The 115,343-nt window shown below is 44.1% G+C and carries 114 protein-coding genes, 1 tRNA gene, 2 pseudogenes, 1 riboswitch and 1 other annotated feature (1 of these 119 running past the window's edge); of the genes and pseudogenes, 19 read left to right on the plus strand and 98 right to left on the minus strand.

Annotated features, from left to right (window positions below; all coding sequences use genetic code 11):
- Positions 1-185 precede the first annotated feature (185 nt).
- Positions 186-551 carry a VOC family protein gene (locus tag ABE547_RS00005; RefSeq protein WP_347376855.1) on the plus strand — a complete coding sequence of 122 codons (366 nt, stop codon included), beginning with the start codon at positions 186-188 and terminating at the stop codon, positions 549-551.
- Positions 552-666: 115 nt separating this feature from the next.
- Here the strand turns inward: ABE547_RS00005 and ABE547_RS00010 are convergent, their stop codons facing one another.
- The 4 genes from ABE547_RS00010 to ABE547_RS00025 form a co-directional block, all read right to left on the minus strand.
- The gene (locus ABE547_RS00010; protein ID WP_347376856.1) at positions 667-1,299 is read right to left on the minus strand and encodes an ECF transporter S component; all 633 of its coding nucleotides are present in this window, start codon (positions 1,297-1,299) and stop codon (positions 667-669) included.
- A gap of 154 nt (positions 1,300-1,453) precedes the next feature.
- Positions 1,454-1,580, minus strand: a riboswitch (FMN riboswitch).
- Between the two features lie 61 nt (positions 1,581-1,641).
- On the minus strand, positions 1,642-2,772 hold the full coding sequence (locus tag ABE547_RS00015; RefSeq protein WP_347376857.1) for a DUF362 domain-containing protein: 1,131 nt from the start codon (positions 2,770-2,772) through the stop codon (positions 1,642-1,644).
- Positions 2,773-3,660: a YitT family protein gene (locus tag ABE547_RS00020; RefSeq protein ID WP_347376858.1), complete on the minus strand. Its 888-nt coding sequence runs from the start codon at positions 3,658-3,660 to the stop codon at positions 2,773-2,775.
- A gap of 47 nt (positions 3,661-3,707) precedes the next feature.
- Entirely contained in the window at positions 3,708-5,864 is a 2,157-nt protein-coding gene (locus ABE547_RS00025; protein ID WP_347376859.1) for a Tex family protein, read from the minus strand.
- Between the two features lie 153 nt (positions 5,865-6,017).
- Between ABE547_RS00025 and ABE547_RS00030 the strand changes: the two genes are divergently transcribed.
- From ABE547_RS00030 to ABE547_RS00045, 4 genes are all read left to right on the plus strand, one after another.
- Complete coding sequence (locus ABE547_RS00030; RefSeq protein WP_347376860.1) at positions 6,018-6,620, plus strand: TetR/AcrR family transcriptional regulator; 603 nt, start codon at positions 6,018-6,020, stop codon at positions 6,618-6,620.
- A gap of 41 nt (positions 6,621-6,661) precedes the next feature.
- Entirely contained in the window at positions 6,662-7,582 is a 921-nt protein-coding gene (locus ABE547_RS00035) for a diacylglycerol kinase family protein (RefSeq protein WP_347376861.1), read from the plus strand.
- A gap of 133 nt (positions 7,583-7,715) precedes the next feature.
- The gene (locus tag ABE547_RS00040; RefSeq protein ID WP_347376862.1) at positions 7,716-8,384 is read left to right on the plus strand and encodes a phosphatase PAP2 family protein; all 669 of its coding nucleotides are present in this window, start codon (positions 7,716-7,718) and stop codon (positions 8,382-8,384) included.
- Positions 8,385-8,412: 28 nt separating this feature from the next.
- A complete protein-coding gene (locus ABE547_RS00045; protein ID WP_347376863.1) occupies positions 8,413-8,835 on the plus strand; it encodes a hemerythrin family protein in 423 nt (140 codons plus the stop codon).
- A 69-nt stretch (positions 8,836-8,904) separates the two neighbouring features.
- Here ABE547_RS00045 and mutY read toward each other — a convergent pair whose 3' ends face one another.
- From mutY to ABE547_RS00065, 4 genes are all read right to left on the minus strand, one after another.
- On the minus strand, positions 8,905-10,686 hold the full coding sequence (mutY, locus tag ABE547_RS00050; protein ID WP_347376864.1) for an A/G-specific adenine glycosylase: 1,782 nt from the start codon (positions 10,684-10,686) through the stop codon (positions 8,905-8,907).
- Between the two features lie 214 nt (positions 10,687-10,900).
- Positions 10,901-11,158: a hypothetical protein gene (locus ABE547_RS00055; protein WP_347376865.1), complete on the minus strand. Its 258-nt coding sequence runs from the start codon at positions 11,156-11,158 to the stop codon at positions 10,901-10,903.
- A 441-nt stretch (positions 11,159-11,599) separates the two neighbouring features.
- Complete coding sequence (locus tag ABE547_RS00060; protein WP_347376866.1) at positions 11,600-12,442, minus strand: ATP-binding cassette domain-containing protein; 843 nt, start codon at positions 12,440-12,442, stop codon at positions 11,600-11,602.
- A 241-nt stretch (positions 12,443-12,683) separates the two neighbouring features.
- Positions 12,684-13,007, minus strand: a complete 324-nt coding sequence (locus ABE547_RS00065; RefSeq protein ID WP_347376867.1) for a hypothetical protein — start codon at positions 13,005-13,007, stop codon at positions 12,684-12,686.
- Between the two features lie 283 nt (positions 13,008-13,290).
- On the opposite strand from ABE547_RS00065, the pseudogene ABE547_RS00070 reads away from it, so the two are divergent.
- Both ABE547_RS00070 and rbr read left to right on the plus strand, forming a co-directional pair.
- Positions 13,291-14,673, plus strand: a pseudogene (locus ABE547_RS00070) (glutamate synthase-related protein); the annotation flags it as partial.
- A 141-nt stretch (positions 14,674-14,814) separates the two neighbouring features.
- Entirely contained in the window at positions 14,815-15,390 is a 576-nt protein-coding gene (gene rbr / locus ABE547_RS00075; RefSeq protein ID WP_347377146.1) for a rubrerythrin, read from the plus strand.
- A 117-nt stretch (positions 15,391-15,507) separates the two neighbouring features.
- On the opposite strand, the gene ABE547_RS00080 is transcribed toward rbr, so the two are convergent.
- The 31 genes from ABE547_RS00080 to ABE547_RS00230 form a co-directional block, all read right to left on the minus strand.
- A complete protein-coding gene (locus ABE547_RS00080) occupies positions 15,508-16,395 on the minus strand; it encodes a YitT family protein (RefSeq protein ID WP_347376868.1) in 888 nt (295 codons plus the stop codon).
- Positions 16,396-16,542: 147 nt separating this feature from the next.
- Positions 16,543-17,520, minus strand: a complete 978-nt coding sequence (locus ABE547_RS00085) for a DUF4825 domain-containing protein (protein WP_347376869.1) — start codon at positions 17,518-17,520, stop codon at positions 16,543-16,545.
- Positions 17,510-17,992: a sigma-70 family RNA polymerase sigma factor gene (locus tag ABE547_RS00090; RefSeq protein WP_347376870.1), complete on the minus strand. Its 483-nt coding sequence runs from the start codon at positions 17,990-17,992 to the stop codon at positions 17,510-17,512. The genes ABE547_RS00085 and ABE547_RS00090 overlap by 11 nt, the downstream gene beginning before the upstream one ends.
- Positions 17,993-18,094: 102 nt before the next feature.
- Positions 18,095-19,423, minus strand: a complete 1,329-nt coding sequence (locus ABE547_RS00095; RefSeq protein WP_347376871.1) for a replication-associated recombination protein A — start codon at positions 19,421-19,423, stop codon at positions 18,095-18,097.
- Positions 19,423-20,151 carry a GNAT family N-acetyltransferase gene (locus tag ABE547_RS00100; protein ID WP_347376872.1) on the minus strand — a complete coding sequence of 243 codons (729 nt, stop codon included), beginning with the start codon at positions 20,149-20,151 and terminating at the stop codon, positions 19,423-19,425. The genes ABE547_RS00095 and ABE547_RS00100 overlap by 1 nt, the downstream gene beginning before the upstream one ends.
- A gap of 47 nt (positions 20,152-20,198) precedes the next feature.
- Positions 20,199-20,525, minus strand: coding sequence for a sigma-70 factor domain-containing protein (locus tag ABE547_RS00105; protein WP_347376873.1), 327 nt, complete (start codon positions 20,523-20,525; stop codon positions 20,199-20,201).
- A gap of 29 nt (positions 20,526-20,554) precedes the next feature.
- Positions 20,555-20,971 carry a YjdF family protein gene (locus ABE547_RS00110; protein WP_347376874.1) on the minus strand — a complete coding sequence of 139 codons (417 nt, stop codon included), beginning with the start codon at positions 20,969-20,971 and terminating at the stop codon, positions 20,555-20,557.
- A gap of 66 nt (positions 20,972-21,037) precedes the next feature.
- Positions 21,038-21,547 (minus strand): GNAT family N-acetyltransferase, encoded by a 510-nt coding sequence (locus ABE547_RS00115; RefSeq protein WP_347376875.1) that lies wholly within the window; start codon positions 21,545-21,547, stop codon positions 21,038-21,040.
- A gap of 45 nt (positions 21,548-21,592) precedes the next feature.
- The gene (locus ABE547_RS00120) at positions 21,593-22,447 is read right to left on the minus strand and encodes a patatin family protein (protein WP_347376876.1); all 855 of its coding nucleotides are present in this window, start codon (positions 22,445-22,447) and stop codon (positions 21,593-21,595) included.
- Positions 22,448-22,579: 132 nt separating this feature from the next.
- A complete protein-coding gene (locus ABE547_RS00125) occupies positions 22,580-23,074 on the minus strand; it encodes a hypothetical protein (protein WP_347376877.1) in 495 nt (164 codons plus the stop codon).
- A 113-nt stretch (positions 23,075-23,187) separates the two neighbouring features.
- Complete coding sequence (locus ABE547_RS00130) at positions 23,188-23,985, minus strand: carbon-nitrogen hydrolase family protein (protein WP_347376878.1); 798 nt, start codon at positions 23,983-23,985, stop codon at positions 23,188-23,190.
- A 40-nt stretch (positions 23,986-24,025) separates the two neighbouring features.
- Complete coding sequence (locus ABE547_RS00135) at positions 24,026-24,283, minus strand: TfoX/Sxy family protein (protein ID WP_347376879.1); 258 nt, start codon at positions 24,281-24,283, stop codon at positions 24,026-24,028.
- 56 nt (positions 24,284-24,339) lie between these two features.
- Positions 24,340-24,816, minus strand: coding sequence for a GNAT family N-acetyltransferase (locus tag ABE547_RS00140; RefSeq protein ID WP_347376880.1), 477 nt, complete (start codon positions 24,814-24,816; stop codon positions 24,340-24,342).
- 180 nt (positions 24,817-24,996) lie between these two features.
- Positions 24,997-25,089: a putative holin-like toxin gene (locus tag ABE547_RS00145; RefSeq protein ID WP_347376881.1), complete on the minus strand. Its 93-nt coding sequence runs from the start codon at positions 25,087-25,089 to the stop codon at positions 24,997-24,999.
- A 253-nt stretch (positions 25,090-25,342) separates the two neighbouring features.
- Positions 25,343-26,743 carry a HAMP domain-containing sensor histidine kinase gene (locus tag ABE547_RS00150; RefSeq protein WP_347376882.1) on the minus strand — a complete coding sequence of 467 codons (1,401 nt, stop codon included), beginning with the start codon at positions 26,741-26,743 and terminating at the stop codon, positions 25,343-25,345.
- Entirely contained in the window at positions 26,734-27,393 is a 660-nt protein-coding gene (locus ABE547_RS00155) for a response regulator transcription factor (RefSeq protein ID WP_347376883.1), read from the minus strand. Before ABE547_RS00155 ends, ABE547_RS00150 begins: the two co-directional genes overlap by 10 nt.
- Entirely contained in the window at positions 27,386-28,141 is a 756-nt protein-coding gene (locus ABE547_RS00160; protein WP_347376884.1) for a lantibiotic immunity ABC transporter MutG family permease subunit, read from the minus strand. Before ABE547_RS00160 ends, ABE547_RS00155 begins: the two co-directional genes overlap by 8 nt.
- On the minus strand, positions 28,138-28,905 hold the full coding sequence (locus tag ABE547_RS00165) for a lantibiotic immunity ABC transporter MutE/EpiE family permease subunit (RefSeq protein ID WP_347376885.1): 768 nt from the start codon (positions 28,903-28,905) through the stop codon (positions 28,138-28,140). Before ABE547_RS00165 ends, ABE547_RS00160 begins: the two co-directional genes overlap by 4 nt.
- Positions 28,902-29,606 (minus strand): lantibiotic protection ABC transporter ATP-binding protein, encoded by a 705-nt coding sequence (locus ABE547_RS00170; protein ID WP_347376886.1) that lies wholly within the window; start codon positions 29,604-29,606, stop codon positions 28,902-28,904. The genes ABE547_RS00165 and ABE547_RS00170 overlap by 4 nt, the downstream gene beginning before the upstream one ends.
- Before the next feature lie 228 nt (positions 29,607-29,834).
- On the minus strand, positions 29,835-30,329 hold the full coding sequence (locus ABE547_RS00175) for a helix-turn-helix domain-containing protein (RefSeq protein WP_347376887.1): 495 nt from the start codon (positions 30,327-30,329) through the stop codon (positions 29,835-29,837).
- 193 nt (positions 30,330-30,522) lie between these two features.
- Positions 30,523-31,476: an aldo/keto reductase gene (locus ABE547_RS00180; RefSeq protein ID WP_347376888.1), complete on the minus strand. Its 954-nt coding sequence runs from the start codon at positions 31,474-31,476 to the stop codon at positions 30,523-30,525.
- A 25-nt stretch (positions 31,477-31,501) separates the two neighbouring features.
- The gene (locus ABE547_RS00185; protein ID WP_347376889.1) at positions 31,502-31,864 is read right to left on the minus strand and encodes a VOC family protein; all 363 of its coding nucleotides are present in this window, start codon (positions 31,862-31,864) and stop codon (positions 31,502-31,504) included.
- Between the two features lie 157 nt (positions 31,865-32,021).
- Positions 32,022-32,720 carry a hypothetical protein gene (locus ABE547_RS00190; RefSeq protein ID WP_347376890.1) on the minus strand — a complete coding sequence of 233 codons (699 nt, stop codon included), beginning with the start codon at positions 32,718-32,720 and terminating at the stop codon, positions 32,022-32,024.
- Between the two features lie 26 nt (positions 32,721-32,746).
- Complete coding sequence (locus tag ABE547_RS00195) at positions 32,747-33,328, minus strand: helix-turn-helix domain-containing protein (RefSeq protein WP_347376891.1); 582 nt, start codon at positions 33,326-33,328, stop codon at positions 32,747-32,749.
- A 120-nt stretch (positions 33,329-33,448) separates the two neighbouring features.
- The gene (locus tag ABE547_RS00200; RefSeq protein ID WP_347376892.1) at positions 33,449-34,261 is read right to left on the minus strand and encodes an MBL fold metallo-hydrolase; all 813 of its coding nucleotides are present in this window, start codon (positions 34,259-34,261) and stop codon (positions 33,449-33,451) included.
- Positions 34,258-35,760, minus strand: a complete 1,503-nt coding sequence (locus ABE547_RS00205) for a GNAT family N-acetyltransferase (protein ID WP_347376893.1) — start codon at positions 35,758-35,760, stop codon at positions 34,258-34,260. Before ABE547_RS00205 ends, ABE547_RS00200 begins: the two co-directional genes overlap by 4 nt.
- Positions 35,761-35,796: 36 nt before the next feature.
- Entirely contained in the window at positions 35,797-36,342 is a 546-nt protein-coding gene (locus ABE547_RS00210) for a DUF2812 domain-containing protein (RefSeq protein ID WP_347376894.1), read from the minus strand.
- Entirely contained in the window at positions 36,332-36,658 is a 327-nt protein-coding gene (locus ABE547_RS00215; protein WP_347376895.1) for a PadR family transcriptional regulator, read from the minus strand. The genes ABE547_RS00210 and ABE547_RS00215 overlap by 11 nt, the downstream gene beginning before the upstream one ends.
- A 96-nt stretch (positions 36,659-36,754) precedes the next feature.
- Positions 36,755-37,621: a hypothetical protein gene (locus tag ABE547_RS00220; RefSeq protein WP_347376896.1), complete on the minus strand. Its 867-nt coding sequence runs from the start codon at positions 37,619-37,621 to the stop codon at positions 36,755-36,757.
- Positions 37,622-37,777: 156 nt separating this feature from the next.
- Entirely contained in the window at positions 37,778-40,540 is a 2,763-nt protein-coding gene (locus tag ABE547_RS00225; RefSeq protein ID WP_347376897.1) for a translation factor GTPase family protein, read from the minus strand.
- 18 nt (positions 40,541-40,558) lie between these two features.
- Entirely contained in the window at positions 40,559-41,410 is an 852-nt protein-coding gene (locus ABE547_RS00230) for an Rpn family recombination-promoting nuclease/putative transposase (RefSeq protein ID WP_347376898.1), read from the minus strand.
- 347 nt (positions 41,411-41,757) lie between these two features.
- Between ABE547_RS00230 and ABE547_RS00235 the strand changes: the two genes are divergently transcribed.
- Together ABE547_RS00235 and ABE547_RS00240 are read left to right on the plus strand one after the other, a co-directional pair.
- Positions 41,758-43,110 carry an MFS transporter gene (locus ABE547_RS00235; RefSeq protein ID WP_347376899.1) on the plus strand — a complete coding sequence of 451 codons (1,353 nt, stop codon included), beginning with the start codon at positions 41,758-41,760 and terminating at the stop codon, positions 43,108-43,110.
- A 4-nt stretch (positions 43,111-43,114) separates the two neighbouring features.
- Positions 43,115-44,119, plus strand: a complete 1,005-nt coding sequence (locus ABE547_RS00240) for an alpha/beta hydrolase (protein WP_347376900.1) — start codon at positions 43,115-43,117, stop codon at positions 44,117-44,119.
- Positions 44,120-44,133: 14 nt separating this feature from the next.
- Here ABE547_RS00240 and ABE547_RS00245 read toward each other — a convergent pair whose 3' ends face one another.
- The 4 genes from ABE547_RS00245 to ABE547_RS00260 form a co-directional block, all read right to left on the minus strand.
- Positions 44,134-44,769: a DUF5937 family protein gene (locus ABE547_RS00245; RefSeq protein ID WP_347376901.1), complete on the minus strand. Its 636-nt coding sequence runs from the start codon at positions 44,767-44,769 to the stop codon at positions 44,134-44,136.
- Between the two features lie 195 nt (positions 44,770-44,964).
- Entirely contained in the window at positions 44,965-45,219 is a 255-nt protein-coding gene (locus ABE547_RS00250) for a barstar family protein (protein ID WP_347376902.1), read from the minus strand.
- A gap of 4 nt (positions 45,220-45,223) precedes the next feature.
- Positions 45,224-45,736 (minus strand): ribonuclease domain-containing protein, encoded by a 513-nt coding sequence (locus ABE547_RS00255; protein ID WP_347376903.1) that lies wholly within the window; start codon positions 45,734-45,736, stop codon positions 45,224-45,226.
- A gap of 160 nt (positions 45,737-45,896) precedes the next feature.
- Positions 45,897-47,537, minus strand: coding sequence for a Na/Pi cotransporter family protein (locus ABE547_RS00260; protein ID WP_347376904.1), 1,641 nt, complete (start codon positions 47,535-47,537; stop codon positions 45,897-45,899).
- Between the two features lie 177 nt (positions 47,538-47,714).
- On the opposite strand from ABE547_RS00260, the gene ABE547_RS00265 reads away from it, so the two are divergent.
- A complete protein-coding gene (locus ABE547_RS00265) occupies positions 47,715-48,617 on the plus strand; it encodes a phosphoribosylaminoimidazolesuccinocarboxamide synthase (protein ID WP_347377147.1) in 903 nt (300 codons plus the stop codon).
- Between the two features lie 74 nt (positions 48,618-48,691).
- Here ABE547_RS00265 and spoVAE read toward each other — a convergent pair whose 3' ends face one another.
- From spoVAE to ABE547_RS00345, 16 genes are all read right to left on the minus strand, one after another.
- Entirely contained in the window at positions 48,692-49,048 is a 357-nt protein-coding gene (spoVAE, locus tag ABE547_RS00270) for a stage V sporulation protein AE (RefSeq protein WP_235248083.1), read from the minus strand.
- Positions 49,049-49,110: 62 nt separating this feature from the next.
- Positions 49,111-50,115, minus strand: a complete 1,005-nt coding sequence (locus ABE547_RS00275; protein ID WP_347377148.1) for a stage V sporulation protein AD — start codon at positions 50,113-50,115, stop codon at positions 49,111-49,113.
- A 65-nt stretch (positions 50,116-50,180) separates the two neighbouring features.
- Positions 50,181-50,639 (minus strand): SpoVA/SpoVAEb family sporulation membrane protein, encoded by a 459-nt coding sequence (locus ABE547_RS00280; protein WP_347376905.1) that lies wholly within the window; start codon positions 50,637-50,639, stop codon positions 50,181-50,183.
- Between the two features lie 61 nt (positions 50,640-50,700).
- The gene (locus tag ABE547_RS00285) at positions 50,701-51,117 is read right to left on the minus strand and encodes a stage V sporulation protein AB (RefSeq protein WP_347376906.1); all 417 of its coding nucleotides are present in this window, start codon (positions 51,115-51,117) and stop codon (positions 50,701-50,703) included.
- The gene (locus tag ABE547_RS00290; RefSeq protein WP_347376907.1) at positions 51,077-51,751 is read right to left on the minus strand and encodes a stage V sporulation protein AA; all 675 of its coding nucleotides are present in this window, start codon (positions 51,749-51,751) and stop codon (positions 51,077-51,079) included. Before ABE547_RS00290 ends, ABE547_RS00285 begins: the two co-directional genes overlap by 41 nt.
- Positions 51,721-51,894 (minus strand): hypothetical protein, encoded by a 174-nt coding sequence (locus ABE547_RS00295; protein ID WP_347376908.1) that lies wholly within the window; start codon positions 51,892-51,894, stop codon positions 51,721-51,723. The genes ABE547_RS00290 and ABE547_RS00295 overlap by 31 nt, the downstream gene beginning before the upstream one ends.
- A gap of 90 nt (positions 51,895-51,984) precedes the next feature.
- A complete protein-coding gene (gene sigF, locus ABE547_RS00300) occupies positions 51,985-52,698 on the minus strand; it encodes an RNA polymerase sporulation sigma factor SigF (protein ID WP_347376909.1) in 714 nt (237 codons plus the stop codon).
- Complete coding sequence (gene spoIIAB, locus ABE547_RS00305) at positions 52,677-53,132, minus strand: anti-sigma F factor (RefSeq protein ID WP_347376910.1); 456 nt, start codon at positions 53,130-53,132, stop codon at positions 52,677-52,679. The genes sigF and spoIIAB overlap by 22 nt, the downstream gene beginning before the upstream one ends.
- Position 53,133: 1 nt before the next feature.
- Positions 53,134-53,445 carry an anti-sigma F factor antagonist gene (gene spoIIAA, locus ABE547_RS00310; RefSeq protein ID WP_347376911.1) on the minus strand — a complete coding sequence of 104 codons (312 nt, stop codon included), beginning with the start codon at positions 53,443-53,445 and terminating at the stop codon, positions 53,134-53,136.
- Positions 53,446-53,524: 79 nt separating this feature from the next.
- A complete protein-coding gene (locus tag ABE547_RS00315; RefSeq protein WP_347376912.1) occupies positions 53,525-54,880 on the minus strand; it encodes a tetratricopeptide repeat protein in 1,356 nt (451 codons plus the stop codon).
- A gap of 40 nt (positions 54,881-54,920) precedes the next feature.
- A complete protein-coding gene (locus ABE547_RS00320; protein ID WP_268827640.1) occupies positions 54,921-55,055 on the minus strand; it encodes a hypothetical protein in 135 nt (44 codons plus the stop codon).
- Positions 55,048-56,385, minus strand: a complete 1,338-nt coding sequence (locus ABE547_RS00325; RefSeq protein WP_347376913.1) for a folylpolyglutamate synthase/dihydrofolate synthase family protein — start codon at positions 56,383-56,385, stop codon at positions 55,048-55,050. Before ABE547_RS00325 ends, ABE547_RS00320 begins: the two co-directional genes overlap by 8 nt.
- Positions 56,372-58,576: an LTA synthase family protein gene (locus ABE547_RS00330; RefSeq protein ID WP_347377149.1), complete on the minus strand. Its 2,205-nt coding sequence runs from the start codon at positions 58,574-58,576 to the stop codon at positions 56,372-56,374. Before ABE547_RS00330 ends, ABE547_RS00325 begins: the two co-directional genes overlap by 14 nt.
- A gap of 6 nt (positions 58,577-58,582) precedes the next feature.
- Positions 58,583-61,243, minus strand: a complete 2,661-nt coding sequence (locus ABE547_RS00335; protein ID WP_347376914.1) for a valine--tRNA ligase — start codon at positions 61,241-61,243, stop codon at positions 58,583-58,585.
- 89 nt (positions 61,244-61,332) lie between these two features.
- Positions 61,333-61,582: a binding site (T-box leader), on the minus strand.
- Between the two features lie 76 nt (positions 61,583-61,658).
- Entirely contained in the window at positions 61,659-62,603 is a 945-nt protein-coding gene (locus tag ABE547_RS00340; RefSeq protein WP_347376915.1) for an AEC family transporter, read from the minus strand.
- Between the two features lie 41 nt (positions 62,604-62,644).
- Positions 62,645-63,139, minus strand: coding sequence for a DNA-deoxyinosine glycosylase (locus tag ABE547_RS00345; protein ID WP_347376916.1), 495 nt, complete (start codon positions 63,137-63,139; stop codon positions 62,645-62,647).
- 326 nt (positions 63,140-63,465) lie between these two features.
- Between ABE547_RS00345 and hydE the strand changes: the two genes are divergently transcribed.
- Both hydE and hydF read left to right on the plus strand, forming a co-directional pair.
- Positions 63,466-64,530 carry a [FeFe] hydrogenase H-cluster radical SAM maturase HydE gene (gene hydE, locus ABE547_RS00350; protein WP_347376917.1) on the plus strand — a complete coding sequence of 355 codons (1,065 nt, stop codon included), beginning with the start codon at positions 63,466-63,468 and terminating at the stop codon, positions 64,528-64,530.
- A gap of 17 nt (positions 64,531-64,547) precedes the next feature.
- Positions 64,548-65,777 (plus strand): [FeFe] hydrogenase H-cluster maturation GTPase HydF, encoded by a 1,230-nt coding sequence (hydF, locus tag ABE547_RS00355; protein WP_347376918.1) that lies wholly within the window; start codon positions 64,548-64,550, stop codon positions 65,775-65,777.
- 98 nt (positions 65,778-65,875) lie between these two features.
- Here hydF and ABE547_RS00360 read toward each other — a convergent pair whose 3' ends face one another.
- The 21 genes from ABE547_RS00360 to sdaAB all read right to left on the minus strand — a co-directional run bounded on the left by ABE547_RS00360 (position 65,876) and on the right by sdaAB (position 86,606).
- The gene (locus tag ABE547_RS00360; protein WP_347376919.1) at positions 65,876-67,162 is read right to left on the minus strand and encodes an aspartate ammonia-lyase; all 1,287 of its coding nucleotides are present in this window, start codon (positions 67,160-67,162) and stop codon (positions 65,876-65,878) included.
- Positions 67,163-67,354: 192 nt separating this feature from the next.
- Complete coding sequence (locus ABE547_RS00365; RefSeq protein WP_347376920.1) at positions 67,355-68,095, minus strand: DeoR/GlpR family DNA-binding transcription regulator; 741 nt, start codon at positions 68,093-68,095, stop codon at positions 67,355-67,357.
- A 14-nt stretch (positions 68,096-68,109) separates the two neighbouring features.
- Entirely contained in the window at positions 68,110-69,756 is a 1,647-nt protein-coding gene (gene ptsP / locus ABE547_RS00370) for a phosphoenolpyruvate--protein phosphotransferase (RefSeq protein WP_347376921.1), read from the minus strand.
- A gap of 24 nt (positions 69,757-69,780) precedes the next feature.
- Entirely contained in the window at positions 69,781-70,038 is a 258-nt protein-coding gene (locus tag ABE547_RS00375; protein WP_347376922.1) for an HPr family phosphocarrier protein, read from the minus strand.
- 51 nt (positions 70,039-70,089) lie between these two features.
- Complete coding sequence (locus tag ABE547_RS00380; protein WP_347376923.1) at positions 70,090-72,003, minus strand: fructose-specific PTS transporter subunit EIIC; 1,914 nt, start codon at positions 72,001-72,003, stop codon at positions 70,090-70,092.
- An 11-nt stretch (positions 72,004-72,014) separates the two neighbouring features.
- Positions 72,015-72,926: a 1-phosphofructokinase gene (gene pfkB / locus ABE547_RS00385; protein WP_347376924.1), complete on the minus strand. Its 912-nt coding sequence runs from the start codon at positions 72,924-72,926 to the stop codon at positions 72,015-72,017.
- A gap of 183 nt (positions 72,927-73,109) precedes the next feature.
- Positions 73,110-73,832, minus strand: a complete 723-nt coding sequence (locus ABE547_RS00390; RefSeq protein ID WP_347376925.1) for an NAD-dependent protein deacylase — start codon at positions 73,830-73,832, stop codon at positions 73,110-73,112.
- Positions 73,833-73,835: 3 nt separating this feature from the next.
- Positions 73,836-74,291, minus strand: a complete 456-nt coding sequence (locus tag ABE547_RS00395) for a MarR family transcriptional regulator (RefSeq protein WP_347377150.1) — start codon at positions 74,289-74,291, stop codon at positions 73,836-73,838.
- Between the two features lie 40 nt (positions 74,292-74,331).
- Positions 74,332-75,429, minus strand: coding sequence for a nitronate monooxygenase family protein (locus ABE547_RS00400; RefSeq protein ID WP_347376926.1), 1,098 nt, complete (start codon positions 75,427-75,429; stop codon positions 74,332-74,334).
- Between the two features lie 25 nt (positions 75,430-75,454).
- Positions 75,455-77,197 carry an acetyl-CoA carboxylase carboxyltransferase subunit alpha gene (locus tag ABE547_RS00405; protein ID WP_347376927.1) on the minus strand — a complete coding sequence of 581 codons (1,743 nt, stop codon included), beginning with the start codon at positions 77,195-77,197 and terminating at the stop codon, positions 75,455-75,457.
- A 12-nt stretch (positions 77,198-77,209) separates the two neighbouring features.
- Positions 77,210-78,544, minus strand: a complete 1,335-nt coding sequence (locus tag ABE547_RS00410) for an acetyl-CoA carboxylase biotin carboxylase subunit (RefSeq protein ID WP_347376928.1) — start codon at positions 78,542-78,544, stop codon at positions 77,210-77,212.
- Between the two features lie 11 nt (positions 78,545-78,555).
- Positions 78,556-78,984, minus strand: coding sequence for a 3-hydroxyacyl-ACP dehydratase FabZ (gene fabZ / locus ABE547_RS00415; RefSeq protein ID WP_347376929.1), 429 nt, complete (start codon positions 78,982-78,984; stop codon positions 78,556-78,558).
- A gap of 14 nt (positions 78,985-78,998) precedes the next feature.
- Complete coding sequence (accB, locus tag ABE547_RS00420) at positions 78,999-79,436, minus strand: acetyl-CoA carboxylase biotin carboxyl carrier protein (protein WP_347376930.1); 438 nt, start codon at positions 79,434-79,436, stop codon at positions 78,999-79,001.
- Positions 79,437-79,454: 18 nt separating this feature from the next.
- Positions 79,455-80,693, minus strand: a complete 1,239-nt coding sequence (fabF, locus tag ABE547_RS00425) for a beta-ketoacyl-ACP synthase II (protein WP_347376931.1) — start codon at positions 80,691-80,693, stop codon at positions 79,455-79,457.
- A gap of 22 nt (positions 80,694-80,715) precedes the next feature.
- Entirely contained in the window at positions 80,716-81,456 is a 741-nt protein-coding gene (gene fabG, locus ABE547_RS00430) for a 3-oxoacyl-[acyl-carrier-protein] reductase (RefSeq protein ID WP_347376932.1), read from the minus strand.
- Between the two features lie 34 nt (positions 81,457-81,490).
- The gene (fabD, locus tag ABE547_RS00435; protein ID WP_347376933.1) at positions 81,491-82,414 is read right to left on the minus strand and encodes an ACP S-malonyltransferase; all 924 of its coding nucleotides are present in this window, start codon (positions 82,412-82,414) and stop codon (positions 81,491-81,493) included.
- A complete protein-coding gene (gene fabK / locus ABE547_RS00440) occupies positions 82,407-83,345 on the minus strand; it encodes an enoyl-[acyl-carrier-protein] reductase FabK (protein ID WP_347376934.1) in 939 nt (312 codons plus the stop codon). The genes fabD and fabK overlap by 8 nt, the downstream gene beginning before the upstream one ends.
- Before the next feature lie 21 nt (positions 83,346-83,366).
- Entirely contained in the window at positions 83,367-83,594 is a 228-nt protein-coding gene (gene acpP / locus ABE547_RS00445) for an acyl carrier protein (RefSeq protein ID WP_347376935.1), read from the minus strand.
- Positions 83,595-83,696: 102 nt separating this feature from the next.
- A complete protein-coding gene (locus ABE547_RS00450) occupies positions 83,697-84,677 on the minus strand; it encodes a beta-ketoacyl-ACP synthase III (RefSeq protein ID WP_347376936.1) in 981 nt (326 codons plus the stop codon).
- A 359-nt stretch (positions 84,678-85,036) separates the two neighbouring features.
- Entirely contained in the window at positions 85,037-85,906 is an 870-nt protein-coding gene (gene sdaAA, locus ABE547_RS00455; RefSeq protein ID WP_347376937.1) for an L-serine ammonia-lyase, iron-sulfur-dependent, subunit alpha, read from the minus strand.
- 28 nt (positions 85,907-85,934) lie between these two features.
- A complete protein-coding gene (gene sdaAB / locus ABE547_RS00460; RefSeq protein ID WP_347376938.1) occupies positions 85,935-86,606 on the minus strand; it encodes an L-serine ammonia-lyase, iron-sulfur-dependent subunit beta in 672 nt (223 codons plus the stop codon).
- A gap of 198 nt (positions 86,607-86,804) precedes the next feature.
- Between sdaAB and ABE547_RS00465 the strand changes: the two genes are divergently transcribed.
- Both ABE547_RS00465 and ABE547_RS00470 read left to right on the plus strand, forming a co-directional pair.
- Positions 86,805-87,923 (plus strand): DUF4317 domain-containing protein, encoded by a 1,119-nt coding sequence (locus tag ABE547_RS00465; RefSeq protein WP_347377151.1) that lies wholly within the window; start codon positions 86,805-86,807, stop codon positions 87,921-87,923.
- Between the two features lie 472 nt (positions 87,924-88,395).
- Positions 88,396-88,479: transfer RNA gene (locus ABE547_RS00470), tRNA-Leu, on the plus strand.
- A gap of 161 nt (positions 88,480-88,640) precedes the next feature.
- Here ABE547_RS00470 and ABE547_RS00475 read toward each other — a convergent pair.
- Positions 88,641-92,888, minus strand: a complete 4,248-nt coding sequence (locus tag ABE547_RS00475; RefSeq protein WP_347376939.1) for a leucine-rich repeat protein — start codon at positions 92,886-92,888, stop codon at positions 88,641-88,643.
- A gap of 413 nt (positions 92,889-93,301) precedes the next feature.
- Between ABE547_RS00475 and ABE547_RS00480 the strand changes: the two genes are divergently transcribed.
- A complete protein-coding gene (locus ABE547_RS00480; RefSeq protein ID WP_347376940.1) occupies positions 93,302-93,886 on the plus strand; it encodes a pseudouridine synthase in 585 nt (194 codons plus the stop codon).
- Here the strand turns inward: ABE547_RS00480 and tig are convergent, their stop codons facing one another.
- Entirely contained in the window at positions 93,887-94,942 is a 1,056-nt protein-coding gene (tig, locus tag ABE547_RS00485) for a trigger factor (RefSeq protein WP_347376941.1), read from the minus strand. It abuts the gene before it with no gap.
- 131 nt (positions 94,943-95,073) lie between these two features.
- Positions 95,074-96,285, minus strand: a complete 1,212-nt coding sequence (gene cls, locus ABE547_RS00490) for a cardiolipin synthase (protein ID WP_347376942.1) — start codon at positions 96,283-96,285, stop codon at positions 95,074-95,076.
- A gap of 142 nt (positions 96,286-96,427) precedes the next feature.
- Between cls and ABE547_RS00495 the strand changes: the two genes are divergently transcribed.
- A complete protein-coding gene (locus tag ABE547_RS00495; RefSeq protein ID WP_347376943.1) occupies positions 96,428-96,868 on the plus strand; it encodes a hypothetical protein in 441 nt (146 codons plus the stop codon).
- A 34-nt stretch (positions 96,869-96,902) separates the two neighbouring features.
- On the opposite strand, the gene ABE547_RS00500 is transcribed toward ABE547_RS00495, so the two are convergent.
- A complete protein-coding gene (locus ABE547_RS00500) occupies positions 96,903-97,361 on the minus strand; it encodes a DUF1934 domain-containing protein (RefSeq protein WP_347376944.1) in 459 nt (152 codons plus the stop codon).
- 9 nt (positions 97,362-97,370) lie between these two features.
- Positions 97,371-98,186: a glutamate racemase gene (murI, locus tag ABE547_RS00505; protein ID WP_347376945.1), complete on the minus strand. Its 816-nt coding sequence runs from the start codon at positions 98,184-98,186 to the stop codon at positions 97,371-97,373.
- Between the two features lie 186 nt (positions 98,187-98,372).
- Between murI and ABE547_RS00510 the strand changes: the two are divergent.
- Positions 98,373-98,795, plus strand: a pseudogene (locus tag ABE547_RS00510) (D-proline reductase (dithiol) proprotein PrdA); the annotation flags it as partial.
- Between the two features lie 67 nt (positions 98,796-98,862).
- Here ABE547_RS00510 and ABE547_RS00515 read toward each other — a convergent pair.
- From ABE547_RS00515 to ABE547_RS00540, 6 genes are all read right to left on the minus strand, one after another.
- Positions 98,863-99,609, minus strand: a complete 747-nt coding sequence (locus ABE547_RS00515) for an amino acid ABC transporter ATP-binding protein (RefSeq protein ID WP_347376946.1) — start codon at positions 99,607-99,609, stop codon at positions 98,863-98,865.
- Entirely contained in the window at positions 99,599-100,291 is a 693-nt protein-coding gene (locus ABE547_RS00520) for an amino acid ABC transporter permease (protein WP_347376947.1), read from the minus strand. The genes ABE547_RS00515 and ABE547_RS00520 overlap by 11 nt, the downstream gene beginning before the upstream one ends.
- Positions 100,292-100,315: 24 nt before the next feature.
- The gene (locus tag ABE547_RS00525) at positions 100,316-101,098 is read right to left on the minus strand and encodes a transporter substrate-binding domain-containing protein (RefSeq protein ID WP_347376948.1); all 783 of its coding nucleotides are present in this window, start codon (positions 101,096-101,098) and stop codon (positions 100,316-100,318) included.
- A 142-nt stretch (positions 101,099-101,240) separates the two neighbouring features.
- Complete coding sequence (locus ABE547_RS00530) at positions 101,241-102,068, minus strand: undecaprenyl-diphosphate phosphatase (protein WP_347376949.1); 828 nt, start codon at positions 102,066-102,068, stop codon at positions 101,241-101,243.
- 15 nt (positions 102,069-102,083) lie between these two features.
- Positions 102,084-102,914, minus strand: a complete 831-nt coding sequence (locus ABE547_RS00535; RefSeq protein WP_347376950.1) for a Cof-type HAD-IIB family hydrolase — start codon at positions 102,912-102,914, stop codon at positions 102,084-102,086.
- A complete protein-coding gene (locus tag ABE547_RS00540) occupies positions 102,904-103,485 on the minus strand; it encodes a hypothetical protein (RefSeq protein WP_347376951.1) in 582 nt (193 codons plus the stop codon). The genes ABE547_RS00535 and ABE547_RS00540 overlap by 11 nt, the downstream gene beginning before the upstream one ends.
- Before the next feature lie 111 nt (positions 103,486-103,596).
- Here ABE547_RS00540 and ABE547_RS00545 point away from each other — a divergent pair, with 111 nt between their 5' ends.
- Entirely contained in the window at positions 103,597-104,664 is a 1,068-nt protein-coding gene (locus tag ABE547_RS00545; protein ID WP_347376952.1) for a cell wall hydrolase, read from the plus strand.
- A gap of 62 nt (positions 104,665-104,726) precedes the next feature.
- On the opposite strand, the gene ABE547_RS00550 is transcribed toward ABE547_RS00545, so the two are convergent.
- From ABE547_RS00550 to ABE547_RS00570, 5 genes are all read right to left on the minus strand, one after another.
- On the minus strand, positions 104,727-105,482 hold the full coding sequence (locus ABE547_RS00550) for an aminoglycoside phosphotransferase family protein (protein WP_347376953.1): 756 nt from the start codon (positions 105,480-105,482) through the stop codon (positions 104,727-104,729).
- Between the two features lie 210 nt (positions 105,483-105,692).
- Positions 105,693-107,087, minus strand: a complete 1,395-nt coding sequence (gene pepV / locus ABE547_RS00555; RefSeq protein ID WP_347376954.1) for a dipeptidase PepV — start codon at positions 107,085-107,087, stop codon at positions 105,693-105,695.
- Between the two features lie 12 nt (positions 107,088-107,099).
- Positions 107,100-108,776: an OPT/YSL family transporter gene (locus ABE547_RS00560; RefSeq protein WP_347376955.1), complete on the minus strand. Its 1,677-nt coding sequence runs from the start codon at positions 108,774-108,776 to the stop codon at positions 107,100-107,102.
- A gap of 26 nt (positions 108,777-108,802) precedes the next feature.
- Positions 108,803-109,867: a hypothetical protein gene (locus ABE547_RS00565; RefSeq protein ID WP_347376956.1), complete on the minus strand. Its 1,065-nt coding sequence runs from the start codon at positions 109,865-109,867 to the stop codon at positions 108,803-108,805.
- Between the two features lie 11 nt (positions 109,868-109,878).
- Entirely contained in the window at positions 109,879-110,943 is a 1,065-nt protein-coding gene (locus ABE547_RS00570; RefSeq protein ID WP_347376957.1) for a hypothetical protein, read from the minus strand.
- 293 nt (positions 110,944-111,236) lie between these two features.
- Here ABE547_RS00570 and ABE547_RS00575 point away from each other — a divergent pair, with 293 nt between their 5' ends.
- The gene (locus ABE547_RS00575; protein ID WP_347376958.1) at positions 111,237-112,136 is read left to right on the plus strand and encodes a LysR family transcriptional regulator; all 900 of its coding nucleotides are present in this window, start codon (positions 111,237-111,239) and stop codon (positions 112,134-112,136) included.
- Positions 112,137-112,181: 45 nt separating this feature from the next.
- On the opposite strand, the gene adhE is transcribed toward ABE547_RS00575, so the two are convergent.
- Both adhE and ABE547_RS00585 read right to left on the minus strand, forming a co-directional pair.
- A complete protein-coding gene (gene adhE / locus ABE547_RS00580; RefSeq protein WP_347376959.1) occupies positions 112,182-114,800 on the minus strand; it encodes a bifunctional acetaldehyde-CoA/alcohol dehydrogenase in 2,619 nt (872 codons plus the stop codon).
- Positions 114,801-115,046: 246 nt separating this feature from the next.
- Positions 115,047-115,343: the final stretch of a [FeFe] hydrogenase, group A gene (locus tag ABE547_RS00585; protein ID WP_347376960.1), read on the minus strand. Its footprint extends 1,440 nt past the window's final position; 297 of the gene's 1,737 nt are visible here — the last part of the coding sequence; its start codon lies off the right edge, out of view; its stop codon occupies positions 115,047-115,049.

Raw genomic sequence — 115,343 nt, forward strand, 5'->3', positions numbered from 1 at the left:
AGAAACAGAGTAAAGGAAGGAAATAAATTACAATACTCTATAACAACGATAAAAATCGCTGTACCCAAGTAAGCGCAAGGGATACAGCGATTTTTTCTTTTGCTAACTGTCAAAGACAGGATCTTTTTTTCTTCTGCTACTCATGTTATACTAAAACTAACAGTTTAACAATTCAGGAGGTACTCATGAAATTTTCATTTTATCACAACAATATCAATGTCTTTGATCTGGAAAAATCGATAGATTTCTATCAGAAAGCTCTGGGACTTACAATCACCAGAGAAAAAGAGGCGGAAGACGGAAGCTTTAAGCTCGTATTTCTGGGGGACAATACCACATCGCATCTTCTGGAGCTGACCTGGCTGCGGGATATGGATCGTCCTTATAATCTTGGCGATAACGAGATACATCTTGCCATGCGTTCCGATGATATGGAAGCATCCCTCGCTTTTCACAAAGAAATGAACTGTGTCTGCTATGAAAACATGGATATGGGAGTCTACTTCATCAATGATCCTGACGGATACTGGATTGAAATCTGTCCCGCGTAAATAATAAAATTCCACAGAAATGCTTCGATGATCTTTTGCTTATCGAAGCATTTCTTGTGGAATTTACACATTTTCAGGATTGTTTGTTTTTCTTATGCAACGGTCCGCCACAGATTTACGCATTCATCTTTAATATCGGGCTGATCTTTTTGTAGATCAGGAATACGATCAGTGATACCAGAAATCCTTTCAAAAGGTTAAACGGTGCTACTGCAAAGATCACAAAGGTGGTAAGACTGGTAATATGGCTGTTTACAGCTGTTCCCATTCCAACCAGTGCATCGATCGGCATTCCAAATGCTTTCGCATACGTTGGAAGAAGTACAAAGGCATTCAGGAAACATCCTATAAATGCCATAAACAGAGTTCCTGTTAACATTCCTATAATCGCACCCTTTCTTGTATGGTTCATTTTGTAGATCCAGGCTGCCGGAAGAACCATTGCACATCCGATCAGGAAATTGGCAAATTCTCCAACGCCGGCTGTTGTTGTTCCATTGATCGCAAAATTCAGAAGAATCTTCACAAATTCAATTGCTGCTCCCGCCAGCGGTCCCATCGCAAAGCTTCCGACCAGAACAGGAACTTCACTGAAGTCGATTTCATAAAAAGATGGTGCAAACGGAAGCGGAATCTCAAAAAGCATCAATACTACCGCGATTGCGGACAGCATACCGATCTGAGCCATCATTCTTACTTTGTTCTTTGTTTTTGCATTCTGTTTTGTCATTACGTCTGTTGTGTTCATTTTCTTTCTCTCCTTTAAGCACATCATATTATTAATAAGAAAGAAACTCTTCCCGGAACCATGCAATGATAAGAGTCAGACTTCGCCTTTGCATCATACGCAAAAAAATACCCCAACATATCATGTCGGGGTAGAAAAATATCCATATCACTACATTACTCTTCTCTCATCCAGACTATACTGTCGGTTCCGGAATCTCACCAGATCGGCCTCTGTATCATATACAAAGGTTCGCGGACTATACCGCCGGTTGGGACTTGCACCCTACCCCGAAGATCTTTCTTTACTTTGCCATTATAATACGCCGCATATGATTATGCAAGTGCATTATAACAAAAGTGACTATTTTATTGTGATTACCTCATATTCTCTGGTTCCAAGCCCAATCTTTTCCGCATGCGCCAGACATGTCTTATATTCTGAATTAGGTGTTGTGTTTTCAAAATGGTCATGATGATCGCAAAATTCCTCTTTTTCCATATTTTCAGCCAGCTGACTGTTCGGAAGTGGCGTTGCTTTCAGGCACGCATCGGCGCAGGCCTGATCCAGTGCCAGCGGATCAAATGACGCAAACATTCCGATATTCGGCAGAATCGGAGCATCATTTTCACTATGACAGTCACAGTTGGGTGACACGTCTACGATCAGAGATATATGGAAATTTGGTCTGCCATCAACGACAGCCTTCGTATACTCTGCCATACGACAATTCAGCTCTTTTGTTGCCGCACTGTCCGTAAATTCAATCGCATCAAAATTGCATGCACCGATGCAGCGTCCACATCCGACACAATTGTCATTATTGATAGACATTTTTCCTGTCTCTATATTATATTCAAGTCCTTGATTCGCGCATTCTTTCAGACATCTTTTGCAGCCTCGACACAGATCCTGATCGATTCCCGGTTTTCCGTTCATATGCTGATCCTTTTTTCCTGCACGTGAACCGCACCCCATTCCGATATTCTTAATCGTTCCACCGAATCCCGTCGTCTCATGGCCCTTAAAATGAGTCAGACTGATAAATATGTCTGCATCCATGACTGCTCGTCCAATCTTCGCTTTCTGAATATATTCGCCGCCATTCACCGGCACTTCTATATCATCCGTTCCTTTCAGTCCATCACCGATGAGGATCGGACATCCGACCGTAAGAGGTGTAAATCCATTCTCCCACGCACAATACAGATGTTCCAGTGCATTCTTACGACTTCCCGGATACAGTGTATTACAATCCGTAAGAAACGGCTTTCCTCCCAGTTCTTCCACAACATCCACAACCGCTTTTGCATAGTTCGGTCGTAAAAATCCCAGATTCCCCAGCTCACCAAAATGCATTTTTATCGCGACAAATTTACCGTCCATGTCAATCTGTTCGATTCCCGCTGCCTTGATCAGTCGTTTTAATTTTGTCGGCAGTCCCTCTCCAAGCTTTGTCCTGAAATCTGTATAATATACCTTTGCTTTTTCCATCTAATTCTCCTCCAGTTTCTGTTCTTCTTCATAGCGGATCCTTTCCATCGTAAATCCGCGTCCTCTTACCTCATTAATCTGTGAAATAGTAATAAATGCTTTCGGGTCAATCGCCTGTACCATCTCCTTCACAGAATACAGCTTTCGATTCTGAATCACACAGAGAACCCCCTGCTGCTGCTTTTGTCCATATCCGGTCTCTATCTGAACCATCGTGACTCCCGCATCAATTTCTTTCAATACCCGCTCCTTGATCTCCTTATATTTTTCAGAAACAATAAACAGCTGAATCTGCGATTGTCCCATCAGCATCACCCGATTTAACACCACCGTGCTCAGAACCAGACACAAGATACCATACAGGACCTGTTCTGAATCCGAGAAAAGAATCTGAGATCCCAGCACCAGAAAATCCACAACATATAACAGAATCGCAATCGGGATATGAAACCATTTATTGAACACCAGCGCCAGAATGTCTGTACCTCCCGTAGACGCTCCCACTCGCACAATCATTCCTATCCCGGCTCCAAGCAATACCCCACCGTACACAGATGCCAGCATCACATTATCTGTCAGGCTGTCAATTCCCGGCACTGCCTGTATGGCAGAAAGAAATATCGGATATACGAAGGTACTGATAATCGTTGTAAATGCAAACGTTTTCCCCAGTACAAATGCCCCCATCAAAAACAATACGATGTTAACCACAAAGATAATCGTGGACAGGCTGACCGGAACATAATGCGAGATCGTAAGACCGATACCCGTCGCACCACCCATAACAATTCCATACGGTACAACAAATGCCGCAACCGTAAACGCAAGGAGTAAATTCCCCAAAAGTACTCCTGCAATTGTGATAATACTTTTCTTCCAGTTTTTCATTTTTCACACCTCTTTCAATGACGATATACCATTCTGTCTGTATCAGATCAGGAGATCCCTTTCATACTGAGCTGAATCCTTTTTTTCTTCAGATCCACGCTTAACACTCTCACATCCACAATATCCCCAACGCTTACTGCTTCCAGCGGATGTTTGATGAATTTCTTATCCGTAATCTCAGAAATATGCACCAGTCCGTCCTGGTGCACTCCGATATCCACGAACACGCCGAAATCAATGACATTACGTACCGTTCCCTTTAATATCATACCTTCTTTCAGATCCTTCATCTCCAGGACGTCCGTCCTCAGGATTGGCTTTGGCATCTCATCACGCGGATCCCGTGCCGGCTTTTCCAGTTCTTTTACAATATCCCGAAGCGTAATCTCTCCGATATTCAGTTCCTTTGCAAGTCTGGCATAATCTCTGATCGTAAGCGAAAGCCCGGTAAGCTTGCCTCCGCTGATATCTTTTACAGAAAATCCCTGTCTGGCAAGAAGCTTTTCAGCAGCATCGTAAGACTCCGGATGTACACTGGTACCGTCAAGCGGATTCTCACCGCCCTGTATCCTCATGAAACCGGCACACTGCTCATATGCCTTCGGTCCGAGTTTTGCCACTTTCAGGAGCTGCTTTCTGTTGGTAAACTTTCCATTTTCCTCTCTGTACGCCACAATATTCTTTGCAACCGCTGCGGAGATTCCGGAAATATATGCAAGCAGCGGTGCTGACGCTGTATTCAGGTCTACTCCCACCTTATTGACACAATCTTCCACAACTCCTGACAATGCATCGCTGAGCTTCTTCTGATTCATATCATGCTGGTACTGTCCGACACCAATGGATTTCGGGTCGATCTTAACCAGTTCTGCCAGCGGATCCTGCAGGCGTCTCGCGATAGAAGCCGCGCTTCTCTGTCCGACATCAAACTTCGGAAACTCTTCTGTAGCCAGCTTACTTGCCGAATATACAGATGCACCCGCTTCATTTACAATCACATACTGTACTTTTTCCGGAATTTCTTTCAGAAGCTCTACAATAAACTGCTCTGATTCTCTGGATGCCGTTCCATTTCCCAGCGAAATCAGAGAAATATTATATTTTGTGATAATCTTTTTCAGCAGATCCTTTGATGCCTGTATCTTTTTCGGTGTCGTAGGCGCCGTCGGATAGATCACCGTTGTTCCGATCACCTTACCTGTGGGATCGACCACTGCCAGCTTACAGCCGGTTCGAAATGCCGGATCCCATCCCAGCACCGTCTTTCCGACAATTGGCGGCTGCATCAGAAGCTGCTCCAGATTCTTCTTGAATACTCCGATTGCTCCGTCTTCCGCCTTCTCCGTCAGATCATTGCGGATCTCACGTTCAATTGCCGGCGCAATCAGTCTCTTATAGCTGTCTTCGATCGCTTCCTTAAGTACCGGTGTTGTGTGTGGATTCTCTTTATGAATGACCTTTTTTTCCAGATAACGAAGGATATCCTCCTGCGGCGCTTCTATCTTAACCGTCAGAAACTTCTCCTTTTCTCCCCGATTCAGTGCAAGGATCCGATGTCCGGCAAGCTTCTCAACCGGTTCTTCAAACTCATAGTACATCTCATATACAGATTCTGCATTTTCATCTCTGGCCGCCGAGATAACCTTTCCCTTCTGCATCGTACGCTTCCTGATCCAGATCCTGTAATCCGCCTCATCCGATATGCTTTCTGCAATGATATCTTTTGCACCAGCCACGGCTTCCTCCGGTGTACATACTTCTTTTTCCGGATTCACATACTCCAAAGCGCAGTCCAGTACCGGAACAGTCAGCTGCTGAAGAGTGATCAGCGAAGCCAGTGATTCCAGTCCCTTCTCTTTGGCAATGGTTGCTCTCGTCCGTCTTTTTGGGCGATACGGACGATACAGATCCTCCACCACAACCAGTGTCTCTGCTGCAAGAATCTGTCGCTTCAGTTCTTCCGTAAGCTTCCCCTGTTCTTCAATGCTGGAAAGGACCTGCTCTTTCTTCTCTTCCAGACTTCGCAGATACATCAGTCTCTCATGCAGAGTTCTAAGCTGTTCATCATTCAGTGTACCCGTTACTTCTTTTCTATATCGCGCAATGAACGGAATCGTATTGCCTTCATCAATCAACTTGACTGCCGCATCTACCTGCCATTTTTTTACGCCAAGTTCTCCCGTTATCTTCTGATTAATATCCATATATCTATGTCCTTTCTGATCAACTGAAGATAATTATAACTGAATTCCCTCATGCATGCAATGTCATACATGATACAGAGTTCACTCTGTTTTCTTGAAAAAAAGAGTCCCCTGTGATATAATTAACACAATATATTAAAGGGAGTATGCTACATGAATCATGAATCACAGGAACTGTCAAAACAGCAGTTAAAATCCAAAGAAACCAAGGCGAAAATCTTTCGGGCTGCCAAACATATCCTGCAGAAAAAAGGATATGAACAGCTGTCCATAAAGAATATATGCGAAGAGGCCGGTGTATCCAACGGCAGCTTCTATCACCACTTTAAAACCAAGGATGATCTGTTGTCCTATTATATTGAAGAGCAACCCAGCATCAATCCTGATTTTCTGGATCTCCCCTCCAACTCTGCAGAAGCGAAAGAAGCAATCGTGCGTGTATACCTGAACTACGTACATTACTGCGAAGAGCTGGGCGTGGAATTTATGTCCAATTATTACACTCCGAAAAACCAGTCATTAAACCCTCTGATCCGTACAGAGCGGCCATATCCGATCGTTACTGTGCAAAACTATCTGGAAAAGGCAATCCGTGCAGGTGTCATTACACCCAGGCTTGCTTTGGACGATATCACGACGGATATTCGTATGATCGTTATCGGCAATGTGTTTGAATGGTGCCTGAAAAGCGGCAATGCTGATTTTGAAGGAAATATGAAACGTTCTTTAGAAACATATTTAAGCGGTGCGTTTTAATTCTGAATATTATATATACAAAAGCCAAGGGAGAAGCAACTATGTATACATTTATCACGAATCCAAATGCAAGATCCGGTCTCGGACAAAAACTGTGGAACGAAATCGAATCCATCCTTACAGAAAGGAACGTTAACTATCAGGTGCTTTTCACCAGATATCAGCACCATGCAACCAGTCTTGTCCGCGAACTGACATCAGATCTTGAACGCCATACCATTGTGGTGATTGGCGGCGACGGAACCATCAACGAGGTAATCAACGGCATTGTCCGTCTCGATAAAGTAACTCTTGGCTATATTCCTATGGGATCCGGCAATGATTTCGCAAGAGGTCTTGCACTGCCCACAGATATCCGGCAGGCATTAGACAACATCCTCACGCCTTCCCGTTATATCAGTATGGACATCGGTCTTCTCTCTTATGAGGAAGAAAAACGAAGATTTGCTGTAAGTGCAGGTATCGGCTTCGACGCTGATGTCTGCCATCAGGTTGTAATATCTCCATTAAAAGCATTTTTTAATCGATTAAAATTAGGAAAACTGACTTATACCGGTGTTGCACTTCACAGGCTATTAGCCATGGAGACAGCCACTCTCACCTTAACTCTGGACGATGGTCGACAGGTTCGATATCCTCACACCTACTTTGCTGCTGCCATGAACCTTCGATTTGAAGGAGGCGGCTTTATGTTCTGTCCAAAGGCAGACTATAAAGACGGTCTTCTTGACATAATCGTCATATCAGATCTTCCAAAACTGAAGGTTCTGGCACTTCTTCCGACTGCATTCAGGGGATGGCATGTTCGTTTTAAAGGAATTCATATTACTTCCTGCAAATCAGTTGATATCACCAGTGAGCGGGCACTTCCGCTACATACCGACGGAGAACCGGTGTTCCGCCAGACCCACATCAATCTCTGCCTGGAACCGGATCGGTTAAGAATTATTGCAGCTCCATAAAAGATATATTGAACTCTTTGTAAAAATTATTAACAAATAGTGAACTTGGTTGTTCATTCTTTTCTTTCATGTTATAATGCGGGTTGAAACCTGAATAGAATAATGATAAGGGCTTATCAAGGGGGATGTTATCGTGAAAGCCATTCATCAAGCAAAAAAACTTGTGAAAAAGTATCGTCATGCATGGGTTTTATTGTATATTCTGATTTATATGCCATGGTTCATACATCTTGAAAACCGGAGAAGTATTCATTATTATGTGATTCACTCACCGATTGATAATCACATACCCTTTATAGAATATTTTGTGGTTCCGTATCTTTTATGGTTTGTATTTATTGCAGTAACAATGGGTTATTTTTTCTTTACGGACAAGTGGGGATTTTATAAACTGGCAGCATTTCTATTTACAGGAATGACCGTCTTTCTGATTATATGCACCATATTTCCCAATGCTTTAAATCTGAGACCGACTGTATTTGTGCGGGATAATATATTCGTTGATCTTGTGAAACTGGTATATCGGGCAGACACACCAACCAATGTTCTGCCAAGTATTCATGTATTTAATTCCATAGGCTCCTGTATTGCAATCTCACACAGTGACGCTTTAAAAAAGCACCGAAAGATCCAATACAGCGCTTACGCGTTAGCGTTTCTGATTATTCTGTCCACTGTATTTTTAAAACAACATTCTGTGACAGATGTAATCGCAGCAGTCGCTATGGCATGTATCATATACCCGTTCGTATATGTTACGGAAGAGCGGAAAGCTCCAAAACTTTCTCATCAGCCAATATAATTAACATTATCTAAGGAGGAGACGTATTATGTATGCAGAATTTAGTGACAACCTTGTAACCGGTAATGAGATGATTGATTCTCATCACAAAGAACTGATCGATCGAATCAATAAGCTTCTGGACAGCTGTGAACAGAGCAACGAAAAGGCCGTTGCTGTCCGTACGCTGGATTATTTATCAGAGTACACAGATTTCCATTTCTCCGCAGAAGAACAGCTTCAGCGTGAGATTGATTACCCTGGCTTTGCAAAACACAAAGAACAGCATGACGCATTTAAACAGACAATCAAAGAACTGGAAGAGATGCTGGAAGAGGAAGAAGGTCCGTCTCAGGCATTCGTTGAAAAGATCCAGGAAAATGTAATCAGATGGTTCTACACTCATATTGAGGGATTTGACCGCTCTGTCGCTGAATACAAAAATATGCGCGACAGCCACGAACGTCTGTAATCCTGAACACGTAATTTAAAGGACTGTTGTAAAACACAGAAGTACATCTATATTTTACAACAGTCCTTTTTATAAACTTCTTTTGATTCCCGCATGGCTGACATACTTTTCAAATGCGGATGGAATCGAATACTCTCTTTCAATCTCTTCCGGACGAATAAACAAAAAACCTTTCCGGTTCGTTTTTTCCAGTTCATCTACAACCACTTCATACCCCTTCATATGCCATTCAATATGACTGAATATATGTTTTGCATCTTCCAGCTTTTTGATTCTCACCGGCATAAGTCCAATCTCTTTACAATAGCAAGTCACCTCATCCTGACTCATCCATCCTTCCAGATTCGGAAATTCGTACAAGCCTGCCAGAAGCCCCTTGGACGGTCTTTTCGAAATTGCGATCTTCTGGCCGTCTTTAAACAGAAGCACGGTTCTCTTTTCTATTCTTCTGGCCTTTCCTTTGCTTTTTACAGGAATTTCTGATATCAGATCTACTCTTTTTGCTTCACAGAACTGTGCCACCGGACATTCTTCACACTTTGGATGTCCATTCGGTACACATACGATTGCTCCAAGCTCAATCAGTCCCTGATCAAAATCTCCGGCTGCATTGCCAGGAATGACCGCTTCCAGTGCCTCCTCCATCCGGCTACGCACACTCTGCTTCATGATGTCCTCTCTGCTTCCGGTAATTCTTGAAATCACACGAAGAACATTGCCGTCCACTGCCGGTCTGGGAAGTCCATACGCAAATGCACTGATTGCTCCTGCAGTATAATTACCAATCCCTTTTAAAGAACGGATCTCTTCATATGTATCCGGAAACCTTCCACCATAATCTGTCATAATCTGTCTTGCTGCCGCCTGCATATTCCGGACTCTGTTATAATATCCCAGACCTTCCCATAGTTTTAACAGAGTATCTTCACTTGCCTCTGCCAGATCCTTCACCGTAGGAAGTTCCTGTAAAAACCGTTCATAATAAGGCTTTACTGCTTCTACACGAGTCTGCTGAAGCATGATCTCCGATATCCACACGCGATAAGCATCCGGATTCTTTCTCCACGGAAGATCTCTTTTATGTCCTCTGTACCACCGAACGATTGGATCGGCAAGTTCATACAATACGGGATTCTCCAGAACGACCGGAACTTCCTGCGCAATATGAATCTCCTGCTGCGACACCTCACAGTCATATGCCACCACATGCACTCCCTCCCTGGATGCCAGCCGCAAGGCCTCTCCAAATGCCGGATGCGTATCCATATTCGGGGTAAAGTACCGGACTCCTCTCATCTGAATCACAAAAAACACATATGCTTCATATCCTTCATTCACTGCTTTCACTAATTCCGCAACATGCTTCACAGCTCTCTCACTGGGCGCATCCGGGAAGCGCACCCTCCCATTTTCTTCCAGTGTTACACCTTTCACTTCTATAAGAACTTTTTTCTCTCCTGCTTCCACATACAGATCGATTCTCGAATTTCCATAGGTATATTCGGGACGAATTCTGGTAATTCCCTCAATCAGATTGCCTTCTTCCAGCCACTCTTTTACTGCTTTATTCGGAACCTGCGAATCCATATTCACGAGTTTTACGACATCTTCTTCACAATCTCCGGATACATGTTTTACCACTTTATCCACTGCAATCAGATCCCATTTTGTCTTACGTTTTGGGTCAAAAGCTTTCTGCAGATAGACGGTAGCTCCGGGAACCAGAAGTTCTGCACATCTTCCGGTATTCTTTACATGTACTGTTTCTGTATCTCCGTCAATCTCTGCATACGCAATAAACCGATTTGGCCTTGCAATAAATGTTCCTTTTTGAATATTTTCATATTTCATCTGTCACTCATTATCCTTTTCAACTTTTTTACAAAGTAAAAAAGCCTCCATTTAATATGAAAGGCTTTTTAGAAGGGAACGTGGTGGAGATCTCACCACAAGCAATATTATCGTTTGATTGTATTATAGCCCAACGTTCCCGATAAATCCAATCACTAATTTTAATATACATTTTCATTTATAGAAATACTCTATATCATGCTTTTTTATCCATCTACGCATCAAAATCTACATGATATACAGTCTCTCCGTCATGAATATCCACATAGTGCAGATCAAACTGATTCTTCAGGATCTCCATGCATCCCTGATAGAACAATGTATCGCTTTTTTTGATTCCGAATATATAGGTACCTTCTTCCTGATCATCCGCTTCATCACTGACTTCATTATAGAATTCTCTCCCGTCAATTTCTCCCGGATAACCTGCATTTCTTATCTTTTCCTCAATCAATCTGTACAATTCTTCCATAACCTAATCCTTTCTGACATCATTCACAGGCCGCTGCCAATTATCATAAGTTATTTTACCACGAATCCTTCTGTTTTGAAACTGATAAGTTATGCCAACCGAAGACCTCATTATATTCTAATTTTCTCTTCTTTCTGTATCTGTACAATTTTACTGTCCTGTATTACTAAAGTAATCGATCCAAACCGAAGTTCTTTGATCATCTGTTGAAGCAGTTTTATATATTCGTCATTTTTCTGCTCTTCCGCCATATTTCTTTTCCCTTTCCATCTACTTATTAGTTCATGATATCACAGCAGAATATTACTGTCTAATTCTCAAAAAAAATATCAGGCAATAAATTAAACTTATAACCATACCGTTTGATATTTTCATATATATATCCTTACTTTCTATGATTCCATATTTTGTATTTATCGTTGTCATCCCATCTCACCCATACTAGATATAATAATTGATGCTCTCTTCATGTGCAAAGTTAAGCTGTTCCAGTATTTTATTTCTATATAAAGTAAAGGCAGAATGACTTCTGTTTCTCGGATATCCCATCTCAATATTGATCTCATTAATGATTCTTCCCGGTCTTGGAGACATTACGATTACCTTCTGAGAGAGATAGATTGCTTCATCCACGTCATGTGTGATCAGAATCATCGTATTGCCTCTTGCTTTCCACAGGTCAATCAGAGCATCCTGAATATTCATTCGGGTAAATGCATCCAGAGCTCCCAGCGGTTCGTCCAGCAGCAGTACATCCGGTTCATTTGCAAGAGCCCTTACAAGTGCGACACGCTGACTCATACCACCGGACAATTGATTTGGATAAGACTTTTTGAATCTCGTAAGTCCCACAATATCAAGAAGCTGCTCTGCAAGTTCCTTTTTTTCTTTTACCTTCTTGCAGGACTTCAGACCAAACAGAACATTATCCCAGACAGTCAGCCATGGGAACAACGCATGATCCTGAAAAACCAGTCCTCTCTTTTCACTTGTCCCGATAATCTTCTCACCATTACAATAGACTGTTCCCAATGTCTGAGCAGCTTCGTAATAGTTTTTCGGCACATTCGCCACACCTGTCATTGAAGAAACTGTAACCGGGAACCAGACTCCCAATCCAATCAGAAATGCAGAACCGCCAAACATGGATGTTGCAAGCATCATCACAATCGGCATATAGGTAGTTGTAGGAATTGCTCCCAGAACCTTTGTGACCGGCTGTATCCAGTAACTTATTTTTTTCGACCATCCCGCACCGATCCCTGAGATCAGTCCGACAATCACACCTCCGAAATCTACTGTTCTCTCTTTACTCCGCCGTACAATGGGGCAGTTATTTTTATGGGCTTTTATTTATTCAAGGTTCTCTCCGCTTCAAGCTCTGCCCGTATCTCGTCCACGCGTTTCATAATGCTGTCAATCGCATCAATCTCATCCTGTGCACGTTTCTGGTTCTTTCTCATATCCTGTTCCAACTGAGCCCGTTTAGACAGATCTCTCCTGAAAAATAGTTTGAACATAGTTCTTACAAATGCTGTATAAAAAACAATTGCGTAAAGAACGCGAACGGGAAATTAAGGCATACAAGCTTCAGCCAGTTTGCAAGCAGCGTCCAGATACAGAATCCCTGATAATATGGATAATAAAACCATGCCGCAAGAAAACTCATAGCCGGACACATCAGTCCGACTGTGGCACAGATGATTGCACTCTCAAATATCATCGGGTGATTTTTCCTGGGATCAAAGACTTTGCTTGCCAGCCGAAATGAACAGGGACTTCCCATCACACATTCCAGCAGATAGGCGAAAAAGAACTCTATCAGAATCACCGACCAGATAGGCAGCATTTTTCCTCCTTTTCCACAAAAAAATAGTGCAGGCACCTGATTCTTGAACTTCTCATAGTTACCGTAATCAGATTTATGTGCCCTGCACTACTTGTGTCGTTTATGTATCATTATTCTTTTACCGAAACATAACTTACCATAAATCTCTGCAAAAAATCAAGAATAAATTCATTTTTGGATTTTATCTGTATACTCTATCTCTTGACGAATCAAAATTATTCCTTTATAATAGTAATAGTTACTAATATTGTTTTTAAATTAACAATACAAAGGAGGTGCCTGAATGGCAATTTACAAATGCATTGTCTGCGGTGCAATCTATGATGAAGAAAAGGAAGGTAAACCGATTACAGATCTCGAGGGCTGCCCGGTATGCAAACTTCCGATTTCCAATCTGGTACGCACAGACGCGGACAAAGAAGATTCCACACCACAGTCTTATTCCGGCGAGCTGGCTTACGACAATTCTACTGCCCGGCATGATCCATCCTGCCGTTATATGGAAGAAATCCATGAAATGGCAGTAACAGGAAAATCCATTGGAGGTTCCATGGGAACGAAGATGCCTATGCCAGACTGGGACGATATCCTGCTGCTTGGTGCACAGCTCAACCCGCCGCCGCTCAATGACGAAGATGAAGTAGATACTGTTACCGTAATCGGTAAACATGCAAAAAAACCTATGGTACTGAATAGCCCGATCTATATTTCCCATATGTCTTTCGGCGCTTTATCCCGGGAAATTAAGGTGGCTCTGGCGAAAGGTTCTGCGATGGCAAAAACTGCCATGTGCAGTGGAGAAGGCGGTATTCTGCCGGAGGAAAAGCAGGCGGCGTACAAATACATATTTGAATATATTCCGAATAAGTACAGTGTAACGGATGAAAATCTGCGCTCTTGTGATGCAATTGAGATCAAGATCGGTCAGGGCACAAAACCCGGAATGGGCGGACATCTTCCGGGCGAAAAAGTGACTGCAGAAATCGCTGCAATCCGTGGAAAAAAGCAGGGGGAAGATATTCAGAGCCCGAGTAAATTCCCGGAACTGAATTCCAGAGAGGATCTGCGGGAAATGGTTGATATGCTCCGTGAACGTTCTGACGGACGCCCGATCGGTATCAAGATTGCTGCCGGTAACATTGAACAGGATCTCGAATACTGTGTCTATGCACGTCCTGACTTTATCACGATTGACGGAAGGGGAGGTGCTACAGGATCCAGTCCTCTGCTTCTCAGAGAAGCGACCACCGTTCCTACCATCTATGCACTGTATCGCGCCAGAAAGTATCTTGATGCGGTTGGTTCTGACATCTCTCTCGTAATCACCGGCGGCTTACGTGTATCTGCTGATTTTGCAAAAGCGCTTGCTATGGGAGCTGATGCCATCGCCATTGCAAGCTCTGCACTGATTGCAGCTGCCTGTCAGCAATACCGGATCTGCGGCACAGGAAATTGTCCAGTTGGAATCGCCACCCAGAATCCGGAATTGAGAGAACGTCTGAAAGTAGAAGCCGCCGCCAAACGGGTAGCAAACTTTTTAAATGTATCGCTCAGTGAGCTTCGCACTTTTGCAAGAATAACAGGAAATCGTTCTGTTCACGGATTATCTCTGGATAACCTTGTAACTACAGACAGAGATATTGCAGATTATACCGATATCCACCATGTCGGCCGGGCCCTGGACTATGGCATTCCAACATCTACCACTCAAAAGGAGGAAACAACGATGAAACAATACAGATGTAAAGTATGCGGGGAGATTTTTGAAGTAAAGGACGGGGAGACACCAGTATGTCCACGCTGCAGAATGTCCGGTGATAAGCTTGAACTAATTACAGCAGAAAATAAGAACAAATATGCAGGTACTCAGACAGAAAAGAATCTGCAGGCTGCTTTTTCCGGTGAATCCGGAGCCAGAAACAAATACACCTTCTTTGCTTCTGTTGCAAAAGAGGAAGGTTTGGAGCAGATTGCCGCATTATTTTTAAAAACTGCTGAAAATGAACGCGAGCATGCAAAGATGTGGTTCAGAGAGTTGAACGGAATCGGTGATACAGCTGCGAACCTTGCCGCTGCCGCTGACGGTGAGAATTATGAATGGACCGATATGTACGATGGCTTCGCAAAAACTGCTGAAGAGGAAGGCTTCCCTGAACTGGCTGCCAAATTCCGTATGGTAGGTGCCATTGAAAAACATCATGAAGAACGGTATCGTGCGCTTCTGAAGAATGTGGAAACGGCATCTGTTTTTGAAAAGAGTGAAGTTAAGGTATGGGAATGCCGTAACTGCGGTCATATCGTAGTAGGAACAAAGGCTCCGGAAATCTGCCCGGTATGCGCTTATTCCAAGATCTATTTTGAAATCCGCGAAGAAAATTATTAAAGACTGTCTGTATAAATATATTAGCTCCACAATAATTTTTGTGCTGAAAAACAACAGGTTCAAAAATGCAATAAACACATTTTTTGAACCTGTTGTTATCTGAGTGATCCTATATTTCTACAATCTCTTTTCAAAATGACCATCCACAGAACATCCTTCTGTAAATATCATAAATGCATTCGGATCTATACTATGTACGATCTTCTTAATCTGAGCCACTTCGTACTTGGATACCATAACATATAAGATATATGCCGTCTTTTGTGTGTACGCACCTTCTCCATCCCAGTTGGTGACTCCACGTCCGGTCTGCTCCATAATTGCCTTTGAAATTCCCAGTTTTTTTGTAATGATCATAACGCTGGTATTGATATTCTGGATATGTACACGGTCAACTGCAAGCGAGAACACAGTTGCATATATAAGCGAATAGATCACGATCTCAATATTAAATAAAAACAGGCAGACACCATACACAAAGATATTGAGAATAATCGTCACTTTTCCGACACTGAAGCCAGGAAATTTTTTGGAGCAATACAAACCGATAATATCCGGTCCACCGGCTGAAGATCTGCCCCGGAGTATCAGGCCACTTCCTACTCCGCATACAATTCCGCCTATAATACACGCCGTCAGATAATCTTCCACGATCGGAGTCTGTGGAATCGGAACGATAACCAGAAACGCACTCATCAAACCTACCATAATCAACGTTCGCACAGTAAATCCTTTCCCCATAGATCGATATCCTAAGTAAAAAAGTGGAATATTAAAAACAAAATACAGAATACCTGTCAGATTAAGCTGCGGCGGTATCGGAAGATGCAGGCCCTCGGTTAACAATAACCCTGTCAGCTGCGATATTCCCATAAATCCTCCGCTATACAGTCCCATAGGTACGATCAAAAGGTTAAACCCCGCACTGTAAATCAGATTTCCAGCTATAGAGCAAACATACTCCGTCATTTTTTCTCTCTTTTTTGCATCCCCCAGATACTTCACTTCATATCCCCCCCTTTTGTATGTTTTTCTCTCATTTAATTATTTTGAGAAATTCCTGTGTCAGAAGCGATTACCTATATTATAAATCAACTGACGGAACAACACAAACAAAAAGGAAAATATTCACATACAAGTAAGAATGGACAATCAGTCACCGACAAGCCCTGTCTTTTCCATCAACTGCTGCAGTAATACGATATCTGCTCCAATCTCTTTAATATCCTGCCCGGCATATGCCGATGCATCTTCTGATGTGACCGTCAGTTCATAAGCTTCTCCGTCTGTCGTATATTCATAGGTCACTCTGTCCAGATTATCAATTACAGCAAGTATTACATACGCATATGCTTTCAGCTCTTCTCTGGCATCTGCCTTAAGATGTTCCGGAAAAGAATCTGCAAAAATCATTTTCCACTCATATGGCACTTCCTCAGTCTGCAAATCGTTCGTGAAGTTTCCGAATTGTCCCACCAGATTCAATGCTGTCACAGTACTTCCGTTTGCCGACATATCTCCTATATACGGATGTCTGGTATGGTATACGGATGAAGTCATTGCCGATATAGAACTTCCATTAGACCAGATGATTCTGTCATCAATCCTGACCTCTGTAATTTTATCGCATGCAATATATTTTTTTTCAAATTTATTTTCATAAATCGGACTGTTACGGACACTCCGGAAAGAAAGAATGATCACGCCATTTTCCTCACAAAACTGTACCTTTGAAACGTCCAGTTTCTCATCTATCATTCTTCCGGATATATTCAGTACATTGTCCTGAACTTCTACATAACACGCTATATATTCGCTGCTCACCTGCATTCCGATCACATAATCTTTTGTGATCCAAAGCGCTGCTGCCACGACAATGATGATCAGACTGATCCCAAGAATGACTCTTCTGGTCTTTTTTCTGGTCTTTTTCAAAAAATCAAGTTCCTGAAATTCCTCTGTATTTATCGGCTCTTCCATAGGCTCTCTCATTGTTCTCAGTATTCTTTGGCATGATTCACAATCTTCCAAATGCTCTTCTATCAGGCTGTTTGTAACGTCACTCGTCAACTGTTCAACATATAGTGGAAATAAATCCCGAATCAGTTCACATGGCAATTTATTCTTCATCTTTCCTCAATCCTTCCCTGAGTTTTTCTTTTCCACGATAATAGGTAACACGCGCCCAGTTTTCCGTCTTTCCCATAATCTCTCCGATCTCTTTAAAAGACAGATTTCCAAATATCCTCATATACAGAATTTCACGAAAAGGTTCTGGGCAAACATGCAGACTTTTCATCAACTCCACATATTTCATAGAGCCGATCACCTGATCTTCTGCCGATTCAATGACAGAATGTGATCTCTCCAGTTCTTCCTGAGGAGGATGCTTTCGCTGATAAGAAAGCAGCTGATGCTTTGCAATCGCACAAAGCCATGTAGACAGCCTGCATTTCCCGTCAAAGCGCTCGATGCTTTGAATAGCCTGGCAGAATGTCTCCTGCGTAAGTTCTTCCGCCAGATCTTCATCTCTTGTTCTGGATAACAGATATCTGTAGACGGTTCTGGCATATTTCTGGTAGATCTCATCCATCGGCTGCATATTCTCTCCTCCTTTCGTTCCTTCTATCATGTTAATGAATATTTTCGGTGATTCGTTACAATATATCACAAAATATTTTATAGTAAAAATGCGATGGCCATTTTATTTCAGCCACCGCACACCGGCTTTCCATTCCTTTATCTTTTCCAGCCGTTCTTTATATGTTTCTTCCATTCCCTGTCCGTCCGGTCTGTAATACTCCCTTCCAAGGAGCGCATCCGGAAGGCACTGCATATCCGTCAGTTTTTCTTTTGTATCATGCGCATACTGATACCCTTTTCCATAATTCAGATCTTTCATCAGATCCGTCACTCCATTCCGGATTACAAGCGGAACCGGCTCAGCCAATTGCTGTATTGCATCTTTTTTCGCTTCTTCATATGCAACATACAACGCATTGGATTTGGGTGCAAGCGCCATATAGACCACCGCCTGTGTCAGATGCACCGAACACTCCGGCATTCCGATAAAGTGACATGCCTGATAGGCAGCCACCGCAATCTCCAGTGCCTTTGGATCTGCCAGTCCTACATCCTCACTCGCAAATCTCGTCACACGCCTGGCAACATAAAGCGGATCTTCTCCGGCCTCCAGCATACGGGCAAGCCAGTACACCGCCGCATCGGGGTCTGAATTTCGCATGGATTTATGAAGTGCTGAGATCAGATTATAATGCTCTTCTCCTTTTTTATCATAAAGGAGGGATTTCTTCGACGTACACTGCTCAACTGTTTCCTTTGTCACAGTCACCGTTCCTCTGCTGTCGAGTTCTCCGTTCAGCACTACCATTTCCAGTGTGGAAAGTGCATTTCTTGCATCTCCGTTCGCAAAATTTGCTATCATATCCAAAAGATCCTCTGATATCCGGATATCCTGTCCCCCAAATCCTCTGGAATCACTCAGTGCCCGCACCAGCAGAAACTTCACTTCCTCTGTCTTCAATGCCTGAAGGACAAACACCTTACATCTCGAAAGCAACGCACTGTTAATCTCAAATGACGGGTTCTCCGTTGTCGCACCGATCAGAATAATACTGCCTTTTTCTACAAATGGCAGGAATGCATCCTGCTGCGCTTTATTAAATCGATGAATCTCATCCACGAACACGATAGTCCGCTCCCCACAAAATCGATTCTGCTCTGCCTGCTGCATCACGGTACGGATCTCCTTTATTCCGCTTGTCACGGCCGAAAAATCAATGAATGCCGAATGCGTTCGATTGGCAATGATCCGGGCAAGTGTTGTCTTTCCGATCCCCGGTGGACCCCAAAAGATCATAGATGAGATCTGATCACTTTCGATCAGGCGCCGGAGTACCTTTCCCGGTCCCAGCAAATGAGTCTGACCTGCGTATTCTTCCAGATTCTGTGGACGCAGGCGAGCTGCCAATGGTTCCGGTATGGTATTTTCAAACAGTGACATCTGCTCCATTACATATCACAATCCCTTTCTGATGATTCCAGAACTTCCTCTGTATCTCTCTGCTTCTTTTTTGCTTCCCGCTCTTTTCGTATCTGTTCCCGCTGTTTTTTAAAGGAAGCATCCATTGCAGCTCCGATACATAATCCGATTCCCATTCCAAGACACATTCCCGTCGCTGTATTTCCTGACAGATTTCCAAAAGAAAGTCCGATACTGAGTCCAAAAAGCATATAGATTGCCATCCATGAAGTGCTTTCCTTCTCAAAAACGAACCGGTCTCCTTCTTCTCCAACACCGTCCGGCTGAAAAGATAATTTCTCCAGGACTCTTCTGGATGCCATATTGTCGGAAGCCACCTCTGCTTCGACAAAATATACATTTTCCTGATACATGGCCCAGTCAATCATCGCTTTCGCGGCTTCCGTCGCATACCCATTTCCTTCATACTCTGCATCAATTCCATACCCGATCTCCACACTGTAATGCTCCACCGGACCTTTGAAACCGATATCTCCAATCTGCTTTCCAATCTCTTTTTTATTCTCTTTCAGGCAGATCTTCCATGCCGTATACCAGATACGCTGCTCCTGATTCTGACGGCAGCCGTCCAGCATCTCCTGATATGCCTGCTTAAGCTCCGGTGAATCCGTCATCCGGATCAGATTCTCCAGTTCTTCATCTGTCATCGGCAGGATCATCAGTCGCTTCGTCTTTAACTGTACTTCTTTTTTCCCCATTTTTCTCTCAACCTCTTCATCTTATTCCTAATCCAATTTCAAAATATTTATCTTACTATATACGATGTAACAGCCTGACGTATATACCAGTTCAGACGATGCGAAAATGGTTCACTGTCCTGAAGAAAATTAAAATGATCCACCGCCTTTTCCAATGCCTGAAGACAATAAAGAACCAGTCCCAGACTCTGTCTGTGCTTCGGAAGATGTCTGATATACCCTGCCAAAAAAGGCAGATATCCCTGAATCAGACGTTCTCTTGCGGCAATATCTCCCTCTTTCATCCGCTTTGCACATTCCACTTCTTCGGATCGACTCAAAGCCTCAATACCTCTTACCTTTTCCAAAAAATCGTCGACACTGATATAAACCATTTCAAGCCACCTCGTTTCCTGCAGGGGCATCATCTGCCCCTGTGCTTTTCTTTTCGTTTCTGTTGCTTCAATTCAAACTTACGCTGCTTCTCGGCCTCTCTTTCTTCCCTGCTGATCTGCCTGCGTTCCGTCTTCATCTCTTCCCTTTGAAGCTTAAGCGCCTGCTGCGATTTTGTCCCGACACCGGTCTGAAGCGTCTGCTTCCTCGCAATCTTCTGTTTCCTTTTCGGGTTGACAGTGCTCGCTTTCTCAATAACTGCAACAGATGGACTGAAAACCAACCGGTGATACCTTCTGATAATTACTTCCAGAACATCATAGTCTTTCGGCTCTGCACCAAATGTAACTTTACAGACAGAAAGCTGCCCGTCTGATATTCGTTCAAATAATCCAACCCAAAATGGCTCCTCAAAAAATACGGTCAGTTTCTCCGTTATCTTGTCCATAACGAAACCCTCCTTAAAAATATGTGTGATAAGCAAAGAACGGACGACCCAAGGAGGGAGGGTCACTTATCTCTCTATCACATATCGATGATGCGGCATATCAACACCCCGGTAATGCTTCACTGAAGAATCCCTGACACACATTCCATTCCTCAGAGCCACCTTCTGCGACGCTGTATTGGTATCCCGAATAATTGAACAGACCTCATCTGCATCCAGCTTCGTGAAAGCATATTCTCGGCAGGCTTTCGCTGCTTCTGTCGCATACCCCTGATGCCAGTACGCTCTTTGCAAAAGATAACCGATCTCAAGTACCTCCTGCCCATTCCACGGCTGCATGGTAAGCCCACATTGTCCGATCATTTCATCTGTCTCTTTCAATACTACAGCCCACAAACCAAATCCATATTTTCGATATCTGGCAATCTGCCTGTCAAGCCATTCCTGTGTTTCTTCGTTATTAAATGCACCATTATATGCATACATCGTTTCTTCATCCTGCAGGATTCGACTCAATGCACCAAAATCTCTCTGTGTCATTTCCCGCAGATATAGTCTCTGAGTTTCCAGTATCATCGATTCAATCTACCTTCTCCTTCTGCCAACTGTTGATAAAGTATTCTACTTCTCTGCATCCACAAACTTCCTGATCTCATCCCATCTGTCCAGTGCAGTTTTCTTCCCTATTTCATAAGCCTCCTTCAGCTTCTGTGGATTCTTTTCTACACGACTGACCGGCAGAGCCTGTTCCGGTCGAATGACAAGGAATCTTCCTTCCCGTTCTCCTCTTATAATATACTCAAGTGTTTCATTATATATCTCATGCCGCTTCTCCATTGCCTCAACCAGCTTTGGATAAGCCTTATACTGTCTTCTGATCAGCGGCATGATACCTGCTTTCTTTTTCCGGTAGTCCAACGGACGGGTAAGGATAATCACATTTTTCTCATATCCGATTTGTTCAAAATATCTGATCGGAATAGAATCTGCAATTCCGCCATCCAGCAGCTTCCTTCCATCAATCTCAACAATCTGCGATACGACCGGCATAGACGCAGAAGCACGAATCCAGTCAAAGCCCTGTTCTTTCTCACCTTCATACTTATGATAAACCGCCTCACCGGTCTCAATATCAGTACAGACCACATAGAAATCCATCGGATTCTCCCTGTATGTATCAAAATCAAATACATCGTATTTTAGTGGTACTTCATGATAACAGAACTCTGTATTGTAAAGATTGCCGGTAGTCAGAAGAGACCGGACACTACAGTAGCGCCTGTCCCTGCAAAATCTAAGATTATAACGAAGCGCACGACCTATCTGCCTCGACTTGTAATTACATCCAAAAGCGGCTCCCGCTGACACTCCGATCGCTCCATCGAATTCCAGCTGTCGACTCAGCATCACATCCATAACACCGGCGGTAAACATTCCACGCATAGCTCCACCTTCTAATATTAACCCTGTCTTCATGTACTTCTCCTTTTATACCATCCTTGCAAAAGCAATATCCGCTCTTTCAAATGGGAATCTTTCTCTAGTCAACATCTCCATTATACCACTAAATATCTCAATCGGCATTATTTTGCATTCTGATGATTTTTGTTAGCAGAACGCCATTATACAGCATCCGGTAAGCAGACACGGAATCACTCCCAGTGCCATCCCAATAAAGGAATGAATCACATGATATTTCTTTTGATGGTAGGCCTGATCCATATGTTCTGTTCCCGGAAGACGAATACATCTTATATTTGCAAAAAGTACCCAGTCTAAAAAGAAGCAGTCATACCAGTCGATCAACAGCCACATTCCATAGCTTGCCAGAAAGGCTGATGCGAAATCTCTTGCACCGGCCCACACCACCAATACAGATAATATAGCGAGTGCCAATAACAAAGCAAAACTCTTTTTCAACAATACAGGTATACTAAATGCCTGTGTCGGAATTCTCTCATGATTTTCAAAATAAGCTTCCTGAATATCTTTCGGATAATCGTGAATCCACCAGATTGGGTTCCTGATGAGAGGGATCATAATCAATCCGGTAAATAAAATAATAAGCACACAACATTCTATTATGTAAATTGTCCAATTCATATTTCATCCTTCTTTCTTTTCTAAGTAGCGCTATTATTCTTATTTCTTTAACACAATTATAGCTCTCCGATAAAAATCAGGATAGCCCGGTAATGCAGACCAATGTGTTTATTTTATAGGTAGCATTCTGGTCTTCGAAGTGAAATGTACGGTTTTATCTGACGGATCCTCCCCGACTCCTGCAGATCAATGTCCGCATAAAGGATCTGCTCTGTATCATCCGCTTTTAATATCGCTTTTCCTTCTGCAGATACGACCAGGGATTCCCCTGCAAATTCCATTGCATCTTCCCGTCCGACACGATTGCACATTGCAATTGCAACACTATTATGAAATGCCTGTACACAAAGCTCCATCTCAAACATGTCCATGGGTTCCTGCTTCGTATTTACCGTCGGAATCAGGATCAGCTCAGCATCCATAAGCACTTCCGTACGAATACTCTCCGGATAATGACGGTCAAAGCATACAACAATTCCGATCCTACCCAGGTCTGTGTTAAATACCTGAAAGCCAGTATCTGATGCTTCATAATAGTCCTGTTCATAAAACTTCTCTGCCTGTGCAATGTGAACCATTTTCTGAACGCCAAGTATCGCACCGTCTTTATCAATCAATATGCTTGCATCATAGAACTTTTCATTTTCGATCAGATAGATATTCGGTACTGCCATCATATGATATTCCCTGCAGGTATCGCAAAACGCTTTTACAACCTCTGATTCCAGAGATACTCCATATGCAGATGCATCTTTTCCCGGATACTGCGGGAAGAACTCCGTTAACTGCACTTCCGGGAACAGAATCATATCTGCTCCCTCTGAGGCTGCTCTTTTTATTGCATTCAGACTTTTTTCCAGATTCTTCTGTATCGAACCTGCATTTTCCATTTGGAACATGGCTAATTTCATTTTTCTTACCTCCAAAACGAAAATGAATTAAATAATTCTTCTATTTTTTATGTTCCTGATAGAATTTTTTCAAATCGGTCTTTACATCGTCTGGCAGCAACGTCTTCTTCACTCCCCGAATAGCACCCTCAAGAGCCATCAGTCGATGAATACATGCCGATTCATCCACTTCCTGTATTTTAAGCCATGCCTCTTTCGCACCGGTTTCTTTTAATTGATCAGCAGTACTGATTCCAACCCGGACAAGTTGTTCTTCTACCTGTTTTCCGATATTCGGAAGCTTTGATAATTCTCCCATAGATGCATCCTCCTTTTGCATTTGACATAGACATCTTCATTTCGACAATTTATAATCTACCGCTTGAATACAAATTCCTGAACCGGACTTCCAAATTCTTCCGTCAGTTTTCCTTCTGTAAATCCCAAACATTTGTAAAAAGCTCTCGCCGCAATTCCTTCAGGTACACCTTCCCGATATGTCGTAACAACAATATCTTCTTCAGGATCCATAAATGTAAGCATATAAGATACCATTTTTTCTGCAATATGCTGTCTTCGATATTCTGCATCGACCGCTAAAAAGCAAAGCATATGATTCTCTTTCGAAAACAAAAGAGTACCGACAATCTTGTTATCTTTTATTGCACAGATTGCAGACTGTTTTCTTATAAAACTTAAAACAGTATCCTTATGCTCTTCCATAGCCTCTTCCGCTTCCAATCCCGGAAAGCTTGCCTTTACTTTATCTATAAGAATCATCCAATCATGGATGTCGCTTTCTCTTCCGAGTCTGATTTCCTTTGCTTTCATTTCCTTATCTATATCTCTCATATGCTTTATCGTCCTTTGATAAAAATTACTAAATAATTGATATCACAAAAAAAACTATTTTATTGCAACCACTCATTAACTATGTTATATTATTTAATATAAAAGGGAAACCGCATGCGGCTTACCCGAATTATACTAACTGTATTGTTTAACAGTCGCCATTATTCGCAGTAATGGCGGCTATTTTCTTTTTCCTTTGAAAATCTGATAACACAAACCAACAAGGGCAATCATTAATATACAAAACTGAATCAAATCAGAATATGTAACCATGTTATCACCCTCCTTTCTTTCATGCTTTAAAGCATAATAATCCAGAGGGTAGGCCGCCAGGCTTTAATGACATGTCTACATTAACAGAAAATCCTTCCATTGCCCTGACCTGCTTTCCGTCTAACGAACAAAATACGATATCGCAATTATCGGTTTATACTGTCATTATACAATGTCTCCTATATCCGTAACAGACAATTTTTTCGGCGGATTGTGTCGATTTTATAGATATATTTTCTGTTTTATTTTACCTTTATGCTTTGCGCTTCGTTTCATTCCAACACACGATCCACATACTCACTTCTCCTCCACCATCTGCATGATTCCCGTATTGCAGGAAACCGCCCTGCTCATTCAGAAATTTTTTTGCAATTGCAAGTCCCAGACCCTGATGTGTCCGATCATGACGGCTGGCATCCCCACTGTAAAATGCACTGTCTGCGTATTGGAGGTCTTTTTCCGTAAATCCGGAGCCGAAATCACGGACAGATGCTACCAGATATTCCTGATTTCCCTGCCTTTTTCCCTGAATCCTTACCTCAATTCCTTTTTCCTTCTCTGTATATTCGACTGCATTGCTTAAAAGATTATTCCATGCCCTGAGCATATCAGATGTGCAGCAGAGCATCTCTCTATCGGGAACTTCTGCCTGAAATGAGACTGGAATTTTCTTGACTGCAGCAAATTTACATGCAGTCTCCCGCAACATTTCTCCCAGACTGGTACAGGTAATCACTTCTTCTGTTCTTTCCTGTTCTCTTCCCGACAACACCTGTCTCATACGCTCCAGATATTTTTCGATATCTTTCACATTGGATAAAATATCTTCTGTACATTCCATGTTTTCCGCAGATAATTTTCCCTCCTCCAGAAGCTCTGCATTTCCCCGGATGATCGTGAGCGGCGTTTTAATATCATGTGCAAGAGAAGATAACTGTTCCTGTTTCTGCCGTTCCATATCCCATTGTCGGTTTAAGGAATCTTTCAGCGCAGATTTCAGATGTGAAAGAGAATTCATTACCTCATCTATCTCCAGTATTTCTGATGACTTTTCCGGAAAGTCCAGATCATTCTCTGCTATCTTCTCCGTTACGCCACGCAGTTCTCCTAACTGCCGGTTCAGTTTTTTCGCAAAATATCTGGACAGAAATACAGCATTCAGGATAAAAAGCACCGCATCCAGTATGAAAGAAAGGACTTCCGGAGAAGGCAAAACGTCATTCAACATTTTCAAAGAATACTTCATGCGGAGATCATATTTTACGATGCAGATATCACCCGTATTCTGCTTGATGAAACGAAAATATTCTCCGTTGGAAGCATAAATATTCTTCTTTTCATAATGATTCCAGGCATTTTCCTGTTCGTTTTCCGAAAATGTTCCTGACTTGCATGTCCCATCTACCGTATACACACCATAGGTACATCCCTTTGGGATCCACTGTTCAGGAAATTCTCCGGCAGTCTGAATTTCCTGCATATTTTTGTTCAACTGAACTTCTGCATAATTTGCCGGCAAGGTTACTCCCAAATAAGAACTTCCAATCAACAGCAGGGTCACTCCACCAACGATTACGACAGTCATCACACAAAACAGCACTGCAAATCTTAAAAACAGACCCGCCAAAGTTTCTTTCTTTCCATTTACTTCCATCGATATCCACCCCCCCACACAGTTTCAATCGGATTCATCCCAAATACCTGAAACTTAGCCCTAATATTCTTGACATGTTCTGTAATTGCGGAGCTGTTGCTATCCCCATCAAAACCAAACACATGCTCTAAAATCCGTTCTTTTGAAAATACCTGTCCCCGGTTCAGTGCCAGATATTCACAGATTTCATACTCTCCTTTTGTCAAAGATACTTCTGTATCCTGACAGAACACCCGCTTCTCCTGCAGGGAGAACTGTACCTCACCAATGTGTATCATATGTCTTTTCTCCCGATGTTCTCTCCGAAGATGTGCGGATACTCTTGCACGGAGTTCCCCGATTCCGAAAGGCTTTGTGATATAATCGTCTCCGCCGATTCCCAGTCCTTCCATCAGATCTTTTTCCGCCGTCTTTGCAGTCAGGAATAAGATAGGGCAGTCTACCCGATCGCGGATTTTCCGGCACAGACTGAAACCATCCATTCCCGGCATCATCACATCCAGAAGAATCAGTTGATATTTCGTCAGCATTTCATACTTCAATTTCAAGGGATCATCCAGAACCGTTACCAGGTATCCTTCTCTTGACAACGCTTTGCGGATTACTTCAAGGATTCCTCTGTCATCATCGATTGCTAATATTTCAATCATTGTACTGCCTTCCTTCATAATAATAGATCCATATTCCAATTATGACACACAGAAAAATGAAGAGCAATGAACAGATTGTTCCTTCATGCTTCAGATAAAAAAGCAGACCGCCTGTTTCATTCTGCTCTATCCTGCCGTATAGTAACATGGTTCCTCTTGCACTCCAAGTACAGGGGAAAAACTGCCATCTTCCATCTCCCAGTCCGGTGAGGAACAGACCCGATAACAGGGATTGAGCTACACCAATACACTGGGACACGGTTCGGGAGAACCGGAGATTGAAAAATAAATGTTCCAGATACAAAGGCATACTTCCCAGAAACAATGCCAGAATCATCCACAGATACCTACTTATGGAAAGACCTTCTTTTCCAAGAAGCATATGGTATCCCATGCCAAACAAAATCACTGCACCGGCAATTGCCATCAGGCACATTCCCACAAGCACCAGCCATTTTACTGCCAGCCCTTTCCATTTATTCTCATAGCTCCCCAGAAAAACCTGAAAATGATTCTGCTCTTCTAATCCAATATTACCCGCACAGATGATACTGACCAGAAAAGGCAGTGCCATTCCAATGATTTCCATATAGCCCGCAATCTGTGCCTGTTCACTCCATCCGGAAAATCGATAATACAGAAGAAATACACTGCTTGCCAGCAGAGGAATCGCCACATGAAAAGCATATAAAAACGTGTGCCGCATTTTCAAAAATTCTGCACGTATTCCCTGAATCATGACCTTCATCTGGAACTCACCTGCCTTTCAAACCATGTTCTGCTTCCCCACCAGAGCAAAAAGAACCAGATCAGCGCTGCCGGAATTCCGATCAGTAAGTTATTCATTCCGGCAAGCTCCGGAGAATAAGTCACCTGTCCCGGCTGTAATAGCAGACCGTTCGGTAAGACTCCCAGTATCGGGCACATCAACCGTGCAGTAATCGCTCCGGGGAACAATGCAAACCATGACTTCAAAGAAACAATCACAGTTATAACCGAATAGGATCCCACATGAATCAAAAGCATCAGAAAAGTTCCCATTTTCTGGCTCAGGAACAGGCAAAACGGAATCTGCCAAAGTGTGGTTACCCACATCACAATTCCAGCCAGAATCTGCATGCCAATTGACGGTGACACAATATATTCCATATGAAATGCCCACTCCATTCCTTTTCCAATCAGAACAGTCAGCAGTACAACGCATAGAACCGAGATTCCTGATACCACAGCTCCTACCAGTATCTTAGCATCCCATATCTTTCCCATACTGCACGGCAAAGACCAGATGGTATGATTCTTTTTCCTTTTATCCTTTCCCCCGATCATACTGCAGAGGATTCCGATATATCCCGGATATAATCCCATATACCACCAGTTATAACTGTCCACCGCAAAAAATGTATGTGTCAGCCAGGCAGCCAGCAGTACCGTGATCAGCGGCATCATAACGGTGATGACATTCATGGATGTATGGCGGTACTTTAATCTTTCTGCTAAAAAATACTGTTTCATCTTTCTTCCCGTCCTTTCGCTACTACTTCCATAAATAATGCTTCCAGATCTTCCTGTTCCTCCATCTTTCCTTCAAATCCAAGCTTTCCTTCTGAAATAATTCCGATATAATCCGCCGTCTGTTGAATCTCACTCAAAATATGGCTGGACAAGATTACCGTTATCCCTTTTTTGGGAAAGCTTCGGATCAGTTCCCGCAATTCCTGTATTCCCAGCGGATCCAGCCCATTGATTGGCTCATCCAGTACCAGAAGCTTCGGATTGTTCAAAAGTGCAAGTGCAATTCCAAGCCGCTGTTTCATTCCCAAAGAAAACGCTCCTGCCTTTTTCCTTCCCGTATCCGCGAGATCCGTCAAGGTAAGCACTTCGTGCATTCGTTCCTCACTGACACCCAGAAGCAATGCACGTACCTTCAGATTCTCCCATGCCGTCAGATTCTCATAGATGGGAGGTGTCTCAATCAGTGCGCCGATCTCAGACAAGTCCTTCCGTGACCATCTATGTCCCTGAAAGAAAATTCCTCCTGAAGTCGGGCGCAAAAGCCCTGTCATCATTTTTAAAAGCGTAGACTTTCCCGCACCATTCGGTCCTAAAAGTCCATACACACAATTTTCCGGGATTTTCATTGTGACTTCTTTTAAGACCTTCTGCCCTTTAAATTTCTTTGAAAGATTCTTAACTACAATGATATGATCTTCCATTTCAAAAACCTCCTGTTTTGTATTTCTACTATCAGTGTAAAAAACAATTCTAAGGAATTTATAAGGGTGGAAAAATCTTCCTCGTCTATAACACAAAACCGATGAACTGTGAGGTATATCACAAGTTCATCGGTTTCGCTTTTTATACAATTTACCATTCTTTGCCCTGTCAATAAATTTCTCTTTAAAGATTATCCTGCCATGTATCTCTTCAGTTCAATTGGCTCTCTATTGTCTGTGAAGAAGTCTCATTTTATACGCTCTGATCCTTGCCGCATATTTACTGGTCATGATTACACCTACGATCATCATTCCAAAAGTGATACCCAGACACATTCCACCCAGAAAATTATTCGAATGATCTGTAAAAACCAAGACCACGTAGATCACTGCCGCAATAAACCCGCCGATAAACAGCCAGTGCATACGTTTTGTTAATTTCTGTTTTTCCTCATTACTATAATCAGCTACTTTTAATACAGTTTCTTCTAATTCCTTATTCATTTTCTCACTTTTCCTTTCTCCATCAAGTAGTTCTCTCAGATCCACATCATAATAATCAGCCATTTCAATCAGAATATCCAGATCCGGCAGATTGCTGCCCGTTTCCCATCTTGATACGGTTCTTCTGGATATCTGAAACCGTTCTGCAAGCTGTTCCTGTGTAAGATTCTTTTCTTTCCGAAGGTCTTTGAGAAACCTTCCGATTTTTTGTTGATCCATGATCCTTTGTCCTCCTTTCCGGGGAAAGCATACCTCACAAGTATCTCATATGTACAGGACACAAAGTGAGCAATGCCCTGTTTTTTCTGTATGAGACACCACTTGTCCAGTTTTCTTTAGATATGATTTTATCTCGATGGTTTTTTCTGCTCTTTTAACTCTAGTTTTTCACATCTGGTCAATGATTTTAATGTTAATTGTTTACACCCAGATATTTATCAATCGCTGCATCCAGCATCTTTTCTTCTTCGTCACTCAGTTCCCAGCCAAAGCAGGCGCAATTTTCCTCTATCTTTTTTCTGCTCTGTGCCCCTACTATACAGGTTGAAATAAATGGTTTTCTCATCGTCCAGTTCAATGCAATCTGTGCCTGTGGCACACCTCTTTCCTCCGCGATCCGATCCAGCACCTCCACAAGCATCATCACTTTTGAAAACATTGGTTCCCGGAAATACGGATAAAAACGATTCCGGTTGTCACTTGGCGCATATTCCTGAATGGCCCGATAAGCCCCTGTTAGTATCCCGCCTCCCAGTGAACCGTACGTCATCACTCCCATTCCCTGGTCTGCTGCCCAGCGAATCTGTGGTTCATATTCCCGTGCAACCATGGAATATTGCGGCTGATACGCTTCTATCTCACAATATTTTTGTACTTCCCGGATCTGTTCAATCGTAAAATTGGATACTCCGACATGCAGAATCTTCCCCTGTTTTTTCAGTTCACTGAGCGCACCGATTGTCTCTGCAAGCGGGACATTCGGATCCGGCCAGTGTACCAGATACAGATCAATGTAATCTGTCTTAAGATTTCGAAGTGAGTTTTCACACTGCTGCATGATCTTTTCCGGTCTTCCGCAGCGGACATATTTCCCGTCAATAAAGTCATTCCCACACTTTGTTGCAAGAAAAATCTCCTTTCTTACTCCCATATCATTCAGCACATCTCCGATATACCGCTCCGCCTGTCCGGCATTATAAGCCGGCGCCGTATCGATAAAATTAATCCCTGCTTCCACGGCCGCCCGGATCGCGTCCTTTCTGATATCCTCCGGATTCTCATCCCATCCGGCACCTCCGATTCCCCAGGTACCCAGTGTCATCTCCGACACTTTCATTCCGGTTGCTCCAAATTCTTTATAACGCATTCTGCTTTCTCCCTTCTGATTCATCCTATACCGGTGTTCCAACTTCAATCAGATTCCCATCCGGATCGTAGAATCGAATTACTTTCTGTCCCCAGGAATGTGTCATCAATCTGTTGACATATTTTACAGGCGGCTGATATTTATCAAGTTTGTCAGCGAAAGCTTCTATTTCTTTCTCTTCAAAATACAACTCACTGGAATTGTTTTCCGGGATAACATCTTTTCCGATGAATTTCTTCCAGATCGATTCCTCCTGAAGCACAAGTCCTTCCGTCATTATTACATTCCCGTCATTATCCACAATCACATCCAGACCAAATAAATCATGATAGAATTTCTTTGATCTTTCTATATCTTTTACAACAATCAGCACATTTTTCAACTTCATAATCTCAGCCTCCTCTTTACTCCTTCATTTCAAGTATTTCTTCAAGTAAGTATTTCTTCAGGTATTGCTTTCTCTAATCTTACACCATTTTACTGGATTGGGCGAACAAAATATTTCAACCCTTTCATACCCTTTGAGTCAGATTGCATATTTTTTCCTATTCGCCCATTTCAAAACATTTTTGCTGAATCTGATCCCATTCCCGGTTCTCGCACCAGTATACTACGCGGTCTGTCACATCATATACCATGGAAACTACCGTCGGACAGACCGTCTGGGCTGTTGCTTTTAAGACCCGAAAGCAATCTTCTGCATCAAAGCCACTGTCAGCGCTTTCCAGCATTGCTGTAGCCGTCTCATACCGGTCCAGTCCCATCCATGGATGTCTTTCACTGTCTCCTTTAAAAGGTGAGAAATTGGTCAGGACCGAATATGCCGGGTGTTCCAGATATCTGTACCCCTGTCCCGGAATGATCTGCAGAACATTTCCGTTTCCATCTGAAAGCTGTGCCTGAAATGTCACACCGGGGACACTGACAATCTCTCTGTTTTCAACAATTTCTCTGATCTGTCCAAATGTTTTCTTCTCAAGCAACAAATCAATATCGAGATGAATAATATTCTCTGCCTCCGGATCCGACGGATCACTTCTCTGGTCGAACGGCCAGCAGGTCGGCATTGCAACAAAGTCGCCTCTCGCATTTGCCCCGAATAAAGGCATCCATCCTTCTTTCGCATCGTTGATGGCAATATATACTGCCCGTTGATTTGCCATCACCTGATATTCCATATCCAGAATATCCAGATTCCATCCTATCATTGTCTTGTTTCCATTATAAACAATACTTGTACACATCTGTTATTCCTCCCGTAAGATTCTCTCTACACATGCAGTCGATACATTCCGTGTCTGTTACAGTAAGCATACATCAAACCATGCCCTTTTTTTCGGAATCTCACTGAGATATCCTGTTCCGGATATAGTTTCACGATCTCTGCACCATCAGATGTAACATATGCGATAAATGATACATAGTGTGACTTATGCATCGGATGTTCCATCGACACATGATATTCATTGTCGATCGTCTCCAGCAGAATCCCGTGTTCTTCATCACATGCTTCCGGCTCCTGCTCCGGAAGTGTGATCCCGCAGCAGGAAAAAGATCCTCTTCCGACCGATGTAATAATATTGCCACAGACCGGACATACATAAAAATGCATCTTCTTCATATTGGCAGATGTATTTTCATTTTCCCGCAGATCTCCTGTCAAAAGCTCGGCGATTGATACCCCCAGCGCTTTTGAAAGATCTTCCATGATGGCAATATCCGGAAGTCCTTTCCCGGTCTCCCATTTTGACACTGCTTTGTCACTGACATTGATTGATTCTGCCAGTTCTTTCTGCGTAATCTTTCGTTTTTCCCTTAACTCTTTTATTAATTTTCCTGTCACATAACTCATACTCTACACCTTACCTTTTCATATTTTCACTCCCAACCCCAAGGGGAGTTTGCTCTTTTCATCAGGTATATTGTAAGTTCATATCGCATCTGCCACAACCTACGAAGCGTAGAGATTGTCCTACATTTCTATCATAAGTCCTACACGCAGCTGATGGACCATATCTCCCAATTCTTCTTTCAGAACCTGATATGCACGGTCACCCGTACAATGTCCGGTATAAATCTCTTTTACCCCGGTATCCCGGATATCGCGTGCCAGTTCACGAACCTCCGCATCTGTCCTCCCAAAAATATGGAAGCCTCCGATCAGCGCCCGGATTTCCTGATCCGGATAAGTTTTCTTCACTTCACGAACGATATTGGCTGCTCCGCCATGAGAACAGCTGTTGAAAATAACCAGACCTTCCTCCGTCTGAAATACCAGACTCTGCTCATGTGCAAAATCATCGGGTTCCCATCCATTCTTTGTACGGATATACATAAGATTCTTTTTGCCGATCCTGGAAAGTCCCGGTGTCTTATGAGGAATCAAAGACACACCCGGACAGAGTGTGTAATCACCCCCGGCATAAACGATCCGTTCCCGATACGTCTCCAGAATTCCCTTCGGCAATCCAATATATCTTCGAAAGATCCATTTCTTTCCATAACAATTCTCTGCGCTGCCTTCACGCAGATAGAATTTTGCCTTTTTATTATTACAAAAAAACGCATCCATCCCATCCGCATGATCATAATGCGCATGGGATAATACTGCGTAATTCACATCTTCGATTTTTCGTCCCAGTTTTTCGGCATTCTTAAGGAAGAGATCTGATGCCCCGGTATCCAGAAGGATATTCCGGTTCTGATATTCAATATAGATACTCAATCCCCATTCTCCCTGAAGCTCTCCGTCCGCTATGTTATCGGTCAATACTGTCGCTCTCAATTTGTTTTTCCTTTCTGTCTTTCCATGTTAAGCCTGCACTGAATTCCCTGTCTCGTTACGGTGCCGTCGTTACAGATATATGGAATTTCTTTTTCATATTGAAATCCCAGCTTCTTCAATACTTTTCCGGAAGCCGGATTTTCCTTCGCGTATCTGCCTACGATTTCTGTAACCTTCAGCTCATCTGCAGCAAATGTAAGAACTTTCTGTGCTGCTTCGGTAATATACCCTTTTCCCCAGTATTTCTTTCCGAGATTATAGGCGATCTCCCAGCTCTGTACTTCCTCTTCATAATAGATCAGCACTGTTCCCATCAATTCATTCGTATGCTTTTGTTCGATTGCAAACCGATACCAGTCTTTTTTATAAAGCTGTTCCATTTCAAACCGAAGCCATGCTTTTGTTTTTTCTATCTCATGATGACTCGACCAGAACATGTATTTCGCAACATCCGGGTCACTCTCCCAACATTCATATACGTTCTGTGCATCCTCCATCCGGAATGGTCTCAGGATGAGACGCTCCGTTTCCAGCAACGGTGTTTTTCCACCTTCTGCTGCCCGATATCTCATCGGCGTGTAGCGGATTCCATTTGTGATCTGCTCAGAAGCTGTTGGGATAAATCCAAGATGCCGATATACCTCAACTGCATACGGAGAAGAATTGACTGTAAATTCCTGAATCTCATAATCCCTCTTCACAGCATCAAAAAGCCGTTTTCCGATTCCTTTCCGGTGCCATGCTTCCTGTACAAAAAAGAGACTGATATGCCGAGGCTCTCGCATTGCAAGCACACCAACAAGTTTCTCCTCTGCAAAAGCACCATAAAACTTCATGTTCCGAATCTTCCCGGGATCTTCGATCGTGCTTTGGAATTCTGCAATTCCTTCCTCCGGATATTCCGGCGCTTCATATTTGCAGAACACCTCCCACACCAGGGAAAGAGCTTCCGGCAGTTTTTCCTGATCCAGCCGTCGAATACTGTACGGATCTTTTTCCCGCGTAAGCGCATACATTTTCATATCCTGAACTTTTCCGTTTTTCACTGCATTATTCCTTAATGTTCCCTCATACTGAAATCCCGCTTTTTCCAAAGCTCTGCAGGATCCCACATTATAGGAAAACGGTTCTGCATAGATACGGATGATGTCTGAATCTGCAAACACTTTTTGACAGATCTGACGAATTGCTTCCGTCATGATTCCCTGTCCCCAATACTGTTCTCCCAGATAATATCCAAGTTCAGCCGTACAGGAATGAATATTGCCCTGTCTGAACGCCCCGATACTTCCGACGGCCTTGTCATCTACCGTCACCGCATATGCAAACGTCTCATTTTCATCAGCCTCCATCATGGCAGTAATGTAATCCACCGCATCCTGCTTCGTGTATGGATACGGAAGACCATCCCGCAGGTTATTCATCACATTTCGATTGGACAATGTCTTCGCAAGATCTTTTGCATCCGACAACCGCCACTTTCTGATACCGATATTCATTCCTTTCGCCTTCTTTCCAAATTCAATATAAAATGATTATCTGCCAAGCCGCTTTCGATATCTCCAGAACTGATATCCAAAATCCAGCAGCAATACCAGATAGATAACAAGTAACACTATATATATACCCGTAAAAACCGGATGTCCGGAAAAATGCTGCATAAACGTCTGTGGAAGAATCACCAGGAAGAAGATCAGAAGTAAGGGGATGATTCTTCCTCTGAATACCCTCTTCATCATCTCGATCCTGGATTCATCATCACAGAATATTTTTTCTTCTCCGTTCATCTCGGAAACAGGTTTTCTGAAATAACTGTATCCGTAAAAATCCTGCAGATACTCCCAGCCACAGTCCCGAAACATCTGAACATATTCTTCTTTATGCGCAATCCCTTCCTGATTATAATCCAACTGATAGACGACATCCTGCGGTTCACATTTTTCAAAATGATAACGTCCAAGCCCCGTTGCTTTTGTAAACCTCCATCCACTTCTATGCCGTTCCTGAAGATATCTCTCTTCTTTTTCCCATTCCGGTATCGCAAAATACCTGTATTCTGTCTTTGTATTCTTATCTCTCATCCTGACGCACCTCCATCATATTCCGGTACAGTCGCTCGATCCGCTTCATTTCCAGTTCCAGAACCTGTTCTCCCAGATCTGTGATCCGGTAGATCTTCCTCTTTTCTTCTTCCCGTACAAACCGAATCAATCCGTCCTTCTCCATCTTTGATAAGCTTCCATACATCGTACCCGGACTCAGCTTTACCGCACCTTCCGTCAAATTCTCTACTTTCTGAACAATGCTGTATCCGTGGGACTCTTCCCGCAGACACATCAGAATATAAAATCCCGTTTCCGTCATTGGTACATATACTTTTTTAATATGAGGATCCATACCGCACACTCCATTCCAGTGCGATACATCGCACTTCGTTATATCTTATATATAGCACTGCGATATATATTTGTCAAGACAGATTTCTATTAATTTTTATAATGTTTCAAAAATTCGTGCTCCTTTTGTTCTGACCCAGCGCAGCAACCCCATTACTGCGATCAAAAGTACTGCTGCCACACAGGCAAGATAGAGGGACGAGCTCAGAATATTTCGTAAAAGATAATATCCTGCCGCCAGAGCTACAATGACCGCCCAGCCGCCAAACAATGTAATCGTCACTCCCATACTCTGTTTGATCGGAATGATCTCACTCGTCCATGTAAGATTCGGAAACTTGAGATTCATGGTCAGACCAAACAGCGCCATAAATAAGATAAATCCCGCCGCAGCCAAAGCAATCAGCGCAAATTCAACGATCGGTCGCTTCAGTACGATTTCCATGCCAAGTAACAGAATCGCTGCCGGAATATAGGTCAGGATCAACTGCATCTTTATCTTTGCCATCAGAGCCTGTACACCGGTCACCGGAAACACCTGCAGGATCCACAGATTTTTTCCTTCCAGTGAAACAGACGGTGCCGTCATATCATTCATCGCGGCAATCATTCCCAATGCTCCCGCTGCCACCAGCGGAATCATCTCTTCATAGCCGACAAAAAACATTGTCACAAATTCCGTCACAGTATCAGCCTTAATCACAAGTACAACTGCCGCTATAATCATAAAGATGATTCCAAGCCCGCAGTTCAGCATATAATTCGGACTTCCAAGGAAACGGCGGAATTCTTTCTTCAGCAGTGCACTTTCGACAGAACCGGCAGACGTGTATTTTTCTTTATACTGTACTTTTGTCTCACCTTTATTGGTAATCAGAATCTTCCTGTAGCTTTTGGCCAGAATACCATACACCACTGCAAAAAGCAGGAGAACCATGCCTGCAAATACCATCCAAGTTTTCATCAGTATCTCAATATATCCTTTTCTATAATCACATTGTAATCGAAAGCTCCAGATCTGAATAGAACTGTAATGCATACAAATGTGTCGATTTTATAGGTAGAAAAGGCGGAAGACAATCGCTCAATGCTTTTCTGCCTTCCGCCTCATTTTTTCTGTCTATGACTCTCCAATAGTCGTTTTTCTGCCAAGACGAACTTCTTCCATCTCTTTTACCAGTTCTTCATCCATATGATCAAACAGATAATTTCGTCCGTTTTCTCTGTGTTTTTCGGCTTCTTCCCGAATCATCTTTTCTGTAAGTCTGACCTCTTCCAGAAAGTCCCGGGAGGAAACCCGCGTTCCGCCCTGCCCCATCGTAATCACCTGTTCCACACCATCAGATGTCACAACGGTCACATGATATTTCCTTCCGATATGATGAACCACCTTTTCAATATACTGATCCGCTGTCTCTGCCTCTTTCGTATACACCACATGAATATTGCGATACTTCTGAATCTCCAGTGCATAACCCTCTACCTTATATGCATCAAACACAAGAATCAGAACACATTTTTTAAATCCCTGATAATTGCACAGGATGTCCATCAGCTTATCTCTTGCGGCTCCGATATCGACCGCTGCCAGTTCCTTTAAGTCATCCCAGGCAAATATCACATTATACCCATCTACCAGAAGATATTCCTGAATCTTCTCCTCTTTCTTCTTCCTTGTCCCTACATACGAATCTCCGAATGCATCCGGTCTGGCCGGCATTCTTCGTTCAATCTTTCCATACGTTCGTATGAATATGTCTTCCAGTTCTTTTTCTTCTTCTCTGGACAATGCAGGCAATGCACTCCCCACAGACGATTTCTGCTGTTTCTGCCGGACAGGTTCTGCCTTTGCAGGTTCCGGTTCCGCAGCTTTCCGAAGTTGACTCTCTATATGCATATGCTGCGTTACTTCATTCCATGGAACATTATATCCAGCACCATGCGAACAGAACACGGAGCCCGTCGGATTCTCCAGATCTCGTTCCGGATCATATCCAAACGCTTCGATCACTTCCTGATCATTCTGACATGGCTCATATCCCCGGAAGGTACAGGAAAGCCTTCCCCTTCCTCTGGTATAACCAGTCACTTCCATCTGATAATCCCGCATGGCCGCTACCGGTGCATATCCGGTCACTACCGCCATCTCTCCTTCTGTCTGCGGCGGTTCAAATTCTCCACTCATCCTCTGAATATCCGTCAGAGCACGACCAACCAGTTCTGCCGGAACCTCCAGCCGATAATCGTAATAAGGCTCCAGAAGCACGTTTTCAGCCTGCATCAGACCCTGGCGCACTGCACGGTAAGTTGCCTGCCGGAAATCTCCGCCCTCCGTATGCTTCAGATGCGCCCTTCCTGCTGCCAGCGTAATCTTCATGTCTGTAATTGCCGATCCGGTCAGCACACCACGGTGTTCCTTCTCTGCCAGATGTGTCAGAATCAGGCGCTGCCAGTTTTTATCCAGAACATCCTCACTGCAGTTCGTATCAAGGATCAGTCCGCTTCCCCGTTTGGCCGGTTCCATAACAAGATGTACCTCCGCATAATGGCGAAGTGGTTCAAAATGCCCGACTCCTTCTACTGTATTCGCGATAGTTTCCTTATAAACAATATTCCCTGTATCAAATGTAACCTCTACACCAAATCGTTCCAGAATTAGTCGTTTCAAAACCTCGATCTGGACCTCTCCCATCAACTGCGCATAAATCTCGCCCAGTTCTTCATTCCAGACGATTCGAAGCATGGGGTCTTCTTCCTCCAGTTTCCGCAGATTACCAAGCATCGCATGCACGTCGCTTCCGTCCGGAAGCTGAATCCGGTAATTCAATACCGGCTGAAGAACCGGCTCACGCGTATCTCGCTCCGTCCCGAGTCCCTCTCCCGGATATGTGAAGTTTAATCCTGTCACAGCACAGATGGTTCCTGCCTGAACCTCCTGAACCATCTCATACTTCTCTCCGGAATAGATACGGATCTGGTTCACTTTCTCCTCCCAGTGTTCCTGCGCATCCGGTGCATTCATCAGAATGTCCTTTACTCTCAGCACGCCACTTGTCACCTTCAGATGAGTCAGCCTGCTTCCGGATGCATCTCGAGAGATCTTATATACCTTGGCTCCAAATGCGGCCTTCATTTTTACAGATTCCGGAGTCCGTATATACCGTTCCAGACCGGCAAGAAACTCCTGCACGCCCTGAACCTTCAAAGCAGATCCATAATAACACGGAAAAACCTTCCGCTCTGCAATCATACGGACAATCGTATCTTTTTTTACCATTCCGGACTCCAGATATTCTTCCATCGCTTCCTCATCGCACATCGCAAGACTATCCCAAAAGGAATCCTGTGCCTCAGACGTATGTCCCCCGTTGGCAGTCTCCGGATCATCGCCAAAGTCAATGCATCCTTCACTCAGACTCTTTTTCAATACTTCATCTATTTTTTTATGATCCGTCCCCGGCTGATCCATCTTATTAACGAATAAAAACACCGGGATCTGATATCGCTTCAAAAGATTCCACAGTGTCCGGGTATGTCCCTGCACACCATCTGCGCCATTGATCACCAGGATCGCATAATCCATTACCTGCAGGGTGCGCTCCATTTCTGCCGAAAAATCCACATGTCCGGGCGTATCCAGAAGTGTAACCCTGGTATCTCCAAGATCAAATACCGCCTGCTTGGAGAATATGGTAATCCCTCTCTCCCGCTCCAGTTTGTTCGTATCCAGAAACGCATCCTTATGATCTACACGGCCAAGCTTTCGAAGCTTTCCTGACAGGTATAGAATACTTTCCGATAATGTTGTCTTCCCCGCGTCCACATGGGCAAGAATACCCACGCTGATATACCTTCCCGGCTTATTTTCTGATGTACTCCCCATCAAAAATGCCCCTTTCTATCATTTATTTTCCTCCATTTTCGCAATTATCTGCATAACAGACTCTACAGGCTCCTCAATCACCTCTGCAATTGCTTCAACAGACATTCCTTTCGCAACTTTCTTCTTTATCAACTCCTGTAAAAGTTCCAAACGACCTTCTTCTCTTCCTTCTTCTCTTCCTTCCTCACGTTCATAATATTTTTCTTCCCATGCCTGCATATATTTTATGCCAACCTCCTCACTGAGTTTCACCTTACAAACGCGATGATGAATTCGCTGCAGTCTCTCACTGTCTGACTTCGCTGCCTCTTCATCTGTAGTATGTTCCAGATAATGAAGAAATTCCACCAGTTCTTTACTGACTTCTGATTCATTTGTTCCACGTGTATTCAAAAAAATGCGAGTGGCTTCATCTTGCAATATACACCCCGGAATTTCCTGACACTCTGGCCTGAATGTATATTGATATTTTTTATATCCAAACAAATCAAATGTAGTAATTAAGATAATATAAGAACGATTTAACAAATTGTAATCCGGAATTCCCGGTTCCAACAAATTAATATCCAGCAACGCCTGATAATAGCGACTCCTTTTTGCCAGATCAGCCCTTCTCTTATCCTGCATTTCCGTATTGTATACAGCCTGTTCCTTATCCATGGAAATAACATCCATTCGTATGGAACGAAGAACTGGTGATACACGAAGTTCTTTCTCAGTTTCAGTAGTCGTAAGAAGTGGAATCTCCCGTCCAAAAATAATACTCAATACATCCCTATGTGTCTGAGGATCCTCCATTACTTCATCAAACAGGAAACGGTCTGTAAGATTCAAATCTTTTAATGGTACCTTCTCTTTCATTCTTGCCATAATAGGTAGTCTCCTTTATTTTATCACAGGTTTTTATAATGTTACAGAAAAATAAAAGAAAAGCTCAGGTAATCATAGGCATCCCTCCAGACAATCTATAATAACTTCAAACATGGAAAAACTGGCGAAATGCCACGATAAAAGAATAAAACAGAAATTCCGAATGTCTGAGATATGATAATATCCTAACAAATATAATATAAAAATGCAATAAAATGTCCCACTGCTTTTTCATAAACAGATACTGCTGAAAAATATAGGTAACTCATCTTGATACTTTCATTTCCCCGACAGCTCTTTCTAATGTTATAATAGAAAGAAAACTTACATGTTGGAGGCTGATACAAATGAAAAAATTATCAACATCAAAAATCTGGTGTTTTGCAGTCGGTCAGTTTGGCTGGTCCATGCTGTCCGGTATTATTTCGAACTGGCTGGTCTATTTTTATCAACCGGATGAAGCTGCCATGTCACAGGGACAGACGGTTTTTATTCCCCAGGGACTGGTCATTCTCGGAATAGTTACGGTCATCGGAGCAATTACTGCTTTCGGTCGGATATTCGATGCTTTCACCGACCCTCTGATCGCATCTTTATCGGATCGCTGCACTTCAAAAAACGGTCGCCGTATGCCGTTCCTTAAGTTTGCCGCCCTTCCGCTTGCCTTATCAACCGTTCTTGTCTTCTGGTCTCCAGTATCAAAAATAAGCTGGGCCAATGCCGCATTTCTTTTTGTGATGCTCATGCTGTACTACCTCTCCATTACCGCCTACTGTACACCTTACAATGCGTTAATTCCGGAATTAGGACATACACAGCAGGAAAGACTGAATATTTCCACAGTGATATCGTTTACTTTTATCGCGGGTACCGCCGTTGCATATCTGGCGCCATTCATCTGGGGGCTTTTTGTCCCCGCCTTTGGCAGAATCAATGCAATCCGAATCACATTTACGATTATTGCCGCCATTGCATTCTTCTGCATGCTGGTTCCGGTTCTGACGATCCGGGAAAAAGATTATGTAAACACAGTTCCTACCCAGGATTCTGCATTCCGTTCTCTGGTGTCCACATTTAAGAATGGAGAATTTCGTAAATTCGTCGGATCAGATATCTTCTACTGGATCGCGATTACGATGTTTCAGACCGGACTTCCGTTCTTTGTGACCAGCCTGCTGAAACTGTCCGAAAGTATGACTACCATATATTTTATCGGTATGACCGCGTTGTCTCTGATCTTCTATGTACCGATCAACAAACTGGCGCCAAAGATCGGAAAGAAGAACCTGATTCTCTTTGCCTTTGCAATCTTCTGTGCGGCTTACCTGTATTCCGGATTCCTCGGCAGCATTCCCGGAATTCCACCTGTGGTTCAGGGCCTGATTCTTACAGTCGTGGCTGCTCTTCCTATGGCCATCTTTGGCATCCTGCCTCAGGCAGTGGTCGCAGATGTTGCCCAGAGTGATGCCATCGATACCGGCAACAATCGAGAAGGTATGTTTTATGCTGCCAGAACCTTTGCTTTCAAACTGGGACAAAGCCTTGCAATGCTCCTGTTTACTGCGGTCTCCACAATCGGCTCCGGTACCGGAATGGGATATCGCATCGCAGCACTTCTGGCGGCGGCACTTTGCTTTATTGGGGGATTCATCTTCCTGTTTTATAACGAACGAAAAATATTAGATAAAATTCAGGAGTAATCATATGAAACATTCAATGATATTGTCAGACACCCGGTATCAGGAACAGATGGATCATCTCGTAATACCTTATCTAACACAGCGGATGGAAACATTCTGTCTGGAACGGGAACCTGGAAAGAAACTATATGGCGTCAGATATCTGGCGGATTCTCCTGCCGGAATTATTCTGATCTCACATGGTTTTACAGAAACAGCCGAAAAATATCGGGAGATGGCCTATTATTTTGTCAATGCAGGATACCATACCTACATCATCGACCATTGCGGACATGGAAGAAGTTACCGGTTGGTGAAAGATCCATCTCTGGTACATATCGACCGGTATGAACGATATGTACAGGATCTGTTGTATACAGCCGAATACGCAGGAAAAGCACACCCGGATCTTTCTGTTAATCTGTACGGTCATTCTATGGGCGGAGGCATTGCAGCCGCAGCTGCTGCTTACTATCCACAGGATTTTCACAGAGTCATTCTGTCCTCGCCCATGATCCGTCCATCTACAGGGAATGTTCCCTGGGTTTTGGCTGGTCTGATCGCTTCTGTATGCTGCAGGATCGGAAAGTCAGAAGCTTACGTGTTCGGACAGCGTCCGTATCAGGGAAAAGAAGCTTTTGAAGACAGTGCTTCCCAGTCAGAAGCCAGATTCTCCTATTATAATGACATCAAAGCACAGGAGCCTCTGTTCCATACGAGTGCGGCTTCCTTTGGATGGCTGCACGAGGCCATGCGGCTGAATCATTTCCTGCAGACAAAGGCATGGAAACAGATACACTCACCTGTTCTGCTCTTTCAGGCAGAACAGGATGCTTTCGTATCTGAAAAAGAACAACAGCGATTCATCGCCAGATTAAACAGACAACACAAGCCGATCCTGATCGGCACAGACACGATTCCCTTTGCTCAATGCATTCGTATGCCGGATACCAAACATGAAATATTCAGCTCCGACACGGATATACTGGATGACTATTGGGACAAAATCATACATTTTCTCAGTTACTGAACGGAATGTTGCAATTAATAAAACTGCAGTTCACCGGTTTCCCGGTTATGTTCCTCTGCCTTCCGTATCAGAAAAACGGTAAATGCGATCATGATACACAGGCAGAGCATTAATCCGGTCAGATCCGCGATCCAGCCCTTCCCCTCTTCCCGGATATGAAATACAAACCGGATGATGTTAAGACAATAGGTCAGCGGAAATACACAGGATATCAGCTTCGCCCACCAAGGAAAACAGCTGACCGGTATCCTGCTGCCGGAAAATAATGTCATCGGGTAATCTTCCATAACCTGCAGAATCTGATCTCTTTCTTTCATGCTCATTGTTTTCCCGGAATATTGCATCCTTTCATTCCATTGATAGATCGTCATTTTCCTGAAATAGGAAAACATCTCTACGATCTCCATCTGGCGGATCTCGCTCCATCTGTCAGAATCAATAATGATGGTCCAGGTATTCGTGATCTCGTCCAGCTCTCTAATTCGCCCGATCAGCTCCGGAGACGACTTTTCTTTTGATTCCGCCCACTTTTTTCTGGAGGCATGGTGCTCCGGATTCGACAGTACATGCATAGAAAAAAACATTTCCCAGGCCGGAAGAACAGAAAATACAATTTCCGTATTCTTCTCCCGAAATATATCTAATATCACACTTTTTCTCCTTCCACTAATTAACAATCTGGTTAACCGCTCGTTGTTTTGCTTTAAGCGTGTGTATTATAAGAATGCGGTCCCGTTTTGTCAACATGTTTTTCCTTCGCAATTCCAATTAAAATAGAGCCGATGGCCTCTCTTTTGAAAACCATCGACTCTGTTTTAATGTATATTTTTCTTATTCTCTATTCCTTATGCATAATTCTCACATTTTAATCCTGGATTTTCCCGGCATGCATCCGCAAGAACTCTCTCAACTTTCTTATACCACTCACCCGCCTGATCTTCATTTTCAATCACAACTACCGTATCCGTAAGCTCTGTCAGGCAGTCATACAGCGCATCCAGATTATTGCCAAAGTATTCCGGCAGCTGAAACTGTTCCTTCAGATATGCAAATGTATCCTCTCTGTTTTCCATTTTGCCTGCGTCCAGTATCACTCTCATCTTCTTATTCCTCACCATATAACAATTCAAAAGTTTCATAATGATCTTCCGTATAATAGATCAGGCCATCATCCGAATACACAATCCTCTTCGCGTTCCGGCGTCCCCCTTCATAATCAATATCACATTCATGGTAAGTCCGGCCATCCGCTTCCGGAAGAGCTCCCTCGTAATTACCAAAATAATCGCCACCGATACTTTTGCCCGGTGCGACCTCATCCAGATTGCCCTCTTTACTGTTCCAGCCAAGGGACTGTGCTTCCTTCTTCGTAATATAATTCTCCGGCAGATGTCCAAATTCATTCAGATACGCCGCCACTTCTTCCTTAGACGTATACTCGCCGGATTCCTCAACCAGCCCTTCCGACTCCTGCTGCGTCTCCTGATTCGTTTCCTGATTCGTTTCCTGTTGCCCGGAAGATGTATCGTCCGTCTCCACATTCTGGTTTCCACAGCCTGCCAAAAGACAGAACATTAATAAAAATAACCCTACAAGATACTTAATTTTTTTCCTCATATATTCCTCCTACTTATCCCTATGGTTTTCCACATACAAATCAAGAGTAATGCACATCTCGCGTGGATAAATCCCTTTTTAGCCATAAAAATCGGCAAAAGGGACAGGGGTTTTAATAATTTGGGACGGGGAATTTTTAAAAATTCCCCGTCCCAAATTATTATTGTTGCTTCTCCAACACTTCTTCGGCGATATTTCTCGCGTGGTCGGAGATACGTTCCAGACATACCAGTGTGTCGAGGAATACGATTCCTGCTTCTGTGTTGCACTGGTTGTTTGCCAGACGTTTGATATGTTTGCTTCTGAGTGTAATCTCCATATCATCGGCCTGAGTTTCTTTTTCGATTACCTTCAGTGCAATCTCTTTGCTCTGTTTTTCATAGGACTCTAATGCATATTCGTAACTGTCGATACAGATATCCAGCATCCCTTGCAGTTGTTCTTTTCCGACTTCTGAGAAGCTGACTTTTTTCTCATACAGTGTCTCTGCGAATTCGGAGATGTTTTCACAGTAATCGCTGATACGCTCGATATCAGATACAAGCTGCAGAATGTGTGATACTTCCTGATGTTCTTTCTCGCTGATCTGCAATGAGCTAAGCTTAATTGCATACTCAGTGATTCCGGCGCTCAGATTATCTACAGTACTTTCTTCATCTTTCAGGAACTGAATATCCTCTTCTTTTAATGTAAATAATACGGTTCTTGCAACTTCCAGAGATTCTTTTACGATCTCTCCCATACGAATCAATTCTTTGATTGTAGACTGAAGTGCGATACCTGGTGTCTGAAGGATACGGTCATCAAGAAGTACGACTCCTCTATCCTGTTCAGCCTCATCCACACGTCCGATCTTCTTCGCCAGTTTTACGATCCAGTTCGATGCAGGGAACAAAAGAACGGTAGTTCCGATATTAAATATGGTATGAACGGTACTGATCTGTGTCTGCGTGATATTACCCAAACCAGCTGCCGTATTGATCAATTCAAAGTACACAATCGCAATTACACTGAATATCACCGTACCGATTACGTTGAACAACAGATGCATCAGCGCTGCTGTCTTGGCATTCTTCTTGGCTCCAAGACTTGACATGATGGCAGTCACACAGGTACCGATGTTCTGTCCCATGATGATATAGATCGCCGCACGGAACGGAATCAGCCCTGCTGCCGCAAGACTCTGCAGGATACCAACTGAAGCAGATGAACTCTGAATAATACCGGTTACTACCGCACCGGTCAGAATTCCCAGCAGAGGATTATGTCCTAATGTGACAAACAGGTTACAGAAAGCCGGTACATCCTTCAGCGGTTCCACTGCAGCGGACATGGTCGTAATACCAATAAACAGAAGACCAAATCCTACAACGATGCTGGAGATCTCCTTTGCAGAACGTCTCTTTCCGGTCAGCATGATGATCACACCAAGCATGACTGCAATCGGCGCAAGCGTAGACGGACTCAAGAACTTGGCCCACTCCACAGAAGATACCAGCCATCCTGTCACGGTCGTACCTACGTTGGCTCCCATGATAACTCCCATAGCCTGTGTCAGATTCATAATACCTGCATTTACAAAACCAACGACCATAACGGTAGTTGCAGATGAACTCTGGATGACCGCAGTAATTGCAGCTCCAAGGAGCACTCCCATCAGCTTATTCTTTGTCAGGACTTCCAACAGAGTTTTCATTCGATTTCCGGCAGCATTTTCCAGGCCCTGTGCCATGATCTGCATACCGTAGATAAACATTCCTAGTCCTCCGACAAAAGGAATAATAATATTTACATAATTCATGATTTCCTCCTAATGTACACTACACATTAACCCAACATTTTTAACATACCATTTACCTATGCAGAAAACAACTGCTTTTTACAATTTCTTAATGAGTTTTTGATTTTATACAAAAAAAATCCATAAAATTTCAAAATGGTATTGTTTTTTCCCTCAAAATCTGTTTAGCTATTACGTATAGACTATTTTAAACTATTATATAGCGAGGTATATGAGATGAAACCAATAAAAGAAGGCAAAGTCCGTGAAATCTATGATAACGGCGACAGCCTGATTATGGTTGCGACTGACCGTATCAGCTGTTTTGATGTAATCCTGAAAAATGTTGTAACAAAAAAAGGAACTGTTCTGACTCAGATGTCCAAATTCTGGTTTGATCTGACCAAAGATATCCTTCCAAACCACATGATCTCCGCTGATGTAAAGGATATGCCGGAATTCTTCCAGCAGCCACAGTTTGACGGAAACAGCATGATGTGCAAGAAGCTGAATATGTTGCCGATCGAATGTATTGTCCGTGGTTATATCACCGGAAGCGGCTGGGCAAGCTATAAAGAAAACGGAACTGTATGCGGCATTACACTTCCGGAAGGTCTGAAAGAGTCTGACAAGCTTCCTGAGCCAATCTACACACCTTCTACCAAAGCTGAGATCGGCGATCACGATGAAAATATATCCTTTGAGCAGAGCATCGCTCATCTGGAAAAGTATTTCCCGGGTAAAGGTGAAGAATATGCAACCAAACTTCGTGACTATACCATTGCACTTTATAAGAAATGTGCAGATTACGCACTGAGCCGCGGCATCATCATTGCAGATACCAAGTTTGAATTTGGTCTGGACGAAGACGGCAACATCGTAATCGGTGATGAGATGCTGACACCGGACAGCTCCCGTTTCTGGCCGGCAGACGGATATGAACCGGGACATGGACAGCCATCTTTTGACAAGCAGTTCGCACGTGACTGGCTGAAGGCTAATCCGGACAACGACTGGACACTTCCGGATGAGATCGTTCAGAAGACAATTGAAAAGTATCTTCAGAGTTACGAGATGCTGACAGGAGAAAAGCTCCAGTAATTACAAATCACATATAAATTCAATGGGACTGTTACAACATACAGTGATTCATATCTGATGTTGTAACAGTCCCTTTACTTTTTCATTTTCGGTTCAAATACGAGTGATGCAAGATATCCAAATATCAGTGCTGCCGAGATTCCAACGGCACTTGCCTTAAATCCACCCATAAAAATACCGATGAATCCCTGTGTATCCACTGCTTCTTTGACTCCTTTCCACAACAGGTTGCCAAATCCAAGAAGCGGGACGCTGGCTCCCGCTCCCGCATATTCCTGAAATGGCTGATAGATCTGTAATGCCCCAAGAACGGCGCCACTGCAGACCAGTAATACCATAACTCTTCCCGGCATCAGTTTTGTCCGGTCCAAAAGGATCTGACAAAGTGCACAGATCAGACCTCCTATCCAGAATGCGTTGATATAATCCATAGACCTTCTCCTTTCCCTTTCTTTAACAAACTGTATAAGACATACCATATCAGTTCTTTGTACTAGCAATGCTCCAGTACAATTCCATGCGCGATTCCCGGCACACTTGCCCCTTCATTGTAGCTCACCGTCGACATCAGGGCTCCTGTCGGAACAAACAATACTCTCTTCCACTCTCCCCGTTCAATCTTTGGCAAAATGTAGGATGACAGTGTAACTGCCGCACATCCGCATCCACTTCCTCCGGCATGCGTATCCTGCAGATTCTGATCAAATATAAGCATTCCACAGTCCATATGATTTTTCTTGATATCATACCCCTTTCCCCTCATCAGATCAAACAATATACTTTGTCCGACATATCCCAGATCTCCGGTAATAATACGGTTGTAATCTTCTGCGCTTCTTCCGAAATCCTTCAGATTCTGGATGATTGTATCACAGGCTGCCGGCGCCATACATGCTCCCATGTTCTGCGAATCTTTCAATCCGTAATCTACAATCTTCCCAACCGTTACTCCTGTGATCCGTACATGGCTTCTTTTCAATCCCACGATAAATGCACCACTTCCGGTCACTGTCCAGTGCGCGGATAATGGTCTCTGATTGGCATACCCCAGCGGAAAACGAAATTCCTTTTCTGCGCTTCCAAAATGGCTGGAGGTCACTGCCAGCATATACTCCCCATAGCCTGCCGCAACACTCATTGCTGCCAGCGCCAATGCTTCTCCGGACGTAGAACAGGCTCCATATAACCCGAACATCGGGATATGCAGTTCTTCCACTCCCATAGATGTCGCAACTCCCTGCCGGAGAAGATCTCCACCAAAAAGGAACCGAATATCCTCCGGTCGGAGATGTGTTTTTCCCAATGCCAGCAGACACGCCTCTTTCTGCATTGCACTCTCTGCTTCCTCCCATGTATTTTCTCCAAAAAGATCCTCCGGTTCCACCATGTCAAACAACCGCCCCAGCGGCCCTTCACCTTCTTTTCTGCCGGCAACAGAAGCACTGCCGATTACAAAAGGTGACTGTTCAAATGCGATACTCTGTATACCTGTTATCATCATATTTCCCTTCTTTGCTGTAATCTATCTTTTCCTCCATATTCTCTCTGCGCCTTTCTGCCATACTATACCAGGCCCGCACATTTCAATATCCAGTACCCAAGTCCCAGAAGCCAGCTGGTAAAGATTCCATACAGAATTACCGGTCCTGCGATCGTAAATATCTTGCAGCCGATTCCCATGACCTGACCTTCCTTTTTATACTCAATCGCCGGAGCAGCTACCGAATTGGCAAATCCGGTGATCGGAACCAGTGCACCTGCTCCTCCCCACTTCGCAATTCCGGGATAAATGTTGCATCCGGTCAGAATCACGCTCATTAACACCAAAAGCATGGAACACCAGCCTCCGCTGATATCCTTGTCCAACCCAATGTGTTCACAGTAATTCAGGATCATCTGCCCGATTGTACAGATGATTCCTCCCGTCACAAACGCCCGTGCCATATTCACCGGCAAATTATGAACCGGTGTCTTCTGCTTCACATAATTCTCATATGCCTGTTGCTGCTGTTTCTTATCCATATATGCTACCTCTCGTCATGTTGTTGATTCGCCATATCATTTCCTTATCAGTCAATCATACTTACCATCGTTTTACAAAGAATAGCAGTGCCCCCAGTCCTTTTCCCAATGCAATTCCCAGGATAATATATGGGATACAGCGAAGAAGACGGACTCTCCGGATGAAGATCGGGAACAGATTCAGCACCTCCGCCAGCGCCATGGCCCAGCATCCGACAAAAAGGCCGCCAAAGATTCCAAACATTGGTACCAGCCATACACCTCCCGGTATGCTGATCTGATATATGGAAAAAACAGTTCCCAGAATTCCTCCCAGCGCAATACTGTCCTCGTATAACATCAGGTGCTCTCCTGTATGCGTTCTGTCTGCAAAATCCGATACCACTCCCAGACCTATTATGAAAGAAAACAATCCTCCTGCGGCCGCCACGCCGGCGCTAAGTCCGAAAATGATCAAAAGTATCATTACTGCCCACATCGATTTCTTTCTCCTTTCTGGAGTAGGTTTCAATCAGTGTTGTCTGAATATCATTTTCATAAAGCCGCATCTCAACCTCCATCGGAGTCGGATCTACTGTCCACTTCTTCCTTCCAAAATGGTTAAAGAACACCAGAATTCCAATCGTAAGACCTATACAGTACGTAAGCTCCAACAGTGTAAATCCATCCGACACCTGCCCGGTCAGCTGCTCATATACCTGTGCAAACATCTTTGTAGTATCCACATCATTATTGAATGCCATCGTCGAAAACGCAGCTCCGAAAAAACTGATCAGTACTACCGCTGCTGTCTTTAGATAATGAACCATTCCTCCTGCCGTCTGCTGTTCCTCATAAGTTACGATAAAATCCGTCTCACCCATATTTTCAACCGTGATTCCCGGATATTCTTTGTGTATCTTCTCAATTACTTTCAACACAGACACCGCAACTCTGTTCTGCGACTTCTGATCTGTGTGATGAAACCTTAACAGCTTCACCGTACTTAAATGTGGCACAACCGCCGGATTACTGCACTCCATCTTCAGCACATCGCCCAGCGTTACGTCCGGTTTTGTCACTTCAATATTTCTGTCTGCCTTTATATATACGATATCTTTGCTTCCTGCCATACTCTCTCCTGCCTTACGAGTGTTCCCTCCCGGACATCATCCGTTTCCTTCCGACTTCCAAAGTAATAGATTCCACCTATGATCACCGCTGCCGTCACGATACACAACAGACAGATTCTGAGCTTTCTTCTTGCGTCATCCATACACTCACCTTCTTTATCCAGTATCTTGTTGTATTTGTTATCTTTTTTTCTTTGCTTAGTATGGATACTTCCGCCAAAAACTATACATATTTATAATTGTTCTCTCAGATTTTTCAGTATTTTCTTTTCCATTCTTGATACCTGCACCTGTGAGATTCCCATCTGCTTTCCCACCTGCGACTGTGTCTGATCTGCAAAATACCGAAGATAGATTAACTGTCTTTCTTCTTTATCCAGATAGGACAATAACTGTTTCAAAAGAATATGGTCCAGTATCTTTTCTTCCCCTTCTTCTTTCTGCGGCAGCTTGTCCATCAGACGAATCTCCTGTCCTTCCTTTTGATATATCGGCTTGTGCAGAGATTCAATGTCTCCGCTTGCCTCCAGTGCCATAGTAAGTTCCTCCGTCTCCACGCCAAGTTCTTCTGCAAGCTCTGTAACCGTCGGATCCCTTCCCAGTTTTTCCCGCATCACAGCCTCACAGCTGTATGCCCGGTGCGCGAGTTCCTTTAATGATCTGCTGACCTTGATCATTCCGTCATCTCTCAGAAATCTTTTGATCTCACCTGAGATCATTGGAACCGCATAGGTAGAAAACTTTACATCATAGGACAGATCAAACTTATCAATCGCTTTCAGAAGTCCGATACTGCCGATCTGAAACAGATCCTCAGCCTCTGCACCCCGGTTATAAAACCTTTTTACAATACACCATACCAGTCCGGTATTTTCTTCCACCAGCTGTGCTCTCGCTTCTTCATCCCCGTTGTGAGATCTCTGAATCAAAGCGATTGTGTGGTCCATAATTTTCGTCCTTCTCCAATAGTTTTCTGCATCTTTACGACAGTTCCCTGTCCGGGAACGGATGTGACTTCCAGCCGGTCCATAAACGCCTCCATAAACGAAAATCCCATCCCGGAACGGTCAAGCTCAGGCTTTGTAGTAAAGAGAGGCTCCATTGCCTGTTTTACATCTTCAATTCCTTTTCCTTTATCTTCTATCTCCAGATACAGAGTTTTTCCTTCTGTCCGGCAGCGTATGTATATGCTCTTCACCTCATTTTCATATCCATGGATCACCGCATTGGTCACGGCTTCTGACACAGCGGTCTTGACATCAGAGACTTCTTCCACTGTAGGATTCAGTGCTGTCATAAAAGCTGCCACAGCCACCCTGGCAAATGACTCATTGGATGAGCGGCTGTCAAATATTAACTGCATTTCATTCGTATTTTCCATATTACTTGTCCTCCTCATATATATGCATTATTTTTGTTACTCCCGACATCTTCAGTATCTTCCGGATCCTTTCATTGGTATGCACTGCACACACCTCTCCTCCCATCATATAAACACGCTTGTATCGGCCCATGATCACTCCGATTCCGGAGCTGTCACAGAACACAGTGTCCTTAAAATCAAATATGACATAACGGATATGATTGTGTTCGATCAGATGATCCGATTCCCTCCTGATCTCTTCCGCATTATGGTGATCCAGTTCTCCCGGAAGAAATATGGTCAGACAATTTTCCTGTACCTGATATTTCATGATCTTTCCCTCCATTCAAAATATTGCACAGAAAAAAGGATATGCATCTGCATATCCTTTTCTTTCGTACGTCACATATCTATTCTTCTGTATCTTGTTTGCCTTTACCGTTCTGCGCGTCCAGTGCTTCCTGTGCGGTCTCTGCCGCCTGAGTGTCCGGATAATCTTCGATAATCTTCTGATACCTGATATTAGCCTGATCCTGATCCCCGCTCTTTTCATACGACTGGGCAAGCAAAAGCATTGCCGCACCATCATTGTAACCCTCATCCATCTTCATGATAGTTTCGAGATTCGTGATTGCAGTCTCATAATTGGCAACCTCAAAATTATTCTGAGAAGTTGCAAACAGATTTGAACACATCCTCGGATACAGAGTTCCTGTGATATCTTCAAACTTCTGTCTTCCCACGGTTCCCAGAGAATCCGGATTCACCTTCAACAGTTCTTCCAGCATCGCTGCATCACTCATATCACCCGCCTGAAAATGTACACTGATATTCATAACGATCTCATAACTGTCCTGAGTCGAGGCAGCCGTAGCCTGTGCACTTTCTGTCTCCTCACTGGTTGACCTGTATTCTTCCAGTTCCTTTTTCAGAGCACTGATCTGTGCTTTCTGTGTTGCAATCTGATCACTGAACTTTACCGTCTGCTCGTTGATCTTGTCCTGTCTGGATGCATTGATCGCAGGCATGACCAGAAAACACATCACAGCAACTCCCATCAGTACTCCTATAGCAATATTGATCAGAGTATGTAACCCTGCATTTTCCTTCAGTCCGGATGTCACCGGCTGGATGATGGTTTCATTGCCTATATTATAAGTAACCGTCTGCGGATTCTTTTTCTTTCCTTCTTCTTCCTTGATCTTTACATTTCTGGACTTTCTTACCTGATTCAGTTCATGCATGTACCGAAGCGTAATCTCATCTGTCTTGTCCAGCTTATGTGCAATTCGTACTGCCTGTCTGGCTTTTGAATACTGTTCCGTCTGTATATAGAGCAGTGTCAGAAGCTGATACGCCTTGACATAAGTCGGATGCGCTTCTACCGCTTTTTTTAACTGAAGGATCGCCAGATCTTCTCCCCGCTGATAGCAATATGTCAATGCCTGATTGTATCGTTTGATCGCCTGATTAATCGTATCAAGCTCATCTTTCTTCTCTTTGATCTTCTGAATATAATAATTGGCAATATTCTCATGTGACTGAAAATTCTTGCTTAAGATCCATTCAACCAGCGCCTCTCCAACATCTCCGCGTCCATAATAGACAAGTCCCAGAAGGTTTCTTGCCGCAATATTTGCTCTGTTATACTGTAAGCTTTTTTTCAGAGAAGCAATCGCACCGGACATATCCCGGATATTCGCTTTTTTTAATCCGTCGTTATACCAGTAATTCGACTGATATACAAGTTTTGTTGTATAATCCATATACTACCCTCTGTAAATAATGTCTCCTACGACTCTGTTCCTACTTTGTCTGCTGAATCACTTCCCGCAGAATATCTGTCATATCTGTCAGATCTTCCTGATACACTGCATCTTCTATATCTTCTACTTCCAGACTCGGCTGAAACTTCTTTAATTCCTCTTCAAAATCAAGCATGCAAAGCACCTCCCAGTAGTTTTTTGATCATCCCCACAAGGTAAAGTGATCCCAGGCAATAGATCTCTCCGTCTTGCCCACGCTCCCTTTCTGCTGCCGAAAGAGCCTCTTCAAGGCTTTCCTCACACAACACTTTTCCGGACGTATATTTTTCAAATATCGCCTTCAGTTCCTGTACCGGAACTCCCCGGGTATCTTCGATCTGCGTCACAATATACGCTTTTGCATTCAGGTTCTGACACAGATATGCAATCATCTGCTCATACTTTTTATCTGCAACGGCTGAAAACAGAATAACCGGTCCCTCTCCTTCGTCCGCTTTCAAAGCCTTAACACTTTCTACAAATGCTTCAATCGCTCCCGGATTATGCGCACCATCAATCGTAATATGATCCGCGACCTGTTCCATTCTGCCTGCCCAGTGTATCGATGCCAGTGCATCCACCCACCGATTGATATGGATTTTTTCTCCCTCCAGCAGATATTCTGCCGCTTCCAGTGCGATCATCGCATTCGTCACCTGATAACAGCCACAGATCGGGACATGAAAGATAACATCTTTATCATACGCATTCACTCTGGAAAATGCAATATATTTGCGGTTAACTTCTCGAATTTCGAACGCATTTTTCGATATTTCCCTACAGGGTGCCTGCTTCTCCAGCACCGTTTTCAGTATGACTTGTGACGCCTTCTCATTACTTCCGTCAAAGATAACCGGAATTCCTTCTTTGATAATTCCGGCTTTCTCTGCCGCAATTTTCTCAATGGTATCTCCAAGAATATCCGTATGATCCAGGCTGATTGATGTGATCAGCGTAAGTGCCGGATGCTCTATAGAATTGGTCGCATCCAGTCTGCCTCCAAGTCCTGTCTCCAGAATGATATATTCCACATCCGTCTGCGCAAAGGCCATCATTCCCATACCAAAGAGGAATTCAAAATATGAAGGATGCTCTATTCCATCTTTCTCCATCTCTCTGACAACAGACAGAACCATTTGAAATACCTTCAGAAAGGTATCATTTTCAATCTGAACATTGTCCATTCTTATCCGTTCATTTACAGATACAAGATGAGGGGATGTAAAGAACCCTGTTCTCTTCCCCTCTGCCATCAACAGTGCCTGAAGATATGCACATACCGAACCCTTTCCATTGGTTCCGGCAACATGAATGATCTTTCTGTCCACTGCCGGATTCCCAAGCCTCTTCAAAAATGCTCTGGTATGTTCGAGCGTGTGTTTTTTTGTAAACCTGGGAATCTCTTCAATATATGCTACTGCTTCCTCATATGTGTACAAAGCAGCTTCTTTCTTATTCAATGTCATAGCTTTGATCCACCCAAGACTTCGTCTTATCTGTTGCTGTTCCTTCCTGTAACACCAGTTCTCCATTCTGATAAATGTACTGATCCGACATGCGGAAGATTGTTTCACTGGATCCCACCTGTCCGACCTGAATCATATCTCCGTCTTCCAGTTCAACCTCTGACAGATCGATTCTGGTATTATTCAGGAAACTGCTCTTTTGCTTTTCTCCATTGATATATATCTTACTGTATTTGGTGAAATTCTCTCCATACAGGCTATATCCCTTATTCAGATGAGGTACAATGTTACTGAGCGTAACATCCCTGACTCCCATCACCATATGCCCTTCTGTAATCGGCTGTTCACCGGCATATACATATTGATTGCCATACAGGATATCATACTGAAGCAGTTCCAGATCCGACAGATAATTCTTGCTCTTTGTTCTTTCCTGATGATAATTGAATATCGTTCCGGAATGAATATCCAGTCGTTCAAACACCTCTGCCATCAGCTGATAAGACGGCAGATTCTTATCTTCCTTTTCCAGACCGATATTATCCCAGATCACATAATTCGTATTATACAGATACCGGCTCTTCAGATCCTCTGCCTTAAGTCCCATCGTCGGGAGATGATCACCATAGAATACAACAACCGCCGGTTCACCGCGTTCTTCAATCGCTTTTACCAGATTGCCGGCAAACTGATCCATCTCATATACCTGGTTGACATAATATTCCCATTTATTCTTTTTGGCAGGATCATCGATTCCTTCCACTGTAATTGCCGGATTTTCAATTACCTGCTCTTCCGGATAATCGCCATGTCCCTGAACACTGACTGTAAACACAAAATCCTGCTGCTGCGTCGTATCCATGGATTCCAGAATATGCTGAATCAGAATGTCATCCTTTGCCCAGCCGTTTTCCGTAGTCTGTAATACATTCATGAATTCTTTACTGGTATACGTGTCAAATCCAATGTTATTAAACACGTTGGCACGGCTGTAAAAATTACCGGTATTGTTATGAAGTGCGTGTGTTCCATATCCCAGCGCACTAAGAGCAGACGCCGCACTTTCGCATGGTGTGGTTTTCAGCATCGTTTTATATGGATATTCTCCCGGTCCGAAATAACGAAGATTCATCCCCGTCAATACCTCGAACTCTGTATTTGCAGTTCCTGCTCCTACAGACGGCACTTTAAAATATCCGGTTGAATACTGTTCATACATGGCATGGAGATTCGGACACGGATCTTCCGATGTTGTAAAGAACTCTGCTTCTGCCACATCAAAATAAGATTCCAGCTGTACAACGATGATATTCGGCCGCTCATCTTCTGCAAGCCCCGTCTCGTTCCTGGTAATCTCGCCATTTCCGCTGATCTCAGCAATCGTCTCCTCATTGTAATCATTCGGTTCATTGATTCCGGTATTAAAAAGACTTGCCATAAAGCAATAAGGAAGTCCGTAATCTTCATATGCAAATGCGATATTCCCGAAATACGTGGAGACAACTCTCTTATCTACTGCCTGTTCTGCCACAAAACCATATAAAACACAGCAGATCACGATTCCAATCAGCGCCCTGATATGGTGCACCTTTCCGCTGTACTGTCCGCCGCGTCTCCACATGGACACACACCAGACAATCAACGCTGCCACTCCGATCACCAGAATGACCAGTTCAAAACCATTACAATAATTATTGATCAGAGCGATTCCATCCTGCGCAATCTTGAGATCCTGTGCATTAAACGGTGTAACACGCTTCAGCAGGATATACCCATTGGCAATCCCGAGAACCAGCCAGACCGCACTGATGATGATCCTTGCAAACACTCTCCGCTTGAACAGATAGACAATCGAAAACGTCACAAATATCATAAACGCATTATACAGGAACACATATGGAGATCCCGTCATGTATTCCCAGGCCTCCAGTATGGAGTGCCTGGAAATTGCTTCTATCACAAAGTTGATGATGCATGCCAGCAGTGCGTGAAATACCAGCGAGAAACGATTCATAAATGCATATACCGGTTTCATCTTCTGTGCAAATGCACTGTTGCGGCGCTCTTCCAGGATCCTTTCTCTTCGTTCCCTTCTGCCTTTCCAGTATTCTTTTATATCTTCTTTTTTCAGATTTTTTAATTTATGAATTCCCGCCTTCATGTCGGGCTTTTTTAAATGAACCTTCTTCATCTTCACCTATGACCTTTTTGCTTTTAATCCTTCCAGTCTTTCTTTCACCTGTTCCATCATCTGCTGGTATGTTTCCAGCTTCTGGCGTTCTTCCTGGACTTTCGCTGCAGGAGCCTTGCTGACAAACTTCTCATTGTTCAGCATTCCTGTTGCACGGGCAATTTCTTTTGAAAGTCTCGTTTCTTCTTTTGTTAATCTCTCAATCTCCTGATCAAAGTCAATCAGTTCTTCCAGCGGTACATATACCGTCGCATCCGGAACTACAACGGATACTGCATCATCCGCAATTCCTGTCTTATCATTCTGGATCACCAGAGCATTCAGAGATGCCATTGTCTGTGCCGATGTATCGAGAAGTCCCAGACCTTCACAGATCTTAGCATCCTCACATACAACGTAAGCCGTTGCTTTTCTGGAATTCGGAACATTCATCTCTGCACGGACATTACGGATACCTCTGATGATCTCTTTATAATGCTCAACAATATTTTCCGCATCCGGGGCATTCCATTTTTCATCATATGCAGGCCACTCTGACATCATCAGAGACTCCTCTTCCGGAACCAGTTTGCTGTAGATCTCCTCTGTTACAAACGGCATATACGGATGAAGAAGCTTTAAGGAATTCTTCAGTACCTCTCTGAGCGTCCACAGTGCATCATTAGCACCTTCTGCATCCTCCTCTGCATGATAGATACGATATTTTGCGATCTCGATATACCAGTCACAGAATTCATCCCACAGGAAATCATAGATCTTGGATAAAGCGATACCAAGTTCAAACTTATCCATATTCTCTGTTACATCTTTCACCAGCGTGTTGCATCTGGACAAGATCCATCCGTCTGCCGGATAACGATTGAAATCTGCCGGCTCTGTCAGTTCCTTATCTCCCAGATTCATCAGGATAAATCTGGATGCATTCCATACTTTATTCGCAAAGTTACGGCTGGCCTCTACTCTTTCATTATAGAAACGCATGTCATTACCAGGCGCATTTCCTGTTACCAGCGTCATACGCAGAGCATCTGCACCGTACTGATCGATGATCTCCAGCGGATCAATACCATTTCCGAGAGATTTACTCATCTTGCGGCCCTGGGAATCTCTCACCAGACCGTGAATAAATACGGTATGGAACGGTGCTTTTCCGGTATGCTCATAACCGGAAAATACCATACGGATAACCCAGAAGAAGATGATGTCATATCCGGTTACCAGAACATCTGTCGGATAGAAATAATCCAGATCTTCGTTCTGATCCGGCCATCCAAGTGTGGAGAACGGCCACAGTGCAGAACTGAACCATGTATCCAGTGTATCCTCATCCTGTGTAAAGTGTGTACATCCGCACTTCGGACATTTTTCCGGAACACCGCGTCCTACCACAACTTCTCCGCATTCGTCACAGTAATAAGCCGGGATTCTGTGTCCCCACCAGATCTGTCTGGAGATACACCAGTCACGGATATTTTCCAGCCAGTGCAGGTAGATCTTATTAAAACGCTCCGGAACAAATCTGAGTTCCCCATTCTTAATTGCTTCAATCGCCGGTTTCGCAAGTTCATCCATCTTAACGAACCACTGCTGCTTTACCATCGGCTCTACCGTCGTGTGGCAGCGGTCATGTGTACCTACATTATGAGAATGTGGCACAACCTTTACCAGATATCCCTGCTCTTCCAGATCCTTCACCATGGCCTTTCTTGCCTCGTAACGATCCATTCCGGCATATTTGCCTCCGTACTGCTCATTGATCGTAGCATCATCATTCATGATATTGATCTCCGGCAGATTGTGGCGTTTTCCAACTTCAAAGTCATTCGGGTCATGTGCCGGTGTGATCTTAACCGCACCCGTTCCGAACTCTTTATCTACATAATAGTCTGCAACGATCGGGATCTCTCTGTCCGTCAATGGAAGCAGACAGGTCTTTCCAACGATGTCTTTATATCTCTCATCATCCGGATGTACAGCAATAGCCGTATCACCAAGCATGGTCTCCGGACGTGTTGTTGCGATCTCCAGGAAATCATCGGTTCCTACGATCGGATACTTGATGTGCCAGAAGAATCCATCCTGCTCTTCATGCTCAACCTCTGCATCAGACAGAGAGGTTTTACATACCGGACACCAGTTGATGATTCTTGATCCCTTATAGATATATCCTTTTTCATAAAGCTTGATAAATACTTCTTCAACCGCTTTGGAACAACCTTCATCCATTGTGAAGCGTTCTCTGTCCCAGTCACAGGATACGCCCAGCTTTTTCAGCTGTCCTTCGATCGTTCCTGCATACTCTTCCTTCCACTGCCAGGTTCTCTCCAGGAATTTTTCTCTTCCAAGCTCTTTTTTATCAATACCTTCTTCTTTCAGCTGATTGGTAACCTTAACTTCTGTGGAGATTGCCGCATGGTCTGTTCCCGGAATCCACAGTGCATTGTATCCCTGCATTCTCTTGTAGCGGATCAGGATATCCTGCAGTGTATTATCCAGTGCATGCCCCATATGCAGCTTACCGGTAATGTTCGGTGGCGGCATCACAGTTGTAAACGGTTTTCTGCTTCTGTCAACCTCTGCGTGAAAATACTTATTTTCACACCATTTTTCATATAACTTTGCTTCAATCTCTTTTGGATTGTAAGTCTTTTCCAGGTTCTGACTCATAGTTTCCTCCTCATACTTCAGATACACTTTATACTATAGCTTTTCACATTTTCTTCACATTTTGAAAATGAAAAAGCCCTCTACATTACGTAAAGGGCGATTGTAGTCGCGGTACCACCTTTATTATATAGAAGAAACACTTTTTCAAGACTTCTATATATCTCATCTTATTCTATAACGGGAACGACTCCGGGGTGACCTAGCTTCTTCTTACGAAGTTCAGCCATCCGGCTCAGAAGCTACCTTCTGTATTCTGAATATCCTGAGCGCCTCTCAGCCTGTGGACCACTCTCTCTGGCAGGTTCATGAATACATACTCCTCTTCATCAAAGCCTTTACGTATAAACTACTGATTATCATAGCCATCGAAAGTCGATTTGTCAAGGAAATTAAGACTTTTTTAATAGTTCGACTCCTAGATCAGCGCAAAGCTTCTCAGTATATACAGCCATCCCGTCAGGGTAAATGCACTGAACAGGGTGGTAAGCATCACTGTACTTGATGTCAGAGTTCCCTCATGTCCCATGTTTTTTGCCATAACAAAGCTGCTCACGGTTGTGGCAGATCCCAGCATCACCAGAATGGCCACCAGTTCCTCCTTACGGAAGCCCATCCATACAGCCACCGGAAGGAAGACACCTGCATATCCCACCAGCTTGATAAGTGCCGCCACGACAGACGGTCTTACCTTTGCAAATGCTTTTTTAATATCAAAGGTTGCTCCCATGGCCATCAGTCCCATCGGTGTTGCAACACCTGCAACGCTGCTCACTGTTTTTTCTGCAATATGTGGCATTGGAATCTTTAATGCTGACCACAGAAGTCCGGCCACGATTCCGATAATGATTGGATTCGTCACAATGCCTTTCAGCGTTTTTTTCAGAACCTTGCGGTCCAGCCCCTTCTGCCCCGGCCGGAATAATGACAGTACAAGAACCGCCATCACATTATAAAGCGGCACACTTCCGATGATCATAAGCGGAGCCATTCCTGAAGTTCCATATATATTCTGGATGAACGCAATTCCCAGAAGCGCCGCACTGCTTCGATAGGAAGCCTGAACAAATTCTCCCTGGATCGACTTGTCTTTCCATAAATATGAGATGGCAACAGAGATTCCTATACTGAGTACTGTTACAAAAAAGCAGAATAAGATAAACTTCATATTCCACACCTTATCAAAGTCGACCGATGCCAGATCACTGAACACCAGCAGTGGAAGCGGCACCCGGAACACAAACTGATTCATCTTTGATGAAAATGCATCATCAATCCATCCTGCTTTTCGAAATACCAGTCCCAAAAGCATCATTAAAAACACCGGAACCGTCGCATTTAAACTAAATATCAGATTTTCCATCCTTCTCCTTCTTTCACCGTTATTTATCCGAATTATATATTTTAAATATATTTTTGTATTACCAAATATGCTTCATACAATTCTTCGTAGGACATCCTGCAATTTGCCGGGCTTGTGGATGGCAGGCCGATCGCCTCCATACCGGTTACCGGATAACAGTACTTTTTATATAACTGATATGCCTTCGTCCCGGTCGTGAATATTGCCCGGATATCCGCTGCTTTCAGAATTCTGCTCATATCATTGGGTACAGGATTGCGGATACTGCTGTCCTCCGCTCCTCTGATCTCGCAGCCAGCCAGCACATCCCAGACAGCAATCCGGTTTCTCAGTGCAAATGTGATCTTCTCTTCCTTCGTCTCCGGCAGCGGTTCCCGACAGACATCCGATACCACTTTCCAGAAACGGTTCCTCGGATGACCGTAATAAAATCCCACTTCCCGTGACTTCGGTGACGGCATGGTTCCCAACATCAGAATCTGTGAACGTTCATCATATATCGGTTCAAAATCATGTAACACATATTCTGTTTCCATTCTCTGACCTCTTCCTTCGGTAAGATTTTCCTGACGAAAACCATTTCTTTCCTATTATAACAGACTTCTGCAATTTGTGAATCCATAAACGATGATTGTGGAAATATTTGCAGTATGCTATAATTTTACAAAACCGTACTGATCACAAAGACTGTATCTTCTGAGTGAAAAGGCGTGCAGATTCATAGAGAATACTCTGGCAGGATACCTCTGCCTTTTCAGAACCTGACGCTATGTACGCCAGGTTTTTTTACGTATTTCCAGCGTACGGAAACGAAACGGCAAAACCAGTATCATGTAAACCAATAGATTCAAGGAGACTGCCAATGAACACATCCATACCTACTTCAGATCTGATATCACTGATTGATAAACTACATACAGAACAGAATCTGTCCAGAAGTGAGTGGACAGCTCTGATTTCCGGACGTACACCCGAATTGTCCGAATATCTTTTTTCTCTTGCCCGACAGGAACAGCAAAAATATTACGGAACCGACATCTATGTCCGAGGACTGATTGAATTCACCAACTACTGTCGAAATGACTGTCTTTACTGTGGTATCCGGAAAAGTAACAAAAATGTACACCGGTATCGACTGACGGAAGAGGAGATTCTCTCCTGCTGCCGCGAAGGCTATGATCTGGGATTCCGTACCTTCGTCCTGCAGGGAGGCGAAGACGGATGGTTTACTGATGAAAAGATGATTTCTCTCATCCGGACAATCAGGCAACGCTATCCCGACTGTGCCATTACTCTATCTGTCGGTGAAAAATCCCGTGAAACCTATCAGGCCTTTTTCGATGCCGGAGCCGACCGATATCTTCTCAGACACGAAACCTGTAATTACCAGCATTATGGTATGCTGCATCCTGCTTCTCTGAGCGCCGCCCACCGACAGCAATGTCTGTGGGATCTGAAAGAGATCGGTTACCAGGTAGGAACCGGATTCATGGTCGGTTCCCCCTATCAGACAGCAGAGCATCTGGCAGAAGATATGCTGTTTATGAAAGAACTGAATCCACAGATGATCGGAATCGGACCATTTATCCCGCATCACGACACTCCATTTGCAGGTGAACCTGCCGGGACGTTGGAGCTCACGCTCTTTCTGCTGGGCCTGATCCGGCTGATGATCCCCAAAGTACTGCTTCCTGCTACTACAGCACTCGGAACCATCCATCCCAAAGGAAGAGAACTGGGTATTCTGGCAGGAGCCAATGTAGTGATGCCGAACCTGTCTCCTACCAGCGTAAGAAAAGATTACCTGCTGTACGACAACAAAATCTGTACCGGAGATGAATCCGCCCAGTGCCGAAGGTGCCTGGAGACCCGGATGCAATCCATCGGATATCGTGTCGTAACCGCACGCGGAGATTCCTTAAATTAAACAGGAGGTTGATAACTATGAGTTTAAATAATACGCCCTCTTCCGAGCGCATCCATATTGGTATTTTTGGCAAACGTAATGCCGGCAAATCGAGTATCATTAATTCCCTTACAGGCCAGAGTCTTGCAATCGTATCGGACGTAAAGGGTACTACAACGGATCCGGTTCTGAAGGCTATGGAGCTTCTTCCGCTCGGTCCGGTTGTGATGATTGATACGCCTGGTCTGGATGATGAGGGAGAACTTGGAAAGCTTCGGATCCAGAAGGCTTACCAGATTCTGAACAAAACGGATATTGCCGTTCTGGTGGTGGACGGAACCACCGGTATGACAAAAGAGGATGCTGCGATTCTGGAACGAATTCAGCAAAAGGAGATTCCTTATCTTATTGTTCTGAACAAAGCAGACCTTGTTTCGGAAGATGACAAGTGTACCGCCATTGAATCTGCGCAGGCTGCATACAAGATTGAAAAACAGCGAATTCTGTGGGTAAGTGCCGCAGATCAGACAAATATATATGAACTGAAGGAACAGATTGCCGCTCTCGCACCCCAGGAGGATTCGAAGCTGCGTATCGTGGGCGATCTGATCCATCCATCGGATTTTGTTGTGCTGGTTGTTCCGATTGATAAGGCCGCCCCAAAAGGACGTCTGATTCTTCCGCAGCAACAGACGATCCGTGATATTCTGGAAGCAGATGCAACTGCAATTGTGGTCAAAGAACATGAACTGAGAGAGACCCTTCAGAACCTGTCCAAAAAGCCGTCTCTTGTCATTACTGACAGCCAGGTCTTTGCCAAGGTATCCGCCGACACACCAGGGGAGATTCCTTTGACCTCATTTTCCATTCTTTTCGCAAGGTACAAGGGAAATCTCCACACGGTCGTACACGGCGCCCGTGCCCTGGATACACTGGAAGATGGTGATACCATCCTGATCTCGGAGGGCTGCACGCACCACAGACAGTGTGATGATATCGGTACTGTCAAGCTTCCTCGCTGGATTCGAAATTATACCGGAAAACAGCTGAATTTTGAATTCACCAGCGGAACGGAATTTCCACTGGAACTGGATCGCTATAAGATGGTCGTTCACTGCGGCGGCTGCACGCTCAATGAACGGGAGATGAAATATCGCCTGAAATGTGCAGAAGATGCCAATATTCCGATTACCAATTACGGAACTGCAATTGCCTATATGCAGGGAATTCTGGAACGAAGTATCGAGATCTTCCCTTCGCTTGGGTAGATCTGCACTTTTCTCATACCAGACCATACACATCCACATAAAACAGCGCCGGCATCCTGAAGTTTCTCTTCAGAGATACCGGCGCTTCTTAGACACATCTATTCTATTTCTTTCACCTGTTCCGTTTTTCTCCTGGCTTCTTCCGCCGCTTTCTCATATCCGATCTCGACTGCCTTATGGGTAACCTCCGCAAGGGAGCCTTCCAGATGCTTTCGGCACTGTGCCTCATTGACACGCAGAGTATCAATACATTTCGTACGGAATAATGCGGTTGCACGAATCAATAATTCCAGACTTTCCAGCAGACTGTCTGCGATCAGCGGAAGAAATGCATTTAATTCAAAATTACCGCTGGCAGCTGCCGTCGCAACCGCCTGATCATTCGCCATCACTTTTATGGCAACCTGCGTTACCATCTCCGGAATCACCGGATTTACCTTTCCCGGCATGATCGTGCTCCCCGCCTGCACTTCCTGAAGAATGATCTCCCCAAGTCCACCTTTCGGCCCGGAATTCATCCATCTTAAGTCTCCGGCAATCTTCATCAGATTCACTGCCATCGCTTTCAAAAGCCCGGATACCTCCACAAATACATCATTGTTCTGGGTCAGATCCACCTCGTATTCCGCCCTAGCAAGTCCGATTCCGGTCAGATCCCGCAGCTTCTCTATCACGCGAAAACGATACTGCCTGCTGGCATTATCGCCCAGTCCGATGGCTGTTCCGCCCAGATTTACCTGTCGCAGACGTTCCTCTACTTTGTAAATGCGCCAGCGATCCCGTCCGATTGCCTGCGCATACGCTCCGAATTCTTCTCCGACCGTGATTGGAAGGGCATCCATAAGTTCCGTCCTTCCCAGTTTTTTGATATCCTGATATTCAATCTCCTTTTTCTGCAGGCTCTCCTGAAGCTTTCCTGCTTCCTCACTCAGAATACGCACCAGACGAATCGCTGCAATACGAAGCGCCGTCGGATAGACATCATTGGTCGATTGTCCCCGGTTCACATCATCCAGCGGATGGATCACCGCATAGTCATCCGGTTCATATCCAAGGGAAATGAGTGCACACCCGGCAACTGTCTCGCATACATTCATGTTCGTGGAGGTTCCTGCACCTCCCTGTAATGGGTGCACACAGAAATTATCCCGATATTTTTCTTTTTTCAACTCATCACATGCGAAAATGATGGCGTCTTCTTTCCACTTTTCCATCATCTCCAGATCCCTGTATGTCTGCGCCGCTGCTTTTTTGATATCCAGCATGGCTTCAATCAGATGAAGGTTCGTTCCATCCTGCCCCAACGCGAAGTTATCACGCGCCTTTTTCGTCTCTTTTCCATACAGTTCTTTCCTTTCATCCTGATCTTTTTGATGTATTTTCATCTGATTCGCTAAGCCTCCCTTTGAAAGAATGTGTCTCGTATCCCGGCAATAAGCATAACACATTTTTATACGATACCAGTTAAGTTTTTCAATGATTTCCGCAAAAATAACCAAAAAATCTCGTGGAATTCTGTGCCCCTTTACACACGTTCTTCCACGAGATAATTCTTTTACATTTACAGTTTCTGATGATTAACACACAATAATATCTGAAATCTCTCGATATTCATCCGGAATTCTGTCGGTCAGAATTTTCTTTCCATGAAATGATGAAAAAGTCACGGAACTTACCAGATGAAACTTCGAAGAATCTCCCAGTATAAATACTTTCTGACACTGTTCAACTGCCGTCTTTTTCACAAGTGCTTCATTCACATCCGGTGTTGTAAAACCATTTGTCTTACTGATTCCATTCGTTCCGAAAAAGCCTTTCGTGAAATGATATTCTTTCAGAGATATCACAGCTTCGCTTCCTACAACTGCTTCTGTCGAACTTTTCAGTTCTCCGCCAATCAGAAACACTCTTGTCCCATCAGCTGCAAGCCTCTGTGCATGTGCAACCGCATTCGTCACAAAAGTTGCCGATGTTTTTTCAAGGAACTCCAACATATATCCCGTCGTTGTCCCCGCATCCAGATATACAAAATCTTCTGGTTCAATTAGAGAAGCGGCATACTTTGCAATCCGAAGTTTTTCCTCTTTCTGAACCTCTGTTTTTTGTGCCACCGTAGGCTCCAGTGCAAGAAATGTATTATCTGCCGCAACAGCGCCTCCAAACACTTTCACAAGTTTTCCCGCCTTATCCAGTGCCGTAATGTCTCTTCTGGCAGTTGATTCCGATATATTCAGCAGTTCTGTTAGTTCTATTACTGAAATGCTGTGTCTTTCTTTCAGTAACTCTAAAATCATTGCGTAACGTTGCTCTGACAGCATATGATACTCCGTTTCTATCCTCTGTTTTCTTTATATTCTGCAACGTTCGTCTCAAGCACAATCTTACGAATCGGAAGAATTCTTCCCGGAGATACGGACAATTCATCTACTCCCATCGCCAGAAATTCTCTTGTCAATTCCAGATCTGCTCCAAGCTCACCACAAATGCCTGCCCAGATACCCTCTCTGTGAGCATTATCAACTACCATAGATATCAGGCGAAGAACTGCCGGATGATGCGGATCATAAAAATCATCCAGTGCTATATTCTGTCTGTCAATTGCCAGCGTATACTGCGTCAGATCATTTGTTCCGATACTGAAGAAATCAACCTCTTTTGCAAGCATATCACTAATGATAGCCGCTGCCGGAGTCTCAATCATGATCCCCTGTTCCGGATCACCATGTTCTATGCCCTGTTGTTTCAATTCTTCTTTCACTTGTGCAACAATTTCTTTGATTTTTCGAACTTCTTTCACACTGGTAATCATCGGATACATAATTGCAATCTTTCCATACGCACTGGCACGGAATAATGCTCTCAGCTGTGTCTTAAATACTTCTGGACGCGTCAGGCAGATACGAATCGCACGACATCCCATTGCCGGGTTTTCTTCTTTTTCCATCTCGAAATAATCACACTGCTTATCCGCACCAATATCCAAAGTTCGGATAATGACACGTTTTCCTGCCATGGTCTCTGCTACAGTCTTATATATCTGAAATTGTTCTTCCTCTGTTGGATACTGGTCTTTCTCAAGGTAAATAAACTCACTCCTGAAAAGTCCAATACCTCCGGCATCATTTTGTCGAACCGTTGCAAGATCTTTTATGTTACCGATATTAGCATACAGCAAGATTTTCTGACCGTCAAGAGTGATGTTTTCCTTGCCTTTTAAAGTCTGAAGAAGCCTTTTTTTCTCTTCTTCTTTTTCTCTAAGCTGCATCATTTCATCCAAAATCTCATCGTCTGGATCTATATAGAATATGCCATTCGTTCCATCTACAACTCCCATCTTTCCATCTATAGAAGAATCTAATGGAAGAGATGTTCCGATCAGCGCCGGAATACTCATCGTTCTGGCAAGAATCGCTGTATGAGAATTGACAGATCCATGAACCGTTACAAAAGATAACACTTTGTCTTTATCAAGCTGCACGGTTTCAGATGGAGCCAGGTCATCCGCCACAATAATCACCGGCTCCCCGGCATCTATGGCACTGGTTTCTTTTCCATTTAGTATGGTTACCAGACGCTCTGAGATATCTTTGACATCCGCAGCGCGTTCTTTCATATAATCATCATCCATAGAAGAAAACATCTGTGCAAAATTATCTGCAGTCTGTGCCACTGCATATTCCGCATTTACTTTCTGTGTAGTAATGATATTTTCCACAGATTCGCAATAATCATCATCTTCCAACATCATCTGATGAATTTCGAAAATTGCCGCATTAGCCTCTCCCACTTCTTTCAGAGCTTTATCATATAATCCCTGAAGCTGAGCAATTGCTGCAGCCGTAGCCTCACGATAACGCACTACTTCATCCTCTGCATGGTCTACTTTTATTCGTTTTACCTGTTGTTCTCCCTTACTATATACACGAATCTTCCCAATGGCGATTCCACCAAATACGCTTTTTCCTTTATATGTCAGCATTGTCCTTATCTCCTGAAACGAGGTTTACAGATTCTCCTTCATAAATTTGCTGATTGCATCATAAGCCGCATCTTCGTCAGCACCTTCAAACGTAAGAACTACTTCGTTATCCTTTTTTACACCAAGTCCCATAATCCCAAAGATCTTCTTGCAATCTCCTGTCTTTCCATCTTTTGTGAGCTTGATACTGGACTCAAATGCCTTCGCTGCCTTTACTAATTCTCCTGCCGGACGAGCGTGGATTCCTTCTGCATCAGTAATTACATATTTAAATTCTTTCATGTTCATTCTCCTTTTTCTTTTTTCATATTATTTATATTATGACTCTTTCAATTACTCTTCAACGCGTTTTTTTAATACTCCTAAAAGTACCGCTGATACCGCAGTACCGGCTACTAATGCCACTACGTACATCAATGCATTTCCTACTACCGGAAATACGAAGATTCCACCGTGAGGCGCCATCAAGGTACATCCGAATGCCATTGACAACGCACCTGCAATTCCTGAACCAATGATACAGGAAGGAAGAACGCGAAGCGGATCGGACGCTGCAAATGGAATAGCACCTTCTGTGATAAATGCCAGACCCATGATAATATTTGTCGGTCCTGCTTCTCTTTCCTCTTTCGTAAATTTATTTTTGAAGAGCATGGTTGCAAGTGCAATTGCACAAGGCGGTGTCATACCACCAATCATAACGGCTGCCATAATGTCGTAATTGCCTGCTGCAATTGCTGCAGTGCCAAATACATATGCCGCCTTATTGAACGGGCCTCCCATATCAATTGCCATCATTCCACCGAGAATCAGTCCTAAAACTACCTTACTGGATCCTCCCATGCTTGTTAATCCATTATTTAATGCAGTGTTAATTCCACCCATAATCGGCTCAACAATGAATGACATTACAAAGCCTATAATCAAAATACCGACCAGAGGATAGATGAGAACCGGTGCAATTTTTTCCAGTGCCTGCGGTAATTTGTCACATACTTTTCTCAGCAGAACAATCGTATATCCCGCAATGAACCCTACTGCCACTGCTCCAAGGAAACCGGATTTTCCGCCTGCTGCCATCATTCCACCTACAAATCCCAGGGCAAGTGCCGGCCTGTCTCCGATTGCCATTGCTATATATCCGCCCAGTACCGGGAGCATCAATCCCAATGCAATACCTCCCAGATTCTTAAGCCATGCCGCAGCCGGTGTAATCGTACCAAAATTAGCTCTGTCTGCCACATCCAATGCATTCATGTCCACGCAGAATCCGTCAATCAGGAATGCAATTGCAATCAGAATTCCTCCGCCTACTACGAACGGAAGCATGTGAGACACTCCATTCATCAACTGTGTATAGATCTGATGTCCTATGCTGCCACTTTTCTTTGTTGTTTTCGTAACTTTTGCCCCTGCTGCCGCATGATAGATCGGAACATCTCCGGCTATCGCGCGTTCAATCAATTCATCCGCTTTACTGATTCCGTCTGACACCTGGCATTCGATCACTTTCTTACCATCGAATCGATCCATCGGAACCTGTGCATCCGCAGCAACAATAATGCAATCGGCCTCTTCAATTTCCTGTTCCGTTAATACATTCTTGGCTCCACCGGATCCTCTTGTCTCTATCTTCACAAAACAATCTTTCGCTTTTGCTGCTTTTTCAATTCCTTCTGCTGCCATATAAGTATGTGCAATACCGGTCGGACAGGAAGTAACTGCAAGAATCTTAATCTTTGCATCTGCCACATCCCCCGTATCTGCCAGTCTCTCATCGATGCTTTCTTTCTCGTTGTCTGCCTTATCAATAATTGCAAGAAATTCATCTACAGACGCCGCATTACGAAGAGAATTGGAAAATTCTTCATCCATCATCAGGACAGACAATTTACTCAACACATCAAGGTGTACATTATCTTCTGTATTCGGTGCTGCAATCAGGAACATCAACGTAACCGGCTCACCATCCAGTGAATCAAATTCCACACCATCCCTGATTACCATAGCTGCCAGACCCGGCTTTGTGACAGCGTCACATTTACCATGTGGAATCGCAATTCCTTCTCCGATACCTGTTGTGCTTTCTTCTTCTCTGGCATATACCTGCTTACGATACGCCTCTGCATCATTGATCTTACCACTGTTCACCATGAGCGCAACTACCTGATCCAACGCCTCGCTCTTAGTCTTCGGTGATCCGTCCAGTGAAATACATCGTTTATCCAACAGTTCCGTAATTCTCATCTTTCTCCTCCTTAATTCGAGATTAGTTGTTGATATACTGCCTTTATTTCTTCCTTCGTTGCCAACAATTCTGAAAATGCACTTGCACTTCCTGCTGATACACCCATATAAAATGCATATTTATAATCTTGTTCTTTCATCCAGCCTGCGACAAATCCAGCAACCATAGAATCTCCTGCTCCAACGCCATTTTTCAATGTCCCTTTTGGCGCCGGAGTCGCATATACATTGCCATCTCCTGCAATCAATACTGCCCCTTCACCAGCCATGGAGACCAGAACATTCACCGCTCCCATTTCCTGCAGCTTTTTACCATATGGAACCACTTCTTCTCTCGTCTTCAGCTCCACGTTGAATATTTCACCCAATTCATGATTATTGGGCTTAATTAAAAACGGGTGATACTCCAATACATTTAAGAGCAGATCCTGCGTTGCATCCACAACAATCATGACTCCTCGTCCATCCAGTCTTCCCATAATCCTTCTGTATATATCATCCGGCATAGAATTCGGAATACTACCGGCAAGGATCAAAGTGTCACCTTGTCCTACCACATCCAACTTATCCATCAGAGAATTCACTGCTTCCTGATCAATTTTGGGACCACAACCGTTAATCTCTGTTCCATCAATAGACTTTAACTTCAAATTGATCCTTGACATTCCATTCTCAAGCCAGATAAAATCCGACTTCACGCCCATCTCTTCCATTCGACGTACAATCTCATCTCCGGTAAACCCTGCCGCAAATCCCAATGCTGTATTCTCGATCCCGAGATTGCCAAGCACTGTTGACACATTAATTCCTTTTCCACCCGGGAGTATCAATTCAGAGCTTGTACGATTGGTCAATCCCAATTTAAAGTCTTCTACAGAAACAATATAATCTAGTGACGGATTAAATGTAACTGTATAAATCATTTCATTTCCTCCTGTTTTTATTTTATGCTTGCATTATACATTCAAAATCGGTCAAAGTCAATCAAACTATTTCACAAATATAACTATATATTTTCGTTGAATGTGCACAACCGAGTTTGACTGATTTTGACCGATTATAGATTCCTTACATGCAAATGAGGGATTGTTTTCAACAATCCCTCATCAAACTTTTATCTGTTCTAATACTTTTCCAATCGGAGCCGCAATGGTCAGTTCTGCCCCTACTTCTCTCGCTGTAGCACCTTTGTTGATTACAACCAGATGCTTTCCTCTGAAATAATCAATAAATCCTGCCGCAGGATATACGACCAGGGAAGTTCCTCCAATGATCAGCGTATCCGCATTGCTGATTGCCCGGATACTTTTCTGAATGATATCGGAATCCAGCCCCTCCTCGTACAGCACAACATCCGGCTTGATCACACCACCGCAGGTACACCTTGGAATCCCGTCCGCGTGTTTCACATATGCCGCATCGTAGAATTTACGGCATCTCTGGCAATAATTCCTGTGAATGCTTCCGTGAAGCTCCAGCACATTTTTACTTCCTGCCGCCTGATGAAGTCCGTCAATGTTCTGTGTAATGACCGCCGTAAGCTTCCCCGCCGCTTCCAGTTCTGCGAGCTTCAGATGTGCCGGATTCGGCTTTGCATCCAGGAACATCATCTTGTTCTTATAAAACTCATAAAAGCCTTCTGTATTACGTACAAAGAAGCTGTGGCTTACGATCTGCTCCGGCGTATACTTATACTGCTGATGGTATAAACCGTCCGCACTTCGAAAATCCGGAATATCGCTCTCCGTGGATACTCCGGCGCCTCCAAAAAATACAATGTTCCTGCTGTCATCAATAATTTTCTGCAATCTTTCTACTTCTGTTTCCATCTTTTAAGACTCCTTTACCTTGCTGTATCCGGTAAAAAATTCAGTCAGTACATCCAGAGTCTTTACCAGAACCGGCAGCTCCTTTTCATCCAGTTTATCCAGGATTGCCTGCGTCATCTGCCGATGATAATCCTCATGATGATGGTACGCTCTTACCCCTTTTTCTGTCAGCTTCACATATACAACGCGTCGATCTGCCTCGCTTCTGTGACGCTCTACGTATTTTTTATTTACCAGACTGTTCATGGCTGTGGTGAGGGACCCGACGGTGATCTTTAACTTTTTCGCAATGGAAGACATATTTCTGCCGTCACCAAGTCCGATTGCCTCGATGACATGCATATCATTGTTTGTCAGATCCTTGAATTCCTCTGTTATGATTGCCTTCTCTTCCAGCTCCCAGATCTCATTGATCAGGTTCACCAGTGTATTATTAATCAGCTTATATGCGTCGTCCATTCCCATTGCCCTTCACTCTTCCTACTTTTCTACACCAACATTATACCCTTTCCGGCAGGAGAGAATCAATAACTTCTTTTACAGTTTCAATTCGACTGGCCTTATACGCATACGCACCACAGAACAACAGTGCGTCCTCCACTTCTCCTTTGGCTGCATGGATCAGTGCTTCTGTAATGCAGTAAGGAATCTTTGCAGGATTACAGCCATTCAGACATCCCCGGCATCTGGTCGGCGGGATCCGTTCCCCGGACATAACTTTTTCCATAAAAGGATTGACGATGGCACGTCCCGGCATTCCGACCGGACTTTTAACAATGGCAATGTCTTCCTTTTCTGCTCTTACATACGTCTCTTTATAACGGATATCTGCATCACACTCTTCGGTTGTCACAAATCTTGTCGCTACCTGAATCGCATCGGCTCCAAGGGCAAATGCATGCGCTGCCTGCTCCTGATTCTCAATGCCTCCGGCAACTGCTACCGGAATCTTCTGACCGTACTTGTCTTCATATTCCCTGATAGCTTCCAGAATAGCATGGATCTCCCCGTCATATTCTTTCACAGGATCTTTCACTGTACAGGCAGAATCAGCCCCGTATTCCGCAAGCTGTTCTCTGGTGAATCCCAGATGTCCTCCGGCGAGCGGACCTTCAATGACCAGAAGATCCGGGATTCTTTTGTATTTTCGGTCCCAGTACTTTAAGATCACTCTTGCCGACTTTTCGCTGGATACGATCGGTGCAAGCTTGACATCGGAATCTTCCGCGAACTTCGGCAATTCCGTCGGAAGTCCTGCTCCGGAGACGATCAGATCTGCACCTGCAGCAATCGCCGCCTTTACATACTGTTCATAGTGCTGCATTGCTACCATGATGTTGAATCCAATCACGCCTTCCGGAGCAATATCTCTCGCTTTCTCATATTCTTTTTGAACTGCTCTTAAATTGGCCTTCAATGGATCCTCGTCAAAATCCGGCTCCTGAAAACCAATCTGGGCGGCAGAGATGATCCCTATGCCGCCCTCTTTTGCAACGCTCCCGGCAAGACGGCCCAGACTGATTCCTATGCCCATTCCGCCCTGAATCAACGGAAGCTTTACTTCTATATTACCAATTTTCAATGGTCTTACCTTCATATATTTTCTCCTCGCTCCTCTTCTGTTACAGTTGCCGGAATCTCTGATATCTGCGCTCTGTCAGTTCTTCCCGGGACATTACTTCATATCGATTCAGAAATTCTTCCAGCTCGCGTTCCAGAGGAGTGATTACCTGATGGATATTCCGGACCGTATATTCTTCCGGCTCCCAGAATACTTTTTCCACGATTCCCTGCTGATACAGATCTTCTGCCGTAAGCCGCATGACCTTTGCCGCCTCTTTTGCCCTGGAACTGTCCTTCCACAGAATACTTGCAAAGCCTTCCGGTGACAGGATGGAATAGATGGAATTCTCCAGCATCCATACTTCATCCGCAGTTGCCATAGCAAGTGCTCCTCCGCTTCCGCCTTCTCCGATAATGATAGAAAGCACCGGGACCTTCAGTCCTGACATCTCATAGATGTTTCTCGCAATCGCCTCTCCCTGGCCGCGTTCTTCTGCTTCCAGGCCACAAAAGGCTCCAGGCGTATCTACAAAACAGATCACCGGGCGATGGAACTTCTCTGCCTGTTTCATCAGGCGAAGCGCCTTGCGATATCCATCCGGAGAGGGCATACCAAAGTTTCGTTCAATATTTTCTTTTGTATTGGTACCTTTTGCCTGTGCGATCACAGTAACCGGCCTGCCATGGAAGCTGGCAATTCCGCCGATGATCGCCTTGTCATCTGCATAATAACGGTCTCCGTGGAATTCTATGAAGTCAGTAAACATGCGCTGAATATAGTCACTTCCTACCGGACGGTCTTTTTTCCTGGACAGTTGCACACGCTCCCACGCATCCACAGAAGTTCCCTCCTGTCCATGCGGCAGATTTCCGCCTTGTATCCCCATCTGCATGCCGGCATTTCGGACAAAACGCTCTGTCTCCTCTGTACTTTTCGGACTCATCTTTTCTTCATGAAGCGACAGAATCCGGGACAGAGTTGCCTTAAGCATTGGACGTTCCACAATCGCGTCGATGAATCCATGCTCCAGCAGAAATTCCGAACGCTGAAATCCTTTCGGAAGCTTCTGTCCTATGGTCTGTTCAATCACCCGGGGGCCGGCAAAACCAATCAGAGCCTTTGGTTCCGCCAAAATCACATCACCCAGCATGGCAAAGCTTGCCGTGACTCCTCCGGTAGTCGGATCTGTCAGAACACTGATATACAGAAGACACGCATCACTGTGTCTTTTTAATGCAGCAGAGGTCTTGGCCATCTGCATCAGAGAGGTAATTCCTTCCTGCATTCTGGCTCCCCCGGAACAGGCAAACAGAATCACCGGCAATCGTTCCTCAGTCGCTCTTTCCACGGCTTTTGCAATCTTTTCACCGACAACTTCTCCCATGCTTGCCATGAGAAATCTTCCGTCACAGACTCCGATCACCACTTCTTTTCCGTCTATTTTCGCTTTTCCGGTGACGATCGCCTCATTCAGTCCTGTTTTTTCCCGCAGTCCTTCCAGCTTTTCCTCATATCCTTTATAATTCAGCGGGTTTCTGGTCTCCATATTCAGATCCCATTCTTCAAAAGAACCCTGATCAGTCACCATCTCGATTCTCCGATAAGCATGTACCCGAAAATATCCTCCACACTTCGGACAGATATAATATCCTTTCTTTACATCATCTGCAATAATTGCACCTCCGCATTTGTTACATTTGCGAAGAAGCCCTTCCGGAACCTCCGGTCTGCCGGAAAAAGGGATATAGCTTTTTTTCGTTCCTGAAAGTCTGGTCTTTTTAAACATATTATCTAGCTTCATAGACGTTCACCCTTACAATCTCTCGATAAACTCAATATCAATATTACCCTCAATATAATCCGGATGATTCAGAATATCATACTGGTAATCCACATTTGTATCGATTCCTTCAATGATGACCTCTCCCAGTGCACTTCGCATCTTCAGGATCGCCTCATCTCGGTTATCCGCCCATACAATCAGTTTGGCAACCATGGAATCATAGTACGGTGGAATGGTATATCCGCTGTAGATTGCTGAATCGATCCGTATGCCTTTACCACCCGGCAGATACATATCCGTAATCGTTCCCGGAGACGGCCGAAACCCTTTCTCCGGATTTTCAGCATTAATCCTGCATTCGATCGCATGTCCCGTAAGTCTGATATCCTCCTGACGGAAGGACAGTGTTTCTCCGGATGCGATACGGATCTGTTCTTTTACCAGGTCAATTCCGGTCACCCACTCGGTCACCGGATGTTCCACCTGAATCCGGGTATTCATCTCCATAAAGTAAAAGTTGCCACTTTTCTCCAGCAGAAATTCAATGGTTCCGGCATTCACATATCCTGCAGCCTTTGCCGCTTTTACAGCAGCCTCCCCCATCTTCTCCCGAAGTTCCTCTGTAAGAGCGATAGACGGCGATTCCTCGATCAGCTTCTGATGATTTCTCTGAATGGAGCAGTCTCTTTCTCCCAGATGAACCACATTGCCATAGCTGTCTGCAAGAATCTGGAATTCAATGTGTCTAGGGTGCTCCACAAAATGTTCGATATACATGGTATGATCGCCAAAGGCCATCTGCGCCTCTTTCTGCGCGGTCTGAAAACTCTGTACAAATTCTTCCGCAGACCTGGCGACCCTCATTCCCTTTCCTCCGCCGCCAAGCGCCGCTTTTACAATGACCGGATACCCAATTGCGGCCGCAATCTCTGCCCCTGTCTCTGCATCATAAACTGGCTCTGTACTTCCCGGAATGACCGGAACTCCCGCGGCGATCATCGTATTTCTTGCTTCCTGCTTGTTGCCCAGACTTGCGATCACCTTCGAATCCGGTCCGATAAATGTAATATTGCACTGCTCACAGAGTTCTGCGAACTTGCTGTTTTCTGATAAAAATCCAAACCCCGGATGGATCGCATCCGCTCCGCTCACAATTGTGGCGCTCAAGATACGATCCATACTCAGGTAGCTTTCACCGGACGGCGCCGGTCCGATACAGATGGCTTCATCCGCCAGCTTCGTATGAAGCGCCTCCCGGTCTGCCTCTGAGTATACAGATACCGTTTCAATTCCCATCTCCCTGCAGGCACGGATAATTCGCACCGCGATCTCTCCGCGGTTGGCAATCAATACTTTTTTTATCATTTTTCTGTCACCTATCCGATCATAAATGTCAGTTCTGCGCTGACAACTACTTTCCCATCAACACTTGCTACAGCCTCGCCGACTCCCACCGGCCCCTTCTGTTTGATAATCCTGGTCTCCAGACGTACCTTGTCTCCCGGTACAATCTTTCCTTTAAACTTACATTTATTGATACCGCCAAAGTATGCAACTTTTCCGCGGTTTTCTTCTACACTTAAGATTGCGACTGCTCCGGCCTGTGCCAGGGCTTCCACAGTCAGTACTCCCGGCATAACCGGCTCCTGCGGAAAATGCCCTTTGAAAAAGTCTTCTCTGTAAGATACACATTTATATCCGACCGCATACTGTCCCGGCTCATAATCTTCTATATAATCCAGAAGTAAGAACGGATGTCTGTGCGGAATGATCTCCTTAATCTGATTAATATCCAAATGATTCATTCTGTTCTTCTCCTTTAAGCAATACGGAACAACGGCTGTCCGTACTCAACGGCTTCTCCGTTTTCTACCAGAACCTCCGTGATCGTTCCGTCATACTCACTCTCAATCTCATTCATCAGTTTCATTGCTTCCACAATCGCCAGAGTCTGCCCCTTCTTCACCTGGTCTCCCACACTAACAAATGGACTGGCATCCTCTGCAGGTGCCGCATAAAATGTTCCTACCAGCGGTGATTCTACCACTTTTCCACCTGCCGTTTTCTCTTCCTTTTCCGGAATCTCCGCTTTCGGTGCCTCTGCTGCCACCGGAGTTCCCATGACGACCTGTGTGGCCTGCACCTTTTCACCTTTTTTGGTAAGATGCAGTTTTACCCCGTTTTCTTCATACCTGAAGCCGGTCAGTTCTGAATCTGACACCGCATTGATTAATTTGACAAGGTTTTCTAACTCCATACTCTGCAGATCCTTTCTCTATCCTTCATACTTCTTTAACAATAAAGTTGCATTATGACCGCCAAATCCCAGAGAATTGGTCAGGACACAGCGAACATCTTTCTCCACCGGCGCACCGATCGCATAGTTCAGATCACATTCTTCATCCGCAACTTCTGTTCCCATTGTCCGATGAATATATCCGTCCTGGATACTCTTCACGCATGTGATAAATTCCACGCCGCCGGCAGCTCCGAGAAGGTGGCCGATCATAGATTTTGTCGAATTCACTACCACATTTTTTGCAGCATCCTTAAGTGCCACTTTGATTGCTCTGGTCTCAAACAGGTCATTGTGATGCGTACCTGTCCCGTGTGCATTAATATAATCAATCTGATCCGGTGTTACATTTCCTTCCTGCATGGCAAGTTCCATTGCTTTTGCCGCGCCGCTTCCGTCCTCTGCCGGGGAGGTGATATGATATGCATCTCCGGTTGCTCCATATCCTGCAACTTCGGCATAGATCCTGGCACCTCTTGCCTTCGCATGCTCCAGTTCTTCCAGAACAACGACGCCTGCACCCTCTCCAAGAACAAAGCCGCCGCGATCTTTATCAAATGGAATGGAAGCACGCATCGGATCCTGTGCGGTGGAGAGTGCCGTCAGACTGGTAAATCCTGCCACACCGGTCGGGCAGATACAGCTCTCGGTACCGCCTGCGATCATAATATCCGCATCATCATACTGGATGGCTCGAAGTGCATCTCCGATACAGTTCGTTCCGGATGCACATGCTGTTACGACATTGGTACATTTCCCGCGAAATCCAAGCTGAATCGATATATTTCCCGCAGCCATGTTGGAGATCATAAGCGGAACCATCAGAGGATTCACTCTTCCCGGTCCTCTGGAAAGAAGCTTTTCATACTCTTTTTCCACTGTCTGAAGACTTCCGATTCCGGATCCTACGATTACACCCGCACGGAACGGATCTTCTTTTTCAATCTCCAGTCCGGCATCTTCATATGCTTCCTTTGCTGCCGCTACCGCATACTGGGAAAACAGTTCCATGCGTTTTGCTGCTTTAAAGTCCATCCGTTCTTTTGCAACAAATCCTTTTACCTCAGCTGCCAGCTTTACTTTATAGTCCGTCGTGTCAAATCTGGTAATCTCTCCGATCCCTACTTGTCCGGCTTTGATTCCTTCCCAGAACTCATCCACGGTATTACCGATCGGTGTCACTGCTCCAAGTCCTGTTACTACAACCCTTCTCTTCATTTTTCTGTTCTCCTTCAACTATTTACATCACCATACCGCCATCTACATGCAGCACCTGTCCTGTAATGTATCCGGCATCTTCTGATGCAAGAAATGCTGCTGCCGCCGCTACCTGTTCCGGCTTCCCGAATCTTCCGAGTGGAATCTGAGAAACGGAAGCTTCTTTTACTTTGTCGGAAAGCACATCCGTCATATCGGTTTCAATAAATCCCGGTGCAATGGCATTGACTGTAATCCCACGGGAAGCCACCTCTCTTGCAGTGGCTTTGGTCAGACCGATGATCCCCGCCTTGGAAGCCGCATAATTGACCTGCCCTGCGTTACCGGTCACTCCTACGACAGATGCCATATTGATGATACGTCCGCTTTTCTGCCGAAGCATCTGACGCACCACAAAACGAGTCGTATTAAATGCGCCTTTCAGATTGATATCAATGACCCGATCAAAATCTTCTTCTGACATCTTCATCAGAAGCCCGTCTCTTGTGATTCCTGCATTGTTCACCAGAATGTCGATTCTTCCATATGCATCCATAACATCCTGGATCATACTCTTACATGCCTCATGATCAGACACATTGCACTGACAGATGGATGCGGTTCCACCGCCTGCTTCTATCTCCTGCTTTACTTCTTCCGCTTTTTCTTTTGATCCGTTGTAATTCACTACAACCGTTGCTCCCATTGAAGCAAGTTTTAAGGCAACCGCTTTTCCGATTCCTCTGGAAGCTCCCGTCACTACTGCAATCTTTCCTTCTAACATACATACTCCTTCTCCGGTCGCTGCCATACTCTCGCTATCTGACCAGTTCTGCCGCAACCTTTTCCACATCTTCAAGGGTCGCAATGTTATATACTTTCACATCACGATTGATTTTCTTCATAAATCCTGCCAGCGTTCTGCCCGGTCCGATCTCTACAAAGATATCAACACCGTCAGCGATCATCGCTTCCATGCTCTGCATCCAGCGTACCGGAGAACTCACCTGTTCTTCCAGAAGCGCAGCCGTCTGCGCGATATCTGTCACGGCTTTCGCGGTCACGTTCGTCACATAAGGTATCTCCAGTGCGTGAAGCTGTGTCCGGGCCAGCTCTTCTGCAAGTTCTTCGCCCGCTTTTCGAAGCATCGGTGAATGGAACGGTCCGCTGACGTTCAACATAACCGTCCGTTTTGCTCCGGCTTCTTTCAGCTTTGCTTCCGCTTCTTTTACGGCCCCGGTCTCTCCGGTGATCACAATCTGCCCCGGACAGTTATAATTGGCGATCGTCACACCATCGATCGCATCCGTGACCGCTTCAATTGCCTGTTCATCCATTGCCATAATCGCACACATGGCTCCTTCGCCTGCCGGTACGGTATTCTGCATCAGGATTCCTCTTTTTCTTACCAGGCGGATCGCATCCATATCGCTCATTCCGCCTGCAACAGCAATCGCACAATATTCACCCAGGCTTAACCCTGCGGTGATATCTGCCTTCAGCCCCTGTTCCTGCGCCGCTCTTGTCATCGCAAGACAGGTGGTTACCAGTGCTGCCTGTGTATATTCTGTCAGGTCAAGCTTGTCATTTGGCTCAAAACAAAGCGCTTTCATATCCAGCCCCAGTACTTCGCCCGCTTCATCATAGATGCGTCTGGCTGTTTCATTCTTTTGATAGAAATCCGCTCCCATCCCTGCTTTCTGTGCTCCCTGACCCGGATAGATAAATGCGATCTTACTCATAAAAACCCATTCCTTTCATCAAAGCATCTGTTTCTTTTACCAGCTTTTCGATCAGCTCCTTACAGGACATTCTTTCTTTTACCATTCCGGCAATCTGTCCTGCCATGACACTTCCGTTTTTTACATCCCCGTCTACAACGGCTCTTCTTAAGCCACCAAGCGTCAACTGCTCCAGCTCTTCAAAGCTTGCACCTTTATTTTCCAGTTCCATATATTTCTTTGTCATATCATTGCGAAGGGCACGAACCGGATGTCCGGTCGTTCTTCCTGTGACACGGGAATCAATATCCTTCGCCCTGATGATTCTTTCTTTATAATTGTCATGTACCTGAGACTCATCCGTTACTACGAAATGCGTTCCCATCTGTACCCCTTTTGCTCCCAGCATAAATGCTGCCGCAATTCCTCTTCCGTCTGCGATCCCTCCTGCCGCAATGACCGGAATCTTAACTGCATCTGCAACCTGCGGTACCAGTACCATCGTTGTATTCTCTCCGATGTGTCCTCCCGCTTCACAGCCTTCTGCCACCAGAGCATCTGCTCCGCAGCGTTCCATACGTTTTGCAAGGGCCACAGAAGCAACCACAGGAATGACTTTTACTCCTGCTTCTTTCCACATCTTCATGTATTTCTCAGGATTTCCCGCACCGGTCGTAACGACTTTTACGCCTTCTTCCACGATGACTTTCGCCACCTCATCCGCATACGGGCTCATCAGCATAATATTGACTCCAAATGGTTTATCTGTCAGTTTCTTTGCTTCGCGTACCTGTTCTCTCACCCACTGGGCAGGTGCACTTGCAGCTCCGATCAGACCGAGTCCTCCTGCTTCTGATACGGCTGCTGCCAGATGATACTCTGCAACCCACGCCATGCCTCCCTGGATGATCGGATATTCGATTCCCAATAATCTGGTTACTTCTGTCTGCATATCTAAAACCCCGCTTCTTTCTTATTCTTTGTGTGCGTTAATATATTCCACAACATCTCCTACAGTTGCGATTTGTTCCAGATCCTCTGTCGGGATCTCAATGCCGAACTCATCTTCCAGAGCCATAGCAAGCTCAAAAAGATCCAGAGAATCTGCTCCAAGATCTTCTTTAAATGTAGCTCCCTCTGTAATTGCATCCTCATTTACTCCAAGATTTTCAGCAATCATTGTCTTAATCTGTTCTAACATCTCATTTTCTCCTTTTACATTTCTTTTTCTTTATTAAAAATCTATATAAACCGGGAAAGCTTGCCGCCGTCGGTTTATCGCATCATTCTCCCATCCTGCCGGTTACCATTCCAGCAAGGATGCTCCCCAGGTAAGTCCTGCTCCAAATCCCGCCAGCACAATCTTCTGTCCCCTCTTCAATAACCCTTTCCGGTTCATCTCATCTAACAGGATCGGAATGCTCGCAGAAGATGTATTACCATACTCCTGAAGGTTCATCGGAAACTTCTCAATGGACTCTCCCAGACGTTTTGCCACGGATTCTACAATCCTCCGGTTTGCCTGATGCAGGATATACCATGCAATCTCTTCTTTTTCTACCTGATTCTTTTCCAACAGTTCTTCTACCGCCTGCGGTACACTCTTTACCGCAAATTTGAATACTGCCCTGCCATCCATCTGCATCAGGTAACGATCCTCCATCCATTCCTGCGGATCTACGTTCCCGGCAAGTCCGCTTTTATCATAACGGCTGGTACAGCTAAGTGCCGCTCCCCTTGCCCCATCGGAGTGCGTTACCGGAATGTACGCCTTCTGATCACAGGCTCTTACAACAGCTGCTCCCGCCCCGTCTCCGAATAAGATGCAGGTTCCGCGATCTTCCCAGTTCGTCAGATTGGACAGACTTTCACTTCCTATGATCAACGCATTCTGATATACACCGGAAGCAAGATATGCCATCGCCGTATTATAGGCAAGTACAAATCCGGTACAGGCAGCACTGAGATCAAAACAGGTTGCATGAACCGCGCCCAGTTCTTTTTGAACTTCACAGGCTGCACACGGGAGCACAACATTCGAAGAAATAGTCGATACAAGAATCAGATCGATCTCCTTCGCAGACATTCCCGCATTGTCCAGAGCCCTCTTCCCCGCTTCCGCCGCCATAGACACCGTCGTTTCTTCTCTGATGATATGACGTCTTACGACTCCGGTTCGCTCCTGTATCCATTCATCGCTGGTCTCTACCAGCTTTGCAATATCATGATTGTCCATTGTGAATGACGGTGCAAAAGATCCCGTCCCACATATTTTTCCAGTCATATAAATACCTCTGATTTACTTTGAAAACAAATTATTTTGACTTTCAAAGTATATACCATATTGTTTTGCATGTCAAGTATTTTGATTATCAAAATATTATTCAAAAAAAAGAATCCTAAAACCTTTATGGGCTTATAAAAAAAATCTAACGGTCCAGCCCAATAAATCTGAGATTTCAGGTGAAAATAAGAAGATAATTGGGTATAAATATATAGACATTAAGAGAGCGCCCAATATTTCAGGCATTTAAGAGAAATCTTTTCGTATGAAGATAAAAAAGAGGATGTATGCAGAAAAAAATATCCGGCATCAGGACTTCTTTACCTGTCCCGATGCCGGTTCATTTCTGACTTCAGATTTTACATATTCATCTGTTTTACAACTTCCTCTGCCGCCGGACTTCCTGCCACTCCGCCGATTCCGGTCTCACGCAGGGAAACATCCATCTTATCTCCGACCTCTTTCATCGCGTCAATGACCTGATCCACCGGAATCTTGCTTGTAATTCCCGCCAGTGCCATATCGGCTGCCGCCATCGCATTCACTGCACCTCCGACATTTCTCTTTACGCACGGAACTTCCACCAGTCCCCCAACAGGATCACATACCAGCCCCATCAGATTCTTCAAAGCCATCGCACAGGCATCTCCGATCTGCTGTGTATTTCCGCCTCTGACATAACAGATCGCTCCTGCCGCCATACCGGAACCGGAGCCAATCTCCGCCTGACATCCACCGGACGCGCCGGCAAGATATGCACGATTAGCAATGATCTGTCCCAGACCTGCTGCCACATACATAGCCTCGATCATCGTTTCTTCCGGAACATCATATTCACGATAATAAGTAACCAGAACCGCAGGCAGTACACCACAGGCACCTGCCGTCGGAGCTGCAACGATACGCTTCATACAGGCATTGTTGCATCCCATTTTTAATGCATTGGCCATTACTTTCGCCATAAAATTGCCGCACAGAGGATCTCCTGTCTGCAGATACTGTTCCATCAGCCCGCCTTCTTTTCCGACCAGGCCGCTTCTGGATACTCTGTCAGGTTCATAAGCATCCAATGCATCCAGCATGGAATGCCACATATACTTCATCTTCTCCCAGGAATCCTCAACTTTGATGCCGCGTTCATCTGCATCTTCAAGCTGTATCGCCTTCCAGAATGGAATCCTGTCTTTTTCACACCTTTCCAGTGCTTCTTCCATTGATTGATATGACATACTCTTTTATATCCTCCACTATCCTATATTACGTTGTCCCGTTGGGATCAAGGAATTTCACTCTTATAATTCCCGGCTTGCTTTCCAGATCTTCAATTGCCTCACGAGGTACGATCTGATCCGTTTCAACTACCATGACCGCCGTACCGCCACGCTTATCACGGAACACCTGCATTGTAGCAACATTAATCTCTGCATTGCTCAGAGCAGTCGCCACTTCTCTGATTCTTCCCGGCTCGTCCACATTGCGGATAATCAATGTACAGCTCTCACCGCTGAAATTTACATCAATCCCATCCAGTTTACATACCCGGATTCTTCCACCTCCGATGGAATATGCCTGAATCTTCATCGTCGGAACTCCTTCTGCCTCCATGATAATCTGAGCCGTATTCGGATGTGCTTCCTTGATATCCTTATTCTGGATCGTGAATTCCATTCCCTCTTCATGTGCCACTTCAAAGCTGGACGGAATCCTCATATCATCCGGGAGCATCCCCAAAAGCCCCGCGATCAAAGCTTTATCCGTTCCATGTCCTTTCCCCGTTGCGGCAAATGAACCATGCAGATATACGGTTGCCTTCTCAGGCTGTCTTCCAAAGAGCTGTCTTGCAATCAGACCGATACGCGCTGCTCCTGCTGTGTGGGAACTGGACGGACCTACCATAACAGGTCCTAAAATGTCAAATATATTTCCCATTTGTTTACCCTCTCTTTTCTTATTTTGACATATTTCTTCTTATATTATACTTGTCTTACTCACGCTTTACAACGGAAATTTACAGCATTTCTAAAAGGGATCTTCTCCTGTATCTTTCTCAAAACTACCTTTTGGAAATATTGTAAAATACATTTGAATATGCTAAGATTGGATACAGTCTGAAAGGAAGTGTACATGATGAACAAAAAAGAAGTACTGGAAATCCGCAAGCAGTTTACTCCGGAAAACTGTGCGATCACCCGTATCTGTGGCTGCTATGTGGATCATGAAAAAGAGAAAAAAATGGAGATGAAAAAGGCCTTTCTTTCCCTGCCGGAGGAAGAGGCTTTCAAATATTTTGACATATTTAAACACACGCTCTCCGGCACGCTCGGAAAAAATCTGATCAATATGGAATTTCCTCTGGAGCAGGAGTTAAATGGAGGAACCCAGGAATTCCTGTTAAAGCTTCGCGACAGCAAGCTGGAAGACGATCTGCTTCTGGATGAATTCTATGATAAAGTAATCGAAAACTATGAATATGGTGAGAATTATTTTATTGTACTGATTCATGCAGTCTATGATGTTCCGGGAGTAGCCAAAGACGGCATGGAGATGTTCGATGCCTCCGAAACCGTCTACGATCATATCTTATGCAGCATCTGCCCGGTCAATCTTACAAAAGCCGGACTGACCTACAATGCTGCTACCAATAATATAGAAGACCGCATCCGTGACTGGATTGTAGACGCTCCGGTAAAAGGCTTCCTCTTCCCTGCATTCCAGGATCGCGCCACCGACCTGCATGGCGTCCTGTATTATACAAAGAAGCCGGAAGAGCTTCAGCCCGCCTTTATCGCCAACGTTCTCGGCGCCGCCATTCCGCTGACTGCCGGTGATCAGAAGACCACCTTTCAGGCCATCATCAGCGATACTCTGGGAGAGGACTGCGATTATGAAGTTGTCCGCAACATCCACGACAATCTGAATGAAATGCTGGAAGAATCCAAAGAAGAACCGGAACCACTGGAATTATCCAAACCCGATGTCAGAAAACTCTTATCCAGAAGTGGTGTGTCTGAAGAAAAGCTTGAATCCTTTGACAAAGAGTATGAAGAAACCGTCGGCGAACACAAAACACTTCTTGCATCCAATATCGCCAGCGCCAGAACATTCCAGATCGAAACACCGGATATCGTCATAAAAGTGAATCCGGAACGCTCAGATCTGGTGGAGACCCGGGAAATCGACGGCAGACGCTGCCTGGTCATCGCCATCGACGATCATCTGGAAGTAAATGGGATCGAGGTAAAGTAAGGATTCCTTGGCTCTCTACTGGCATCGAGATTCTGGAAATTCCTGATATCTCGATGCCATTTTGTGTCAGGGCAGGTCCTTCATCCTTTGACATGCATCGAGTTACAACATATTTCTTAATTATATATGTATTTTTCCTTCCAAAATCATCCATATTCTCTGTTTTTGTCATCTAGTTACCAGTTTCTTACATTTTTTAGATGCATATTTCTACTCAAAATACCTTCTTCTGGCATATATGTGATCTGATTTTTTTAATTCTCGATGCAAACTCCTCTCTCCAATATAACTTTTCAGCATATATTTATCTGAATTTGTCAAATCCTCGATGCAAAACGATTTCTAAAACGAACACACTGCCTTCCTGAGATCTTCTTTTTTCGCTTCCGACTTTTTTTTGCGAGATTTTTTTAAATTTTTTCAAAAAAGTATTTGCATTCTCGTGTATCCTGTGATAGAATATCTTTTGTCAGCGGAGATGGCGGAATGGCAGACGCGCTAGATTCAGGTTCTAGTGGGAGTTAGTCCTGTGAGGGTTCAAGTCCCTTTCTCCGCATCACAAAAGCCCTTGAAATTCAAGGGCTTTTTCATTTTGTCTAAAGTTCGCACCGTATCCTGTTATCTTCCTTACGGCAACAAATAAAGCAGTGTCAATCATTCATTTTCAAAGCCCTGGCAGACTGATCACTCAATCTGCCGGGGCTTTTTATGTATCATCTACTGTTTTGTTTTCCCCGGAACCCATTTTCCGTTTGCGTCTACATAATATCTGTCGTTGTCGACCCATTCATCTGTAGCCATTACTCCGTCGGACTTCAGATAATAATTGCCAACCCACTGGTTCGTGACTTTCTTTCCTCCTGAAGTGAAATAATAATATTTTCCGCCAATGGACAACCAACCGGTCGCCATCGCTCCGGTACTCATGAAGTAATAAGTATCATCCAGCCATTCATTCGCATACATGATGCCAGTTGCCGGTGCAAAATAATACCAGGTGCTTCCGGACTGCAGCCAGCCGGTCGCCTTTGCTCCTGAACTCTTGAAATAATACCAGTTCTCGTCCAGTTGCAGCCAACCTGTCGTCATCACGCCGTCGCCCTTCAGATAGTAGGTATCCTGATACCATTCATTCTCCAGCATCGCTCCGGTCTCTGAATCCATATAGTACCACTTACCTGCGGACTGCAGCCAGCCGCTTGCTCTGACACCGCTGCTGTTCAGGTAATACCATTTACCGGAGAGATCCAGCCAGCCGGTCGCCATAGCTCCGCCACTCTTCAGATAATAATACTTGCCATCCAGCTTCAGCCACTGATTCTCATACATCATTCCTGTCGCCGGATCAAAATAGTACCACGTATTCTTAATCTTATTCCATCCGGTCACACGATAACCGGATGCATCGAAATAATACCATTGTTCGTCAATCTTCTTCCAGCAGCTCACCGGATAGGTTCCATCCGTACAAAGGAACCACCAGCCTTTGGAATTGGACTTCCATTCACCCAGAGGCAGTTTCGGAATGCTCTGGATCTCTTCGTCTCCACACTTGCTGCATACACGCTTCTTACATCCTTCTTCTGAAGTCGTCGCTTCTTTTACCGTCTGCCATTCTCCATATGTATGTCCCGCTGCAGGGATTACTCGTGCACTATCTTCTTTTACTGCATCACAGGTGCTGCAATGAATACTTTCACTTCCTGCTTCTGTACATGTTGCTTCTTTCTCTACTGTATAGTCTGTATTCCAGGTGTGACCCTTGGCCGGGATCTCTTCCGTCCTGGTCGTTCCGCACACTGTACAAGTATAGGTCGTTTCTCCGGTTTCCGTACACGTTGCTTCCGTTGTCACCTTTCCTTCATCCCAGCTGTGACCCTTCGCCGGTATCTCTCGTGCACTATCCTCTTTTACTGCATCGCAGATACTGCAATGAATACTTTCACTTCCTGCTTCTGTACATGTTGCTTCTTTGTCCACTGTATAGTCTGTATTCCAGGTATGGCCCTTTGCCGGGATCTCTTCCGTCCTGGTTGTTCCGCACACTGTACAAGTATAGGTCGTTTCGCCGATTGCCGTACACGTTGCTTCCGTTGTCACCTTTCCTCCATCCCAGCTGTGTCCCTTCGCCGGTATCTCTCGTGCACTATCCTCTTTTACTGCATCGCAGATACTGCAATGAATACTTTCACTTCCTGCTTCTGAACATGTTGCTTCTTTGTCCACTGTATAGTCTGTATTCCAGGTGTGACCCTTGGCCGAGATGACTTCCGTCCTGATCGTTCCACACACTGTACAGGTATAGGTCTTTTCGCCGGTTGCCGTACATGTTGCTTCCGTTGTCACTTTTCCTTCATCCCAGCTGTGACCCTTCGCCGGGATCTCTCGTGCACTCTCCTCTTTTACTGCATCGCAGATACTGCAATGAATACTTTCACTTCCTGCTTCTGTACATGTTGCTTCTTTATCCACTGTATAGTCTGTATTCCAGGTATGACCCTTGGCCGGGATCTCTTCCGTCCTGGTTGTTCCGCACACTGTACAAGTATATGTAGTTTCCCCGGTTTCCGTACACGTTGCTTCCGTTGTCACTTTTCCTTCATCCCAGCTGTGGCCCTTAGCAGGAACCTCGCGTGCACTATCCTCTTTTACTGCATCACAGACACTGCAATGAATACTTTCACTTCCTGCTTCTGTACACGTTGCTTCTTTGTCCACTGTATAGTCTGTATTCCAGGTATGGCCCTTTGCCGGTATCTCTCGTGTACTATCCTCTTTTACTTCATCGCAGACACTGCAATGAATACTTTCACTTCCGATTTCTGTGCAGGTTGCCTCTTTATCTACTGTATAATCTTCATCCCATGTATGGCCCTTTTCCGGAATCACTTCCGTCTTTGTACCTTCACAAACAGTACATATATACAGCTCCTCTCCTGCTTCTGTACACGTTGCTTCTGTGATTACCTCTCCTTCATCCCAGACATGATCACAGATGTACACTTCAAATTCCCTGTTATATTTTTCTGCATATTCCTGCGCTGTCGTATTCTCAAAACCATAGATCCGCTCAAAAGGAAGCGTATTTTGACTATCCGCAATCGTACATTCCTTATTAATCACAACTGCAGAAGTCAATCCTTTACAATTATAAAATGCATTTAGACCAATGTACTTCACATTTTTTGACAGGAACACACTTCCTGACAAATTACTACATCCATTGAAAGCTCCATTTCCAATAAATGTAACACTTAACGGAAGAACCAATTCCCCATCAAATCCGCTACACCCTCTAAAAGTATTTTCTTCAATTCTTGTAATACCTTCAGGAATTACCAACTGGCCGGAAAGTTTTGAACAGTTGCTGAAAGCTGCAGTGCCGATACTCGACAGGCCCTCTGGCAGTACCAGCTTTCCATTAAATCCACTACATCCCGAAAACACGCTATCTTCAATTCTAGTCAGATGCTCCGGCAATACCAGATCACCGCTAAAATACTTACAAGACATGAATGCTCCGCTTCCGATAGAGGTCAAACTATCCGGCAATCCTAAAGTTCCGGTAAAATTACAATTATTAAACGCTGAATTTCCTATCGTTTCAAGCTTTGCCGGCAATACCAGGTTCCCGGTAAAACCACTGCATAAACTAAACGCTTCATTTCCTATCGTCCTCAAATTCTCTGAAAGTCTTAATTCTGTAAACTTGTTGCAGCCAAAAAACGCTTGTGCTCCAATCGTTTCCACTTTCGCAGGTATAACCAGACTTCCTGTAAAACCATTGCAGGCCCCAAAAGCATCACGCTCTATGGATGTTAAGTTTTCCGACAATTGAAGCTCGGTAAATTGTTTACATCCATAAAAGGTACTTTCCTCAATTTTCATTATGCCTTCTGGTATAATCAGTTTCCCAGTAAAGCCTTCGCAATAACTAAACGCGCTTTTCCCAATATTCTTCAATCCTTCCGGCAATACCAGACTTCCTGTAAATCCACTACATCCCAAAAAAGCAGACTCCCCGATGGATGATATATTTTCTGACAGTTGAAGGCCTGTAAAGTTCTTACAATCACAGAATGTATATTCTTCAATTTTCGTTATCTCTTTCGGTATGATCAATTTTCCGGTAAAGCCTTCACACTGATAAAAAGCCCAACTACCAATACTCTTTAACCCCTCCGGCAATGCCAGGTCACCGGTAAATCCACTACATCCCAAAAAAGCAGACTTCCCGATGGATGATATATTTTCTGACAGTTGAAGGCCTGTAAAGTTCTTACAATCACAAAATGTATATTCTTCAATTTTCGTTATTTCTTCCGGTATGATCAATTTTCCGGTAAATCCTTCACACTGATAAAAAGCCCAACTACCAATACTCTTTAACCCCTCCGGCAATGCCAGGTCACCGGTAAATCCACTACATCCCCTGAAAGCAGAAGAACCGATTTCTGTGACACTGTCCGGTATGATTAATTCTCCGGCAAGTCCTGTAAACTGATAAAAGGCCCTGTTACTGATGCAGGTGATTCCTTGCTGGATCTCCAGTTTTTCCAGACTCTCTTTGTAGTTATTCCATGGCGCATTTCCATAATAATCTTTCATGGCACCATTTCCGCTGATCACCAGAGTATCCCCCGTCTCGTCAGCGTTACTGTCCAGCACCGTCCATACCACATTATCCTCCGTAGTAGCTCCACAGTTTCCACTTTCGATAACAATACTTTCTTCTTCGGCTTCCAAAACAATCTCTTCCTCAACCTCTTCGGTTCTTTCGATACTGTCTTCTTCGGCCGTCTGCTCCTCAGTAATCTGTTCTTCTACGATCTGCTCTCCTGCGCTAACGACTGCCATCTGTTCGGATTCCGCATCAGCGGCATAAGCTAACAGCATCGTATTGGGAATCACTGAATTGACAGTCAGTATCCCCACACCTAACAATGCAATCCATTTTTTTCTCATCAATACAATCCCTCTCCTTTGTATACCAATTTTCCTGTCACTGAAACGCACAAAACAGTTTTTATTCCAGTAACTATATTCTATCATATATGGAAGAAAATTCCGATACTATATTATACTTTCCTCAATTTCATAAAAAAAATAACACGACTGCTACTCCGTAAGGGGCAACAGCCGTGACTATCTTTATCTCATACTTTTTATATATTCAGTAACGCCTTCACTGACTAACTGTTTGGAAAGTTCACCAATCTGCTCAAGGGTACATTCCTTTTGATGGTCATACCAGAAATGCTTCCATTGAGTTTTTTTGAAGATTTACTGATTTTTTACGAAATTCTATAAAAATATGGTACACTGTCAAAAGGTAACTCTTGGATACCGGGAATCCAGAACTGGAGGTGCTTTATTCCATGTATCACTACTATATGTTCCACAAACCTTTTGGCTGTGTCACCGCCCGCCGCGATGACCACTATCCGACGGTCATGGACTATTTTTCCGAACTTCACAATGACAATCTGAATCCGGTAGGCCGCCTGGACCGCGAGACCACCGGTCTTCTTCTGATCACCGATGACGGCATGTGGAATCAGAAGCTTACCCACCCGGCTTATCACAAAGAAAAGACCTATGAATTTACGGTCCTCGGAGACCTGACCAAAGAGAGAATCCGCGCATTAGAAAACGGCGTCCTCTTAAAGGGCGCCGCCAGTCTTACTTCTCCTGCCCGGATCACAATTACCGGACATAATATTCTTTCTGATATTCTTCCTTCTCTTCACCCGGAAGTACAGGCATCCATCTCCTCCAATTTGCCGGATCATCCGGTCACCTTCGGAACCATCACAATCACCGAGGGGAAGAAACGCCAGATCCGCCGTATGATGAAGTCCGTTCATTGCTGTGTGATTGAACTGAAACGCATCTCCATCGGCAGCATCTGTCTGGATCCTCAGTTAAAACCGGGCGAGTGGAAAGAATTCTTTCCTGACTGATTATTTGGATGCTACCTGAACACAGTGTTCTCTTACCCACTCTTTAACCAGGTTATTGAGAACAATATCCTTCAAATCTTCTTCTGAAGCTGCTTCCTTCAGAGAATCAACATCCGTATATCCGTACAGATCAGCCAGCTCTTTCAGTTCTTTTTCATAGGTTTCATCATCCATCTTGATCTTCTCTTTGTCAGCAATGGCTTCTGTTGCCATCTTCTGCTTAATATTTTCCTTTGCAACGTCTTCGACCTGCTGTTCAAAGTCCTCGACCGTTGTTCCCATCTGAGTTTCGATAAAGTCTTCATACTCCTGTCCATAATATTCAGCTGCTGTCTTATACTGTTCGATCAGTGAATCCGAGAACTCTTTCACTTCATCCTCCGGGTATTTTTTCACTTCCGTATTCTCCAGAACCTTATCCCATGCTTCCTGTGTAAGAGAATCTTCGTAATTCTGCTCGTTGTCTTCTTCCAGCTGCTTCTTGACTTCTTCCTTATATTCCTTTACATTGGCAGACTCTTCAGACACCTGTTTTACAAAATCATCCGTCAGTTCCGGAACTTCCGTCTGAGCAATAGATTTTACAGTAATCGTAAATACAACATCTTTTCCAGCCAGATCTGTATTGCCATAATCATCCGGGAACTTTCCATTCCAGTCATAAGTCTCTCCAATCTCATGTCCGATCACGCTGTCTTCAAATCCGTCAATAAACTGACCGGAGCCAATTTCCAGCGGATAATCTGTGGAAGATCCGCCGTCAAATTCCTCGCCATCCATCTTTCCTACAAAATCAATCGTAGCCGTATCTCCGCTTTCTACCGCACGGTCTGTGATCTCCTTCATAGTCGCATTAGACTGCAGAGTGGCATTGATCGTATTCTCTACATCTTCATCCGTAACCTCTTCCGGTTTTTCCACCTCTTCTACTTCTACACCCTTGTACATGCTGATCTTCAGTTCATCTGTTTCCAGACCCTTGCTTGCAGCACACCCGGACAGAAGCATGGAAGCTGCAAGAGCTCCTGTTAATATAGCTACAACTTTCTTTTTCATATCACACCTCATTATATCTTAATTTATTAATTGCAGGCTGTACCTTCATCAGACTACCATTATGTTATAGCACATTCCGTTTCACATTCAAAGCTTTTTCACACATATTTCACTCTTTTATTCTCCGAACTCTATAACAAGGGAGAAAACAGACGACATACATATTCCAGCAAATGAGCCCTGACAGAACGACTACGATACATGATCTCTGACATCCTTGTACACTGCCTGCTGTCTGCCCGAAAGATTCTTTCACATGCTTCGGCTGTTTCCGAATCAAAGATCAGGGCATTCACTTCGCAATTCAGATGAAAGCTCCGCATATCCATATTCGCACTTCCAATACATGTCACTTTTTTGTCCACACACATACACTTTGCATGCAGGAACCCCTTCTCGTATCTGTAACAGACCGCTCCGTACTTCACCATCTCTTCTATATAAGAGCTTGTTGCACGATATACGATCGGATGATCCGGTTTGCACGGATACATAATACAGACGGATATACCACTTTCAAGAGCCTGAAGTAAAGCTTCCCGAATCTTCCTGTCCGGCACAAAATAAGGAGTCTGGATCAGAATTTCCTTCCTTGCATGCCGGATCAGATACAGATAATTATCACGAATCAGGGGGCGGAGTGAATCCGGTCCTCCGGATATGATCTGGACTGCCTTATCTCCGGGGCCATGATTCTGTATGGATTGAGCATTCGTATTTTTCAGGATCAGCTCCTGACCCGTCGCATAATACCAGTCACGAAAAAAACGCAGCAGCAGGGTGATAACCGCGCTTCCCTCTATCCGGATATGCGTATCCCTCCAGTATCCGAATCTCCGATCATAGCCCAGATACTCCTTTCCGATATTATATCCGCCAAGGAATCCAATCTTTCCGTCAATCACTGCTATCTTGCGGTGATTCCTGCAGTTGGCCCATCTTCCGGAAAGCATCATTCCGAGACTTCTTCGTGTTCCGCCGCATATATTGCCATCTGTCTTTGCTACATATATTCCCTTTTTGCGAAGCATGTTCCATCTGCCTGCACAGACATTCCGACACCCCAGTCCATCATACAGTATCCTGACTTCCACTCCCTGTCCGGCCTTTTTTCTCAGCACTTTTTCCATCCTTTTCCACACCGGATCCTCCCGGATGATATAATACTGCAGATAGATGGAAGATCTTGCCTTCTTCATCTCTGCAATCAGTGCATGAAACAGTTCTCTGCCATCAGTATAGATCTGCACCTCATTATCATCTGTCAGTACGGCATCTCCCATTCTGCGATTGCAGCGTATTAATCCTTGATACACTCCAAACTCTGACTCCCAGTTCCCCATATCATTCCACCTGTCTGTTCCCTTTTGCCTCTATTATTCCTTTCTTTTCAGAAAACTAATCGAAAATCTTTGGAGCTCTTGCACTTGCCCTTAAAGAATGTTACAATATACGTCATGAAAACAGATTTTTAGGAGGTACATTGTGAAGACATTTACAATCGTAATGCTTGTTATTCTTGTAGTATTAATCGTTGCGTGCATCGTATTATATTTTTTAGGGAAGAGAGCAGAAAAGAAACAGGCTGAACAGCAGCAGCAGCTGGACGCAGTTGCACAGACAATGTCCATGCTCATCATTGACAAGAAGAAGATGAAACTCAAAGACGCAGGATTTCCGCAGATCGTAATCGACAACACACCAAAGTATCTGCGCCGTTCCAAAGTTCCTGTTGTCAAAGCAAAGATCGGACCGAAGATCATGACACTGATGTGTGACGCTCAGGTGTATCCGCTGATTCCTGTAAAGAAGGAAGTAAAGGCTACCGTAAGCGGCATCTACATTACGGCAGTAAAAGGTGTAAGAGGTCCGTTGGAGACACCACAGAAGAAAAAAGGTTTTTTTGCAAGGTTAACAGGCAAATAATCCAAAAGCATAAGATAAGTAAAAGCATTGGAGCTTAATGTTCCAATGCTTTTATATTCAGCGATATATTACAATCTGCCACCGGTTCACTGTTAATATCCAGCGCATAATTGACACGCACTTCAATCAGTGATTCCTGAACGTCTACACGCATCTCTTTTGTATGAACTCCCATCATCAGTTCTCCATATGGCGTCTCATACTCGGTCATATGAATCTTATCCTTTTCAAATATCATATGCGTATTCGTCAGTCCGCTTTTGATTATCTCCAGCTTTTCTTCCCCGGTAATACGTACTTTGTTCTTAATGACTCCCGGTACCCCTTCCACAAGCTCATCATAAAGAACATAATGCTTGCCGTTTTTGAGATAATACGCAGCCGGTGTAATCATCTCGATCGGCTCATTTTCTTCGTTATCTTCATAATCATCTGCATTTCCGGACACCTCATAATGCAGTCCGGATATACTGAGCAGTACATCTTTCGTCATAATCTCTCCTTAATATTCTTCTATATTAATCTGCTTTGTCTTTGTCACATCATAAGGAAGAATGGAATCTGCAAATCTGGTAAATTTCTCTGCCGCATCGCTGACATAGAAGTCATAAGTTCCGGGCTCGCCGGAATGATTGGCAATATTTCTTTCTTTCAATATTGCTTTCAGATCCATCGCTGTCTCATATGCAGGATTCACAATATGTACTTTCTCCCCGAAATACTCCATAATTCTGGATCGAAGAAGCGGATAGTGGGTACATCCGAGAATCATGGTATCAATATCCGTTTTCTTCATATCCGCCAGATAGATATCGATCACTTCCTCTGTGATTCTGTGCTTTGCAAATCCTTCTTCCACCAGCGGAACAAAAAGCGGACACGGCTTCCCTACCACCTCTGCATCCGCTTTCAGGCTGCGGATTACTTTTGTGTATGTCTCGCTCTTTATCGTTGCTTCCGTTCCCAGAACGCCAATCTTCCCATTTCTCGTCTCCGATACAGCAGCTCTCGCTCCCGGTATGATCACACCAATGATCGGGATATCAAACTCCTTCTGTACGGTGTCCAGTGCCAGTGCGCTGGCTGTATTACACGCAATCACAATTGCCTTAACCTTCTTGGTCCTTAAGAAATGGATGATCTGTCTTGAGAAACGGATAATATTATTTTTTGATTTGCTTCCGTAAGGAACTCTTGCAGTATCTCCGAAATACACCACATTCTCCTCCGGCAGCTGACGCATGATCTCTCTTGCAACCGTAAGTCCACCCACACCGGAATCAAACACTCCGATTGGTGCTGTATTATTCTTTTCCATATCTATGTATCTCCTTTATTAATTACATCCACTCGTATTACCTATTGTATCTCCTTGTCCCACAGTTTTCAAGTGTATAGATTTTTTCTATCAGTATTTTTACTTATCCCAAAAAACAATTGGATTATTCCGGTTCCAATCACTATACTGAAAATAAAGATCATGTCAATTCAGGAGGTAATAAATATGTCAATCACAGCTGAAACAGCGAAAGCACATGCGAATGATCCTGCAGTATTATGTTGCAGAGCAGAAGGTGGTATTACAATCGAGCCTGCAAACCTGGAAGATCCGGCTATTTTTGATGAACTGGTAGATTCCGGACTTCTTAATCTGGATGGCTGCTTAAAAATCGGGCAGGTTCTGGGAGCAAAATTAACAAAAACAAGTGATTCCTTATGTCCACTGACTGCAGATAATGTAGAAGGCTTTAAAGATGCTGCTGATATTTCCGAAGAAGAGCCGGAGGAAGAAGCTGAGGCAGCCGATGAAAATGAAAAGGTTGCCGGTGTAGAAGTCAATGTGGCCGGCGCTGTTACAACAATTAAAAATGGAAAAGTAGTAATTTCTATTAAAGAAGGAAAAGACATCTATCTGGAACTTCCAATATAATCTCATTTGATATTGTTTCCCGGAAAAACGGACTGCCGACGGCAGTCCGTTTTTCCGTTCTCATTTATAATACTTTCGATAAGAATTCCTGTAATCTCGGATCCTTCGGATGTTCGAAGAACTCTTTTGGCTCCGCCTGTTCTCTGATCTGCCCTTCATCCATGAAGATCACTCTGGATGCCACTTCTCTTGCAAATCCCATCTCATGCGTAACCACGACCATGGTCATTCCGTCTTTTGCAAGCTTTTTCATCAGCTCCAGAACCTCTCCTACCATCTCCGGATCCAGCGCGGAAGTCGGCTCATCAAAGAGCATTACATCCGGATTCATGGCAAGTGACCGTACGATTGCAATACGCTGCTTCTGTCCGCCGGACAGCTGGGATGGGTAAGCATTGGCCTTTGCATCCAATCCTACCATCTCAAGAAGCTCCATCGCCTGCTTTTCCGCTTCTTCTTTGGATTTCCCAAGCAGCTTGATCGGAGCAAGCGTAATATTCTGTAGGATGGTCTTATGCGGAAACAGATTAAAATGCTGAAACACCATTCCCATCTTCTGCCGGTGCTTATTGATATCTACATGCTTGTCTGTGATATCAACCCCTTCAAAGTACACATGTCCCTCTGAAGGAACCTCCAGAAGGTTCAGAGAGCGCAGAAAGGTAGACTTACCGGAACCGGAAGGTCCTACTACCACCACTACTTCTCCTTTTCTGATCTCTTCGGAAACTCCGTTAAGCGCATGCAGCTTCCCGAACACCTTATGCAGATTTTCTACTTTAATCAATACATCTCCGTTATTAGTGGTCACTGCTTCTTAACCTCCTTTCCAGAATGTTAACAAGTTTTGAGAATATCAAAACCATAACCAGATATATAGCCGCTACCGCGATCAATGGCATAAATGCATCATATGTACGGCTTCTGATGATGTCTCCGCCCTTGGTAAGATCCTGCAGAGCAATATAACCGGATACCGACGTCTCTTTCAGAAGAGAGATAAACTCATTTCCAAGAGCCGGCAGTACATTTTTGAATGCCTGTGGCATAATAATATGAACCATCGTCTGTGTGTAATTAAATCCCAGACTTCTTCCTGCTTCAAACTGCCCATTATCAATCGACATAATTCCCGAGCGGAAGATCTCTGCAACATATGCACCTGAATTAATACCAAATGCAAGCACCGCTACCAGTATCTTACTGATATCCACGCTTCCGAAGATTACAAAGTAGATGATCAGCAGCTGCACAACAACCGGAGTTCCCCGGAATACTGTCAGATACAATTTACATATGGCATTTAACACCTTAAGTTTTCCCGTCTTATCATAGGTCGAACGCACGATGGAAACCAGAAATCCCAGCACGATACCCAAAAGTACGGCAAAGAAGGTTACCTTTAAGGTAACCCCCAGACCTTCCCAGATGTATCTCCAGCGTTCTTCTGCTATAAAGTTATTCACAAACTTTTCCTGAAATGTCTGAAACATACTCTACATCCTTATCTTTTCAATCTATTCTGCATCATCTGCGGAAATATACTTTGCAACAATCTCGTCAATCTTTCCGGATTCTTTTAATTTTGCAAGTGCGTCATTGATCTTCTCTCTGAGATCGTCATTGCCCTTTGCCACTGCAATTGCATATTCTTCTTCTGTAAATGCCTCATCCAGAATCTTCAGTCCTTCTGCCTGTGCTACAAATTCTTTTGCAGGTTCTCCATCAATCACAACTGCATCGATCTTGCCCTGTGTCAGTGCCTGAACTGCTTCAAATCCCTTGTTGTACTGCTCTACTTCTGCATCCTCGATGTCTCCCGCGTAGATATCACCGGTCGTACCTAACTGAACACCGATCTTCTTGCCTACCAGATCATCAGGGCCTGCGATATCACTGTCTTCTTTGACGATGATCACCTGTGTTGCCGTTGCATAAGTATCGGTAAAATCTACATTTTTCTTACGATCCTCTGTCACTGTCATTCCTGCTGCGCCAAAGTCTGCTTTTCCACTGGTAACTGCCGGAATAATAGAATCAAATGCCATGTCTTCAATCTTTAATGTCATTCCCAGTTCTTCTGCAATTGCCTGAGCAATCTCTGCATCAATTCCTACAACCTCATCTCCTTCATAATACTCATATGGCGGGAATTCTGCATTGGTTGCCATAACCAGTGTGTCGCTTTCTTTACCGGATTCTTCCTTTGATTCTGTTTCTTCTTTTTTGGATCCACATGCTGCAAGTGAAAATACACATGCTGCGATCAAAAGTGTGCTAATCAGCTTTTTCATATTCATCATCATTTCCTCCAATTGTCCCTTTATTCATTATATTGCATAAAAATGCAAATCTAGTACATATTTTATCATATTTTCCGCAAAAAACAAGAGGCTTTTTCCACATATTTCAGCAAAAAAGCCCCTTATCTTATATGCAATATTATGCAAGAACCATCTGAATGATGGATACGATCACGATAATACCTCCCAATATGATCCTGTAATATCCAAATACTTTAAAATCATGCTGCTTGATATAGCCCATCAGGAACTTGATCGCCACAACAGATATTCCAAAGGATACCAGGCATCCCAGCATCAGCAGACCGAATTCGGTACCGGTAAAATGAAAACCGAACTTCAGAAGCTTCAGGAAGCTTGCTCCAAACATGACCGGAATCGCCAAAAAGAATGTAAACTCTGCCGCCGTCTCTCTTGCCACTCCGATCAGCAATGCTCCGACGATCGTTGCACCGGAACGGGAGGTTCCCGGAATCAGCGCAAGCATCTGGAAAAATCCGATCCACAGAAGCATCTGAACCGATAACTGCGAGATCTTTGTCACCTCCGGGCGTCTGCCTTTATTCCTGTTCTCAACCACGATAAACAGGATACCATATACAATCAGCATCACAGCCACCGGAAATGGCTTGTAGAACAGTTCATCCAGAAGATCGTTGAATAAAAGTCCGACAATCGCTGCCGGAACGGATGCAATCAGTACTTTGATCCACATCTGCCAGGTCAGCATTCTCTGCTTCTTTGTCTTTCTTTTTGAAAATGGATTGAGCTTATGAAAATACAATACGACAACCGCCATGATCGCGCCAAGCTGAATTACCACATTGAACATCTCCATAAATTCATCGCTGACTCCCGGCTTAAGCAGGTCTCCCACCAGGATCAGATGTCCGGTACTGCTGACCGGAAGCCACTCCGTAATTCCCTCTACGATTCCAAGAATAATTACTTTCAGAATATCTAACATTGTATACCCCTTTCTTTAATCCAGTACATATTTCTCAATAAATCTTGCTACCCCTTCTTCATCATTGGATGCGGTAATATAATCAGCTGCTGCCTTCACCTCCGGGACTCCGTTAGCCATTGCCACTCCGGTCCCCACCTTCTCCAGCATCTTCCGATCATTGGTTCCATCTCCGAAAGCCATGATCTCTTCTCCGGGGATCCCCAGGATCTGACCGAGTCTCAAAAGTGCGTTGCCCTTGTCTACATCTTTGGCATTGATCTCTACATTCTGGCTCAGTGCACCCGTAATCTCTATATCCTTGATCTTCTCAAGCTCCTTAAGCGCCTCATCCTTATCTGCAAGCGAAGCAAAGATTCCCTGCACCTTATCTACCGGGCGGTTGGTCTCTACGAATTTGGCATGTACATCCGGTATCGGTCTCCTGGTTGCCACCATATAATCAGCCATAGGGCCCGGCTCTATGTATCGGTGAATATTCTTCAGCATCGTTTCTTCCGAGTATCCAATTCCGTCATAGTAGATTTCCCGAAGCGTATCGTATTTTTCAAATACGGAAAGAATTGCATATGCCTTGTCTACCGGAACCAGATTCTCATAGATCGTCCGGTTCTCCTGCACATCCACGATCCTTCCTCCGTTCGCCGTCACCGCATACCGGATTCCCGGAAAATGCATAATCTCTTCCGGAACACCACTCACCGGCCTTCCGGTTGCCGGAAGCACGATGATTCCCTGTGCTATCGCGCGCTTCAGGACATCCTGTGTATAAGGCGTAAGCTTTTTTTCAGTCGTAAGAAGGGTTCCGTCCAGATCCATTCCTATCATTCGGGTCTTAATCTTCATAGGTAGTCAGTTCCTTTCCATCTTTTGAAAATACAAGAAGCCGCACGCTCACCTTATCACTGCTCTGATCATACGCCATCTGCCCATGCTCCATCATCTTGTCTACAACATCCTGCTTACCTGCCGGTGCAAAAAGTACCGTATCCTTACATGGAACCATGATAATCAGATCATCTTTCAGTTTATCCGCACATACTGTCCAAATATGCTTAAAGCACAATGAACTGGCCTCATGATGTCCGTCGGCCACGATTCCAAATCCTCCATACCAGGTATTGGCAATCACATACTCTACATCCCGTATCAGATTCTCACAGGCAGTATGATAAAGTCCTATTATGTCACACTCGGGTGGAAGCATATTATCTTTTAAAATCTCAAACACGTCTTCCCCTCTCTTTATTACAAATATAATCTTCAGTTCATCCAGAAATGCCATCACCGGAGTATCTTTTTCAGAAAAGCGTTTCCCGTTCAATGCCTGGGAATCTTTTAGCTCTTCTTTCACCCATGGATAGATTTTATCTTTAATTTTATCGAATTGATAATGCTCTTCCTCATATTTCTTCATAGATCTTGTCCCTCGCAAATATATTTTCAATTTCTATTCTAACAAAAATTGCTTTATAAAGCAATTTGTTGTATAATAATTAAACATATGGAATTATGAAAGGATAAAAATATGATTAGCAGGAAAAAGAAACATGTATTACGCTCAGCTCTTGCACTTGCCATCTGTGCTGTAACCATTGCTTCCACTACCACTCGTGTTTATTCGGCACCATCGACGACTACTCTGAAAGACAAGACGTCTGATCTGCAGAATGAGTTAGATGATCTGAACAGTCAGCTGGCTGCTTTAAGCCAGGAACTGGATTCCGCATCCGAACAGGTTGAGGAATTATCTGCAGAAATCGAAAAGTCCAAGCTTGATCTCGCGTCCGCTCAGTTAAATGAGGACCTTCAATATGAATCTATGAAAGATCGTATTCAGTTTATGTATGAAGGCGGCAGCGTTTCACTGATACAGATATTATTCTCATCGGAAAATATGAGCGATTTTCTGAACAAAGCAGAATACGTTACTACGATCAGTGAATATGACCGGTCTATGCTGGACGAATTAAAGGATGCGCGAAAAAGCGTAGAAAAGAAGCAAAATGAACTGACAGAAAAGCAGGGAGAACTTACGGAGCTTGAAGCAAACCTCACCGCAAAGCAGGAGGAACTGAATTCCAAGATCTCCTCCACTTCTTCGGAGCTTGCCGATTATCAGGCACAGCTGGAACGCGCGAAAGCTGCGGAAGAAGCACTGAAGAATGCACAGAATAACTCCTCTCCGGGACCTGTCACTCCGTCCAACGGAAATAATACGAACAACGGCTCTCAGAATCAGCCTTCTGTTCCCGCTTCCACCACGGATGTAGCTCTGTTAGCAGCCATTCTTCAATGTGAAGCCGGCGGTTACGATGGAATGCTGGCAGTCGCAACCGTAATCATGAACCGACTTGCCAGTCCACTGTATCCAAACACACTGCAGGGCGTCATCTATCAGTCCGGCCAGTTTGCACCTACATGGAACGGTTCACTGAACAGAGTACTTGCCAGTGGCGCATCTGCTACTGCATACACGGTAGCTCAGGATGCCCTTAACGGCGCCAGACATTCAGCAGTCATCCACTGCTATCAGTTCCGATCCGCATCTACCGGGGTATCCGGAATCAATATTGCGGGCAATGTATTCTTCTAAACAACTGAAAATATGCAGTAAAAAACAGGACTGTCGAAATGAATTCCGACAGTCCTTATTTTTTACTGGTAATCCATAACATCAATCCATTTCAAAAGAAAGTCTTTTTCCAGTTCATTCTCCTTCTCCAGCTGAGATGCTGCCACGATCGGAAGCCACTGCTGCACATACTGTTTTGCCGTATCACTCTTCTTACAGAACAACTTCAGATACAAGTCTGCTGTTTCCTGATCTTTCAATGCAAAAAGCAGATAAGTCATCGCTGCATCCGCACTTGCATTTCCCTGTGTTGCATGTGCCCAGTCCACTACCGTCATCTTACCATTCTTTCCTACGATCACATTACTCGGATTAAAATCACCATGACATAGTTTGTCATGTTTCGGCATACTTTCCAGGCGTGTCAGAAGTTCATATCTCTGTGTAGCGTCCAGAGCCTTCAGCTGATTAATCTGTTTTGCAAGCTTATCCTTCAGTTTCATCAGCATCGGAGCCTTCTTTTCGTGTACTTTCAACTGCAGATCCACGAAATCTGACATATACTTTTCCAGATTGTCATGGTCTACCTTCATCATTTCTTCCAGTGTCTTTCCGTCCTTATATTCAATCACCAGCGCCCACTTTCCGTCAATCTGAGTCACTTCTTTTAACTTCGGTATCTCAAGTCCTGTTTCTTCCACTCGCACTGTGTTCAGCGCTTCATTGAAAACTGCTGATTTCGGATGCGTCTTTTCAAATACTTTCACGATACCTTCTTCTGTTTTGTAAACTTCTTTATAAGGACGTTTTACAATTACCTTGGCTTTTTCCGTTTTCATAGATATCCCTCCTGACTGTATTTCGTTCGTTCAATTGTCGTTATCTGCATTATACACCTGCTATATACATTTGAAAATACATTATTGATATTTTTTTAACTTATTTTTATCTCGTATTTTTATCGTTATTTTATTAACAATATATTGTAATATAATAGAGAACCGGTGCATGCCCTCATCAGCATCGGTTCTCCATCTCAAAATTGAACATTATTTCATAAGCATATACAATGCCTGTGCATAGATCTTCGCCGTCTCAACCAGACGATCCACTGCAATATACTCATCCGCTTCATGTGCAAGCTCCGGCTCGCCCGGAAATACCGGTCCAAAAGAAGCAAAGTTTTCCACATCCCGGCAATAGGTTCCGCCGCCAATCACAATTGGTTCTTCCTGCATTCCTGTCATCTCATTGAACACATTTAAAAGGATCTGTACAAGTTCTGCCTCTTTCGGAATATAGAGTGGAGGTCTCTTCTGCCAGTATTCCGCTTTTAATTCATATTTCCTGCAATTTAATTCAATCGTCTTCCAGATCATATTGAGATCTACATGGACCGGGCAACGTACATCTACCTTCAGATCGCACTGCCTATCCTCCAGTTTTAAAATTCCCAGATTCATACTTAATTTTCCGGACAGTTGATCTTCGCAGGCAATTCCCATGTTTCTGCCTTCCCATCCATCTGCAAATAACGCATGCAGTGCTTCAAAGAATTGTGCTTCTTCTTCCGGCAAAGATACATCTCTTAAGAACTCTACCATAGGTAAGATTGCATTTTTCCCAAGCCATGGCTGCATGGCATGGGCGCTCACGCCGCGGAAGTTAAGACTCAGACAATCATCTTCCATCGTACAGTTTTCCATCTCACCGGTTTCGAGAAATCTCTTCTGAACCGCATCCAGTTCATCTTTCGGACCACCCAGATGTACATTGGCACAATTGGGAACCGCATTTACTACAGTTCCACAATTCAGACTTTTCACATGCAGGCACCCTGTATCAGCCTCTTTCCACTCTGTCTGAATCCGGAACCGGAGTATTCCCTTCTCCGCATGGATGACGGAGAATGATCCATCCGGAGAGAAGCCCATATCCGGGCTTTTCTCTTTGGTCAGATAATACTTAATGCATCTGTGTCCGGTTTCTTCATCACATCCGATGATGTGATTCACATGATTGGAAACCGGAAGTCCACTTTCTTTTACAGCTTTCATCGCATAGAGCGCCGCTACCATCGGTCCCTTGTCATCCAGGCTTCCTCTTCCATACAGTTTTCCATCTTCAATCACCGGGTCAAATGGGTGACGGCTCCACCCGTTTCCGGGCGGAACCACGTCAATATGAGAAAGAATTCCGATTTCTTTTCCTTCCGTTCCATATCGGACAGAACCTGCATAGCCATCATATTCCCTGGTTTCAAATCCCATATCTGCAGATAACCGGAGCACGGTTTTTAATGCAGTCTGAATATTTTCTCCAAACGGCGCTCCCTCTCTTCCTGTATCTGCATCAATCACACTGGGGATTCGAATCAGTTCCTGTACGGATTGCAACATCTCTTCTTTATAGCTGTCTATCAATGAATCTAATACTGTTTCCATCTTTTACTCCCATTACTCTGTTGGTTTCTTCACCAGTTTGAATGTATTGGTAAAGAATGAGAAGAGTGCAGAACCGGCGATCAATCCGGCAGACAGTACATTCAGGTTCTTTGTTCCCTCTTCACCGAACTTCTTCTCAATAATAAAGCGAACAGCCAGGAAGATGAGTCCTGCAACACCTGCTTTCGGATTCATAATCAGAAGGCCTGCTGCAAACATAATACCAATCTGTCGTTTCAGTCCGCTGACCAGCTGAATTACACCGCCAAGGCAGGCAAAGATCAGGATATAACGCAATACCACAGCATCTACACCCGCTTCAATCGTAGACTTATATACTGCTGCCACCGGCGGAATTCTTCCTGCCATGAAGTAAGATTTATAGAAGATAAATACTGCAACGATTGCTACTGCTGCACCCATAAGCTCTGCGAAGTACTGCTGTCTTCTTCCTTCTACTTCAAACTTCTGATTCTTTCCTTTTCCTCTTAAGATCCATCCGGTCTTCAGGTCATAACCCATGTCGGCAAATGCAGGACCTGTACATGCCGCATAACCAGCCAGGAATGCAAGTGCTTCCGGTGGGAATCCAATAAACATACCGAGTACAAGGAAGATAATTACAGTTGCCATTGCCGGGAAATAACCGGAATGCATAGCCGAGATACCTACAAGGATCTCAGAAACCAGTGCTGCAATCATTGCATATACTACCCAGATTACCAGCTTCACCGGACTCATCTCGGCTACCAGTCCACCGATCACTGCCATAACGATCGCACCGATGATATAGAGAACCATACCCTTTGTCAGAGCCTTTGACATATCTTCTGCAGATCTGGAATATACATAGACTTCTTTTTCTTCTGTTGTTTCTTTTGCTTCCTCTTTCTTCTTCGCTTCACTCTTTTCTTTGTACTTTTTGCGAATCAGAATTGCGGACTGGATCAGAGCAATCATACCTGCTCCAACCATGACACCCTGTGGTACGTAATAAGTACCAAGCGTATATCCAAACCAGCTTTCCCAGTAACCATTGCAGATCAGACCGATACAGAATGCAGTCAGTGCAACAATATTACCCAGACCACAGACACCGATAATATCCATCGGAAGTCCAACCCATGTTCCGGCAATACCTGCCACAATACCGGTTACCAGAAGCACTGCCTTTTTACCAAGTTCCGCTGCCGCAAGAATCGTCTCTGCAGTCGCGATACCGATCGGCCATGCCTCATTAGCCCCCATAAGTGGTGTATCAAACATCCAGTACATCATAGTAATATCAATCAGAAATGCAATGACACCTCCGACCAGAATACCAGTACACATCTCCGGACGATCAAATACCCAGATTACAGATACACATACCATCAGCACATTTCCTGCTCCGAATGTCGCACAGGAAATTGCAGTTTCAATGATATTCTGTGTATGGATATTCTTAAACTTTTTGGTGAATCCCAGCGGGATCATACCGATGATAACCGCAATCAGCGCACCGATGATCGATGAGTTTGTACTAAGTCCGAATCTTACGATCAGCTCCATACCGATGATCGCACCAAGTATAGATGTCAGTAAGATTACGACAATAATTGCAGGGTTAAATGTTTTTGGATGTTCCTGGGAACAATAATACTCTATCAGTTCTTCATCACTATTAAATTTCTTTTTTTCTTCTGCCATATACCCTTCTCCTTTAGAAATCCGGATCAATATCCGGCTACGCCAAGTTCCTTACATATCTTTCTTACCTCCGGATGCATATATACACCATCTTCTTCAAATATCTCTCCGTCCAGAATGATCGTTGGTTTTAATATGGTGCCGTCTGTATGACTCGGTGCATCCCACTTCTCCGCCAGGATAGATGCACCCTGACTTCCGATTCCGAATTCAATTCCTCCAAATACTCTTTCGTCTTCCACGATTCTTCCGGTCGGTGACATAACTCCCGGATTAAATCCAAGAGAATAATGTGCAACTCTGTAGGAAGCCGGATGGTTGTATCCTGCCAGCCAGTCACGGAAGATATCTGCATCTCTGTCTCCTTCAACTTTCGTAACAACACCGTTCTCTACCGTCAGCTTCACAGGAGATTTTAACAGTCCGATCTCTGCCGGCGGCCACAGTGCACCGTCAAACACCAGTGTTCCATTGATGGTAGACTCCATGCAGTTCCAGCTGATCTGTCCGCACATCATATTGGACTGTCCCTTTTCAATCGCTCTTCTTCCGGAATGGCGAACCTTTCTTCCCTGCATCTCTCCATACAGATTCGTTCCATTTTTGCTGAGAATCTGTACTGTATTTGCCTTTTCTATGATTGCTTTCATGGTCTCGCCCATCTTGATGACCAGATCGTAGTCTACATTGGTGATGCATCTTACGATCATGTCAACATCCATACCTGTCAGGCAGGTATAACGACAGCCACAGGATAAGGCTTTCTGCCAGGAAAGACAATGCTGTACATTTTTATCGGCAAGTTCAATCCAGACATCCGCTTCACAGGCTGCTGCCTGCAGCGTCTTCGGTGGATCGACACAAGTCTCTTTTGCTGTCGGATATTCGACCAGAACCGGAACCGCATCGATCGCGTGTGCTGCCGCTGCGATTGCATTGGCAACTCTCATATCTGACGAGGTGTCTGCTGTGATCATTACCGTCTCACCAGGTTTTGCAAGCATGACATCGCCAACCAGCTTCATTGCTCCTTTGTATAGTTCATATTTCAGATATCCGTCTAACGGTTCAAACCCCAAACGAAGTTCCATGTTCGCACCTCCTAATATCCTGCCACTTTCATTCTGCGGCAAAGTTCTCTTGCCTTCTCGTCAAGATAAATACCATTTTCTTCAAATACGACATCATCAAATATAAGTGTCGGCTTCAGGATCGTTCCGTCTGTGTGACTCGGTGCATCCCATTTTTCTCCCATGATCGCTGCACCCTGGCTTCCGATTCCAAATTCGATACCGCCGAATACTCTTTCATCTTCTACAATTCTTCCGGTCGGTGCGGTAACTCCCGGATTGAATCCAAGAGAATAGTGCGCCAGACGATAACATGCCGGGTCATTGTAGGATTCGATCCATGCTTTCATTCTTGCTGCATCTCTGCCGCCTTCGATATTGGTCACAACACCATCTTCAAGAGTCAGTTTGATCGGATCCTGCAGGATACAGATATCTGCCGGTGGCCACAGGGCTCCGTCCAGTACCAGTGTTCCATTGATCGTAGACTCCAGAGGACACCAGCTGATCTGTCCGCCCAACATAAACGGATATCCTTTGATCGTTCCGCGCTGTCCGGAATGACGTACCTTTCTTCCGCTCTGACGAGCAACCAGATTCGTTCCGTTTTCACTCTTCACTTCGATTTTGTCTACCTTTTCAATGGTTGCTTTCAGATACTCACCAAATTCGATCATAGCATCGTACTCTACATTTGCGACACATCTGGTCAGCATATCAACATCAATACCGGTCAGGCACATGTATCTCACACCATTCTTGATCGCAGCCTGCCAGGACAATGTATGCTGCACCGTCTGATATGCACATTCAAACCATACGTCTGCCTCCATCGCAGCGGCCTGGATCGGTTTCGGCGGATCCAGCAGAGATACAGGAGCAGTCGGATACGTGATACATACCGGAATTGCATCCAATGCGTATGCCGCAGCCGAAAACGCTTCCATTACCCGACGGTCACTGGATGTATCACCGGTAACAAGCACATTCTCTCCAGGTTTTACCAGCATGACATCTCTTAATAATACCATTGCCCCTTTCCACGTCTCATAAGACAAATACTCATTACGCGGTTCAAATCCCAACCTCAGTTCCATAGTTCCTTCCTCCTTTTTTCATGCAAACCGATCATTTCATTCCCAAAAAAGAAAATGACGAAGCCGCAAAAAGCAACCTCGCCTTCAATTATCAGAATTGCATGTACATTTTCTAAATACAACTATTTTATTTTTGAATTGTATCGCTTTTTCTTGTTCTATAATACATTTTTTCTGATTTCAAATTATATATTTTTATGCATTTATAAAATTAATTTATAGTACAAAAATAAACAGATATGTATTATAATTCATTATAATACCTTGTTGTTCATTTCACAAAGGAGGTTTCCATGCTTGACTTTCGTTTGTTAACATTTCTAGATTTATGCCATACCAACAGCTATACCAAAACCGCAGATAATCTGAGCATTACACAACCAGCCGTTTCACAGCACATCAGATATCTGGAGCAGTATTATGGCAAAAAGCTGATTCTTTATCAGAATCGTCACTTTTCACTGACAAAAGAAGGAGAATATCTGTTTAAAGAAGTGACAAAACTGCAAATCCACTCCAAGAAAATATTACAGAATATTCAGCATCTCTCAGAAGAACAGGAAACCCCCGTCATTTCCATAGGATCCAATCCAACGATCGGAGAATTCATATTGCCAGGTCTGATTTCTTCCTATACCGCTCAGGAACCTGACTGCCGGATTCGCTCATTTATCGGTTCCACTAAAAAGCTGGAGCAATTATTACACAATGGAGATATTAACATCCTGATTACCGATTCCATTGATGCATGGCCTGAATTTGAACGTCATCTGTTTCGAAGCGAACCAGTCTGCTGTGTATGCAACCCTTCTCATCCACTTGCAGAGAAAACAATCAGCTTAAACGATTTAAAATCCGAACGAATCGTATATCGTGAAAAATCTTCTTATGCATACTACATTCTGCAGAAATCATTTCAACGTATGGGCTATGATCTGGATACTTTCAACATTCCATACGAGGCAGGAAGTATGCATTCTATCATTCAGTATTTAAAGGAAGGACTTGCCATATCATTCTTATATCGGTGTGCTGTCCAGAAATACCTTGATAACGGGGAATTAAACGAGATATATCTATCGGAATTGCATGACTCTGTTGATTTTTACTACATTTATCCACAATCAACAACCACCTCTTCTCATGCAAAGCAATTTCTTCAGTTTTGTCTGGAGCAACAGAAGAAATCTTAAAAAAAGCGCCACACGTTTCATCGTGTGACGCTCTCCAGTACCTGATTATTTTCCATAGTAACACTTCAGATAGATTTCTTTCATCTCTTTCATCAACGGGTATCTTGGATTCGCACCTGTACACTGATCATTGAAGGCCTGTTCTACCATGTCATCCAGCGTATCCAGGAAGTATTGTTCATCGATTCCATATTCTTTGATTGATTTCTTAATACCGATCTTTTCTTTCAGATCTTCCAGTTTTGCAAGGAAATCTTCAAATACTTCTTCATCTGTATTGCCCTTGCATCCTGCATACCTTCCAAGCTCTGCATATCTTGCAAGCGCATGCGGATACTGATACTGGGAAAATGTTCCCATCTTAGTCGGTACTTCTGCTGCATTGTATCTCATTACATCCGTCAGAAGCACTGCATTGGCAACGCCATGTGGCAGATGGTGAAATGCTCCAAGCTTATGTGCCATAGAATGGTTCAGCCCGAGGAATGCATTGGCGAATGCCATACCTGCCATACAGGAAGCATTGGCCATCTTTTCTCTTGCGATCGGATCATTCGCTCCGTTGGCATATGCAGATGGCAGATAATCAAATACCATCTTCACTGCTTTCATTGCCAGTCCATCCGTGAAATCTGTTGCCATAATAGACACATATGCTTCGATCGCATGCGTCATAACGTCAATACCTGACGCACTCGTCAATCCCTTTGGCGCTGTCATGGCATTATCTACGTCAACAATTGCCATATTCGGCAACAGTTCATAATCTGCGATCGGCCATTTTACACCTGTCTCAGCATCCGTAATAATCGCAAACGGAGTCACTTCAGATCCGGTACCTGAAGAGGTCGGAATCGCTACAAAATATGCTTTTTTGCCCATCTTCGGAAATGTATATACCCTCTTACGGATGTCCATGAAATCCATGGCCATATCTTCAAAGTTTGCTTCCGGGTGCTCATACATCAGCCACATGATCTTGGCTGCATCCATCGCGGATCCACCGCCAAGAGCGATGATCGTATCCGGTTCAAATGCTCTCATCTGATCAGTACCTTTTTCTGCACATTGCAAAGTCGGATCCGGAGCGACCTCATAGAAGCATGTATGCTGAATTCCCATTTCATCTAATTTCTCTTCAATTGGTTTTACATAGCCATTTTTGTATAAGAAAGAGTCTGTAACGATAAAGGCTTTTTTCTTATGCATTACAGTTCCAAGCTCATCCAGTGCTACCGGCATACAGCCTTTCTTAAAATATACTTTTTCAGGTGTTCTGAACCACAGCATGTTTTCTCTCCTCTCTGCAACCGTTTTAATGTTGATCAGATGCTTTACTCCTACGTTTTCAGATACAGAGTTTCCTCCCCAGGAACCGCATCCGAGTGTAAGAGACGGAGCAAGTTTAAAGTTATACAGATCCCCGATACCACCATGAGAAGAAGGTGTGTTGATCAGAATTCGGCATGTCTTCATTGCTGCTGCATGTTTTGCAATCTTTTCTTTCTCTGCCGGATGTACATACAGAGATGCAGTATGCCCATATCCACCGTCAGCTACCAGACGCTCTGCCTTAGCAATAGCCTCATCAAAAGTCTTCGCGCGGTACATACCAAGTACCGGTGACAACTTTTCATGCGCGAACTCTTCAGATATATCTACAGATTCCACTTCACCGATCAAAATCTTGGTGTTTTCAGGAACTTCCACTCCTGCAAGCTTTGCGATCTCATATGCGGATTTTCCAGGTATCTTATTGTTCAGTGCACCGTTAATTATAATCGTCTTTCGAACCTTATCCAGTTCCTCTCCCTTTTTCAGGAAGTAACATCCTCTGTATGCAAATTCTTTTTTCACTTCATCATAGATGCTGTCAAGAACGGTTACGGACTGTTCAGATGCACAGATCATACCGTTGTCAAATGTTTTGGAATGGATGATAGAATTTACCGCCATCTTAATATCTGCAGTATCATCAATAATGACCGGTGTGTTTCCAGGTCCAACACCAAGTGCCGGTTTTCCGGAAGAGTATGCAGCCTTGACCATGCCCGGTCCGCCGGTCGCCAGAATGATATCTGCATCTTTCATTACTGTATTCGTTAATTCCAGGGATGGAACATCAATCCAGCCAATGATTCCTTCCGGTGCACCTGCTTTTACAGCTGCCTCAAGAACCACTTTGGCGGCTGCAATCGTGCAGGCCTTTGCAGCCGGATGCGGACTGATAATAATGGCATTTCTGGTTTTCAGACAGATCAGGGTTTTAAATATTGCAGTTGAAGTAGGATTCGTAGTAGGAATGACGGCAGCAACCAGTCCGATCGGTTCTGCGATCTTTTTAATTCCGTATGCCGGATCTTCTTCAATGACGCCGCATGTTTTTGTATTCTTATATGCGTTGTAGATATATTCTGCTGCGTAATGGTTTTTGATAATCTTATCTTCTACAATACCACGTCCGGTCTCTTCCACAGCCTGTTTTGCAAGTGGGATACGCATTTTATTGGCCGCCATAGCCGCTTCAAAGAATATCTTGTCTACCTGTTCCTGTGTATACGTAGCAAAGATCTTCTGTGCCTCTCTCATTGCTTTCATCTTTGCCTCAAGAGCTTCTACATTATCAACGATCTGTGGTACTGCTTCTTTCTTTTTGGTTGCCATAATAGTTATCCTCCCTGTAAGTGTTTCTTACTTAATTACAGGTCAAAGTATACAGGCTCGTTAATTATTTGTCAATATATGATTGATAATTATTTCACGTATATGTTATTTTTTTAACTATCCAACAGTATTCCATTAAACAAGTCACAATAAATCGTCATTTTTTCCAAAAGAAATACCAACAAAAAAGTACCGTTGCAACATATAGATATATATTCCTATATTGCAACAGTACCTTCTGATATCTTAGAATCCTTCTAATCTGTGTTCTGTATGTAACAGCATATGTGCTTTATGAGACTCCGGTTTTTCAAAATACTCCGCATACAGAGCCTGAATATCACGGTTCTCATGAGAAAATCTATGTTCTGATCTTACGTCGAGATCATACAGATTCTTTCCTCTTTCAAAGGCACGCTCTTCGCCATCATGGATTGGCTGTCCGCCGCCTCCTACACAGCCTCCTGGACATGCCATGACTTCTACGAAGTCATAATGAAGTTCTCCTCTGTCAATTTTGTTCAGAAGAGCTCTTGCATTGCC

The organism is Dorea sp. YH-dor226 (genome assembly GCF_039832105.1).
GTDB lineage: Bacteria > Bacillota > Clostridia > Lachnospirales > Lachnospiraceae > Dorea_A.

Bases quoted from the DNA above. Each gene is read 5' to 3' on its own strand.
- ABE547_RS00005 (WP_347376855.1), top strand. From the start codon at position 186: ATGAAATTTTCATTTTATCACAACAATATCAATGTCTTTGATCTGGAA.
- ABE547_RS00010 (WP_347376856.1), bottom strand. From the start codon at position 1,299: ATGAACACAACAGACGTAATGACAAAACAGAATGCAAAAACAAAGAAC.
- ABE547_RS00015 (WP_347376857.1), bottom strand. From the start codon at position 2,772: ATGGAAAAAGCAAAGGTATATTATACAGATTTCAGGACAAAGCTTGGA.
- ABE547_RS00020 (WP_347376858.1), bottom strand. From the start codon at position 3,660: ATGAAAAACTGGAAGAAAAGTATTATCACAATTGCAGGAGTACTTTTG.
- ABE547_RS00025 (WP_347376859.1), bottom strand. From the start codon at position 5,864: ATGGATATTAATCAGAAGATAACGGGAGAACTTGGCGTAAAAAAATGG.
- ABE547_RS00030 (WP_347376860.1), top strand. From the start codon at position 6,018: ATGAATCATGAATCACAGGAACTGTCAAAACAGCAGTTAAAATCCAAA.
- ABE547_RS00035 (WP_347376861.1), top strand. From the start codon at position 6,662: ATGTATACATTTATCACGAATCCAAATGCAAGATCCGGTCTCGGACAA.
- ABE547_RS00045 (WP_347376863.1), top strand. From the start codon at position 8,413: ATGTATGCAGAATTTAGTGACAACCTTGTAACCGGTAATGAGATGATT.
- mutY (WP_347376864.1), bottom strand. From the start codon at position 10,686: ATGAAATATGAAAATATTCAAAAAGGAACATTTATTGCAAGGCCAAAT.
- ABE547_RS00055 (WP_347376865.1), bottom strand. From the start codon at position 11,158: ATGGAAGAATTGTACAGATTGATTGAGGAAAAGATAAGAAATGCAGGT.
- ABE547_RS00065 (WP_347376867.1), bottom strand. From the start codon at position 13,007: ATGCTGCCTATCTGGTCGGTGATTCTGATAGAGTTCTTTTTCGCCTAT.
- rbr (WP_347377146.1), top strand. From the start codon at position 14,815: ATGTCCGGTGATAAGCTTGAACTAATTACAGCAGAAAATAAGAACAAA.
- ABE547_RS00085 (WP_347376869.1), bottom strand. From the start codon at position 17,520: ATGAAGAATAAATTGCCATGTGAACTGATTCGGGATTTATTTCCACTA.
- ABE547_RS00090 (WP_347376870.1), bottom strand. From the start codon at position 17,992: ATGCAGCCGATGGATGAGATCTACCAGAAATATGCCAGAACCGTCTAC.
- ABE547_RS00095 (WP_347376871.1), bottom strand. From the start codon at position 19,423: ATGGAGCAGATGTCACTGTTTGAAAATACCATACCGGAACCATTGGCA.
- ABE547_RS00100 (WP_347376872.1), bottom strand. From the start codon at position 20,151: ATGGGGAAAAAAGAAGTACAGTTAAAGACGAAGCGACTGATGATCCTG.
- ABE547_RS00105 (WP_347376873.1), bottom strand. From the start codon at position 20,525: ATGGTTTATATCAGTGTCGACGATTTTTTGGAAAAGGTAAGAGGTATT.
- ABE547_RS00110 (WP_347376874.1), bottom strand. From the start codon at position 20,971: ATGGACAAGATAACGGAGAAACTGACCGTATTTTTTGAGGAGCCATTT.
- ABE547_RS00115 (WP_347376875.1), bottom strand. From the start codon at position 21,547: ATGATACTGGAAACTCAGAGACTATATCTGCGGGAAATGACACAGAGA.
- ABE547_RS00120 (WP_347376876.1), bottom strand. From the start codon at position 22,447: ATGAAGACAGGGTTAATATTAGAAGGTGGAGCTATGCGTGGAATGTTT.
- ABE547_RS00125 (WP_347376877.1), bottom strand. From the start codon at position 23,074: ATGAATTGGACAATTTACATAATAGAATGTTGTGTGCTTATTATTTTA.
- ABE547_RS00130 (WP_347376878.1), bottom strand. From the start codon at position 23,985: ATGAAATTAGCCATGTTCCAAATGGAAAATGCAGGTTCGATACAGAAG.
- ABE547_RS00135 (WP_347376879.1), bottom strand. From the start codon at position 24,283: ATGGGAGAATTATCAAAGCTTCCGAATATCGGAAAACAGGTAGAAGAA.
- ABE547_RS00140 (WP_347376880.1), bottom strand. From the start codon at position 24,816: ATGAGAGATATAGATAAGGAAATGAAAGCAAAGGAAATCAGACTCGGA.
- ABE547_RS00145 (WP_347376881.1), bottom strand. From the start codon at position 25,089: ATGGTTACATATTCTGATTTGATTCAGTTTTGTATATTAATGATTGCC.
- ABE547_RS00150 (WP_347376882.1), bottom strand. From the start codon at position 26,743: ATGGAAGTAAATGGAAAGAAAGAAACTTTGGCGGGTCTGTTTTTAAGA.
- ABE547_RS00155 (WP_347376883.1), bottom strand. From the start codon at position 27,393: ATGATTGAAATATTAGCAATCGATGATGACAGAGGAATCCTTGAAGTA.
- ABE547_RS00160 (WP_347376884.1), bottom strand. From the start codon at position 28,141: ATGAAGGTCATGATTCAGGGAATACGTGCAGAATTTTTGAAAATGCGG.
- ABE547_RS00165 (WP_347376885.1), bottom strand. From the start codon at position 28,905: ATGAAACAGTATTTTTTAGCAGAAAGATTAAAGTACCGCCATACATCC.
- ABE547_RS00170 (WP_347376886.1), bottom strand. From the start codon at position 29,606: ATGGAAGATCATATCATTGTAGTTAAGAATCTTTCAAAGAAATTTAAA.
- ABE547_RS00175 (WP_347376887.1), bottom strand. From the start codon at position 30,329: ATGGATCAACAAAAAATCGGAAGGTTTCTCAAAGACCTTCGGAAAGAA.
- ABE547_RS00180 (WP_347376888.1), bottom strand. From the start codon at position 31,476: ATGCGTTATAAAGAATTTGGAGCAACCGGAATGAAAGTGTCGGAGATG.
- ABE547_RS00185 (WP_347376889.1), bottom strand. From the start codon at position 31,864: ATGAAGTTGAAAAATGTGCTGATTGTTGTAAAAGATATAGAAAGATCA.
- ABE547_RS00190 (WP_347376890.1), bottom strand. From the start codon at position 32,720: ATGTGTACAAGTATTGTTTATAATGGAAACAAGACAATGATAGGATGG.
- ABE547_RS00195 (WP_347376891.1), bottom strand. From the start codon at position 33,328: ATGAGTTATGTGACAGGAAAATTAATAAAAGAGTTAAGGGAAAAACGA.
- ABE547_RS00205 (WP_347376893.1), bottom strand. From the start codon at position 35,760: ATGAATATCGGTATCAGAAAGTGGCGGTTGTCGGATGCAAAAGATCTT.
- ABE547_RS00210 (WP_347376894.1), bottom strand. From the start codon at position 36,342: ATGAGAGATAAGAATACAAAGACAGAATACAGGTATTTTGCGATACCG.
- ABE547_RS00215 (WP_347376895.1), bottom strand. From the start codon at position 36,658: ATGGATCCTCATATTAAAAAAGTATATGTACCAATGACGGAAACGGGA.
- ABE547_RS00220 (WP_347376896.1), bottom strand. From the start codon at position 37,621: ATGAAAACTTGGATGGTATTTGCAGGCATGGTTCTCCTGCTTTTTGCA.
- ABE547_RS00225 (WP_347376897.1), bottom strand. From the start codon at position 40,540: ATGGGGAGTACATCAGAAAATAAGCCGGGAAGGTATATCAGCGTGGGT.
- ABE547_RS00230 (WP_347376898.1), bottom strand. From the start codon at position 41,410: ATGGCAAGAATGAAAGAGAAGGTACCATTAAAAGATTTGAATCTTACA.
- ABE547_RS00235 (WP_347376899.1), top strand. From the start codon at position 41,758: ATGAAAAAATTATCAACATCAAAAATCTGGTGTTTTGCAGTCGGTCAG.
- ABE547_RS00240 (WP_347376900.1), top strand. From the start codon at position 43,115: ATGAAACATTCAATGATATTGTCAGACACCCGGTATCAGGAACAGATG.
- ABE547_RS00250 (WP_347376902.1), bottom strand. From the start codon at position 45,219: ATGAGAGTGATACTGGACGCAGGCAAAATGGAAAACAGAGAGGATACA.
- ABE547_RS00255 (WP_347376903.1), bottom strand. From the start codon at position 45,736: ATGAGGAAAAAAATTAAGTATCTTGTAGGGTTATTTTTATTAATGTTC.
- ABE547_RS00260 (WP_347376904.1), bottom strand. From the start codon at position 47,537: ATGAATTATGTAAATATTATTATTCCTTTTGTCGGAGGACTAGGAATG.
- spoVAE (WP_235248083.1), bottom strand. From the start codon at position 49,048: ATGGATTATATCAACGCATTCTGGATAGGAGGTCTGATCTGTGCACTT.
- ABE547_RS00275 (WP_347377148.1), bottom strand. From the start codon at position 50,115: ATGATAACAGGTATACAGAGTATCGCATTTGAACAGTCACCTTTTGTA.
- ABE547_RS00280 (WP_347376905.1), bottom strand. From the start codon at position 50,639: ATGGATAAGAAACAGCAGCAACAGGCATATGAGAATTATGTGAAGCAG.
- ABE547_RS00285 (WP_347376906.1), bottom strand. From the start codon at position 51,117: ATGTGGGCAGTAATGATACTTTTGATCATTTTCGGACTTAGCGCCGGC.
- ABE547_RS00290 (WP_347376907.1), bottom strand. From the start codon at position 51,751: ATGGCAGGAAGCAAAGATATCGTATATATAAAGGCAGACAGAAATATT.
- ABE547_RS00295 (WP_347376908.1), bottom strand. From the start codon at position 51,894: ATGGATGACGCAAGAAGAAAGCTCAGAATCTGTCTGTTGTGTATCGTG.
- sigF (WP_347376909.1), bottom strand. From the start codon at position 52,698: ATGGACCACACAATCGCTTTGATTCAGAGATCTCACAACGGGGATGAA.
- spoIIAB (WP_347376910.1), bottom strand. From the start codon at position 53,132: ATGGAAAATACGAATGAAATGCAGTTAATATTTGACAGCCGCTCATCC.
- spoIIAA (WP_347376911.1), bottom strand. From the start codon at position 53,445: ATGAAATATCAGGTACAGGAAAATTGTCTGACCATATTTCTTCCGGGA.
- ABE547_RS00315 (WP_347376912.1), bottom strand. From the start codon at position 54,880: ATGGATTATACAACAAAACTTGTATATCAGTCGAATTACTGGTATAAC.
- ABE547_RS00320 (WP_268827640.1), bottom strand. From the start codon at position 55,055: ATGCTTGATTTTGAAGAGGAATTAAAGAAGTTTCAGCCGAGTCTGGAA.
- ABE547_RS00325 (WP_347376913.1), bottom strand. From the start codon at position 56,385: ATGACATTGAATAAGAAAGAAGCTGCTTTGTACACATATGAGGAAGCA.
- ABE547_RS00330 (WP_347377149.1), bottom strand. From the start codon at position 58,576: ATGAAGAAGGTTCATTTAAAAAAGCCCGACATGAAGGCGGGAATTCAT.
- ABE547_RS00335 (WP_347376914.1), bottom strand. From the start codon at position 61,243: ATGAGTCAGAACCTGGAAAAGACTTACAATCCAAAAGAGATTGAAGCA.
- ABE547_RS00340 (WP_347376915.1), bottom strand. From the start codon at position 62,603: ATGGAAAATCTGATATTTAGTTTAAATGCGACGGTTCCGGTGTTTTTA.
- ABE547_RS00345 (WP_347376916.1), bottom strand. From the start codon at position 63,139: ATGGAAACAGAATATGTGTTACATGATTTTGAACCGATATATGATGAA.
- hydE (WP_347376917.1), top strand. From the start codon at position 63,466: ATGAACACATCCATACCTACTTCAGATCTGATATCACTGATTGATAAA.
- hydF (WP_347376918.1), top strand. From the start codon at position 64,548: ATGAGTTTAAATAATACGCCCTCTTCCGAGCGCATCCATATTGGTATT.
- ABE547_RS00360 (WP_347376919.1), bottom strand. From the start codon at position 67,162: ATGAAAATACATCAAAAAGATCAGGATGAAAGGAAAGAACTGTATGGA.
- ABE547_RS00365 (WP_347376920.1), bottom strand. From the start codon at position 68,095: ATGCTGTCAGAGCAACGTTACGCAATGATTTTAGAGTTACTGAAAGAA.
- ptsP (WP_347376921.1), bottom strand. From the start codon at position 69,756: ATGCTGACATATAAAGGAAAAAGCGTATTTGGTGGAATCGCCATTGGG.
- ABE547_RS00375 (WP_347376922.1), bottom strand. From the start codon at position 70,038: ATGAAAGAATTTAAATATGTAATTACTGATGCAGAAGGAATCCACGCT.
- ABE547_RS00380 (WP_347376923.1), bottom strand. From the start codon at position 72,003: ATGAGAATTACGGAACTGTTGGATAAACGATGTATTTCACTGGACGGA.
- pfkB (WP_347376924.1), bottom strand. From the start codon at position 72,926: ATGATTTATACAGTTACATTTAATCCGTCACTAGATTATATTGTTTCT.
- ABE547_RS00390 (WP_347376925.1), bottom strand. From the start codon at position 73,832: ATGGAAACAGAAGTAGAAAGATTGCAGAAAATTATTGATGACAGCAGG.
- ABE547_RS00395 (WP_347377150.1), bottom strand. From the start codon at position 74,291: ATGGACGACGCATATAAGCTGATTAATAATACACTGGTGAACCTGATC.
- ABE547_RS00400 (WP_347376926.1), bottom strand. From the start codon at position 75,429: ATGAAGGTAAGACCATTGAAAATTGGTAATATAGAAGTAAAGCTTCCG.
- ABE547_RS00405 (WP_347376927.1), bottom strand. From the start codon at position 77,197: ATGAAGCTAGATAATATGTTTAAAAAGACCAGACTTTCAGGAACGAAA.
- ABE547_RS00410 (WP_347376928.1), bottom strand. From the start codon at position 78,544: ATGATAAAAAAAGTATTGATTGCCAACCGCGGAGAGATCGCGGTGCGA.
- fabZ (WP_347376929.1), bottom strand. From the start codon at position 78,984: ATGAATCATTTGGATATTAATCAGATTAAGGAGATCATTCCGCACAGA.
- accB (WP_347376930.1), bottom strand. From the start codon at position 79,436: ATGGAGTTAGAAAACCTTGTCAAATTAATCAATGCGGTGTCAGATTCA.
- fabF (WP_347376931.1), bottom strand. From the start codon at position 80,693: ATGAAGAGAAGGGTTGTAGTAACAGGACTTGGAGCAGTGACACCGATC.
- fabG (WP_347376932.1), bottom strand. From the start codon at position 81,456: ATGTTAGAAGGAAAGATTGCAGTAGTGACGGGAGCTTCCAGAGGAATC.
- fabD (WP_347376933.1), bottom strand. From the start codon at position 82,414: ATGAGTAAGATCGCATTTATCTATCCGGGTCAGGGAGCACAGAAAGCA.
- fabK (WP_347376934.1), bottom strand. From the start codon at position 83,345: ATGCAGACAGAAGTAACCAGATTATTGGGAATCGAATATCCGATCATC.
- acpP (WP_347376935.1), bottom strand. From the start codon at position 83,594: ATGTTAGAACAGATTAAGACAATGATTGCTGAAAATCTTGGAGTAAAT.
- ABE547_RS00450 (WP_347376936.1), bottom strand. From the start codon at position 84,677: ATGACTGGAAAAATATGTGGGACGGGATCTTTTGCACCGTCATTCACA.
- sdaAA (WP_347376937.1), bottom strand. From the start codon at position 85,906: ATGTCATATCAATCAATGGAAGAAGCACTGGAAAGGTGTGAAAAAGAC.
- sdaAB (WP_347376938.1), bottom strand. From the start codon at position 86,606: ATGGGAAATATATTTGACATTTTAGGACCTGTTATGGTAGGTCCGTCC.
- ABE547_RS00465 (WP_347377151.1), top strand. From the start codon at position 86,805: ATGAACAAAAAAGAAGTACTGGAAATCCGCAAGCAGTTTACTCCGGAA.
- ABE547_RS00475 (WP_347376939.1), bottom strand. From the start codon at position 92,888: ATGAGAAAAAAATGGATTGCATTGTTAGGTGTGGGGATACTGACTGTC.
- ABE547_RS00480 (WP_347376940.1), top strand. From the start codon at position 93,302: ATGTATCACTACTATATGTTCCACAAACCTTTTGGCTGTGTCACCGCC.
- tig (WP_347376941.1), bottom strand. From the start codon at position 94,942: ATGAAAAAGAAAGTTGTAGCTATATTAACAGGAGCTCTTGCAGCTTCC.
- cls (WP_347376942.1), bottom strand. From the start codon at position 96,285: ATGGGGAACTGGGAGTCAGAGTTTGGAGTGTATCAAGGATTAATACGC.
- ABE547_RS00500 (WP_347376944.1), bottom strand. From the start codon at position 97,361: ATGACGAAAGATGTACTGCTCAGTATATCCGGACTGCATTATGAGGTG.
- murI (WP_347376945.1), bottom strand. From the start codon at position 98,186: ATGGAAAAGAATAATACAGCACCAATCGGAGTGTTTGATTCCGGTGTG.
- ABE547_RS00520 (WP_347376947.1), bottom strand. From the start codon at position 100,291: ATGTTTCAGACATTTCAGGAAAAGTTTGTGAATAACTTTATAGCAGAA.
- ABE547_RS00525 (WP_347376948.1), bottom strand. From the start codon at position 101,098: ATGAATATGAAAAAGCTGATTAGCACACTTTTGATCGCAGCATGTGTA.
- ABE547_RS00530 (WP_347376949.1), bottom strand. From the start codon at position 102,068: ATGTTAGATATTCTGAAAGTAATTATTCTTGGAATCGTAGAGGGAATT.
- ABE547_RS00535 (WP_347376950.1), bottom strand. From the start codon at position 102,914: ATGAAGATTAAGACCCGAATGATAGGAATGGATCTGGACGGAACCCTT.
- ABE547_RS00540 (WP_347376951.1), bottom strand. From the start codon at position 103,485: ATGAAGAAATATGAGGAAGAGCATTATCAATTCGATAAAATTAAAGAT.
- ABE547_RS00545 (WP_347376952.1), top strand. From the start codon at position 103,597: ATGATTAGCAGGAAAAAGAAACATGTATTACGCTCAGCTCTTGCACTT.
- ABE547_RS00550 (WP_347376953.1), bottom strand. From the start codon at position 105,482: ATGAAAACGGAAAAAGCCAAGGTAATTGTAAAACGTCCTTATAAAGAA.
- pepV (WP_347376954.1), bottom strand. From the start codon at position 107,087: ATGGAAACAGTATTAGATTCATTGATAGACAGCTATAAAGAAGAGATG.
- ABE547_RS00560 (WP_347376955.1), bottom strand. From the start codon at position 108,776: ATGGCAGAAGAAAAAAAGAAATTTAATAGTGATGAAGAACTGATAGAG.
- ABE547_RS00565 (WP_347376956.1), bottom strand. From the start codon at position 109,867: ATGGAACTTCGTTTGGGGTTTGAACCGTTAGACGGATATCTGAAATAT.
- ABE547_RS00570 (WP_347376957.1), bottom strand. From the start codon at position 110,943: ATGGAACTGAGGTTGGGATTTGAACCGCGTAATGAGTATTTGTCTTAT.
- ABE547_RS00575 (WP_347376958.1), top strand. From the start codon at position 111,237: ATGCTTGACTTTCGTTTGTTAACATTTCTAGATTTATGCCATACCAAC.
- adhE (WP_347376959.1), bottom strand. From the start codon at position 114,800: ATGGCAACCAAAAAGAAAGAAGCAGTACCACAGATCGTTGATAATGTA.